The sequence below is a fragment of the Mesorhizobium tamadayense genome (assembly GCF_003863365.1).
Lineage (GTDB): Bacteria > Pseudomonadota > Alphaproteobacteria > Rhizobiales > Rhizobiaceae > Mesorhizobium > Mesorhizobium tamadayense.
Genome location: NZ_RQXT01000004.1, coordinates 56,425 through 166,257, shown reverse-complemented (window position 1 = coordinate 166,257; position 109,833 = coordinate 56,425). Strand labels below are relative to the sequence as shown.

Annotated in this window: 117 protein-coding genes and 3 pseudogenes (2 of these 120 cut by a window edge); 54 read left to right on the top strand and 66 right to left on the bottom strand. The window is 64.8% G+C overall.

The genetic code is table 11. The features are described 5' to 3' along the window. Positions 1 to 84 carry the 3' portion of a hypothetical protein gene (locus EH240_RS05345; protein WP_124996366.1) on the top strand. 381 nt of this gene lie to the left of the window's left edge, so 84 of the gene's 465 nt are visible here — the last part of the coding sequence; the start codon falls outside the window, past its left edge; its stop codon occupies positions 82 to 84. A gap of 4 nt (positions 85 to 88) precedes the next feature. Beyond that, a complete protein-coding gene (locus tag EH240_RS05340) occupies positions 89 to 1,249 on the top strand; it encodes an ATP-grasp domain-containing protein (protein ID WP_124996365.1) in 1,161 nt (386 codons plus the stop codon). A gap of 435 nt (positions 1,250 to 1,684) precedes the next feature. Here EH240_RS05340 and EH240_RS05330 read toward each other — a convergent pair whose 3' ends face one another. The 7 genes from EH240_RS05330 to EH240_RS05300 all read right to left on the bottom strand — a co-directional run bounded on the left by EH240_RS05330 (position 1,685) and on the right by EH240_RS05300 (position 8,997). Further along, on the bottom strand, positions 1,685 to 2,686 hold the full coding sequence (locus EH240_RS05330; protein ID WP_124996364.1) for a Rieske 2Fe-2S domain-containing protein: 1,002 nt from the start codon (positions 2,684 to 2,686) through the stop codon (positions 1,685 to 1,687). Next, positions 2,683 to 3,828, bottom strand: coding sequence for a GNAT family N-acetyltransferase (locus tag EH240_RS05325; RefSeq protein ID WP_245435834.1), 1,146 nt, complete (start codon positions 3,826 to 3,828; stop codon positions 2,683 to 2,685). Before EH240_RS05325 ends, EH240_RS05330 begins: the two co-directional genes overlap by 4 nt. Beyond that, positions 3,825 to 5,081: a F390 synthetase-related protein gene (locus tag EH240_RS05320; protein ID WP_124996362.1), complete on the bottom strand. Its 1,257-nt coding sequence runs from the start codon at positions 5,079 to 5,081 to the stop codon at positions 3,825 to 3,827. Before EH240_RS05320 ends, EH240_RS05325 begins: the two co-directional genes overlap by 4 nt. Next, the gene (locus EH240_RS05315; RefSeq protein WP_124996361.1) at positions 5,078 to 5,911 is read right to left on the bottom strand and encodes an MBL fold metallo-hydrolase; all 834 of its coding nucleotides are present in this window, start codon (positions 5,909 to 5,911) and stop codon (positions 5,078 to 5,080) included. Before EH240_RS05315 ends, EH240_RS05320 begins: the two co-directional genes overlap by 4 nt. Beyond that, positions 5,908 to 6,891, bottom strand: a complete 984-nt coding sequence (locus EH240_RS05310) for an NAD-dependent epimerase/dehydratase family protein (protein WP_124996360.1) — start codon at positions 6,889 to 6,891, stop codon at positions 5,908 to 5,910. The genes EH240_RS05315 and EH240_RS05310 overlap by 4 nt, the downstream gene beginning before the upstream one ends. 2 nt (positions 6,892 to 6,893) lie before the next feature. Further along, positions 6,894 to 7,883 (bottom strand): 3-oxoacyl-ACP synthase III family protein, encoded by a 990-nt coding sequence (locus EH240_RS05305; RefSeq protein ID WP_124996359.1) that lies wholly within the window; start codon positions 7,881 to 7,883, stop codon positions 6,894 to 6,896. A 307-nt stretch (positions 7,884 to 8,190) separates the two neighbouring features. Then, on the bottom strand, positions 8,191 to 8,997 hold the full coding sequence (locus EH240_RS05300; RefSeq protein ID WP_124996358.1) for an alpha/beta fold hydrolase: 807 nt from the start codon (positions 8,995 to 8,997) through the stop codon (positions 8,191 to 8,193). A gap of 119 nt (positions 8,998 to 9,116) precedes the next feature. On the opposite strand from EH240_RS05300, the gene EH240_RS05295 reads away from it, so the two are divergent. Next, a complete protein-coding gene (locus tag EH240_RS05295; RefSeq protein ID WP_124996357.1) occupies positions 9,117 to 10,079 on the top strand; it encodes a LysR family transcriptional regulator in 963 nt (320 codons plus the stop codon). Here the strand turns inward: EH240_RS05295 and EH240_RS05290 are convergent. The 4 genes from EH240_RS05290 to EH240_RS05275 form a co-directional block, all read right to left on the bottom strand. Next, positions 10,034 to 10,483, bottom strand: coding sequence for a DNA polymerase III subunit chi (locus tag EH240_RS05290; RefSeq protein ID WP_124996356.1), 450 nt, complete (start codon positions 10,481 to 10,483; stop codon positions 10,034 to 10,036). The genes EH240_RS05295 and EH240_RS05290 overlap by 46 nt on opposite strands. 9 nt (positions 10,484 to 10,492) lie before the next feature. Further along, positions 10,493 to 12,019 carry a leucyl aminopeptidase gene (locus EH240_RS05285; protein WP_124996355.1) on the bottom strand — a complete coding sequence of 509 codons (1,527 nt, stop codon included), beginning with the start codon at positions 12,017 to 12,019 and terminating at the stop codon, positions 10,493 to 10,495. Between the two features lie 171 nt (positions 12,020 to 12,190). Continuing rightward, positions 12,191 to 12,568, bottom strand: a complete 378-nt coding sequence (locus EH240_RS05280) for a VOC family protein (RefSeq protein WP_124996354.1) — start codon at positions 12,566 to 12,568, stop codon at positions 12,191 to 12,193. Between the two features lie 70 nt (positions 12,569 to 12,638). Continuing rightward, complete coding sequence (locus tag EH240_RS05275; RefSeq protein ID WP_281035102.1) at positions 12,639 to 13,790, bottom strand: MFS transporter; 1,152 nt, start codon at positions 13,788 to 13,790, stop codon at positions 12,639 to 12,641. A gap of 481 nt (positions 13,791 to 14,271) precedes the next feature. Here EH240_RS05275 and lptF point away from each other — a divergent pair, with 481 nt between their 5' ends. The 8 genes and pseudogenes from lptF to EH240_RS05235 all read left to right on the top strand — a co-directional run bounded on the left by lptF (position 14,272) and on the right by EH240_RS05235 (position 22,858). Next, on the top strand, positions 14,272 to 15,471 hold the full coding sequence (lptF, locus tag EH240_RS05270; RefSeq protein ID WP_124996352.1) for an LPS export ABC transporter permease LptF: 1,200 nt from the start codon (positions 14,272 to 14,274) through the stop codon (positions 15,469 to 15,471). Between the two features lie 2 nt (positions 15,472 to 15,473). After that, positions 15,474 to 16,556, top strand: coding sequence for an LPS export ABC transporter permease LptG (gene lptG, locus EH240_RS05265; protein ID WP_124996351.1), 1,083 nt, complete (start codon positions 15,474 to 15,476; stop codon positions 16,554 to 16,556). Beyond that, positions 16,556 to 18,970 carry an LPS-assembly protein LptD gene (locus tag EH240_RS05260; protein ID WP_167483924.1) on the top strand — a complete coding sequence of 805 codons (2,415 nt, stop codon included), beginning with the start codon at positions 16,556 to 16,558 and terminating at the stop codon, positions 18,968 to 18,970. Before lptG ends, EH240_RS05260 begins: the two co-directional genes overlap by 1 nt. Positions 18,971 to 19,164: 194 nt before the next feature. Beyond that, positions 19,165 to 20,091 carry a peptidylprolyl isomerase gene (locus EH240_RS05255; protein WP_124996349.1) on the top strand — a complete coding sequence of 309 codons (927 nt, stop codon included), beginning with the start codon at positions 19,165 to 19,167 and terminating at the stop codon, positions 20,089 to 20,091. A gap of 185 nt (positions 20,092 to 20,276) precedes the next feature. Beyond that, complete coding sequence (pdxA, locus tag EH240_RS05250; protein ID WP_124996348.1) at positions 20,277 to 21,311, top strand: 4-hydroxythreonine-4-phosphate dehydrogenase PdxA; 1,035 nt, start codon at positions 20,277 to 20,279, stop codon at positions 21,309 to 21,311. Positions 21,312 to 21,333: 22 nt separating this feature from the next. Beyond that, on the top strand, positions 21,334 to 22,167 hold the full coding sequence (gene rsmA / locus EH240_RS05245) for a 16S rRNA (adenine(1518)-N(6)/adenine(1519)-N(6))-dimethyltransferase RsmA (RefSeq protein WP_124996347.1): 834 nt from the start codon (positions 21,334 to 21,336) through the stop codon (positions 22,165 to 22,167). Positions 22,168 to 22,260: 93 nt separating this feature from the next. Then, positions 22,261 to 22,569: a type II toxin-antitoxin system RelB family antitoxin gene (relB, locus tag EH240_RS05240; RefSeq protein WP_124996346.1), complete on the top strand. Its 309-nt coding sequence runs from the start codon at positions 22,261 to 22,263 to the stop codon at positions 22,567 to 22,569. Further along, positions 22,566 to 22,858: pseudogene (locus EH240_RS05235) on the top strand (type II toxin-antitoxin system RelE/ParE family toxin). The gene relB and the pseudogene EH240_RS05235 overlap by 4 nt, the downstream one beginning before the upstream one ends. A gap of 78 nt (positions 22,859 to 22,936) precedes the next feature. Here the strand turns inward: EH240_RS05235 and EH240_RS05230 are convergent. Continuing rightward, positions 22,937 to 23,617 (bottom strand): TetR/AcrR family transcriptional regulator, encoded by a 681-nt coding sequence (locus EH240_RS05230; RefSeq protein WP_245435840.1) that lies wholly within the window; start codon positions 23,615 to 23,617, stop codon positions 22,937 to 22,939. Positions 23,618 to 23,783: 166 nt separating this feature from the next. Between EH240_RS05230 and EH240_RS05225 the strand changes: the two genes are divergently transcribed. The 3 genes from EH240_RS05225 to EH240_RS05215 are packed head-to-tail and all read left to right on the top strand — an operon-like array spanning position 23,784 to position 26,708. Continuing rightward, complete coding sequence (locus EH240_RS05225; RefSeq protein ID WP_124996344.1) at positions 23,784 to 24,794, top strand: efflux RND transporter periplasmic adaptor subunit; 1,011 nt, start codon at positions 23,784 to 23,786, stop codon at positions 24,792 to 24,794. Between the two features lie 4 nt (positions 24,795 to 24,798). Continuing rightward, on the top strand, positions 24,799 to 26,040 hold the full coding sequence (locus EH240_RS05220; RefSeq protein ID WP_124996343.1) for an ABC transporter permease: 1,242 nt from the start codon (positions 24,799 to 24,801) through the stop codon (positions 26,038 to 26,040). Continuing rightward, positions 26,037 to 26,708: an ABC transporter ATP-binding protein gene (locus EH240_RS05215; protein ID WP_124996342.1), complete on the top strand. Its 672-nt coding sequence runs from the start codon at positions 26,037 to 26,039 to the stop codon at positions 26,706 to 26,708. The genes EH240_RS05220 and EH240_RS05215 overlap by 4 nt, the downstream gene beginning before the upstream one ends. A gap of 27 nt (positions 26,709 to 26,735) precedes the next feature. On the opposite strand, the pseudogene EH240_RS05210 reads toward EH240_RS05215, so the two are convergent. Then, positions 26,736 to 26,877 (bottom strand): annotated as a pseudogene (locus EH240_RS05210) (carbohydrate ABC transporter permease); the annotation flags it as partial. Between EH240_RS05210 and EH240_RS39820 the strand changes: the two are divergent. The 3 genes from EH240_RS39820 (at position 26,822) to EH240_RS05195 (ending at position 27,701) form a co-directional block, all read left to right on the top strand. Further along, on the top strand, positions 26,822 to 27,034 hold the full coding sequence (locus EH240_RS39820) for a DUF1330 domain-containing protein (protein WP_124996341.1): 213 nt from the start codon (positions 26,822 to 26,824) through the stop codon (positions 27,032 to 27,034). The pseudogene EH240_RS05210 and the gene EH240_RS39820 sit on opposite strands and share 56 nt — an antisense overlap. 64 nt (positions 27,035 to 27,098) lie before the next feature. Continuing rightward, on the top strand, positions 27,099 to 27,302 hold the full coding sequence (locus EH240_RS05200) for a hypothetical protein (RefSeq protein WP_124996340.1): 204 nt from the start codon (positions 27,099 to 27,101) through the stop codon (positions 27,300 to 27,302). 9 nt (positions 27,303 to 27,311) lie between these two features. Beyond that, entirely contained in the window at positions 27,312 to 27,701 is a 390-nt protein-coding gene (locus tag EH240_RS05195; RefSeq protein ID WP_124996339.1) for a Fic/DOC family protein, read from the top strand. A 13-nt stretch (positions 27,702 to 27,714) separates the two neighbouring features. Here the strand turns inward: EH240_RS05195 and gmk are convergent, their stop codons facing one another. From gmk to fabD, 9 genes are all read right to left on the bottom strand, one after another. Then, entirely contained in the window at positions 27,715 to 28,389 is a 675-nt protein-coding gene (gene gmk, locus EH240_RS05190; protein WP_124996338.1) for a guanylate kinase, read from the bottom strand. 5 nt (positions 28,390 to 28,394) lie between these two features. Beyond that, positions 28,395 to 29,285 (bottom strand): YicC/YloC family endoribonuclease, encoded by an 891-nt coding sequence (locus EH240_RS05185; protein WP_124996337.1) that lies wholly within the window; start codon positions 29,283 to 29,285, stop codon positions 28,395 to 28,397. A 157-nt stretch (positions 29,286 to 29,442) separates the two neighbouring features. Further along, positions 29,443 to 30,678 (bottom strand): endolytic transglycosylase MltG, encoded by a 1,236-nt coding sequence (gene mltG / locus EH240_RS05180; protein ID WP_124996336.1) that lies wholly within the window; start codon positions 30,676 to 30,678, stop codon positions 29,443 to 29,445. A 103-nt stretch (positions 30,679 to 30,781) separates the two neighbouring features. Beyond that, on the bottom strand, positions 30,782 to 32,044 hold the full coding sequence (gene fabF / locus EH240_RS05175; RefSeq protein ID WP_124996335.1) for a beta-ketoacyl-ACP synthase II: 1,263 nt from the start codon (positions 32,042 to 32,044) through the stop codon (positions 30,782 to 30,784). 34 nt (positions 32,045 to 32,078) lie between these two features. Next, entirely contained in the window at positions 32,079 to 32,315 is a 237-nt protein-coding gene (locus EH240_RS05170; RefSeq protein ID WP_006203723.1) for an acyl carrier protein, read from the bottom strand. A 406-nt stretch (positions 32,316 to 32,721) separates the two neighbouring features. Then, entirely contained in the window at positions 32,722 to 33,459 is a 738-nt protein-coding gene (fabG, locus tag EH240_RS05165) for a 3-oxoacyl-[acyl-carrier-protein] reductase (protein WP_124996334.1), read from the bottom strand. Positions 33,460 to 33,487: 28 nt separating this feature from the next. Next, positions 33,488 to 33,817 (bottom strand): type II toxin-antitoxin system YafQ family toxin, encoded by a 330-nt coding sequence (locus tag EH240_RS05160; protein ID WP_124996333.1) that lies wholly within the window; start codon positions 33,815 to 33,817, stop codon positions 33,488 to 33,490. Next, positions 33,792 to 34,067, bottom strand: coding sequence for a type II toxin-antitoxin system RelB/DinJ family antitoxin (locus EH240_RS05155; RefSeq protein ID WP_167483923.1), 276 nt, complete (start codon positions 34,065 to 34,067; stop codon positions 33,792 to 33,794). Before EH240_RS05155 ends, EH240_RS05160 begins: the two co-directional genes overlap by 26 nt. Before the next feature lie 73 nt (positions 34,068 to 34,140). Continuing rightward, positions 34,141 to 35,094 carry an ACP S-malonyltransferase gene (gene fabD / locus EH240_RS05150; protein WP_124996332.1) on the bottom strand — a complete coding sequence of 318 codons (954 nt, stop codon included), beginning with the start codon at positions 35,092 to 35,094 and terminating at the stop codon, positions 34,141 to 34,143. Between the two features lie 257 nt (positions 35,095 to 35,351). Here fabD and EH240_RS05145 point away from each other — a divergent pair, with 257 nt between their 5' ends. The 13 genes from EH240_RS05145 to EH240_RS05080 all read left to right on the top strand — a co-directional run bounded on the left by EH240_RS05145 (position 35,352) and on the right by EH240_RS05080 (position 48,915). Beyond that, a complete protein-coding gene (locus EH240_RS05145; RefSeq protein ID WP_124996331.1) occupies positions 35,352 to 37,298 on the top strand; it encodes an LTA synthase family protein in 1,947 nt (648 codons plus the stop codon). 323 nt (positions 37,299 to 37,621) lie between these two features. After that, complete coding sequence (rpsF, locus tag EH240_RS05140) at positions 37,622 to 38,101, top strand: 30S ribosomal protein S6 (protein WP_124996330.1); 480 nt, start codon at positions 37,622 to 37,624, stop codon at positions 38,099 to 38,101. After that, positions 38,101 to 38,349 carry a 30S ribosomal protein S18 gene (rpsR, locus tag EH240_RS05135; RefSeq protein ID WP_006203718.1) on the top strand — a complete coding sequence of 83 codons (249 nt, stop codon included), beginning with the start codon at positions 38,101 to 38,103 and terminating at the stop codon, positions 38,347 to 38,349. The genes rpsF and rpsR overlap by 1 nt, the downstream gene beginning before the upstream one ends. Before the next feature lie 214 nt (positions 38,350 to 38,563). Beyond that, positions 38,564 to 39,148, top strand: a complete 585-nt coding sequence (gene rplI / locus EH240_RS05130; protein ID WP_124996329.1) for a 50S ribosomal protein L9 — start codon at positions 38,564 to 38,566, stop codon at positions 39,146 to 39,148. Between the two features lie 230 nt (positions 39,149 to 39,378). After that, positions 39,379 to 40,659 (top strand): cyclopropane fatty acid synthase, encoded by a 1,281-nt coding sequence (locus tag EH240_RS05125; protein WP_124996328.1) that lies wholly within the window; start codon positions 39,379 to 39,381, stop codon positions 40,657 to 40,659. Positions 40,660 to 40,732: 73 nt separating this feature from the next. Then, on the top strand, positions 40,733 to 41,056 hold the full coding sequence (locus EH240_RS05120) for a YnfA family protein (protein ID WP_124996327.1): 324 nt from the start codon (positions 40,733 to 40,735) through the stop codon (positions 41,054 to 41,056). Position 41,057: 1 nt separating this feature from the next. After that, the gene (locus EH240_RS05115; RefSeq protein WP_124996326.1) at positions 41,058 to 42,035 is read left to right on the top strand and encodes a small ribosomal subunit Rsm22 family protein; all 978 of its coding nucleotides are present in this window, start codon (positions 41,058 to 41,060) and stop codon (positions 42,033 to 42,035) included. A 215-nt stretch (positions 42,036 to 42,250) separates the two neighbouring features. Beyond that, complete coding sequence (locus EH240_RS05110; RefSeq protein WP_124996325.1) at positions 42,251 to 43,741, top strand: replicative DNA helicase; 1,491 nt, start codon at positions 42,251 to 42,253, stop codon at positions 43,739 to 43,741. Positions 43,742 to 43,969: 228 nt separating this feature from the next. After that, positions 43,970 to 45,406 (top strand): DNA repair protein RadA, encoded by a 1,437-nt coding sequence (gene radA / locus EH240_RS05100; protein ID WP_124996324.1) that lies wholly within the window; start codon positions 43,970 to 43,972, stop codon positions 45,404 to 45,406. A gap of 22 nt (positions 45,407 to 45,428) precedes the next feature. Beyond that, entirely contained in the window at positions 45,429 to 46,106 is a 678-nt protein-coding gene (locus EH240_RS05095; RefSeq protein WP_124996323.1) for a CvpA family protein, read from the top strand. A gap of 111 nt (positions 46,107 to 46,217) precedes the next feature. Continuing rightward, positions 46,218 to 47,699: an amidophosphoribosyltransferase gene (gene purF, locus EH240_RS05090; protein WP_124996322.1), complete on the top strand. Its 1,482-nt coding sequence runs from the start codon at positions 46,218 to 46,220 to the stop codon at positions 47,697 to 47,699. Between the two features lie 28 nt (positions 47,700 to 47,727). Beyond that, entirely contained in the window at positions 47,728 to 48,471 is a 744-nt protein-coding gene (locus EH240_RS05085) for an SDR family NAD(P)-dependent oxidoreductase (protein WP_124996321.1), read from the top strand. 219 nt (positions 48,472 to 48,690) lie between these two features. Next, complete coding sequence (locus tag EH240_RS05080) at positions 48,691 to 48,915, top strand: hypothetical protein (protein ID WP_124996320.1); 225 nt, start codon at positions 48,691 to 48,693, stop codon at positions 48,913 to 48,915. A 325-nt stretch (positions 48,916 to 49,240) separates the two neighbouring features. Here EH240_RS05080 and EH240_RS05070 read toward each other — a convergent pair whose 3' ends face one another. Continuing rightward, on the bottom strand, positions 49,241 to 49,747 hold the full coding sequence (locus EH240_RS05070) for an OsmC family protein (RefSeq protein ID WP_124996318.1): 507 nt from the start codon (positions 49,745 to 49,747) through the stop codon (positions 49,241 to 49,243). 140 nt (positions 49,748 to 49,887) lie between these two features. Here EH240_RS05070 and EH240_RS05065 point away from each other — a divergent pair, with 140 nt between their 5' ends. Both EH240_RS05065 and EH240_RS05060 read left to right on the top strand, forming a co-directional pair. Continuing rightward, on the top strand, positions 49,888 to 50,385 hold the full coding sequence (locus EH240_RS05065) for a VOC family protein (protein WP_124996317.1): 498 nt from the start codon (positions 49,888 to 49,890) through the stop codon (positions 50,383 to 50,385). Positions 50,386 to 50,678: 293 nt separating this feature from the next. Beyond that, positions 50,679 to 52,175: a S10 family peptidase gene (locus EH240_RS05060; RefSeq protein ID WP_124996316.1), complete on the top strand. Its 1,497-nt coding sequence runs from the start codon at positions 50,679 to 50,681 to the stop codon at positions 52,173 to 52,175. An 18-nt stretch (positions 52,176 to 52,193) separates the two neighbouring features. On the opposite strand, the gene EH240_RS05055 is transcribed toward EH240_RS05060, so the two are convergent. Continuing rightward, the gene (locus EH240_RS05055) at positions 52,194 to 52,625 is read right to left on the bottom strand and encodes a nuclear transport factor 2 family protein (protein ID WP_124996315.1); all 432 of its coding nucleotides are present in this window, start codon (positions 52,623 to 52,625) and stop codon (positions 52,194 to 52,196) included. A gap of 498 nt (positions 52,626 to 53,123) precedes the next feature. Between EH240_RS05055 and EH240_RS05050 the strand changes: the two are divergent. After that, positions 53,124 to 53,336: pseudogene (locus EH240_RS05050) on the top strand (hypothetical protein); the annotation flags it as partial. Positions 53,337 to 53,435: 99 nt separating this feature from the next. On the opposite strand, the gene EH240_RS05045 reads toward EH240_RS05050, so the two are convergent. After that, positions 53,436 to 54,290 (bottom strand): LysR substrate-binding domain-containing protein, encoded by an 855-nt coding sequence (locus EH240_RS05045; protein WP_124996314.1) that lies wholly within the window; start codon positions 54,288 to 54,290, stop codon positions 53,436 to 53,438. 114 nt (positions 54,291 to 54,404) lie between these two features. Between EH240_RS05045 and EH240_RS05040 the strand changes: the two genes are divergently transcribed. Further along, positions 54,405 to 54,812 (top strand): tautomerase family protein, encoded by a 408-nt coding sequence (locus EH240_RS05040; protein ID WP_124996313.1) that lies wholly within the window; start codon positions 54,405 to 54,407, stop codon positions 54,810 to 54,812. Between the two features lie 143 nt (positions 54,813 to 54,955). Beyond that, on the top strand, positions 54,956 to 57,178 hold the full coding sequence (locus tag EH240_RS05035; RefSeq protein WP_124996312.1) for an AMP-binding protein: 2,223 nt from the start codon (positions 54,956 to 54,958) through the stop codon (positions 57,176 to 57,178). 480 nt (positions 57,179 to 57,658) lie between these two features. Here the strand turns inward: EH240_RS05035 and EH240_RS05025 are convergent, their stop codons facing one another. Both EH240_RS05025 and EH240_RS05020 read right to left on the bottom strand, forming a co-directional pair. Beyond that, positions 57,659 to 58,474, bottom strand: a complete 816-nt coding sequence (locus EH240_RS05025) for a CDP-alcohol phosphatidyltransferase family protein (protein WP_124996310.1) — start codon at positions 58,472 to 58,474, stop codon at positions 57,659 to 57,661. Positions 58,475 to 58,477: 3 nt separating this feature from the next. Next, entirely contained in the window at positions 58,478 to 59,176 is a 699-nt protein-coding gene (locus EH240_RS05020; RefSeq protein ID WP_124996438.1) for a phosphatidylserine decarboxylase, read from the bottom strand. A 386-nt stretch (positions 59,177 to 59,562) separates the two neighbouring features. Here EH240_RS05020 and EH240_RS05015 point away from each other — a divergent pair, with 386 nt between their 5' ends. Next, the gene (locus EH240_RS05015; RefSeq protein ID WP_425374767.1) at positions 59,563 to 60,456 is read left to right on the top strand and encodes an SMP-30/gluconolactonase/LRE family protein; all 894 of its coding nucleotides are present in this window, start codon (positions 59,563 to 59,565) and stop codon (positions 60,454 to 60,456) included. Here EH240_RS05015 and EH240_RS05010 read toward each other — a convergent pair. From EH240_RS05010 to EH240_RS04995, 4 genes are all read right to left on the bottom strand, one after another. Continuing rightward, a complete protein-coding gene (locus EH240_RS05010; RefSeq protein ID WP_124996309.1) occupies positions 60,435 to 60,776 on the bottom strand; it encodes an antibiotic biosynthesis monooxygenase in 342 nt (113 codons plus the stop codon). The two genes, EH240_RS05015 and EH240_RS05010, sit on opposite strands and share 22 nt — an antisense overlap. A gap of 282 nt (positions 60,777 to 61,058) precedes the next feature. Next, positions 61,059 to 62,942, bottom strand: a complete 1,884-nt coding sequence (locus EH240_RS05005; protein ID WP_124996308.1) for an ABCB family ABC transporter ATP-binding protein/permease — start codon at positions 62,940 to 62,942, stop codon at positions 61,059 to 61,061. A 26-nt stretch (positions 62,943 to 62,968) separates the two neighbouring features. Then, complete coding sequence (locus EH240_RS05000; RefSeq protein WP_124996307.1) at positions 62,969 to 63,289, bottom strand: ArsR/SmtB family transcription factor; 321 nt, start codon at positions 63,287 to 63,289, stop codon at positions 62,969 to 62,971. Positions 63,290 to 63,508: 219 nt separating this feature from the next. Further along, a complete protein-coding gene (locus EH240_RS04995; protein WP_124996306.1) occupies positions 63,509 to 65,059 on the bottom strand; it encodes a LysM peptidoglycan-binding domain-containing protein in 1,551 nt (516 codons plus the stop codon). Between the two features lie 117 nt (positions 65,060 to 65,176). Between EH240_RS04995 and EH240_RS04990 the strand changes: the two genes are divergently transcribed. Further along, on the top strand, positions 65,177 to 65,788 hold the full coding sequence (locus EH240_RS04990) for an LOG family protein (RefSeq protein ID WP_124996305.1): 612 nt from the start codon (positions 65,177 to 65,179) through the stop codon (positions 65,786 to 65,788). Between the two features lie 70 nt (positions 65,789 to 65,858). Here EH240_RS04990 and EH240_RS04985 read toward each other — a convergent pair whose 3' ends face one another. After that, complete coding sequence (locus tag EH240_RS04985; protein WP_124996304.1) at positions 65,859 to 66,743, bottom strand: LysR substrate-binding domain-containing protein; 885 nt, start codon at positions 66,741 to 66,743, stop codon at positions 65,859 to 65,861. A 104-nt stretch (positions 66,744 to 66,847) separates the two neighbouring features. Here EH240_RS04985 and EH240_RS04980 point away from each other — a divergent pair, with 104 nt between their 5' ends. After that, positions 66,848 to 67,138, top strand: coding sequence for a muconolactone Delta-isomerase family protein (locus EH240_RS04980; protein WP_124996303.1), 291 nt, complete (start codon positions 66,848 to 66,850; stop codon positions 67,136 to 67,138). A 45-nt stretch (positions 67,139 to 67,183) separates the two neighbouring features. On the opposite strand, the gene EH240_RS04975 is transcribed toward EH240_RS04980, so the two are convergent. Beyond that, positions 67,184 to 67,558, bottom strand: a complete 375-nt coding sequence (locus tag EH240_RS04975; RefSeq protein ID WP_124996302.1) for a hypothetical protein — start codon at positions 67,556 to 67,558, stop codon at positions 67,184 to 67,186. 322 nt (positions 67,559 to 67,880) lie between these two features. Between EH240_RS04975 and EH240_RS04970 the strand changes: the two genes are divergently transcribed. Next, positions 67,881 to 68,876 (top strand): transporter, encoded by a 996-nt coding sequence (locus EH240_RS04970; RefSeq protein ID WP_124996301.1) that lies wholly within the window; start codon positions 67,881 to 67,883, stop codon positions 68,874 to 68,876. A gap of 3 nt (positions 68,877 to 68,879) precedes the next feature. On the opposite strand, the gene EH240_RS04965 is transcribed toward EH240_RS04970, so the two are convergent. From EH240_RS04965 to cysS, 9 genes are all read right to left on the bottom strand, one after another. Next, complete coding sequence (locus EH240_RS04965) at positions 68,880 to 69,566, bottom strand: glutathione S-transferase family protein (protein WP_124996300.1); 687 nt, start codon at positions 69,564 to 69,566, stop codon at positions 68,880 to 68,882. Between the two features lie 67 nt (positions 69,567 to 69,633). Further along, positions 69,634 to 70,563, bottom strand: coding sequence for an EamA family transporter RarD (gene rarD / locus EH240_RS04960; RefSeq protein WP_124996299.1), 930 nt, complete (start codon positions 70,561 to 70,563; stop codon positions 69,634 to 69,636). Between the two features lie 131 nt (positions 70,564 to 70,694). Then, entirely contained in the window at positions 70,695 to 72,311 is a 1,617-nt protein-coding gene (gene cimA, locus EH240_RS04955) for a citramalate synthase (RefSeq protein WP_124996436.1), read from the bottom strand. A gap of 197 nt (positions 72,312 to 72,508) precedes the next feature. Continuing rightward, positions 72,509 to 73,477, bottom strand: a complete 969-nt coding sequence (pip, locus tag EH240_RS04945) for a prolyl aminopeptidase (protein ID WP_124996298.1) — start codon at positions 73,475 to 73,477, stop codon at positions 72,509 to 72,511. Beyond that, on the bottom strand, positions 73,474 to 73,950 hold the full coding sequence (locus EH240_RS04940) for a GFA family protein (protein ID WP_124996297.1): 477 nt from the start codon (positions 73,948 to 73,950) through the stop codon (positions 73,474 to 73,476). The genes pip and EH240_RS04940 overlap by 4 nt, the downstream gene beginning before the upstream one ends. Then, positions 73,947 to 74,453, bottom strand: a complete 507-nt coding sequence (locus tag EH240_RS04935; RefSeq protein ID WP_124996296.1) for a GFA family protein — start codon at positions 74,451 to 74,453, stop codon at positions 73,947 to 73,949. Before EH240_RS04935 ends, EH240_RS04940 begins: the two co-directional genes overlap by 4 nt. Positions 74,454 to 74,477: 24 nt before the next feature. Then, positions 74,478 to 74,864: a VOC family protein gene (locus EH240_RS04930; protein WP_124996295.1), complete on the bottom strand. Its 387-nt coding sequence runs from the start codon at positions 74,862 to 74,864 to the stop codon at positions 74,478 to 74,480. Continuing rightward, a complete protein-coding gene (locus EH240_RS04925; RefSeq protein ID WP_124996435.1) occupies positions 74,861 to 75,265 on the bottom strand; it encodes an endonuclease domain-containing protein in 405 nt (134 codons plus the stop codon). Before EH240_RS04925 ends, EH240_RS04930 begins: the two co-directional genes overlap by 4 nt. A gap of 41 nt (positions 75,266 to 75,306) precedes the next feature. Continuing rightward, entirely contained in the window at positions 75,307 to 76,758 is a 1,452-nt protein-coding gene (gene cysS, locus EH240_RS04920; RefSeq protein WP_124996294.1) for a cysteine--tRNA ligase, read from the bottom strand. 392 nt (positions 76,759 to 77,150) lie between these two features. Here cysS and EH240_RS04915 point away from each other — a divergent pair, with 392 nt between their 5' ends. Beyond that, positions 77,151 to 77,306, top strand: coding sequence for a hypothetical protein (locus tag EH240_RS04915; protein ID WP_124996293.1), 156 nt, complete (start codon positions 77,151 to 77,153; stop codon positions 77,304 to 77,306). 99 nt (positions 77,307 to 77,405) lie between these two features. On the opposite strand, the gene EH240_RS04910 is transcribed toward EH240_RS04915, so the two are convergent. After that, positions 77,406 to 78,167 (bottom strand): SOS response-associated peptidase, encoded by a 762-nt coding sequence (locus tag EH240_RS04910; RefSeq protein ID WP_124996292.1) that lies wholly within the window; start codon positions 78,165 to 78,167, stop codon positions 77,406 to 77,408. A gap of 203 nt (positions 78,168 to 78,370) precedes the next feature. Here EH240_RS04910 and EH240_RS04905 point away from each other — a divergent pair, with 203 nt between their 5' ends. The 4 genes from EH240_RS04905 (at position 78,371) to EH240_RS04890 (ending at position 81,000) form a co-directional block, all read left to right on the top strand. After that, positions 78,371 to 78,808 (top strand): NUDIX hydrolase, encoded by a 438-nt coding sequence (locus EH240_RS04905; RefSeq protein ID WP_124996291.1) that lies wholly within the window; start codon positions 78,371 to 78,373, stop codon positions 78,806 to 78,808. 58 nt (positions 78,809 to 78,866) lie between these two features. Then, a complete protein-coding gene (locus EH240_RS04900) occupies positions 78,867 to 79,244 on the top strand; it encodes a TIGR02301 family protein (RefSeq protein ID WP_124996290.1) in 378 nt (125 codons plus the stop codon). A 434-nt stretch (positions 79,245 to 79,678) separates the two neighbouring features. Then, positions 79,679 to 79,936, top strand: a complete 258-nt coding sequence (locus EH240_RS04895) for a hypothetical protein (RefSeq protein ID WP_040972051.1) — start codon at positions 79,679 to 79,681, stop codon at positions 79,934 to 79,936. 266 nt (positions 79,937 to 80,202) lie between these two features. Then, positions 80,203 to 81,000 (top strand): hypothetical protein, encoded by a 798-nt coding sequence (locus EH240_RS04890; RefSeq protein WP_425374766.1) that lies wholly within the window; start codon positions 80,203 to 80,205, stop codon positions 80,998 to 81,000. 10 nt (positions 81,001 to 81,010) lie between these two features. On the opposite strand, the gene EH240_RS04885 is transcribed toward EH240_RS04890, so the two are convergent. The 3 genes from EH240_RS04885 to EH240_RS04875 all read right to left on the bottom strand — a co-directional run bounded on the left by EH240_RS04885 (position 81,011) and on the right by EH240_RS04875 (position 83,395). Next, on the bottom strand, positions 81,011 to 81,724 hold the full coding sequence (locus EH240_RS04885; protein WP_124996289.1) for a nucleotidyl transferase AbiEii/AbiGii toxin family protein: 714 nt from the start codon (positions 81,722 to 81,724) through the stop codon (positions 81,011 to 81,013). Positions 81,725 to 81,793: 69 nt separating this feature from the next. Beyond that, on the bottom strand, positions 81,794 to 82,018 hold the full coding sequence (locus EH240_RS04880; RefSeq protein ID WP_124996288.1) for a hypothetical protein: 225 nt from the start codon (positions 82,016 to 82,018) through the stop codon (positions 81,794 to 81,796). Between the two features lie 45 nt (positions 82,019 to 82,063). Next, positions 82,064 to 83,395 (bottom strand): dihydroorotase, encoded by a 1,332-nt coding sequence (locus EH240_RS04875; protein WP_124996287.1) that lies wholly within the window; start codon positions 83,393 to 83,395, stop codon positions 82,064 to 82,066. An 85-nt stretch (positions 83,396 to 83,480) separates the two neighbouring features. On the opposite strand from EH240_RS04875, the gene ygfZ reads away from it, so the two are divergent. From ygfZ to EH240_RS04860, 3 genes are all read left to right on the top strand, one after another. Then, positions 83,481 to 84,341 (top strand): CAF17-like 4Fe-4S cluster assembly/insertion protein YgfZ, encoded by an 861-nt coding sequence (ygfZ, locus tag EH240_RS04870; RefSeq protein ID WP_124996433.1) that lies wholly within the window; start codon positions 83,481 to 83,483, stop codon positions 84,339 to 84,341. Then, positions 84,341 to 84,979: a YfbR-like 5'-deoxynucleotidase gene (locus tag EH240_RS04865; protein ID WP_124996286.1), complete on the top strand. Its 639-nt coding sequence runs from the start codon at positions 84,341 to 84,343 to the stop codon at positions 84,977 to 84,979. Before ygfZ ends, EH240_RS04865 begins: the two co-directional genes overlap by 1 nt. Positions 84,980 to 85,119: 140 nt before the next feature. Next, positions 85,120 to 87,186 (top strand): putative bifunctional diguanylate cyclase/phosphodiesterase, encoded by a 2,067-nt coding sequence (locus tag EH240_RS04860; RefSeq protein ID WP_245435832.1) that lies wholly within the window; start codon positions 85,120 to 85,122, stop codon positions 87,184 to 87,186. A gap of 22 nt (positions 87,187 to 87,208) precedes the next feature. On the opposite strand, the gene EH240_RS04855 is transcribed toward EH240_RS04860, so the two are convergent. Further along, positions 87,209 to 88,126 (bottom strand): fatty acid desaturase family protein, encoded by a 918-nt coding sequence (locus tag EH240_RS04855; protein WP_124996284.1) that lies wholly within the window; start codon positions 88,124 to 88,126, stop codon positions 87,209 to 87,211. An 85-nt stretch (positions 88,127 to 88,211) separates the two neighbouring features. On the opposite strand from EH240_RS04855, the gene EH240_RS04850 reads away from it, so the two are divergent. Beyond that, on the top strand, positions 88,212 to 89,144 hold the full coding sequence (locus EH240_RS04850; RefSeq protein ID WP_124996283.1) for a LysR substrate-binding domain-containing protein: 933 nt from the start codon (positions 88,212 to 88,214) through the stop codon (positions 89,142 to 89,144). 13 nt (positions 89,145 to 89,157) lie between these two features. On the opposite strand, the gene EH240_RS04845 is transcribed toward EH240_RS04850, so the two are convergent. The 5 genes from EH240_RS04845 to EH240_RS04825 form a co-directional block, all read right to left on the bottom strand. Further along, the gene (locus tag EH240_RS04845; RefSeq protein WP_124996282.1) at positions 89,158 to 89,430 is read right to left on the bottom strand and encodes a DUF3303 domain-containing protein; all 273 of its coding nucleotides are present in this window, start codon (positions 89,428 to 89,430) and stop codon (positions 89,158 to 89,160) included. A 19-nt stretch (positions 89,431 to 89,449) separates the two neighbouring features. Beyond that, a complete protein-coding gene (locus EH240_RS04840; protein ID WP_124996281.1) occupies positions 89,450 to 90,913 on the bottom strand; it encodes a RimK family protein in 1,464 nt (487 codons plus the stop codon). Between the two features lie 4 nt (positions 90,914 to 90,917). Beyond that, on the bottom strand, positions 90,918 to 92,015 hold the full coding sequence (locus tag EH240_RS04835; RefSeq protein WP_124996280.1) for a GNAT family N-acetyltransferase/peptidase C39 family protein: 1,098 nt from the start codon (positions 92,013 to 92,015) through the stop codon (positions 90,918 to 90,920). Positions 92,016 to 92,222: 207 nt separating this feature from the next. Further along, positions 92,223 to 93,017 (bottom strand): anti-sigma factor family protein, encoded by a 795-nt coding sequence (locus EH240_RS04830; RefSeq protein ID WP_124996279.1) that lies wholly within the window; start codon positions 93,015 to 93,017, stop codon positions 92,223 to 92,225. Continuing rightward, entirely contained in the window at positions 93,014 to 93,532 is a 519-nt protein-coding gene (locus tag EH240_RS04825) for an RNA polymerase sigma factor (RefSeq protein ID WP_124996278.1), read from the bottom strand. The genes EH240_RS04830 and EH240_RS04825 overlap by 4 nt, the downstream gene beginning before the upstream one ends. A 213-nt stretch (positions 93,533 to 93,745) precedes the next feature. Between EH240_RS04825 and EH240_RS04820 the strand changes: the two genes are divergently transcribed. Further along, a complete protein-coding gene (locus EH240_RS04820; protein WP_124996277.1) occupies positions 93,746 to 93,997 on the top strand; it encodes a prevent-host-death protein in 252 nt (83 codons plus the stop codon). Further along, positions 93,990 to 94,385 (top strand): hypothetical protein, encoded by a 396-nt coding sequence (locus EH240_RS04815; protein WP_167483920.1) that lies wholly within the window; start codon positions 93,990 to 93,992, stop codon positions 94,383 to 94,385. Before EH240_RS04820 ends, EH240_RS04815 begins: the two co-directional genes overlap by 8 nt. A 7-nt stretch (positions 94,386 to 94,392) precedes the next feature. Here the strand turns inward: EH240_RS04815 and EH240_RS04810 are convergent, their stop codons facing one another. Continuing rightward, a complete protein-coding gene (locus tag EH240_RS04810; protein ID WP_124996276.1) occupies positions 94,393 to 97,134 on the bottom strand; it encodes a DUF2339 domain-containing protein in 2,742 nt (913 codons plus the stop codon). A 245-nt stretch (positions 97,135 to 97,379) separates the two neighbouring features. Between EH240_RS04810 and EH240_RS04805 the strand changes: the two genes are divergently transcribed. Beyond that, complete coding sequence (locus EH240_RS04805; protein ID WP_124996275.1) at positions 97,380 to 97,844, top strand: NUDIX hydrolase; 465 nt, start codon at positions 97,380 to 97,382, stop codon at positions 97,842 to 97,844. Positions 97,845 to 97,853: 9 nt separating this feature from the next. On the opposite strand, the gene recO is transcribed toward EH240_RS04805, so the two are convergent. After that, positions 97,854 to 98,621, bottom strand: a complete 768-nt coding sequence (recO, locus tag EH240_RS04800) for a DNA repair protein RecO (protein ID WP_124996274.1) — start codon at positions 98,619 to 98,621, stop codon at positions 97,854 to 97,856. A gap of 20 nt (positions 98,622 to 98,641) precedes the next feature. Between recO and EH240_RS04795 the strand changes: the two genes are divergently transcribed. Then, positions 98,642 to 98,950 (top strand): type II toxin-antitoxin system TacA family antitoxin, encoded by a 309-nt coding sequence (locus tag EH240_RS04795; RefSeq protein WP_245435831.1) that lies wholly within the window; start codon positions 98,642 to 98,644, stop codon positions 98,948 to 98,950. A gap of 64 nt (positions 98,951 to 99,014) precedes the next feature. Here EH240_RS04795 and EH240_RS04790 read toward each other — a convergent pair whose 3' ends face one another. From EH240_RS04790 to rpoZ, 10 genes are all read right to left on the bottom strand, one after another. Beyond that, positions 99,015 to 99,911 (bottom strand): aminoglycoside phosphotransferase family protein, encoded by an 897-nt coding sequence (locus EH240_RS04790; RefSeq protein WP_124996273.1) that lies wholly within the window; start codon positions 99,909 to 99,911, stop codon positions 99,015 to 99,017. 43 nt (positions 99,912 to 99,954) lie between these two features. Further along, positions 99,955 to 100,887, bottom strand: coding sequence for a GTPase Era (gene era / locus EH240_RS04785; protein WP_206075223.1), 933 nt, complete (start codon positions 100,885 to 100,887; stop codon positions 99,955 to 99,957). Next, complete coding sequence (gene rnc, locus EH240_RS04780) at positions 100,872 to 101,588, bottom strand: ribonuclease III (RefSeq protein WP_124996271.1); 717 nt, start codon at positions 101,586 to 101,588, stop codon at positions 100,872 to 100,874. The genes era and rnc overlap by 16 nt, the downstream gene beginning before the upstream one ends. A gap of 4 nt (positions 101,589 to 101,592) precedes the next feature. Next, a complete protein-coding gene (gene lepB / locus EH240_RS04775) occupies positions 101,593 to 102,342 on the bottom strand; it encodes a signal peptidase I (protein WP_124996270.1) in 750 nt (249 codons plus the stop codon). A gap of 80 nt (positions 102,343 to 102,422) precedes the next feature. Next, entirely contained in the window at positions 102,423 to 102,836 is a 414-nt protein-coding gene (acpS, locus tag EH240_RS04770; RefSeq protein ID WP_124996269.1) for a holo-ACP synthase, read from the bottom strand. Continuing rightward, the gene (locus EH240_RS04765; RefSeq protein WP_124996268.1) at positions 102,833 to 103,417 is read right to left on the bottom strand and encodes a DUF2062 domain-containing protein; all 585 of its coding nucleotides are present in this window, start codon (positions 103,415 to 103,417) and stop codon (positions 102,833 to 102,835) included. The genes acpS and EH240_RS04765 overlap by 4 nt, the downstream gene beginning before the upstream one ends. Positions 103,418 to 103,618: 201 nt before the next feature. After that, complete coding sequence (locus EH240_RS04760; RefSeq protein ID WP_124996267.1) at positions 103,619 to 103,999, bottom strand: VOC family protein; 381 nt, start codon at positions 103,997 to 103,999, stop codon at positions 103,619 to 103,621. Positions 104,000 to 104,074: 75 nt separating this feature from the next. Then, positions 104,075 to 104,653 carry an orotate phosphoribosyltransferase gene (gene pyrE, locus EH240_RS04755; protein ID WP_124996266.1) on the bottom strand — a complete coding sequence of 193 codons (579 nt, stop codon included), beginning with the start codon at positions 104,651 to 104,653 and terminating at the stop codon, positions 104,075 to 104,077. Between the two features lie 27 nt (positions 104,654 to 104,680). Next, the gene (locus tag EH240_RS04750) at positions 104,681 to 106,909 is read right to left on the bottom strand and encodes a RelA/SpoT family protein (RefSeq protein WP_124996265.1); all 2,229 of its coding nucleotides are present in this window, start codon (positions 106,907 to 106,909) and stop codon (positions 104,681 to 104,683) included. Between the two features lie 171 nt (positions 106,910 to 107,080). Next, positions 107,081 to 107,479, bottom strand: coding sequence for a DNA-directed RNA polymerase subunit omega (gene rpoZ / locus EH240_RS04745; protein WP_124996264.1), 399 nt, complete (start codon positions 107,477 to 107,479; stop codon positions 107,081 to 107,083). Between the two features lie 296 nt (positions 107,480 to 107,775). On the opposite strand from rpoZ, the gene EH240_RS04740 reads away from it, so the two are divergent. Then, a complete protein-coding gene (locus tag EH240_RS04740; protein WP_124996263.1) occupies positions 107,776 to 108,357 on the top strand; it encodes a LabA-like NYN domain-containing protein in 582 nt (193 codons plus the stop codon). Further along, positions 108,354 to 109,025: a uracil-DNA glycosylase gene (locus tag EH240_RS04735; RefSeq protein WP_124996262.1), complete on the top strand. Its 672-nt coding sequence runs from the start codon at positions 108,354 to 108,356 to the stop codon at positions 109,023 to 109,025. Before EH240_RS04740 ends, EH240_RS04735 begins: the two co-directional genes overlap by 4 nt. Here the strand turns inward: EH240_RS04735 and EH240_RS04730 are convergent. Together EH240_RS04730 and smpB are read right to left on the bottom strand one after the other, a co-directional pair. After that, positions 108,994 to 109,725 (bottom strand): GH25 family lysozyme, encoded by a 732-nt coding sequence (locus EH240_RS04730; RefSeq protein WP_425374765.1) that lies wholly within the window; start codon positions 109,723 to 109,725, stop codon positions 108,994 to 108,996. The genes EH240_RS04735 and EH240_RS04730 overlap by 32 nt on opposite strands. Positions 109,726 to 109,790: 65 nt before the next feature. Then, a protein-coding gene (smpB, locus tag EH240_RS04725) for an SsrA-binding protein SmpB (protein ID WP_124996261.1) crosses the window boundary here: on the bottom strand, positions 109,791 to 109,833 show its final stretch. 437 nt of this gene lie beyond the right edge of the window; 43 of the gene's 480 nt are visible here — the last part of the coding sequence; its start codon lies beyond the right edge, outside the window; it ends in the stop codon at positions 109,791 to 109,793.

The following is a 109,833-nucleotide window of genomic DNA, read 5'->3' as shown; positions in this document are numbered from 1 at the left end:
TTTGCGGAGCCCGAGGCGAAGAAGCGCTATCTTGAACTCCTCCAAGCCAATCGAGACGTACTTCGGCAGCTGAAGGGCGGTTGATAGGGTGGCAGCGCCTGGCCAGACCGTGCTCATCACCGGAGCGCGCGCGCCGGTGGCGCTGCATCTGGCGCGCCTGCTTAGTGGCGCCGGCCGCCGGGTAATCCTGGCCGACACGCCGGCGCGCCCGATCGCCGCCGCGAGCAAGGCCTGCGCGCGCTACCATCGCCTGCCGCCACCGCGCTTCGAGCCGCAGGCCTATGCCGAGGCGATCGAGGCGCTGATCCGCGAAGAAGGCATAGAGTTCGTCATCCCGACCTGCGAGGAGGTTTTTTATCTCGCGCTGGCCTGGCACAGGCGAATCATGCCGGCACTGCTGTTCGCGCCCGGCATCGACGTGCTGGCGCAGGTGCACAACAAGCATGCCTTCATCCGGCTGGCCGAGCGGCTTGGCCTGGCAGTGCCGGAAACCACGCTGCTCAGTTCGTGCGACGATTTGGAAGCGGTGCGCAGCCGCTCGCGCGACTTGGTCTTCAAGCCGGTCTGGTCGCGCTTCGCCAGCCATGTGCTGGTGCGTCCGACGCCAGACTTTCTCGACGCCATCGCGCCCTCGCCTGCCATGCCGTGGGTGGCGCAGCGTTTCATCGGTGGCGACGAGATCAGCGCCTATGCGGTGGCGCGCCAAGGCAGGCTCAAGGCGCTGGCGCTCTACTATTCGCTCTACCGCGCCGGCAAGGGCGCCGGTATCTTCTTCGAGCCTGTTGAGGACCGGGCAGCGCGCGAGCTGGTCGAGCGCATCGTCGCCGGTACCGGATGGACTGGACAGATCTCCTTCGACCTGATGCGCGAGGCGGACGGAAAGGTGCTGCCGCTGGAGTGCAATCCGCGCGCCGTGAGCGGGCTGCATTTCTTCCGCGATCCGGAGGGGTTCGCGGATGCCGTGCTTGATGACGGACCGGAAGTCAGGCCGGACGTGACCTCACCGCAAACGGTGCGGCTTGCCATGTGGATCTACGGATTTCCGGCAGCTCTGCGCTCCGGCGGCCTAGACCGCTTTCGAAACGCCATGCGCGAGGGCCAGGAACTGCTCGACTGGCCGGGCGATCCGGCGCCGGTGAAAGCGCAGTGGCCTGCGCTCTCCGAGATCGCCGGCGTGGCATATCGCCAACGTATCAGCCTGCAGGCGGCGTCGACGCGCGATATCGAGTGGAACGGGCCCGATGATTGACGTTGGCGGGACAGCACCCCTCTCTGGCCTGCCGGGCCAGAGGGGGGGTGTGACGGAGTGAGGCGTAGCATTCTTCGACCCGCGAACCCCAATCAATGTACGATCTGCGGGCACCCGCTCGGCTACTGCTGGCCTATCGGTTTCACAGAGAGCTGCAGGCCCAACGCCTTGATGACAGCCAGCAGCGTGCTGAGGCGTGGATCACCGTTTCCGCTGAGCACTTCGTCGAGCGCTTCTGGCGTGACACCAGTCCCCTGCGCCCACGGACCGCGCCACATCGCGGAGAGCGCGTACGATCAGTGCGAGATCGCTATCCTCCAAAGCAGCCTCGATATATAGGACAGTCGATCTTCTGGAGTCTCTAAGCACTCGAGAATATCGAAGCGAGTGGTTTCAAGCGGCATTGTTACATCTCCTTGAACTCCAAATTTACACCTAAAGCTGGATCTGATGCACCCTCGGCTCACTCGCAGCCGGCGGCATCTTCCCTCCCATGATCGCCGCAATGTCGCGACGCAGGAAGTCGAGCGGGCCGATCACGGGTACAGCCTGCGGCGCGAAACGGGCGTTGTCGCTTGCCGATTTCAACACGCGCCGGTCCTGATGCAGCGCAATCGTGAAGAGCGGCTTGAAGGCGAGCGCCTTCAGTTCGCCGAGCAGGCCCTGACGCCGGCCGATCAGCCAGCCGATGCCCTCGACGATGCGCTCGTCGGCCTGGCGCAGGTGAAAGGTGGTGGCGAGCACCAGCCCGTCCTTGCCCCAATATTCGAGCTCGGCGATGCCGGGATGGCGGAAGCGGCCGATGGTTTTTGCCCGCTCGCCTTCCAGCAGCCGGCTGATCAGACCCTGCTGGCGATCCTCACCGATGTAGCACGCCTCGACCCAGCCCTCGCCGCCGCTCACTTCGACCCGCACCAGGTGGCGCTTCGAGGTCAGGCCGCGCAGCAGGCCCTTATGCGTGAAATGGGTGTGGGTGGCGTCGAGGATGTTCTCGGCCGCATCGATGACCGTCGACTGCGTCGATGAGCGCACCCGCCGCACGATGACGTTCTTGCCCTGCATGCAATGGAGGTAAGGTTCGTCCCGCGGCCTGCCGGAAGAGACGAAGACCACGCCGTCGCGCTCGATCGCAGCGTAGCGGCGGACCCGGTAACGCGGCATGGCGCCGACATGGCCGGGAATGGCGGTGCAGCGGCCTTCGCCGTCATAGCGCCAGCCATGATAGGGGCATTCGATCTCGCCGCCGACCACCTTGCCGGTCGAGAGCTCGACCAGCCGGTGCGGGCAGCGGTCGAACAGCGCGGCAATGCCTTGCGCCGAGCGGAACAGAACAACAGGCGCGCCATCGAACAGGATGCGCTTCGGCCGCTTGCCGATATCGGCCGAGAGCGCCACCGCCTGCCAGAAATCCTTGCCATGGTCCCGGCGCTCGCTCACAGTTTGAACCTCCTCAGCAAAGGGATACCGACCATCGCCAGCACGGTCTCCATGATGCGGATCGCCAGGCGTCGGCGGCGCGGAAGACGGCCGGCGTAGACGGCGTTGTACTCGATCGCGGCGACCGCGCCGCGCAGGCGCTTGAAGCGGGCGGCACCCGCGCTCATGTTGAAGAAAAGGCCGCGCGCCGTGGCGTGGTCCTGCCCCATCGCCATCACCATGCGGTAGAGCCCCTCGCCGAGCGGCAGGCCGGTGTCGTAGCCGACGATCGGCTGGGTGAGCGTGCCGCCATTCTCGAACAGGCCGGTGACCGCGACCAGCTCGCCGCCCGGCCGGCGCAGGCCGGCAAGGCTGATGATGCCGCGCCGATGCATTTCGGCGATGTAGCGGGCCGTGTAGTGCGGATTGAGCGGCGAGTATTTTTCCAGATAGAGCATGTTGTAGAGCGCTTCGGCGCGCGCATAGTCGGCCTCGGTGAAATCGGCATCGCCGACCCGCTCGAAATGCGTGGTGCCGAGCTGCTTACGGTCGCGCTTCAGGTTCTTTGTCATGGCGGGTGCCGCGCTGCGGTCGGCGAAGATGTAGATCTGCCGCGCCGCCAGCATGCGAAAGCCCTCCGCCTTCAGCGCGGCGATGCTCGTCGAATCGGCGATCTCATTCAGCGAGCGGATGACGATGGCACGACCAGGGAAGCGCGCGACCAGCGCCGAGCGGAGCGCAGCGATCGTCTGCCGGTCGAGCAGCGGCACCGGGTTGGTGGAATAGAGCCAGTTGTTCAGCTGAACCTGGTGATCGAGGCCGCTTGCCCTGACCAGCGGCGCGCAGGCGCTGATCAGTGCCTGAAGCGCGCGCCGCAGCAGAGGGTGGGCTGCGAAGTTGCGCGTCTCGTCGATGGCATAGTCGATATAGGCGCTGGACGGGCAGCAGATGTAGCAGTTCGGCGCCTCACCGGCGTCGTTGAGCGTCAGCGGATAGATCCGGCCCGCGACCTCGAAGGTCTCGACCCTGGTCGTCAGATTGGCGATAAGACCATCTACCGGTATCTCGTTGAAAAGCTCGACGAAAGCTTCGACCTGGGCCGGATTGTTTTCGACCCGGTCGGCCTGTTGGATCGGCCTTTCCATGACGGCCCCCCGGCTCATGCTTCTCGCTCCAGCCGGCATTCGACGCGGCGCAGTTTGCGGCTTGTCTCCAGCGGCAGCGGCGCACGAACCAGCGTGACGATGGCGGTCGCTCCTCGTCCCTCAAGCAGCGAGCGCATCGCCTGAAGTGCCGCTGTCGCGGCGTCGTCGGCAAGGCTGGGCGGAAGCCTCAGTTGGATGCCGTCCGGCGCGGTCTGGACGAGGCGAAAATCGTCGATGCGACGGTCGGCCTTGAGCACCGCATTGCGCAGCACATCCGGCGTGACGAGGATCGGGCCGCTCCCCGAAGCGAGCCGGAAGACGTCGTCCATGCGGCCGACGATCTCGTCGACGCAACGCAGCGGCGAGCCGCAGCGGCAAGGCTGCTTCGAAAGCCGCAGCAGGTCGTTCATGCGGTACCGCGCCATGATTTGCGTGCGGCGGCGAAAGGCGGTGACCAATGGTGTGACGAGGCCATCGCCGGCCGGCTCGAAGTCGAAAAGGACGGAGTCCTCGGCGAGGTGCAAGCCGCCCTGCCGGCAGGTCACGGCGAACAAGCCTTCGGTCGCCATGTAGATCTGGTCGAGCGGCAGCCGGAAGAAATCTTCGACGACGGGACGGTCGACCGGATCGAGCGTCTCGGCGGCGCAGAAAATGCGCTTCGGCTGAAGGTGGAAGCCCTCAGTAGCGAAATGCCTGAGCACCTTCGGCGGCGCGATGATCAGAGTAGGATCGAAGGCTTTGAGCGCTTCGCGCCAATTTTCCGGCCCGAGCGCCAAGTCGAAGAAGGCGAGCTCGATCAGCCGCGATTTGCGGGCGCTGTCGTAGAGCCCGGTGCTCTGCGGCAGGATGACGGCGACGCGCATGCCACGCCACAAAAGGTCGGGCGCCGCCTTGGCGAGGATCGCGCCCAGCCAGCGGTATTTCTCCGCCTCCGAGATCACGAACAGGCCGCGATTGCCGGACGTGCCGGTGCTTGCGCCCACGGTGAGCGATCCGACCCGGCCATCGCGTGCCAGCGCCGCCCAGGCCTCAGTGGCGGTCAGGCCATAGATGTTGAAATCCTCGAACCGCGCCATCAGCAGCGCCTTGTCGGTGACCGGCAGGTCGGCGAGACGGGCCGGCGCCTCGCCGTAAAAAGGCGCGCGCGGCAGGTCGCGGTCGAGGAAGCGACGCAAGGCCGCCGCCTGCCAGCGCTCGAAGTCGGCGCGGCTCTTGCGCAATACCCAGCGCGTCAGTGCGAAGGATCCGACCGCTTCGGCCAGAGCGTTCATCCGGCCTCCGGATGGATCGTCGCGAAATCATAGGATGTCGGCGCAGGATTGTGGCAGAGCATCACCTCGCCGCCGGCGGTGAGGAAGCGCCGCAGCATCTCACTCGTCGGCTCGATCGCCGCGGCATCCTCGGCGATCAGCGTGGCCGGGAAACCGGGCGTGCGGTTTTGGGTCAAGGCGGCGAGCAGCCACTGCGCATCGACGGCGTAGAGCAGCTTCCGATCGAGACCAGTGAACAGCAGGCCGAACTGGCCGTCGGCATGACCGGGCAGATCGACCGCGATCACGCTGCCGTCGCCGAAGAGATCGGCGCCGCCGGGATTGCCATCGCGTGCGGCAATCGGCGGCTTGGAGGATAGGCCGTCCAGGCGCGCTTCGAAGTCGGCCGGAAAAAGCTCGGTGAAGACGCCGTGCTGCAAATTCTGCCGCGGCCTGCGCGCCTTGACCCGCGCCCAGGCGGCGTCGCTGGCGATGAAGCGCGCGTTGCGAAACAGCGACAGGCCGGAAATGTGGTCGGCATGGAAATGGGTGACGATGACGGTGCGGACATCGTCAGGCGACAGGCCGAAATGCGAAAGCACCGGCAAGACCTGTTCGGCGGCGTTGAGCTCGGGTTTCAGCAGTGCGCCATAGAGGCGCAGCATCCGGCCGCGCCGCTCGCCGGAGAGCGCTTCCGGCGTGTAGCCGGTATCGACCAGCGACGGCCCGGCGGTCGGGTGAAAGAACAGCCCGTAACGGACCCGCAGCCTGACAATTTGCCAGCCGCCGCCGCGCAGGATCAGCCGCTCGGCGGCACTGACCCAGGCGCTGTTGGCGAAGACAATTCTCATGCCGGACGTCCGCCGGCGAAGGTGCGGTCGAGTCCCTCCTCGAAAGAGATTTTTGGCGTCCAGCCGAGCACGCGTCTCGCCATGGAGAGATCCAGGCTCTGGGCATAGGCGAAGAGGCCGAGCCCGTAGCGGGTGACCGGTGGCTCGGGCCGGCCGGGCAGCCGGATAGCGACTGCCTCCATCAGGCCGGCCGCAAGCATAGCCGGCAGCAAAGGCATCGGCCGCCAGCGCACTGTGAGACCGGCGCGGGCGCAGGCCTCGTCGGCGATGCGGCGCACCGGCAAAACCTCGCCGCCGGAGATGTTGAAGATCTGGCCTTCGGCTTCCTTGGGCGCCGCGAGCGCGGCCATGACCGCATCGACGACATCGTCGACATGGGTGAGATCGATCGCAGCCCGGCCGCCGCGAAACAGCGGCAGCGGCCGGCTTTTCGCCGCCTTGATGAGGCGCGGCAGCAAGGCGCGGTCGCCGGCGCCGTAAATGCCACGTGGCCTCAGCACCACTGGATGGACCGCAGGCGCGGCAAGCACGAGCTTCTCCGCCTCGCGCTTGGTGCGGGCATAATGGTTGACAGGGTCGGGCAAAGCCATGTCCTCGGTCAGGCCGAGCTGGTCGCGAAAGGCAAAGCAGACGGACGGGCTGGAGATCTGCACGAAGCGGCTGATCCCTTGCCGCGTCGCGAAGTTGAGGAGGTTCCGCGTCGCCGCGACATTGGCTGCCACGAAATCCTGCAGCCGGCCGAAAGGCGAAGACAGCGCGGCGCAGTGGATGATCCTTCCTACCTTGCCGAGGCGCAGATCGAGCTCCGAGCTCAGCGGCTGCCCCAGGTCTTGGCGGATCACGGCGTGACCTGCCCGTTCCAGCGCATCGCAACGTTCGGGGTCACGGCCGAGGCTGAGTGCGGGCGCGCCCGTTGCCGCCAGCCGCTCGAGCACATGGGAGCCCAAAAAACCACTGGCGCCGGTGACGAGCACGACCATCGTCAGGCTTCCAGCGCCATGCCGCCGAACGACACGCCGGCGGAGGTGCCAAGGAACAGCAGCTTCATGCCGGGCGCCACTCGGCCGTCGCGGCGCGCGACATCGAGCGCGAAGGGAATGGAGGCAGCGATCTGGTTGCCGAAGCGGGCAGCGATGTCGACCAACTTTTCCGGCACGAAACCGGTCTGGCGCGCCATATGCGCAAGCGCGAACGGGCTCGCCTGATGCGGCACGACGAGGTCGACGTCGTCATGCGTCCAGCCGGCGCGTTCCAGCAAGGCAGCAACGAAACCGTTGAAATGGCGCGAGGTCAGGCGGAACAGCTCCTTGCCGTCCATGTGGAACAGGCTGTGGCGGGCGAACTCCTCCGGCTGCTTGAGGAAATCGAAACGCGTGCCGCCTGAACCGATCCCACATGCCTCCCAGGCCGACGGATAGGTGCGCATCAGGCTCGCTGCCACCCTGCCCCCGCCAGGCCCGGCCCTGCGCAGCACGGTCGCCGCCGCGCCGTCGCCGAAGAGGGCCGCGACCTCCGGCGCGTCCCGCCACGGCAGCGCGCGCGAGGCGACTTCCGAGGAGAACACCAGCGCCGTCTCGCCTTGCCCGGCCCCGATCATACGGCCGGCGGTCTCGAAGGCGGTGAGGAAGCTGAGGCAAGTGCTGTTGACGTCGAAAGCGGCGGCCGAACCGTCGGCAAGGCTGAGGCGCTGCATGACCAGCGGCGCGGTCGCCGGCAGCGGCTGGTAAGGCACGCCACAACCGCCGATGATCAGATCGATGTCGCCGGGACCAAGCCCGGCATCTTCAAGCGCAAGACGCGCAGCGGTACAGGCAAGATCGATCTGCGATTCGGCCTCGCAGACATAGCGCTCGATGACACCGGTGGCTGCTTCGAGCGCGCCGCGGCCAAGGCCCAGCTTCTCCTCCAGCGCGCCTGTGGTGATGCATTGGGCCGGCACCGCCCTGCCGGTTCCGACGATCCTGATCCGCATCCTCCCCCCAATGCGTGAACTCGCGTCTATCTAAACCAAAAGCGGATCAGGTGCGATGGTGACCACGGACAAAACTGTCTGATCGAAGCGCGCTTACTTATCGCAGATCGGCGCCGCCCCTCATTGCCCTGCCGGGCATTTCTCCCCGTATAGTGACGGGGAGAAAGACGCTTCATCGGCGGTTTCGCCAATCGCCGGCGTCGCAAGAATGGCGCCGCGGCCGCGGCAAGCCTCTTCTCCCCGTCAATATACGGGGAGAAGGCACCGGCAGGCGGAGGGGGGCGGCGCCGACGTTTCCAATTGATGCTTAACGTTCCTGTTCCACACCAAGAAAGCCCATCACCGCGTCCATGAACTCCGCCGGCCTCTCAACGTTGAGCAGATGGACGCCGGGAAGCAGCACAAGCTCGGCGCCGGGAATTGCCGCGGCGATCGCCTGGCTGTGGCTTGCCAACGTCACCTTGTCGTCAACACCGCCGATGACCAGCGTCGGCGCGGTGATCAGCGAGATCGGGCGACGCAGATCGGCGTCGCGCACCGAGGCGAAGCACCCCGCGAGCCCTTGCGGCGACATGGTGAGGATCGCGGCATGGAATTGCTCGACCGTCTCGTTCCGGCCGGCAAGCATCGAGGCTGGGAACCAGTTGTGCATGAACATGTCGGCCGTCGCCGACAGGTCGCGCGCCGCAAGCACGCTGCGGATCTGCCCGTCGAAATAGGACGCCGGCCCGAGATGCGGCGAGGTGTTGGAGAGAATCAGCCGCTCGATGCGCTCCGGCGCATGGATGCCCAGCCACTGGCCAACGAAGCCGCCCAGCGACAGTCCCAGGAAATGCACGCGGTCGATCCCGAGGAAATCGAGCAGCTCGAGCACATCGCGGCCCAGACGGTCGAGCGAATAGGCGCCGGCCGGCGCGTCGGAACCGCCATGGCCGCGAAAATCGTAACGCAGCACCCGGAATGATTTGGCGAGTTCCGCAACCTGCCCGTCCCACATATGGAAAGTCGTGGCGATGGAGTTGGAAAGCATAAGCACTGGCCGGTCTTCCGGGCCGTCCAGCCTGTAGGCGACGCGGGCGCCGTCGCCTGCCGCGAAATGAAGCGTGTCAGTCATTTTGGTCCTCATCTGCTCTGGCGAGAGGTTTCCCGCCGTCGTTTTAACGAGGAAGCTAGGCCTGGAGATTATCGAAGGAAATTACTATGAATGGAATATCTCTGTAGGAGACATCAACAATGGACGGCCTGAAGCTCCACGATCTCAGGTGTTTCGATGCCGTCGTTACCGAGGGCAGCTTCCAGGCCGCGGCCATTGCCTTGAATCGGACGCATCCATCCGTCTTCGCGGCCGTCGCGCGGCTGGAAGCGCAGCTCGGCCTGACGCTGCTCGACCGCGGCGGATATCGGGTGAGCCTGACGGATGAAGGCCGCCAGTTCCATGCCCGCGCCCGGCTGGCGCTGCGCGAGCTCGAACATCTCCAGAGTTATGCCGGGCAGTTGGCGAGCGGCGAGGAAACCATCCTGCGCGTCGTCATGGGCGATGTTTGCCCGAGGCCAAGGATACTCGGCCTGCTCAGCCGCTTCTTCGCCGAGCGGACCCGCACGCGCCTGCATCTGGAATATGAGGCGATCAGTGGACCGGTCGAACGGCTGATGGAGTCCGACGCCGATCTCATCTTCCATCGCGCCAATCCGTCCGATCCGCGTCTCGAGCGGATCGATCTCTGCCAGGTCGCCTTCGTTCCGGTGGTGGCGCCGAGGTTCCTGCCCTTCCAAGGCACGCGCGAAATCACGCCTGAGGCGATGCGCCCGTTCACCCAGTGCGTGATCCGCGACACGGCGCGGCATCCGTCGACGGAGAACTTTTTCGTCCTCGACGGCGCGCATTCCTGCTCGACGCCGGATCATATGATGAAGAAGGAGCTGATCCTGCACGGGCTGGCCTGGGGTCATCTGCCCGAGTGGCTGATCCAGGATGAACTTAGCGATGGGCGGCTGATCTCGATCGCCGGAAAACATATTCCCGGCCGTACCGAGATGGTTGCGGCGGTGCGCCGGCGGGACCGGCCGCACGGGCCGGTGGCCGAGGCGCTGTGGCGCTATATCTTGAGACGCAGGCACGGGATGCGCCTTGAAGATCGACGCCACGATCGTCACGCCTTGCGCTCCCAGCGCCGGTCGGGCGTCTGCTGCCAGTAGGTCACGGTGTGGCCGGCTTCCTTCATCGTCTTCCAATGCGTCCGCGCGCCTTCGAGCTGCGCAGCATCATGGCCATCGAACAGGAAGACGGCGCGCTCGTAGCCCGAAAGCTTTGGCGGCGCTGCGCCATCGACGAGGAAGCGGATCTGGGCGGCGTTCGCGTTGCCCTGCCCCGTCGTGAGCAGGATCGGCTGCTCGGCCGGATGGGCCTCGCGGTCGGTGGCATGCGCCAGGAAGGAATCGTCGCGGAACGTCCACAGCTGCTGGTCGAGCGCATCGCGCCGCTCCTCGGTTCCGGTCTGCACGACGGCGCGCCAGCCGCGCTCCACGCTGCGCTCGAGCAGCCCCGGCAGCGCCTCCTCCAGCGTCGATTCCGTCAAATGGTAGAACAGGATGTCGGCCATCGCGAAAGCCTATCCCTCGTAGTGGTCGCGCACCAGCCTATCGAGCAGCCTGACGCCGAAGCCCGAGCCCCAGGACTGGTTGATCTCGCTCGCCGGCGCGCCCATCGCGGTGCCGGCAATGTCGAGATGCGCCCAGGGCGTGTCCTTGACGAAACGCTGCAGGAACTGCGCGGCGATGATGGCGCCGCCATAGCGGCCGCCGATGTTCTTCATGTCGGCGTTCTTGGATTCGATCAGCTTGTCGTATTCGGCCCCTAACGGCATGCGCCAGAGCCGCTCCTGCGTCGCCTGGCCGGCGCCGGTCAGCCTGTCCGCCAGCTCGTCATTGTTGGAAAACAGGCCCGCATAATGCTGGCCGAGCGCGACCATGATGGCGCCGGTCAGCGTCGCCAGATTGACCATGAGTTTCGGCTTGAAGCGGTCGTTGGTGAACCAGAGCGCGTCGGCGAGCACCAGGCGCCCTTCCGCGTCCGTGTTCAGCACCTCGATAGTCTGGCCCGACATCGAGGTGACGATGTCGCCAGGGCGCTGCGCGTGGCCGTCGACGGCGTTCTCGACCAGGCCGATGACGCCGACCACGTTGGCCTTGGCCTTGCGCGCGGCGAGCGCATGCATCAGCCCGGTGACGGCGGCGGCACCTCCCATGTCGCCCTTCATGTCCTCCATGCCCGAGGCCGGCTTCATCGAATTGCCGCCGGTGTCGAAGGTGACACCCTTGCCGATGAAGGCGATCGGCGCGTCCTTGGCCTTTCCGCCCTTCCATTGCATGACGGCGATGCGGGCGCCGCGCGGCGAGCCTTGCGCGACGCCAAGCAGCGAACCCATGCCGAGCTTCTTCATCTCCTTCTCGGTCAGAACCTCGACCTCGACGCCGAGGGCTTCCAGTTCCTTCGCGCGGGCGGCGAACTCGACCGGCCCAAGCGCATTTGCCGGCTCGTTGACGAGATCGCGCGCGAGCAGCACGCCGTCGATGACGGCCTCTTCACCGGCGAAGGCCTTCTTGGCGGCGGACGGGTCGGCGCAGTGGATGGTCACCTTGGCGGGCTTCGCCGCTTCGGCCTTTTTGGCCCCCGCCGCCCTTGCGTCCGACTGGCCCTCTTCCTTGTCCTTCCTGGTCTTGTACTTGTCGAAGCCGTAGCTGCGCAGAAGAATGCCGGCGGCGAGGTTCGCCGCCTGCCGGCCGTCCGGCTGAAGCTCCGGCAGGTCCAGGATCACGGCGACTTCGGCGGCCTTGCGCAGCGCGGCGGCAACGGCGCCGCCGATCTTCAGCCAAGCGTGATCGTCGAGGCTTGCGACCTTGCCGGCGCCGATCGCCACCAGCCGGTCGACCGACGTCCCTTCCGGCGCCAGCACTTCCGCCGAGTTTGCGAGCTTGCCGGAGAAATCGGCGACAGGAAACGCGCGCGCCAGCGCGCCGGCCGGGTCGCAGGCCTTCGCGGCCTCGCCGAGACCGCCGCCGTCGGCCGCAAGCACGAAGACGCTGCCTTTTTTCGGCGCGGCGAATTTGGCGAAGGCAATCGAAGGTCTCGAATTCATCAGATCCTGCTTTCGGGAACGGCGTAGGTTGCTTGGGAAGCGTTAAAGACTCGGAGAGTGATATTTGGTCGTTTTCCAAACGGAAATACCATCCCCTTTTTCAGCACGCTGATTTTGTTTATCTTTTCGCCATCCTTGTGCCGGTGCGCTTGCCGGCGCATGGCTTTGCGGTCAGTGACCGGCGGGCTGGAAAAGTTCGATCACGTTGCCGGACGGATCTTCGAGCAAGGTTTGCGAGCCGCCGACACCGGTGATGATGTCGTTGCGAAAAACAAGTCCCGCGCTCTTCAGGCGCGCAACTTCTTCCTTCAGATCCGGCACGGTCAACAGGATGCGGTTCCAGCCACCCGGCACCGGACGGCGGCCATCCGGCATCGCCCTTGCGCCGGAGCTGCCTGGCCCGCTGAGCAGAAGCCGCAGGTCGCCGCGCGTGACCGAGGCGAAAGCCGGCCGCGCGTCCCGTTCGATGGCGAAGCCGAGATGCGTTTCATAGAAAGCGATGGAGGCGGCGACATCATCGACAATGTAGCGAATGCTGACCTGTGCCATGACCGGGAACCCTTTCAGTTCGAGCAGCGTAGTAGCAAAGCCTGTCCGCCATCGGCAATGTCTCGCGACTCTACGACGCCGTCGACGCGCGATGACGATTGGTTTGCCAGGGGATCAACGCAAGCAGGCCGACACAGCCGACCACGGCAAAGATCGCCCCATAAACGAAGACCGCCTCATGGCTGACACGATCCCAGAGCTGTCCGGCGACAAGGCTTGCCATGAGTTCCAGCAGGCCGACAGTGGAGCTGTACCAGCCGATGCTGCTGGCACGCAGCTGCTGCGGCACGAAGTCCGAGGCGAATGCCTTGCCGACTGAACGGAAGATGCCTTGATAGAGCCCGTAAAAGGCAAAGAGCAGCCCAATCAGATAGATGTTTCGGATCACCGCGAAACCGACATAGGCGATCAGGAAGATGGTGAAAGACGCCAGCAACACGCCCTTGCGGCCGAATCGGTCTGACAGCAGGCCGGCCGGGTAGGAGATCAACGCTGCAACGAGATTGAAGCCTGCGTAGATAAGAATGGTCGCCTCCAAAGAGGCGCCGATATCCTTTGTCTGCAAAATCAAGAACGCATTGCTGGAATTGCCGATACCGAAGAGCGCCGTCACCAGGAGGTACGTCCAGTATGCCTTGGGGAACCGCCGCAGATTGACGTCCAGCGTGGCCTTTGCAGATACGGCCAACTGCTGCTCGCGCACCAGCAGCACCATGAGGAAGGCGAGCAGACCGGGAATCAGCGCAAGATAGAAGATCCAACGGATGTCGACGTTGAGGGAGACGAGAAGCAGCACCGCGAGCAATGGCCCCAGAAAGGCCCCGAGATTGTCGCCGATGCCTTCGAGGCCGAATGCCTTGCCGCGGTGCTCCTCCGCAACGGACGAAGCAACGAGCGCGGCGCGCGGAGCCGACCGGAACCCGGCGCCGAGCCGGTCCCCAAACCGAGCACCCAGAACCATCGGCCACGCCGTGGCAAGGCCGATCAGGGGCTTGGCGATAGCGGCAAGGAAATAGCCTACGAGCGCTATCGGCTTGCGCTTCTGAAGCCTGTCCGAGAGCCAGCCCGAAAAACCCTGCACGATATTCTGCGTCGCCTGGGCGATGCCATCGACCAGGCCGACGACGCTGCCGCTTGCGTGCAGGGTCTGCGTCAGGAAGATCGGCAGGATCGGATAGAGCATCTCCGTGGAGATGTCGGCAAACAGGCTGGCCAGCGCCAGAAGGACCGTATTTTTGGAAATCCAGGCGAAGGTCTATCTTTGACGCCGGTTCATTCATTGCTTGGTCCGGTTCGAACGTTCCGCCTGACTGAAACGAAACGGCCGCCATATCGGTTGCAAGCTTCGCCGGGCGCGCCATGCTCGCAGGCACAGGGACCTTGTCTCACGGCACCTCGCGGCCGGTCGGCGCGACATTTTTTTGTCATTTGGCAAGACTTGGCCGAAATCGCTGTCTATATCGGCGCTGCAACCACCGAAGGATTCGTCGCGGCAAGCTGTAAGCTTCATGCCACAACCTGTTGTTAACCATCAATGTTTTGCATTTCTTATCCATTGACGCGGAGACTCCGCCGCGCCGGGGCGCGTGGCGTGGAGGCGACGAACCAGATGAGCCGCCTATGGACCCGGTTGTGCGGGCGTCACCGGATGACTACCTTGTCGGCGGGCATGATGCCGTTCGGCACAATCGAGAAAAGCCTTCATGAAGGTCGTTGAACGCTACATCATGCGTCGCACCACCGCGATGTTCCTGGCGGCGCTGGTCTGGACGCTGGCGATCGTGTGGACGACGCAGGTGCTGGCCAAGATCGACCTCGTCACCGACAGCGGCCAGTCGGCGCTGACCTTCTTCGAAGTCGCGGCCCTGATCATCCCCTCGATCATTCCGATCGTGGTGCCGTTCGCGCTGGTGGTCGCGGTGGCGCAGACGCTGAGCGCCATGAACACAGATTCGGAACTGGCGGTGATCAACGCCGCCGGCGCCTCGCGCTGGACGATCGCGCGTCCGATCCTTTTGCTGGCGCTGGCGGCCAGCGTCTTTTCCTTTGCCGTCGACAATGGCGTCGATCCCTATGCCAGGCAAAAGAACCGGCAGCTGGTGGCGGCCTCGCGCGCCGACCTTCTATCGCTGATCATCCAGGAAGGCACGTTCCGCAAGATCGACGACGGCCTGTTCCTGCAGATCGGCGAACGGCTCCCCGACAACAGGCTCGGCGGCATCTTCGTCGCCGATTCGCGCGAAGAAGGCGCCAACCTCACCTATTACGCCAAGACCGGCAGCATCGTCGAAAAAGGCGACGAGAAGGTGCTGATGATGAATGACGGCGTCATCAACCGCAAATCGGTGACCGGCGACCTTTCCGTCATCCGCTTCACCTCCTACGCCTTCGACCTGTCGGCCTTCATGTCGGCGGCGAACGAGATCACGCTGCTGCCCAAGGACCGGACGACGCCATACCTGCTCAACCCGGATCCCAACGACAGGATGTACCAGCGCAATCCGGGCAGCTACACGGCCGAGGTCGACCAGCGCTTCTCCGAATGGTCCTATTCGCTGGTGTTCGCGCTGATCGCGCTTGCCGTCGCAGGCGACGCGCGCTCGCACCGCGAGGCCCGCATCCATCCGCTGATCACGGCAATCGCCATCGCCCTTTTCGTGCGCTGGCTCGGCTTCTTCGCCGCCGGCAAGGCCGACAAGGTCTGGTACTACGCCTATATGGTCTACGCCGTTCCGATCGTGGCGTCGGCGATCTCCATCTGGTTCATCGTCTCCTCGCGCAGCATGGAACTGCCCACCGCCTGGGCCGACTGGATGACTAACCTCGCCGGCCGCATGAGCGAGGGCTGGACGGCGCTCAAGCTGTGGTTTGCCCGGCGCGGCACCTCCGGCCAGGGAGCCTGACGATGGGCTGGACGCTGGGCCGCTATTTCTTCTTTCGCTATGTGACGATCACCGTCTGGTTCTTTCTCGGCCTGCTGGCGCTTGTCTTCCTGATCGATTTCACCGAGCTTTCGGGCCGCACGACCGGGCTGCCGGGCTTCACCTACGGCACCGCCTTCGCCATTTCGGCGCTGAGGATGCCGATGATCATGCTGCAGACGGTGCCCTTCGTCGGGCTGTTCTCGGCGATGGCGACGCTGGTGTCGCTCAACCGCCGTTACGAGCTGGTCATCGCGCGCTCGGCCGGCGTTTCGGCCTGGCAGTTCCTGTTCCCGTGCTGCGTCGGCGCGCTGATGTTCGGCATGCTGTCGGTCGGCGTGCTCAACCCGATCGCCGCGCACGGCTTTTCCTGGTCCGAGCAGATGGAGAACCAGCTCAGGGCCGGCAAATCGAACGCCGTCGCTTCCGATGCGACGCCGTGGCTGAGGCAAAAGACCAGCTCCGGCGACACCATCATCGGCGCCCGCGCCATCCTCAACCAGGGCCTGGAGATGGCGGACGCGGTGTTCTTTGTCCTCGACCAGCAGGGCAACATCGTCGAGCGCAAGGATGCCGCGCACGCCTTCCTGCGCGACGGCTACTGGGAATTGCAGGACGTCAAGGTGTTCAAGGACGGCAATATCCGTCCCGAGGCTTCCGACCGCGTGCCCACCAACCTCAAGCCGGAATTCGTGCAGGAGCGCCTGGCGCGCCCGGAAACCATCCCGTTCTACGAGTTGCCGGCCAAGATCGAGGTTGCCCGTTCCTTCGGGCTGAAGGCAAATGCCTTCGCCATGCAGTTTGATTCGCTGGTGGCGCTGCCGTTCCTCCTCGTTGCCATGACGCTGATTGCGGCAACAGTTTCAATGCGATTTGCCCGTATGGGGCAGTCGGCGACGATGATTCTGGGTGGCGTCCTGGCCGGCTTTCTGCTTTATGTCGTTTCGGTACTGGTCAAGGCATTCGGGGTCGCTGGATTCGTGCCTACAATGGTGGCTGCATGGGTTCCGGTTGTCGTGGCTATGTTCTTCGGGGTGACTTTTCTGCTATACAAGGAAGACGGCTAGTGAGGGAGGCTGGTTTGCGCAGCCATAGGCAAGCCGGTTTGGCACGCCTTTATGGGGCGACAGCCTTGGCATGTCTGTTCGTCTGCGCGGTACCGGCGGTACCGGCGCTGGCGCAGACTATCACGGCGAAGCCTGTTCCCTCCGGCACGCAGATGCTGCTGGCCGCCGACACGCTCATCTATGACAACGACAAGCACACCGTGACCGCCGTCGGCGGCGTGCAGATCGACTATGGCGGCAACAAGCTCGTCGCCCAGCGCGTGGTGTACAACCGCGACACCAAGCGCCTCGTCGCCAGCGGCGCCGTCGAGCTGATCAACAGCGACGGCACCAAGATCAATTCCGACCATATCGACATCACCGACGATTTTGCCGACGGCTTCGTCAACGCGCTGCGCGTCGAGACGATCGAAAAGGCCTATTTCGCCGCCGAAAGCGCCGAGCGCATGGGCGGCGTGCTGACGACGTTCCACAACGGCATCTACACCGCCTGCGAGCCTTGCGAGGACAAGCCCGATTCGGCGCCGACATGGCGCGTCAAGGCGAGAAAGATCATCTGGAACGGCGAGAAGAAGACGGTTCGCTTCGAGAACGCGAATTTCGAGTTCTTCGGCTTCCCGCTTGCCTACCTGCCGGCCTTCGAGATCGCCGACCCGACGGTCAAGCGCAAGAGCGGATTCCTGATCCCCGGCATCGTCTACAACAACCATCTCGGCGTCGGCGTCAAAGTTCCCTATTACTTCGCGCTCTCGCCGACCTATGACCTGACCGTCACAGGAACCGGCTACACGAAGCAGGGTTTTCTCGGCGAAGCCGAATGGCGCCAGCGCTTCAACAATGGCGAGTACAGCCTGAAGATCGCCGGCATCAACCAGCAGGATCCCGACGCCTTCATCGGCACGGGAAATCGCTACACCGTCGATTCGGGCGAGCCCGACGATCCCAACAAATTCCGCGGCATGATGGGCACCAAGGGCCAGTTCGCCATCAACGAGCGCTGGAACTTCGGCTGGGACGTGCTGCTGCAGACCGACAAGAATTTCTCGCGCACTTACAACATCGAAGGCTACAACGAACTCGTCCACCAGTCGTCGATCTATCTGACGGGCCTGAGCGATCGTAATTATTTCGACGTCAGGGCAATGCGCTTCGAAGTGCAGGAAGACACGCTGTCCAGCGACCCGACGGCGCGCTCCGCCAAGCAGCCCTGGGTGCTGCCGTCTTTCGACTACGCCTATATCCCCGACATGCCGGTGGCCGGCGGCCAGCTGTCGCTCAATGTCAATGCGCGCGTCATCAGCCGCGACCGGCTGGACTCGGTGCTGGCCGACAGCGGCGATCCGACTTCCATCAACAACGTGCGCGGCCTCGAGGGGCAGTCCAGCCGGCTGACGGCAGAAGCCGAATGGAAGCGCACCTTCACCACCGATGGCGGCCTACAGTTGACGCCGCTGCTCGCGTTCCGCGGCGACGCCGGGTACAGCTCGGAGACTGCCGGCTCGCTGGCCGCGGTCAACCAGATGGCGGCGAATCTCGGCGAGGATGTGGACATGCGCTCCTCGCTCGCACGCTATATGGCAACGCTGGGCCTAGAGGCGCGCTGGCCGCTGCTGTTCTCGACGCCGAACTCCAGCCACGTCCTGGAGCCGACGGCACAGATTTTTGTGCGCCCGAACGAGCAATATGTCGGTGGGCTGGCCGTTCCGAACGAGGACGCGCAGAGCTTTGTCTTCGACGCAACCACGCTGTTCGAGCGCGACAAGTTCTCAGGCTACGATCGCATCGAAGGCGGCACGCGCGCCAATGTCGGCTTCCGCTATTCGGGCGCTTATGAAAACGGCTGGGGCACCAACGCCATCTTCGGCCAGTCCTATCAGCTGGGCGGCGAGAACTCCTTCGACGCGCCGGACCTCGTCAATGTCGGCGCCTATTCCGGGCTGCAGACCGCGAAATCCGACTATGTCGGCCTCATCGGCTTCAACAGTCCGAGCGGTTTTTCCGGCTCGCTCAGCGGCCGCTTCGACGAGCAGAGCTTCGAGGTCAGGCGTGCGGAGATCAAGGCCGCCTATTCCGGCCTGCCGGTTTCGCTGAGCGCCAAATATGCCTTCATCCAGGCGCAGCCGCTCTACGGCTTCACCACGGACCGCCACGAGGTCACGCTCGGCGCGTCGACACATCTGGCCGAGAGCTGGCGGGTGTTCGGCACCGGCACCTACGATCTAGAGACAAGCGTCCTAGTCAAGGACGGCGTCGGGTTTGCCTACAACGATTCCTGCTTCACCTATGTGATGACGTTCTCGCAGACACGCGATACGGTCACCAAGGAGGTGTCGCAGAATATCGGCTTCAACCTGTCGTTCCGCACGCTCGGCGATTTCGGCTCGTCGACCAGCGCCGTCGACACGATCCAGTAAGCGCATCGCTTCGCGCGCGGACGATACCGGGCCTTGATTTGGCGCGTGATCGTTCGAAAATGGGGCCGAGTCTCGGGGACATGCGCCGGCGACATTGTTTCGCCGCATAGGACGGGCATGGGGTCGACCACATAGCGCATGCGCTCGGAGGACGTGCGGCGCCGTCGTGGCGGGCAAGAATTGGGAAGGATGAGATGAGGAAATACCTGTTTTCGGCAGGATTCGCGCTGCTGGTGGCGGCGACCTCGGTTTCGATCGCGGCAATGACCCCGCCGGCATTCGCCAGCCAGATCAAATATGTCGTCAACAACATACCGATCACCACGGGCGACATCGCGCACCGCGCCGCATTCTTCAAGCTGCAGCGCAAGAAAGGCGATGCAGCGCAGGAAATGATCGACCAGACCCTGCGCCTTGCGGAAGCCAGGCGGCTCGGCATCCGCATCTCCGACCAGCAGGTCGATGCCGCCTATCAACGTTTTGCCTCCAACAACAAGATGCCGCTGGCCAAGCTCGACGCGGTCATGTCGCAATCGGGCGTCACCAAGGACCATTTCAAGGAGTTCATCCGTGCGCAGATGGCCTGGAACCAGGCGCTTAGCGCGCGCTATCGCTCCGGCGAGGGCGGCTCGGTCACCGAGCAGGACGCGGTCCGCCGCATGCTCGACAAGGGCGGCTCCAAGCCGACCGCCATGGAATATATGCTGCAGCAGGTCATCTTCGTGGTGCCCGCTTCCGAGCGCGCCGCCACGCTCGGCAAGCGCAAGCGCGAGGCCGATGCCATGCGCGCCCGCTTCAACGGCTGCAGCACCACGCGCGAATTCGCCAAGGGGCTGCTCGACGTCACAGTGCGCGATCTCGGCCGCGTGCTGGCGCCGCAATTGCCGTCCGACTGGGCCGAGCAGATCAAGGCGACCAAGGTCGGCGGTGCGACGCCGACGCGCGAGACCGAACGCGGCGTCGAGTTCATCGGCATCTGCTCCTCGCGCGAGGTTTCCGACGACAAGGCCGCTCAGATGGTGTTCCAGGCCGAAGGCGGCAGCAACGACAAGGACGCCGACGAGCTCAGCAAGAAATATGTCGACGAACTGCGCAAGAAGGCCACCATCGTCGAACGCTAGGGCGGCTCAGCTTTCCCAGAAACGCTGAACCGCTCTAAGTGTTTGTTTTTACGCAATTCCGGACCGAAAACCATTATACACTTTTCCTGGAATTGCTTTAGGGCGACGGAGTTTGGGCGCGTGACAGAACAAGGCTCGATTCCGGCGCCCTGCCCCGGAGCAAATCAGACATCGCGCAGGACACCATGAGCGCGCGCAGGAGCGATGCGCCGCTGGCGCTCAGCGTCGGCGATCCGTCCGGCATCGGACCCGAGATCGCCATCGCCGCCTGGCAGGCGGGCGACAGCGCCGGCGTGCCGCCTTTCTACCTGCTCGCCGATCCGGCCCTGATCGAGGCGCGCGCACGCGAAATCGGCGCTACCGTGGCGATCATGGAGACCTTGCCGGGGCAAGCGGCGCATCACTTTCCCCGCGCGCTGCCAGTCGTTCCGCTCTACGCCCGCCATCTGGACAGTCCCGGAAAGCCTAATCCGGCCAATGCCGCAGGCACCATCGAAGCGATCGACCGTGCCGTCGCCGACTGCCTGGCCGGCAACGCCGCCGCGGTGGTCACCTGCCCAATCGCCAAGAAGCCGCTCTACGACGCCGGCTTCCGCTTTCCCGGCCACACCGAATACCTGGCGCATCTGGCCTCGCGCCATACCGGCACCGAGGTGACGCCGGTGATGTTGCTTGCCGGACCCGAGCTGCGCACCGTTCCGGTCACCATCCACATCGCGCTAGCCGAGGTGCCGAAGGTTCTGACGAGCGAGTTGATCGTCACTACGGCCCGCATCACCGCCGCCGGCCTCGAGAGCCGCTTCGGCATCGCGCGGCCCAGGCTCGCCATTGCCGGTCTCAATCCGCATGCCGGCGAAGGCGGCGCGATGGGCTCGGAGGACCTTTCCATCGTCCTGCCTGCCGTCGAGGCGCTTCAAGCCGAAGGCATTGATGCGGTCGGGCCGTTGCCGGCCGACACCATGTTCCACCCGCGGGCACGCGCCGGCTATGACGCCGCGCTCTGCATGTATCACGACCAGGCGCTGATCCCGGCCAAGACGCTGGCCTTCGACGAGGCCGTCAACGTGACGCTCGGCCTGCCCTTCATCCGCACCTCGCCGGACCACGGCACGGCCTTCGACATCGCCGGCAAGGGGATTGCGCGCGCCGACAGCCTGATCGCGGCGCTGCGGCTCGCGCGAAGGCTGGCCGACAGCGGCCGACAGGCCGCGGCCGCATGAGGCTCGATTGAACGAGGGGCGCGTGACCATCGACGGATTGCCGCCGCTGCGCGAGGTGATCGAGCGCCACGGCCTGCAGGCGAAGAAGGCGCTCAGCCAGAACTTCCTGCTCGACCTCAACCTAACGAGCAAGATCGCGCGCGCCGCCGGCGACCTTAGCGAAGCGACCGTGATCGAGGTCGGCCCCGGCCCCGGCGGGCTGACCCGGGCGCTGCTCTTCAACGGCGCCAAGCGTGTGATCGCCATCGAGCGCGACGAGCGCTGCCTGGAGGCGCTGGCGGAGGTGTCCAGTCACTATCCCGGCCGGCTCGAGGTCATCCCCGGCGATGCGCTGAAGACGGATTTCGCCGCGCTTGCCTGCACGGCGGGCGGCGGACCGGTGAAGATCGCCGCCAACCTGCCCTACAATATCGGCACCGAACTTCTGATCCGCTGGCTGACGGTGGCCGAGTGGCCGCCCTTCTATCAATCGATGACGCTGATGTTCCAGCGCGAGGTAGCCGAGCGCATCACCGCCAGCCCGGGCAGCGACGCCTATGGCCGCCTCGGCGTGCTTGCCGGCTGGCGCACCGAGGCAAAAATCGCCTTCGACGTGCCGGCGCAGGCTTTTACCCCGCCGCCCAAGGTCACTTCCTCGGTGGTGCATCTGGTGCCGCGCGCATCCCCCCTGCCCACCGACGGCAAGAGGCTAGGCCGCGTCACCGAAGCCGCCTTCGGCCAGCGCCGCAAGATGTTGCGGCAAAGCGTGAAAAGCCTGGGCGGAGAAGCGCTGCTGACCCGCGCGGGCATCGATCCGACAAGACGGGCCGAGACGCTCAGCGTGGAAGAGTTCGTAAGGTTGACGAACGCGGTGTAGAGCGCCCTCCCTGCTCCCTTGTATAACGGGCCTTGTATAACGGGCTGGCATTCGCCATTCAAATGCATTACGTTCGGCGCAAAGGAGGCTACCATGCCAGCGAACGCACTCGTCCAGACGCGTATCGACTCAGACATCCGGGACCGGGCTTCCGCGGTGCTCGAAAGCATGGGGCTGACGGTTTCGGATGCGGTGCGGATACTCCTCACCCGAACCGCCAACGAGGGTGCGCTGCCCATCGATCTGGTCGCAAACAGTGAGGCCTACGACGCGTGGTTTCGCGCCAAGGTGCGCGAGGCGCTCGACGACACCCGACCCGACATTCCCGACGATCAGGTGGAGGCGCATTTCGCCGAGAGACGCGCGGCAGCGCGTCGCAAGGCCGGTGAACCTAAACCTTGAAGATCGTCTGGTCGGTCTTCGCGCTTTCGGATCGCGATGGGATATTCACGCATATCGAGGCTGACAACCTCGCGGCTGCAATCGCCGTCGACGGGCGGATTGTCGCCGCGGTAGGCCGTCTTCGGAACTTCCCCGAGAGCGGCCGGACCGGCCGGCTTGCAGGAACACGAGAGCTTTCATCGTCGGCACGCCATACGTTTCGGCCTATCAGTTGAACGAAAATACCGTCCGAATCCTGCGTGTGCTGCACGGAGCGCTGCGCTGGCCGGACGATCTGCCGGACGGCTGAGGGCGAACTATGTCGCCCAACGGCGGAAGAGCGGCTGCCTGGAGGGAGAGGAACCCGCCAGGCCGCGCTGCCGTCCCCTCAGCCCGCCTCCAGGAAGGCGCGGGAAAACCCTGGCTGCACCGCCTTGATCGTGCCGTCCGGCAATTTCAGCAGCCGGTCGATGGCGATGCCGTAGAGCCTGAGCCGCTCGTCGAGCATTTGCGCCGCTTCCTCGATTTGCCCGAGCTCGGCCTGGCGCAGTGCCTGCTGCGTCACGTCGCGGAAGATCAGCCTGAGCTGCAGGAGCATCTCGGCGAAGGCTTCCGGATCGGGCACATCGAGAGCGCCCTCCTCCGTCCCCTTCCGCAACAGGTCGGCGATCGCCGGCAGCACGAGTTCCCTGGCCGCCAGGTCGACGCGGTGGAAGAGCGCCAGGTTCTCCGGCCGGAACAGCACGAAGAACGTCCTCCTGAGCTGCGGCGCAAGCTCAACGTTCAACTGCCTCGATCCGGCGAAAAGCGCGTTGAGCCGGCCGATCGCGTCGAGCGAGGGGTCTTCCAGCATCGGCTGCAGCTCGGCCATGCTGTCACGGGCAAGCCGGGCCGAGAGTGCTTCCAGCAGCGCCTCCTTCGAGGCGAAATGGTGATAGAACGCGCCCTTCGACAGGCCCACCTCGCGGATGATATCGTTGACCGTCGTGTTGTCGTAGCCGCGCTCGAAGAACAGGCGCTGCGCGCAATCGAGCAGTTCGGCGGACCGGATTTCCGGCGATTTTATCACTCTGGGCAAGCAGTCCTCTCAAAAACGGGTCAGATAGAAGCGTACCGGGGAATCGGCCAGGGCGCACGGAACTGTTGCCGGCGCCATGCATTTTCGACTATAGACCGACGGTCGGTCTGAAGCTATCCCTCCTGCAGGGAGAATGGTCACGGCCGGGAGAGTTCTCATGCGGCTTACCCGCTATGCCATCGCTGTCGCAATCGTTGCCGCCGTCGCCGGTATCGGCGCCTGGTATGCCTGGCGCCCGGTGACGGTTTCGGTCGTGTCGCCTTCGCGCGGCGATGCCGCGGAGATCGTCTATGCCAGCGGCACGATCGAGCCGAAGACCTGGGCCAAGGTGGCGCCGGTCGTGCGCGAGCGCATCGTCGAGCAGTGCAATTGCGAGGGCTCACGCGTCGCCAAGGGCGATGTGCTGGCGCGCCTCGACGATAGCGAGGCGAGGGCCGCGCTCGGCGAGCTCCAGGCGCGGCAGGCGCTTTCCCAACAGGAATTCCAGCGCCTTTCGGTGCTTGCCGAACGCAACGCCGCCAGTCGCCAGCAGCTCGAGCAGGCCGAGAGCGAGCTGGCGCAGACCGAGGCGCAGGTCGCCGCGCAGAAGGCGCGGCTCGACACCTATATCCTGCGCGCGCCCAGCGCCGGCCAGGTGCTCAGGCTGGATGGCGAGGTGGGCGAGGTCGCCGAGCTCGGCACGGTGCTGGCCTGGGTCGGCGAGCCGAAGCCGCTGCTCGTCGTCGCCGACGTCAACGAGGAGGATATCCCGCGCATCGAGGTCGGCCAGCGCGCGTTGCTGAGATCCGACGCTTTTCCCGGGCGGGACCTGGAAGCAAGGGTCGACAGCATCACGCCCAAGGGCGACCCGGTGACCAAGACCTACCGCGTCCGCTTCCGCCTGCCGGACGACACGCCGCTCAGGATCGGCATGTCGACCGACGTGAATGTCGTCACCAGGGTGGCGAAGAATGCGCTGCTCGTCCCTTCCGCAGCAACCCAGGGCAACGGCGTCTTCGTGGTCGAGGGCGACAGAGCGCGACGGCGTGAAATCCGCACCGGCATCCGTGGCGTCAAAGGCATCGAGGTGTTGTCCGGCATCGACGACAAGGTCCGCGTGATCTCGCCCTATCCGGCCGACCTGACTGACGGCGCGCGCCTCAAGGTCGTCGCCGCGGCAGAGGGGTGAGGCCATGCCGCTCATCCTCGATATTGCCATCACCCACATCGCCGGCCGCGGCCGCCAGACGGTGGTCGCCGTGCTCGGCGTCGCGGTCGGCGTCGGCTTCTCCATCGCCATGGCCGCGCTTATGCAGGGCGGGCAGGACGATTTCGTCAGGCAGCTCGTCGACACCATGCCGCATGTCGACATCACCGACGATCAGCGCAGCGCCCGCCGCCAGCCGGCGGAGGACGCCTTCGCCACGGTCGCGATCTCGGGCTTAAGGCCGCGTGACGACCGTCGCGGCATCATCAACCCGACCGCCGCCACCGCCTGGCTTGAAAGCTGGATTCCCGGCCGCTTTGCCGCGAGCCTGAAGACACAGGGCGTCGTGCGCTATTCCAGCCGCGAAGTCGGCGCTTCGATCATCGGCGTCGATCCGCAGCGCGAGCTGGGCGTGTCGCCGATCGTCGGCAAGTTCATCAAGGGAAGCTTCGCCGACCTTGCCGCCGGCGGCAACAACGTGCTGATCGGCGACACCATGGCGAACCGGCTGGGCGCCGGCCTCGGCGACACCATCACGGCCGTGTCATCGCAGGGGCTGACGCGCAATTTCAAGATCGGCGCGCTGTTCCACACCGGCACCACGGCGCGCGACGAGGGCGAGGCCTATGTGCTGTTGAAGAACGCGCAGATCGTCTCGGCGCGGCCGAACGCCATCAACGAGATCCGCATCAAGCTCGACGACCCGAACCGCGCGCCGGCTGTGGCGAAGCGCGCCGAGGCCGAGCTCGGCTACAAGGCCGTAGCCTGGCAGGAAGCGAACGAATCCATCCTCCAGGCGCTCGTCGTGCGCAACGTCATCATGTACACGGTGGTGGGCGCCATCATGCTGGTCGCCGGCTTCGGCATCTACAACATCATCTCGACCATCACCCACGAGAAGGCGCGCGACATCGCCATCATGAAGTCGCTCGGCTTCCCCGAGGCCGACATGCGCCGGCTGTTCTTGCTCGAAGGCATGGCGATCGGCGCCGGCGGCTCGGCGATCGGCTGCGTGCTCGGCTTTGCCATGATCTATGCGCTGTCGATGGTGCGCTTCCAGATCGCGGCGACCGGACAGGAGATTACGCATCTGCCGATCGCCTGGAGCCTGCTCCACTACGTTATCGCCTCGGCCTTCGCGCTAGGCTCGGCGGCGGTAGCGGGCTATCTGCCGGCGCGCCGCGCCGCCCGCCTCAACCCGGTCGACATCATCAGGGGGGCGACATGACCGCGCTGATCGAGACCGAGCACCTGACGCGCGTGCTGCCGGAGATCATTCCCGTCACGCTGGTCAGGGATATCACGCTCTCGATCGGCGACAACGAGCTGGTCGCCGTCACCGGGCCGTCCGGCTCGGGCAAGTCGTCGCTGCTTTATCTGCTCGGCCTGCTCGACCGGCCGACCGGCGGCACGCTCAGGATCGGCGGCCGCGATGCCGGGCCGATGGACGAGCGCGAGCGCGCCGCGACCAGGCTTTCCGAGCTCGGCTTCGTCTTCCAGTTCCATTTCCTTTTGCCGGAATTCACCGCGCGCGAGAATGTCGAGATCCCGATGCGCAAGCTCGGCCGGCTGACGCGGCAGGAAATGCACGACCGGGCCGGCGACCTGCTCGCATCGCTTGGCCTCGGCGACCATCTCGACAAGCGGCCCGACCAGCTTTCGGGCGGACAGCGCCAGCGCGTGGCGGTGGCGCGCGCGCTTGCTAACGACCCGCCGCTGATCCTTGCCGACGAGCCCACCGGGAGCCTCGACACCAGGAGCTCCGAGCAGGTCTTCACCATTCTGGAGGAACTGGTGCGCAAGCGCGGCAAGAGCGTCGTCGCGGTGACGCACGACCTCGACATGGCCGCCCGCATGGATCGGCGGATCGAGCTTGTCGACGGAAGGATAAGATAGGGGACGAGGTAGAGCGCAGTCGCGCCTTCAGCACGGCACTCCGCCCGCGGCGAGGCCGGAGATGATCTTGCGGTACAAGATCAGCCAGCACGGTGACGACTACGGATGCGGCCATGATGTTGCCCCACGGGATCTCGAACTGCGGGCTTCCCGAGAACAGCGCGATCGCGAAGTGGAGACGCTGGAAGGCAACTGGAAAGCCAGGTCCGCTGATCGTGGTCGAATTCCCAGACATGGAGAGCGCACGGCAAAGGTATCGCTCAGCGGAATACGTGGCAGCATTGGAGGTTCGCGATGCTGCCCTCAGCCGCACCTCATCCTGGTAGGGGGAATTGACTTGTGACGGGCAAGCGATTGCCCAGAAAACACTGAGCGTGATAATGTGCTTCCATGAAAAACAGCCCAACCGCTAACCGTTCGAGTAAGATCGGTAAGTTCATTCTGACCAGTGACAAGGGCGAAAAAATCAGCGCGGTCGAAGGCCTTAAGTTGTCTCAACGCATGAGCACGATACTAAGGGAAAGCCGCGCGCGCGGCTTGAGCGGCGATGAGCGCAGGAAGTTGATCAAGGAACAAGCGCACCGCAAAAAATAGGATCAATAGGTGGTCTACGCCGCTGAAGAGGATCCGCTGTGCTATCCAGGCACGACCGTTCTTCGCAACAGGCTAAACATCGAGGACCAAGCCGAACTCGACGAATTCGAGTTGGCGCTCTTCGTGACTAGAGCCGACGAAGGGTTCCCGGCCGGCAATTTGGACTATGAGCACTACAAAGCCGTTCATCGTCACCTGTTCCAGGACATCTACGAATGGGCCGGTGAGGTTCGCACTATTCGCATCGGCAAAGGTGGCAATTGGTTCTGCTATCCTGAATATATCGATCAGGAGATGCGCAGGATCTTCGAGGAGCTTGCCGAGGTCAATCGTCTCCGTGGGCTTGGAATCGAAAATTTCGCAGTGGCGCAACTCATCATGGAGATCGGCAAGCCATAAGTGAGCGCCTGCTCTACTGCGTCTTCTCGTCCAGCAATCCCGAGATGAAGTCGAACAGGCCCGGTCGGCGGTCGCGGCGCAGGCGCTCGGCGCTGACGATGGCGCGGACCTCGGCGAAGGCGCGGTCGAGATCGTCGTTGACGATGACGAAGTCGTATTCCTTCCAGTGCTCGATCTCGACGCGGGCATTCTTCAGCCTGGTCTCGATGACCTGCTCCTGGTCCTCGGCGCGGCGCTTCAGGCGCGCCTTCAATTCCTTCATCGAGGGCGGCAGGATGAAGATCGAGACGATGTCGGCGCGCATCTTCTCCTTGAGCTGCTGGGCGCCCTGCCAGTCGATGTCGAACAGCATGTCGCGGCCTTCGGCAAGCGCCAGCTCCGCCGGCTCGCGCGGCGTCGCATAGAAATTGCCGTGCACCTCGGCCCATTCCAGCAGCGCGTCGGAATCGCGCAGCCGCTCGAACTCGCGCATGGTGCGGAAATGATAGTGGACGCCCTCGATCTCCGAGCCGCGGCGCGGCCTGGTGGTGACGGAGACCGACAGCTCGAGGCTCGTATCGCTATCCAGAAGATTGCGCGCGATCGTCGACTTGCCGGCGCCCGACGGCGACGACAGCACCAGCATCAGCCCGCGGCGGCGGATGCGGGACCCCAAGTCCCTGGCAGCCGTCGGTTCCTTGGCAACCATCCCCGTCACTCCAGATTCTGAACCTGTTCGCGAAACTGGTCGACCACCGCCTTGAGCTCCAGCCCGATCGCGGTGACCGCGGCGGCATTCGACTTGGAGCACAAGGTATTCGATTCGCGATTGAATTCCTGCGCCAGAAAATCGAGCTTGCGGCCGACGGCGCCGCCGCTTCCGAGCAGCGCCCGCGCGGAAGCGACATGCGTCTTCAGCCGGTCGATCTCCTCGCGGATGTCGGCCTTGGTGGCGAGGAAGGCTGCTTCCTGATGCAGCCGGACCGCGTCGAGATTGGCCGACGCATCCATCAGCAGGCTGACCTGTTCGGCGATGCGCTCGCGGATCGCCGCCGGCTCGCGCGATGGGTCGGCCTCGGCCTTGAGCGTCAGCGCCTCGATAGTGACAATATGGCCGAACAACAGCGTGCGCAGCGCGGCACCCTCGCTCTGCCTCGCCTGCTCCAGCCCGGCAAGTGCTGTGTCCAGCGCCGACAGGATCGCGGCGTCGAGGGCTGCACGTTCCTCCTCCGTCTCGACCGTCTCCGGAATATCGAGGACGCCGCGCAGCGCAAGTAGCCCATCGGCGGTGGCGGGCTGGACGCCGAACTGCTCCTGCAGGCGCATGGCCAGGCCCGCCAGGTCCTTCAGGAAGGCCTCATTGACCACCGGCTGCACCTGCTGCGCGACGGCGCGGGCGACGGTCAGCGTGGCCTGGAAATTGCCGCGCGCGAAGCGCTTCTGCACGGTCTGCCGGACGGCGGGTTCCAGCCGGTCGAAGCCTTGCGGCAATCTCAGCCTGACCTCGACGCTCTTGCCGTTGACCGATTTCACTTCCCAGGCGATCGCCGTGCCGTCGCGTTCAGCAACGGCTCGCGCGAAACCTGTCATGCTCTGCACGTTCATAATGCGCGTCACCCCTGTCGCAGGCCCGGGCGCGATTGCCCGAACATGCGCCCCTTGCAGAAACGCCGGACCTCTGGCCAGCGTCGGATGTCCCCCTCAAAACATGAATACGGCCCCGCGTCAAAGCAGACGGGCCAGACCCGGTAACCGCGACGGCCTACTGGGCGGCGTCGCCGCTCGCGTCGCCATTCTCGCCGCTGTCGCCGGCATCGCCATCGGGGGCGGCAGGCGCCGTCGTTTGGCCGGAAACCTTGGCGGCAGCATCCGCCTGCTTTTTCTGCAGCTCCCGGTAGCGGGCGACGTTCTGGTTGTGCTCTTCCAGCGTCGCGGCAAAGACATGCCCACCATTGCCGTCGGCGACGAAATAGAGATCGCCCGTCTTCGACGGATTGGCCACCGCCTCCAGCGCCGCGCGGCCCGGATTGGCAATCGGCGTCGGCGGCAGGCCCTTGATCAGATAGGTGTTGTAGGGCGTCTGCTTCTCGATGTCGGACTGGAAGATCGGCCGGTCGGCCGGTTTGCCCTTGCCGCCGAACAGGCCGTAGATGATGGTCGGATCGGACTGCAGCCGCATGCCCTTGGCCAGCCGGTTGAGGAAGACGGCGGCCACGCGCGAGCGCTCGTCGCCCCTGCCCGTCTCCTTCTCGACGATCGAGGCCAGGATGACGAAGTCCTGGATGTTGGCGATCGGCAGGTCTGGCGCGCGATGCTCCCAGACGTCTTCGACCAGCTTCTTCTGATCGGCGACCAGCTTGTCGAGCATCTGCTGCCTTGTGGCGCCGCGGGTGAAGCGCAGCGTGTCGGTCGCGATGCTGCCCTCGGGCGGCAGGGTCGCCGGCAGGTCGCCGGTCAGCGCCTCCTGCTCGGCCACGCGCTGCAGCGCCTGCTCGACCGTCAGCCCTTCGGGGATGGTCAGCGAATACATGACCGACTTGCCGCTCTTGAACAGGTCCATGATGTCGCGCATCGAGGCGCGCGGCTTGATGGCGTATTCGCCGGCCTTCAGCGCGGAATCATTGCCGGTGGCGCGCACGCCCAGCCTGAAGATGCGCGCATCGCTGACCAGGCCGCGACGCTCCAGCTGGTCGGCGATCTCCTGCACGCCGGTATTCGGCTTGACCATGAAGGTGTCGCCATTGGCGGACGGACCGGGCTCGATAAAGGCCTGCATGCCGAAATAGAGCGCAGCACCCGAGGCGAGCACGGCCAGGATGACCAACGAAAGGAAGAAGTTCAGGAACACCACGACCTGGCTGCGCGAGGCGCGCGAGCGTTTCGACGGCGGCGGCGTGCCGGCCTCGGGGCGCAGAGCTTCGGCGGCTGTCTTGGGCACGATCGGTCCTTGCGTCTGACGCTGTCCGAATTCCCCACCGCCGCCCGGATTTGTATTCATGGCGCCCTACCGTCTAATCTTGCAACGAATCCCCTAGCCGAAGCGTAGGGACAAATTTGGCAAAAATGACGGCAGGCGGCGGACCTGCCGGTGTGCTGAATGCTCAGCCATTGTAACGTTGGAAGACGAGCGAGGCGTTGGTGCCGCCGAAGCCGAAGGAGTTCGACAACGCCACATCGATCTGACGCTGGCGCGGCTTGTTCGGCACGAGATCGATCGCCGTCTCGCGTTCCGGATTGTCGAGGTTGATGGTGGCGGGGGCAATGTTGTCGCGGATGGCGAGGATGGAGAAGATCGCTTCCGCGGCGCCGGCGGCGCCCAGCAGATGGCCGATCGACGACTTGGTCGACGACATCGAAATCTTGGAGGCGGCATTGCCGACCAGCCGCTCGACGGCGCCGAGCTCGATCGTGTCGGCCATGGTCGAGGTGCCGTGCGCGTTGATGTAGTCGACGTCGGCGGGCGAGAGCTTGGCCCGATTCAGTGCCGCCGTCATGCAGCGGAACGCACCGTCGCCGTCCTCGGCCGGAGCGGTGATGTGATAGGCGTCGCCCGTCAGGCCGTAACCGGTGACCTCGGCATAGATCTTGGCGCCGCGCGCCTTGGCGTGCTCGAGCTCTTCCAGGACGACGACGCCGGCACCCTCGCCCATGACGAAGCCGTCGCGGTCGCGGTCATAGGGGCGCGACGCGGTCTCGGGCGTGTCGTTGCGCTCGGTGGAGAGCGCGCGGCAGGCCGCGAAACCTGCCATGGAAAGCCGCGTGACCGGCGCCTCGGCGCCGCCCGCCACCATGACGTCGGCATCGCCCCAAATGATCAGCCGCGCGGCATCGCCGATGGCGTGCGCGCCGGTCGAGCAAGCGGTGACGACCGCATGGTTCGGGCCTTTCAGCCCGTGCCGGATGGAAACCTGGCCGGAGACCAGATTGATGATCTGTCCGGGGATGAAGAACGGGCTGATGCGGCGCGGACCGCGCTCCTTCAGGATCATCGCGTTCTCGGCGATGCCGTCGATGCCGCCGATGCCGGAACCGATCAGCACGCCGGTGGCGCACTGGTCCTCATGCGTCCCGGGCTTCCAGCCGGAATCGGCCAGCGCCTCGTCGGCGGCCGCCATGCCGTAGAGGATGAAGTCGCCGATCTTGCGCAGTTCCTTCGGCTCGAGCACGGCCTCGGGATTGAAGGTGCCGTCGGCGCCGTCACCGCGTGGAACGATGTGGGCGATCTTGCAGGCAAGGTCGTCCACCTCGAATTCGGTGACGCGGCGGGCGGCGCTGCGGCCGGAAAGCAATTCCTTCCAGCTGTGCTCGAAGCCCATGCCGAACGGTGAAAGCAGGCCAAGGCCCGTGACGACGACACGCCTCATCGCAGGTCCTCCCCGGTGATGCCCGTGGAAAGCCTCAGGCCGAGGCCTTGTCGATGTACTTCACGGCATCGCCCACGGTCAGGATGGTCTCAGCGGCGTCGTCCGGGATCTCGACGCCGAACTCTTCTTCGAACGCCATGACGAGTTCGACCGTATCGAGGCTGTCCGCGCCCAGATCGTCGATGAAGCTCGCCTGCTCCGTCACTTTGTCGGCATCGACGCCGAGATGTTCGATGACGATCTTCTTGACGCGCTCTGCGGTGTCACTCATTTGGGGCCTCGTCTTACGTTGTGTTGTCTTCGTTAGCGGGCGGAATGCCGCTAATCAAGCTGAAAGATGGTCTTGTGGGAAACGCAACGCCACAGGACCGGTTCTTGCCCGAACCGCCGGGTTGCCGGCCGCATTACACGAAAAACGACGGGCGTCCAAGCCGAAATGGCTGTTTTCACAGCCACCGGAGCTTGGATGGTCGGGGTGTGTTGAGATTCAGGTCAGGCCGAGCTGAAAATGTGGCTTTCGAGAACCGGAGCAGAGCGTACTTAAGTACGTGAGCACCGGCCTACGCCGGCCGTAGCCTTAACTGCCAAGCCACTTGCATGAATGCTTCGGCCGGCGAAGGTCGGAAGCGCAGAAAGCCACCGTTTGCGGGCCGGCATCACCTGAATATCAACACACCCTAGATCATCGCCATGCCGCCGTTGACGTGGATGGTCTGGCCGGTGACGTAAGCCGCCTCATTGGAGGCGAGATAGGCAACCGCGGAAGCAACCTCGGCGCTGGTCCCCATGCGCCTCGCCGGAATCGCCGCCATGATCGCTTCCTTCTGCTTGTCGTTGAGCTTTCCGGTCATGGCCGATTCGATGAAGCCCGGGGCGACGCAGTTGACGGTGATGTTGCGGGTGGCGATCTCCTGCGCCAGCGACTTGGAAAAACCGATCATGCCGGCCTTGGAGGCGCAGTAATTGGTCTGGCCCGGATTGCCGGTCACGCCTACGACGGAGGTGATGTTGATGATGCGGCCATGGCGGCGGCGCATCATCGGATGCGTGAGCTCGCGGGTAAGCCGGAACACGGCGGTGAGGTTCACCTCGAGCACCTGGTCCCAATCGGCGTCCGACATGCGCACGAACAGGCCGTCCTTGGTGATGCCGGCATTGTTGACCAGGATATCGACGCCTTCGAGGTCAGCCTCCGCCTTCTGGCCGAGCGCCTTGACCGCGTCGCGGTTGGTCAGGTCCGCCGGAAAGAGCTTCACGCGCTCGCCCAGCTCGCCGGCCAGCGCTTCCAATTTCTCGACGCGGGTGCCGTGCAGGCCAACGATGGCGCCCTGGCTGTGCAGCACCCTGGCGATCGCCTCGCCGATGCCTCCCGATGCGCCGGTGACGAGCGCCTTGCGGCCGGTCAGTTCGAACATTTTTCAATTCCCTTCGAAAGGCAAACAATCATTCGAATAGTTCCGCGTGCGTTCCAGCTCTCACGAATACGATCATTTCTCGCGGAGCTTTGCCGTCGAGCCGATAGACGAGCAGGAAGTCACCGCCGATGTGACACTCCCGATGATCCGCCCAGTCGCCCGTCAGCGGGTGGTCGAGCCACTCCTTGCCGAGAGGTTCGTCATTGGCGACCAGAAGCATCATCGCTTCCTTCAGCTGCTTCATATTGAACCGGCCGGAGCGTGACAATCGCTCCCAATCCTTCAGGAAGCTCTTTGTGTAGTCGCAGGCCCGAGGCAGCGCGGCGCGTTTGTCACTTGCCGTCTTTTTCGAGGTCATCGAGGAGTTCCCGCGGCGCTGCGAAGCGGGCGCGGCCGCTCTCGATGATGGTTTGCGCCTCGGCCATCGCGGCGCGCGTCTCGGCATTGGGCACGCGCAGGTCGAACGGCACCGTCTTTTCCCGCGCAACCCGCTTCAGCATCAGCCGCACCACCCCGGATACGGACAGTCCCATCGACGCCAGTACTGCGGCGGCCTCGTTCTTCTCGTCCTCGTCCATGCGGACATGGATCATTCCGTCCGACGCCATTTTTGCCTCCATCGCATCAGCCTGTAATACATTGTATCACAAGCTGGCGATATCAACAGCAATTGCGGACCCTTCAACCAAGCGCGGTCAGCGCCGTCTCGACCTCCGCCGCCGTGCCGATGGCAGCAGTCGCGATGTCGCGGTTGATGCGACGCGCCAGGCCCGACAGCACCTTGCCGGCGCCGACTTCGTAAAGCGTTGCAACACCATTTTGGCCGAACCATTCCACCGTCTCGCGCCAGCGCACGCGGCCGGTCACCTGCTCGACCAGCCGGCGGGCGATCTCGTCCGGGTCGCTGGTGGGCGCGACGGAGACATTGGAGACGACAGGGACCACCGGAGCAGCTTTCGCGACGCCCGCCAGCGCCTCGCGCATGATGTCGGCGGCCGGCGCCATCAGCGCCGAATGGAAGGGGGCCGAAACCTGCAGCATCAGCGCCCGCTTGGCACCCTTTTCGGTGCAGAGCTTTGCCGCCAACTCGACGGCCGCCTTGGCGCCGGAAATGACAAGCTGGCCGCCGCCATTGTCGTTGGCGACCTGGCAAACCGCTCCTTTGGCCGAGCCTTGCGTCGCTTCCGCGCAGGCGGCTTCGACATCGGCCTGCTCCAGCCCGATGATGGCGGCCATGGCGCCCTCGCCCGCCGGCACGGCCGCCTGCATGGCGTTGCCGCGGATGCGCAGCAGCCGCGCGGCATCGGCGACCGACACGAAACCAGAAGCGGCAAGCGCTGAATATTCGCCGAGCGAATGGCCGGCGACGTAAGACACCTTGTCCTTCAGCGAAAAGCCGCGCGCTTCCAGCGCCCTCAGCACGGCAAGCGACACCGCCATCAGCGCCGGCTGGGCGTTGGCCGTCAGCGTCAGCGTTTCTTCCGGTCCTTCCCAGATCAGCTTCGACAGCTTTTCGCCAAGCGCCTCGTCGACTTCCTCGAAGACGCGGCGCGCCTCGGGAGAGGCGTCGGCAAGATCCTTGCCCATGCCGACGGCCTGGCTGCCCTGTCCCGGAAAGGTGAATGCGACGGCCATCTCAGCGTCTCCAGCAGCTTATTTTTCCCTGCCTCTGGCGCAAGGCGGACTGCCAAGTCAAGCCCGCAGGCACCGGTTCAGCGCATGTTTCAGCCGGGAAACCGGCCGAGTTCCCTGTTCCGAAAGGCTTTTTGGCGATCACACCTGATGAAAACCGCTCACGATTCGTTTGCTGGCTCTTCTTATTTCCGCCACAGGCGCTAGCTTTGCGTGACATTTCGATGACAGTGGCGTGACGCGTGTGGAAGACGCGTGGCATGGGCCGGGGAAGCAAAGTGGCTAGGATCAGGAAAGGCGCGGCCAAGCCCGCGCCGCAATTTTTGGAAGACGATCCGTCCACCGGCTATCTGCCGGGGCGGAGATGGCCGATTGTCCGCTACGGGCTCGTGACGCTGCTTGCCTCCGCCCTTCTGGTGTTCGCCATCGAATGGATCGTGCGCGGCGACTTCTTCGGCACGGTCGACTTCTTCCTGCAGCCATTCAAACCCGGCTGGACCACCATCATCGTCTTTTCGCTGGTGCTGATCGGGCTCGACGCCACACTCGGCCGCAGCCATCAGAGCCTGATGATCGCCGCGCCGCTGACGCTGGCATTGGCCTTTGTCGGCCACCAGAAATCGCATTATCTGGGCGATCCTCTCTATCCGACCGATTTCCTCTATGCCCGCCAGATCATGGCGCTGATGCCGCTTCTGGTGCGCGAGCGCCCCTGGACCGCCGTGCTGCTCGCGACGGCGATCGTCGCCAGCCTGACGCTGCTCGTCTATGGCTGGCGCCTCTGGCGCCGGCGCGTGCCGATCCTCAGCCGCAAGGGACGGCTGGCGCGGCTGACGCTGGCCGTGCCGTTGCTCGCCTTCTTCGTCTCGATCATGGACTACGCCACCTTCTCGTGGACGCGCGACAGGCTGCAGATCATCCCGATCATGTGGGACCAGAAGGAGAACTACGCCTCCAACGGCTTCGCGCTCGCCTTCGCGCTCAACGTGCCGATGGCGCATGTGTCGGCCCCTCCCGCCTATTCCGAGAAGACCATGGACGCGATCACGCGTCCGGCGGTCGCCGCCTCGATGCCGGACCAGAAGCCCGACATCATTGTGGTGATGAGCGAATCCTTCTGGGATCCGACTGACCTTCCCGGCGTCAGCATCAAGCCCGATCCGATCCCGACGGCGCGCGCGCTGCGATCGGGCTCGATGTTCTCGCCGGAATTCGGCGGCATGACCGCCAATATCGAGTTCGAGGCACTGACCGGTTTCTCCAACGCCTTCCTGCCGGCGGGCAGCATCCCCTACCAGCAGTATGTGCGCACGCCGACGCCGTCGCTGGCGACCTTCCTGAAGAGCGAAGGTTACAGGGCTCGAGCCATCCATCCGGGCACCAACTGGTTCTGGAACCGGGGCGCCGTCTATGCCGATTTCGGCTTCAACGACTTCCGTTCGGAAGAGACGCTGCCGCCGATGCAAAAACGCGGCCCGCTGGCCTCCGATGCCGCGATGACCGACGAGATCATCCGCGAGGCCGACGCCGGCGCAGACCCGGTATTCCTGTTCGCGGTCAGCCTGCAGAACCACGGCCCCTACGAGCCTTACCGCTACTACAATCCCACCCACACGGTCGGGGCGCCGATCAGCACTTGGGCGCGGGAATCGCTGCTCTCCTACACCGAAGGCTCGGCCGATGCCGATCGCGGCCTGCAGCGCCTGATCGACTGGGCAAAGAAACGCGAGCGGCCGACCATCGTCGCTTTCTTCGGCGACCATCTGCCGCCGCTCGGCCCCGTCTACGTCGAGACCGGCTTCCTCAAGGACAATGTCGCGCCGCGCAAGGAGCCGACGCCCGAAGCCGCGCTCGAGCATCACGACACGCCGCTGGTCATCTGGTCGAACCGCTCCGGTCCGGTGGAAAACCTGGGCTCGGTAAGCCCGGCCTTCCTGCCTTACCACATCCTCACCACGGCCGGGATCACCCACCCTTACTACACCGGCTTCCTCGGCGCGCTGCGCGAGCGTTACCGGGTGGTCGACCGCAACCTGCTGCTGTCTCCCTCCGGCGAGGCGACGCCCGACTGGGCGAGGCAGAAGAAGGTCGATCCGCAGATCAACGATTTCCGGCTGATCCAGTACGACATGATGTTCGGCAAGCGCCACGTCGCGCCCGAGTTCTTCCCCGAGACCATGGTGCCGCTCGTCGCGCATACCAGCTGAGCCGGTCACCATTTCGCGAGCTCCGGAGATTTCCGGCACTGCGGCATTGTGCAATCGTCGATCCTGTCTCCTGCCCTTGCCTTCGCGGGGAATTGCTGTATAGACGCCGCAATCTGCCGGTCCTTGCTGGGGGCTGAACGGAGGGCCGTGGCTTTAGAAGGCCACGTCATGAAGCCAGAAGCGCTTTGGGCCTCCCGTGTCTCCGCTCTCGACCGTCTCGCGATGCTCCTTTCTTCCCCGCTCCGCAGCGATCGGGTCAGACAAGTTGCAGAGGCTTAGCCGCGAGGGCCGGTAAGAGAAACGAAGAAAGGCAGAAAAACATAATGGCTCTTTACGAACATGTGTTTCTTGCCCGGCAGGACCTGTCGCAGCAGCAGGTCGATGCGCTTGTCGAACAGTACAAGGGCGTCATCACCGCCAATGGCGGATCGGTCGGCCGGATCGAGAACTGGGGACTGAAGTCCCTCACCTACCGGGTCAAGAAGAACCGGAAGGCTTACTACACGCTGATGGACATCAACTGCCCGCCGGCCGCGCTCAACGAGATGGAGCGTCAGATGGGCCTGTCGGAAGACGTGCTGCGCTTCCTCACCATCAAGGTCGAGGCGCATGAGGAAGGCCCCTCGGCGATGATGCAGAAGCGCGAGGAGCGCTCCGAGCGCGGCGGCTTCGGCGACCGCGACCGTGGCCCGCGTTCGTTCGGCGACCGCGGCGACCGTGGCCCGCGTTCGTTCGGCGACCGTGACGGCGGCGACCGTGGTCCGCGCCGTCCGCGCGAAGGCGTTGAAGGAGGTGCAGAATAATGGTCGACATCAACCAGATCCCGACCCGGCGCCCGTTCCATCGCCGCCGCAAGACCTGCCCTTTCTCCGGCGCCAACGCTCCGAAGATCGACTACAAGGACGTGCGTCTCCTGCAGCGCTACATTTCCGAGCGCGGCAAGATCGTGCCGTCGCGCATCACCGCCGTCAGCCAGAAGAAGCAGCGCGAGCTCGCCAAGGCGATCAAGCGCGCCCGCTTCCTCGGCCTGCTGCCCTACGTGGTTCGCTAAGCTGAAGTCATTGATGCGGGCGGCTCGCCGCCCGCTTCGACCCCACGGCGACGGGCGCCGCACAGGGTAGCTTCAAATCCCGAGTTGAGGCCACAAGCCTCTAACTGCCAGACAGGCAGGACAGCGACACCGGCGGCAACGCCCTTTGCTTCCTGACCTGTTCCAACAGAATCCGACGTCATCCCGGATGACGCCAAACCGAAGGAACGAAACCATGGAAGTCATTCTTCTCGAACGCATTTCCCGCCTCGGCCAGATGGGCGACACCGTCAAGGTCAAGGACGGGTTCGCCCGCAACTTCCTGCTGCCGCACGGCAAGGCGCTGCGCGCCAACGAAGCCAACAAGAAGAAGTTCGAGGGCCAGCGCGCCCAGCTCGAAGCCCGCAACCTCGAGCGCAAGTCGGAGGCCTCGCAGATCGCCGAGAAGCTCGACGGCAAGAGCTTCATCGTCGTGCGTTCGGCCGGCGAGACCGGCCAGCTCTATGGCTCGGTGTCGACCCGCGACATCGCCGATCTCTTGACCGCGGAAGGCTTCACCGTCAACCGCAACCAGATCGAGCTCAACCAGCCGATCAAGACCATCGGCCTCACCAATGTGGCGATCGCGCTGCATCCGGAGGTCGAGGTCACCGTGACGCTCAACGTCGCCCGTTCGTCCGACGAGGCCGAGCGCCAGGCCAAGGGCGAGATGCTGACCACCGCCGAAGCCATCTATGGCGAGGACATCAACGACAACGCTCGGCCGGAGAACTTCTTCGACCCGAACGCCGAGTTCGAAGGCGGCGAAGACAACGCCTGATCGACAAGACCGGAGCGGCGCTCCGGCTCCTTCAGCGTCCAGCAATAGCTGGACCAACGCCCGGGTCTACGACCCGGGCTTTTTTGTGCCAATCGGAACTTTTCCAACCCCTATATCTTGTTGCAGACTAGAGCATGGCGCGTCGATTGGACGCGGGCGATGCGCTATGGCACTTTCGATTTGGCGTTCGGTCCGGCCGCCGGATGGTCCGTGTGAGGGGACATTTGGTCATGAATATCCTGTTGAATCACGTTCTCGAGCGCCTGGTCCGGACCGGCACCCTCAAGGTGACCGGACCGAAAGGCGCGACGCATAAGTTCGGCGACGGCAGCGGCGAGCCGGTGCATATCCATATCAAGACCACGCATGCCGAGCGCGCCATCACCTTCGATCCGATGCTGGCGGTGCCTGAAGCCTATATGGACGGTGAGCTTGACATCCCCGAGGGCGGCGTCCTTGGGCTGATGCGCATCGCCTTCCAGAATATGGGCAGCGGCGGCATCGACGTGACCTGGTCGAAGGCGATCGAGGGCCTGCGCCATGCCTTCCGCCGCTTGCAGCAGATCAACACCGCGTCCAGATCGCGCCGCAACGTGCAGCGCCACTACGACCTCTCCGGCGAGCTCTACAAGCTGTTCCTCGACGAGGACATGCAGTATTCCTGCGCCTATTTCGAACAGCCCGACATGACGCTGGACGAGGCGCAGGTCGCCAAGAAGCGCCACATCGCCGCCAAGCTGAGGCTGAAGGCCGGCCAGACGGTGCTCGACATCGGCTCCGGCTGGGGCGGCCTCGGAATCTATCTCGCCAAGGCCTTCGACGTCGACGTGCAGGGCGTGACGCTCTCCACCGAGCAGCACGGCGTCGCCACCGACCGCGCGCATGCGCTCGGCCTGCAGGATCGCGTGCATTTCGACCTCAAGGACTATCGCGCGCTCAACGAACGCTTCGACCGCATCGTCTCGGTCGGCATGTTCGAGCATGTCGGCGTCAACCACTACCGCACCTTCTTCGACAAAGCGGCGACGCTGCTCAAGCCCGACGGGGTGATGCTGCTCCATACCATCGGCCGCTCCGGCGTGCCGTGGGCGACGAGCGCCTTCGTCCGCAAATACATTTTCCCCGGTGGCTACATCCCGGCGATGTCGGAAGTGATGCCGGCGATCGAGAAATCCGGCCTCGTCGTCACCGACATCGAGATTCTGCGCCTGCACTATGCCGAGACGCTGAAGCATTGGGGTCAGCGCTTCGCCGCCAACCGCGACAAGGCGAAGGCTATCTACGACGAGCGCTTCTGCCGCATGTGGGAGTTCTACCTCGCCGGCTCGGAGGCCGCCTTCCGCTGGCAGGACCTGGTCATCTTCCAATTCCAGATCGCCAAGAAGAACGACACGCTGCCGATGACGCGCGACTACATGGCCAAATGCGAGAAGGCGCTGGAGCTGCGCGATCTCGGCCGCCAGGAGCCGGCGCCTGCCGCCAAGCCTGCTCGCCGCAAGAAGGTGGAATAGAACCGGCGCTGATTGTCGCTTGCCATTGCGGCCCGACGCCACGAAAAAGGTCTCGTTCGCGAGGCCTTTTTTCATGACCTACTTGATCTACATCGCAGCCGCGCTTGCCGAGATCGCCGGCTGCTTTTCGTTCTGGGCCTGGTGGCGGCTGGCGAAGTCGCCGCTGTGGTTGGTGCCGGGCCTGGTGTCGCTCGCATTGTTCGGGTTCCTTTTGGCGTTGGTCGAGACGAACGCCGCCGGCCGCATTTACGCCGCCTATGGCGGCATCTACATCGCCGCATCGCTCGGCTGGCTTTGGCTGGTCGAAGGCGTGCGCCCCGATCGCTTCGACCTCGCCGGCGCCGCGCTCTGCATCGTCGGCGCGTCAGTCATCATGCTCGCGCCCAGGGGAGCCTGAGATGGAACTGCCCGCCCCACTCCGGCAAGGCGTCGACAGCCTGCTCGAAAAAGTGCCGCTGTCGGCATTGAAACAGGCAGCGAGAACGCTTTCGGAACGCTATCGCGCCGAGTTGCGCGATGGCCGCCCGCACATGGCGCAAGACACGGCGGTGAAGGCTTACCTGGCGACCAGGCTGCCCGCCACCTATGCCGCTGTCCGCGCCAGCCTCGACGCCGTGTCCGACGCCCGTCCCGACTTCCGGCCGAAAAGCCTGCTCGATATCGGCGCGGGGCCTGGCACCATGCTTTGGGCCACGGCTGACGCCTGGCCGGAACTCGAACAGGCGGTTCTGGTCGAGGCGAGCGCCGCGGTGCGCAAGGTAGGCCAGTCGCTGGCCGCTGGCGCGGCCGCCGTCCGGACCGATTGGATTGCCGGCGACGCCACCATCGATCTCGACGGTCTCGAGCCTGCCGACCTCGTCAGCGCGGCCTATGTTCTGGACGAGATCGCGCCGGCCTCGCTGCCGAAGCTTGTCGACCGGCTCTGGCGGCTGACGTCCGACACACTGTTTGTGGTCGAGCCCGGCACGCCTGCCGGCTGGCAGCGCATCCTTGCCGCGCGCCGGCAGATCATAGAGGCCGGCGGGCACGTCCTGGCGCCCTGCCCACACGGAGCGCCCTGCCCGCTTGCGCCGCCCGACTGGTGCCACTTCTCGCGGCGCGTCGCCCGCTCGCGCACGCATCGACTCGCCAAGCAGGCCGACGTGCCCTGGGAGGACGAGAAATTCATCTATCTCGCCGCTTCGCGTCATCCCGCACCGGCGCGCGCGGCGCGGGTGATCGCGCCGCCAAAGGGCGGTTCGGGCAAGGTGGTGCTCAAGCTCTGCCAGTCGGACGGCAGCGCGGGCGACTGGCTGCTCAGCAAGCGAGACGGCGAATTGTACAAGACTGCGCGGCGCGCGGATTGGGGCGATACGCTCGCCGAAAGCGACGCATGAATACTGTTCTTGATCTGTTCCAGAGAGTCGGATAGGTACCGGTATCTTTTCGAGTCAACCGGAATCGGGGCACGGGAATACTCTCCTGTGGACGGTTTGGCGTCCCTGTGAACAACGAGCATCAACGCCGGTTGGATACGCACTGTTGCAGAAAGGTCAGCACCCAATCGTCTCGTTCTTGATATCGAGAGGCCGGGATCGGAATCGGGGACATCATGGCAGAGGCAGCGCGCAAGCTTAGCGTGGCGGAGCAACCGCTTTATCGCGAGGCACCGAACAACATCGAGGCCGAGCAGGCGCTGCTTGGCGCCATCCTCGTCAACAACGACGCGTTCTACCGCGTTTCCGATTTCCTGAAGCCCGCGCATTTCTACGAGCCGCTGCACCGCCGGATCTTCGAGGTCGCGGCCGAGCTAATCCGCATGGGCAAGATCGCGACGCCGATCACGCTGAAGACCTTCCTGCCGGCAGAGGAAAGGGTCGGCGACATGACGGTGGCGCAGTATGTCGTGCGGCTGGCCGTCGAGGCGGTCACCGTCGTCAACGCCACCGACTATGGCCGCGCCATCTACGATCTCGCCACGCGCCGCGCGCTGATTACCGTCGGCGAGGACATGGTCAACATCGCCTATGACGCGCCGGTCGACATGTCGCCCTCCGACCAGATCGAGGACGCCGAGCGGCGCCTGTTCGAGCTCGCCGAGACCGGCCGCTACGACGGCGGCTTCGAGAGCTTCAACGACGCGGTCAAGACCGCCGTCGACATGGCCAATGCCGCCTTTATGCGCGACGGCGGTCTGTCGGGCATCGCCACGGGCCTGCGCGACCTCGACCGTCGCATGGGCGGCCTGCAGTCTTCCGACCTGATCGTGCTCGCCGGACGCCCGGGCATGGGCAAGACCTCCTTGGCCACCAACATCGCCTTCAACATCGCCGAAGCTTACGTGCCGGCGCAGCAGGCCGACGGCTCGTTCAAAGCCGCCAATGGCGGCGTCGTCGGCTTCTTCTCGCTGGAAATGTCGTCGGAGCAGCTCGCCACCCGTATCATCTCGGAGCAGACCGAAATTTCATCATCGAAGATCCGACGTGGCGAGATCACAGAGATGGATTTCGAGAAGTTGGTCGCCTGCTCGCAGACCATGCAGAAGATCCCGCTGTTCATCGACCAGACCGGCGGCATCTCGATCGCGCAGCTCTCCGCCCGGGCGCGGCGGCTGAAGCGGCAGCGCGGCCTCGACCTCATCGTCATCGACTATATCCAGCTGATGCAAGGGTCGAGCGCCAAGGCCTCGCAGAACCGCGTGCAGGAAATCACCGAGATCACCACGGGCTTGAAGGCGCTGGCCAAGGAGCTCGGCGTGCCGATCATCGCGCTGTCGCAGCTCTCGCGTCAGGTCGAGAGCCGCGACGACAAGCGCCCGCAGCTCTCGGACCTGCGCGAATCGGGCTCCATCGAGCAGGACGCCGACGTGGTGCTGTTCGTCTACCGCGAGGAATATTACCTCAAGAACCGCGAGCCGAAGCTCGGCACCGACGAATACATCAAGTGGGAAAACGAGATGAACGAGGCCCGCGGCAAGGCCGAGGTGATCATTGCCAAGCAGCGCCACGGACCGACAGGCACCGTCAGCCTCGCCTTCCACGGCGAGTTCACCCGCTTCTCGGATCTGGCGGAAGAGCACCATTTGCCGGAAAGGTTTGAGTGAGCTTTTGACCGACCGCGCTCCGTCGCACCCCCCTCTGGCCTGCCGGCCATCTCCCCCGCAAGGGGGGAGATCAGCAGTTTCACCGCTGGCGCTCTTCCGGCGACGTCGGAGATTGGCGAAAGCATCAATGACGTCCAATCTCCCCCCTTGCGGGGGAGATGTCCGGCAGGACAGAGGGGGGTGTGAAGGAACGCCGACCTTTGGCGATCAGCAGACGGCGCAACGCTAATGGCCAAATCGCGCGTTCAGTTCATCTGCCAGAATTGCGGCTCGGTGCATCAGCGCTGGGCCGGCAAATGCGATGCCTGCGGCGAGTGGAACACGCTGGTCGAGGAAGGCACGGCGGGCGGCATCGGCTCGGGGCCAGCCAACACGCGCAATGCCCGCAAGGGCCGCGCAGTGGTGCTCACCAGCCTCTCCGGCGACATCGAGGACGCGCCGCGCATCGTTTCGGGGATCGGCGAGCTCGACCGCGCCACCGGCGGCGGTTTCGTGCGCGGATCGGCGCTGCTGGTCGGCGGCGATCCCGGCATCGGCAAGTCGACGCTGCTCACGCAAGCCGCCGCCGCGCTTGCCTCGAAGGGCCACCGCATCGTCTATGTCTCAGGCGAGGAAGCGGTCGCGCAGATCAGGCTGCGCGCGCAGCGCCTCGGCGTTGCTTCCGCACCCGTCGAGCTCGCCGCCGAAACCAATGTCGAGGATATCCTGGCAACGATTGCCGACGGCAAGCGGCCGGATCTGGTGATCCTCGATTCCATCCAGACGCTGTGGACCGATCTTGCCGATTCGGCGCCGGGCACGGTCACCCAGGTACGCGCCGCCGCCCAGGCGATGATCCGCTACGCGAAATCCACAGGGGCAGCGATCGTGCTCGTCGGCCATGTCACCAAGGACGGCCAGATCGCCGGACCGCGCGTCGTCGAGCACATGGTCGACGGCGTGCTCTATTTCGAGGGCGAAGGCAACCATCACTTCCGCATCCTGCGCACGGTGAAGAACCGTTTCGGCCCGACCGACGAGATCGGCGTCTTCGAAATGTCGGACAAGGGCCTGCGCGAGGTCGCCAATCCGTCGGAGCTGTTCCTCGGCGAACGGCACGCAAAATCCCCGGGCGCCGCGGTTTTCGCCGGTATGGAAGGGACAAGGCCGGTTCTCGTCGAGATCCAGGCACTGGTGGCGCCCTCCTCGCTCGGCACGCCGCGCCGTGCGGTTGTCGGCTGGGACGGCGCGCGGCTCTCCATGGTGCTGGCGGTGCTGGAAGCGCATTGCGGGGTCCGTTTCGGCCAGCACGACGTCTATCTCAACGTCGCCGGCGGCTATCGCATCAGCGAGCCGGCGGCCGATCTCGCGGTGGCCGCGGCGCTGGTTTCGTCGCTCACCGGTCTTGCCCTTCCCGCCGATTGCGTCTATTTCGGCGAAATCAGCCTGTCGGGTGCGGTGAGGCCGGTTGCGCATGCGCAGCAACGCCTCAAAGAAGCCGAAAAGCTGGGTTTTGGAAGCGCGGTGCTGCCGCTCGGCAGCGAGGAAGTCGTTGGCAGTAATGGGGCCGGGGGTATCGCGGCCGGCGCTTTCCAGCCCACCGAGCTTGCCGACCTCGTGGCGCGCATAGCCGGCACACGGCGCTGCCGTGCCGACGAGGGGAGTGACGCGGCTCATCGGCCGTAAGACAGGAAGTGGGGCGAAAGACATGCCGATTACGCTGCTTGACGGAATTCTCGTCGGCTTCACCCTGGTCTCGGCGATGCTTGCCATGGTGCGCGGCTTTTCCCGCGAGGTGCTGTCGGTGGTGTCCTGGGCAGCGGCGGCAGCAGCCGCCTTCTTCTTCTACAAGCCGGTCCTGCCCTACGTTCAGCCCTATGTCGACAACGACAAGATCGCGATGGCCGCAGCCGCGGGCGTCGTCTTTGTCATCGCGCTGATCGTCGTCTCGGTGATCACCATGAAGATCGCCGACTGGATCATCGATTCGCGCATCGGCGCGCTCGACCGCACGCTCGGCTTCCTCTACGGCGCGGCGCGCGGCATCCTGGTCGTCGCGGTGGCGCTTTTGTTCTTCAACTGGCTGGCCGGCGCCAAGGCGCCCGCCTGGGTGGCCAACGCCAAGTCGCGGCCGTTGCTCGAGACGATCGGCGCCAAGCTGGAAAGCGTGCTGCCCGAGAACACAGAAGAGCTGGTCAACAAATACACGCATAAGGGCACGCCCCAGGCAGGCGCGCCGGCGACCACCGACCAGCCCGCGGCCGAACCGCCGGCCGCCGGCGAGGACAATGCGCCGGCGCCTGACGACAGCGAAGGCGAAGCGCCAGCCGACAACGAGCCGGCCCCGGCCAATCCAGCCCCCGCAACTCCAGCGCCGGCAAACTGATTGCGGGCCGGCCGGCGTGGCCGTCCTGACGTTGATGTGAATGCGGCATCGCGTGCGTTGCGTTCGGCGAGCGATCGCCCTATATGGCGACTTTAGCGGAGCTTGAGCCCCATGGCAGTTTTGAAGGCAGACGCAGACGACATGCTTTCCGCCGAGGCCGATGACCATTTCCATGACGAGTGCGGCGTGTTCGGCATTTTCGGCCGGCAGGATGCCGCGGCTATCGTCACGCTCGGCCTGCACGCCTTGCAGCATCGCGGCCAGGAAGCAGCCGGCATCGTCTCTTATGACGGCACCCAGTTCCATGTGGAGCGCCATATCGGCCTGATCGGCGACACCTTCACCAAGCAGCGCGTCATCGACAGCCTGCAAGGTAACCGCGCCATCGGTCATACCCGCTACGCCACCACCGGGGGCTCCGGCCTGCGCAATGTCCAGCCCTTCTTCGCCGAACTCGGCGAAGGCGGCTTCGCCGTCGCCCACAACGGCAATCTCACCAATGCCATGACGGTGCAGCGTGCGCTGCAGAAGCAGGGTGCGATCTTCTCCTCCACCTCCGACACCGAGACGCTGCTGCATCTGGTTGCCACCAGCAAGGAACGCGATCTCAATTCGCGCTTCATCGACGCGGTGCGCCAGGTCGAGGGCGCCTTCTCGCTGGTGGCGATGACGGCCAAGAAGATGATCGGCTGCCGCGATCCGCTGGGTATCCGGCCGCTGGTGCTGGGCGACCTCGACGGCGCCTGGATCCTTTCATCCGAGACCTGCGCGCTCGACATCATCGGCGCCCGTTTCGTGCGCGACATCAAGCCCGGCGAGATGGTGGTCGTCACCTCCAAAGGCATCGAAAGCCTGTACCCGTTCGAGCCGCAGAAGACCCGCTTCTGCATCTTCGAATATGTCTATTTCGCGCGGCCGGATTCGACGGTCGAAGGCCGCAATGTCTATGAGGTGCGCAAGCGCATCGGCGCCGAGCTGGCGCAGGAAAGCCCGGTCGACGCAGACATCGTCGTGCCGGTGCCGGATTCCGGCACGCCGGCGGCTATCGGTTTTTCCCAGGCCGCGGGCATTCCCTTCGAGCTCGGCATCATCCGCAATCACTATGTCGGCCGTACCTTCATCCAGCCAGGCGATTCGATCCGCCACATGGGCGTCAAGCTCAAGCACAACGCCAATCGCCGCATGATCGAAGGCAAGCGCGTGGTGCTGGTCGACGATTCCATCGTGCGCGGCACCACCAGCCAGAAGATCGTGCAGATGGTGCGCGACGCCGGCGCCAGGGAAGTGCACATGCGCATCGCCTCGCCGCCGACCAGCGCTTCGTGCTTCTACGGCGTCGACACGCCGGAGAAGTCGAAGCTGTTGGCATCGCGCATGTCGGTCGAGGAGATGGCCGAGTTCATTCGCGTCGATTCGCTAGGGTTTCTCTCGATCGACGGGCTCTACCGCGCCGTCGGCGAGGCCCGCCGCGACAACGACCAGCCGCAGTTCTGCGACGCCTGCTTCACCGGCCAGTACCCCACCCGCCTGCTTGACTTCGAAGGCCACGACAACGTGCGCACGCTGTCGCTCCTGGCGAGCGGTGGGTCGTAAGCCGGGACCATCTCACGGAACCTCTCGCATGACCCTCGACCTTTCCGGCCGCGTGGCGGTCGTTACCGGCGCCTCGCGCGGCATCGGCTATTTCATCGCCAGGGAGCTGGCGGCCGCCGGCGCGCATGTGATTGCCGTCGCCCGTACCGTCGGCGGCCTGGAAGAGCTGGACGACCAGATCAAAGCCGACGGCCGTGGACAGGCCACGCTGGTGCCGCTCGACCTCGCAGACATGACCGGCATCGACCGGCTGGGCGGGGCGATAAATGAGCGTTGGGGCAAGCTCGATATCCTGGTGGCCAATGCCGGCATCCTCGGCGTGATCTCGCCGATCGGCCATGTCGAGGCCAAGACCTTCGAAAAGGTGATGACCATCAACGTCACCGCGACCTGGCGCCTGATCCGCTCGGTCGACCCTCTGCTTCGACTCTCCGATGCCGGCCGCGCGATCATCATGTCCTCCAACGCCGCGCATTCGGCGCGCGCCTTCTGGGCGCCCTACGCGGCTTCCAAGGCAGCGGTGGAGACGATGATGCGCTCCTGGGCGCATGAGACCGAGAGCCTGCCGCTGCGAGTCAACGCCGCCGATCCCGGCCCCACCCGCACCGCGATGCGCGCCCAGGCCATGCCCGGCGAGGATCCGGAGACGCTGCCGCATCCTTCCGAGATCGCCAAGCGCATCCTGCCGCTGGCAAGCCCGGCGCTGAAGGAAACCGGGCTGATCTTCCAGGCCAAGCACAACCGCTTCGTCGCCTACCGGCAGCCGGAATAGAACTGAAGTTCGAAAGCGCTTCTGCTGAAACCGATTCTAGGCGGCGCGCTTTGCGGCCTGTTCTACAGCTTCGCCGTCGACTTGGCATGCGCAGCGAGAACACCGTTCACGGGTCTGTGAACGGCGGGCGGATGCATGTCCCGCCGCCCTGCTTTCGCCATTTGCGGGGAGTTGCTAGGATCGGTTCGACTCCGACATCCAGCAAAGCGAGGAATTTCCATGGCTGCTACTCCCAGCGTAGCGTTGGTCTGGTATCTGGTGATCGCCGGCCCGCAAGGCGGCATGGTGGTGCTGCCCAGCACCTTCGACACCCGCGAACAGTGCACCAACGCGATTGCCGAATATCAGAAGCAGCCGACACCGCAGGGCTGGGCCGTGCAATGCGTGCCGAGCGCCTCGCCCTTCACTGATGAGGGGGATGCGGAGGAACCTTCGGCGCAGTAGGGTTAGCGTGATCGCCCTTTGGGGGAGATGGCCGGCAGGCCAGAGAGGGAGGCACGAAGTGACGCCGACCTTTTTCTGTCGTCATCCTAGGGCGGAGCAACGAGCGAAGCGACGCGCGCAGACCCTAGGATCCAAGCGTTGCAACGTTTACAGAATTCTGCACCGCTGCACTCCACGTCGATCGTCACGGCATGGATCCTCGGGTCAAGCCCGAGGATGACGAAGCGTCGGGTGCGCCGGAAAACCAGGTGCCGAAACGCCGGCAGCACAGCGCCCCCCTCTGCCCTGCCGGGCATCTCCCCTACAAGGGGGGAGATTGGCAGCGTCAGCGCCTCGCGCTCACCGTCAACGCCGGCTTGTTGTTGATCGTCTGGAACACCACGCAGTAGCGCTCCGTGAGCTTCAGCAACGAATCGATGCGCTCCTGCGGCTCGTCTGTGTCGAGATCGAATTTCAGCCGGATCTCCCGAAAACCAACCGGCGCGTCGCGAGCGACGCCGAGCGTGCCGCGAAAATCGAGGTCGCCCTCGGCCTCGACGGTGGCGCTGCCGAGCTTGAACTCCAGCGCCGTCGCCACCGCCTTCAGCGTCACGCCGGCGCAGGCGACCAGCGCTTCGAGCAGCATGTCGCCGGAGCAAAGCTCCAGGCCCGAGCCGCCGGTCGCCGGATGCAGTCGCGCCACGGCAAGCGCCCTGCCCGTCTCCACCTTGCAGGCGATCGACTGGTCGTCGAGCGTTCCGCGCGCCTTGAGCGTGATCAGCGCTTTGGCGGCGTCTTCGCGATAGGCTTCCTTCAGCGGCGCCTGCATGGCCTTGAGTGCGGTCGCGTCCATTTTCATCCCTTCGGTGGTCTTTGCTGATTGATAGTATTGTCTGGCCCAGCGTGCAGAACAATGCTCGGAACGCCACGCCTGTCGGATCGGGCGAAACTCGAACGTCCTTCAGTCGTTGTCAGACAGGAAGGAGATTCAGCATGGCCAAGGTGACCTCGCATCTGTGGTTCGAAAAAGACGCGCGGCAGGCGGTGGAGTTCTATGTCGCCACCATTCCCAACTCGGCGATCGGCCGCGCCACGGACGTGGCGGCTGACAATCCAAGCGGCCCCGCCGGCAGCGTCAAGATCATCGAATTCGTGCTCGACGACCAGAATTTCATCGCGCTCGAAGCCGGTCCGCTCGACCCGTTCAACCATTCCTTCTCGGTCCTGGTCGAGTTGGACGGCCAGGACGAGATCGACCGCATCTGGAACGCTTTTCTCGACAACGGCGGCAAGCCAGAGCAATGCGGCTGGCTGAAGGACCGCTGGGGCCTGTCGTGGCAGATCGTGCCGAAAATCCTCGGCGATATGGCAGCCCATCCCGACCGCGAGCGCTCGAAGCGGGCGATGGAAGCGATGCTCGGCATGGTGAAGATCGATGTCGCGGCGCTGGAGAGGGCGTTTGGGGAGACAGACTTCGCTGCCCAAAGGTAGCATCGTCCCAACGTTGGAAGGGAGACCCGGCGGCGAAACCGCCAATCTCCCCCTTTGCGGGGGAGATGTCCGGCAGGACAGAGGGGGGTGTGAAGGATCGCCAACGCAGGCGGCGTTCATTCCGCGAGACCTGCACCGAAGAGGCCGGTCGGTAACTGCTGACAGGGCAGCGGGACAGTACCCCCTCTGCCCTGCCGGGCATCTCCCCCGCAAAGGGGGAGATTGGCAGCTTCAACCCTTTGACTTCGACCGCCCCGGCCTTACTTTGCGGAGGTCGTTCCTGCGGAGGCGTCATGCGGTTGAAACTCGTCCCCCTCATCCTGCTGACGCTTGCCGCCTTCGCGCAGCCAGCCCCGGCCGAAACACCGGAGCGGCCGGCACCTGTCGGCGGCGTGCTGTCGCTGCTGCTGCCGCCGCAGGTGACCGAGCATTCGCTCACGATTGGCGGGCGCAAGCTGGACTACCAGGCCAAGGCCGGCACGCTGTCGCTGCTTTCAGGCAAGGGCGAAGTCACGGCCGAGATTTTTTATGTCGCCTACACGCAGCAATCGCCTGCCCCCTCGAAAGAGCGGCCGATCACCTTCGTCTTCAACGGCGGGCCGGGCGCGGCGTCCGCCTACCTGCATCTCGGCGCGCTCGGCCCGCGCATCCTGGCGACCGCGGCAGACGGCGAATTCCTGCCGCCGCCGCAAAAGCTCATCGACAATCCCGACAGCTGGCTCGACACGACCGACCTCGTCTTCGTCGATCCGGTCGGCGCCGGCTACAGCCGCGAGGCGCCAGGCCAGGACACGAAGGCGTTCTGGGGCGTCGACCAGGACGCCAGCTCGGTCGGCGCCTTCATCCGGCTATACCTGGCACAGAACGGCCGCACCGCTTCACCCCTCTTCCTCGTCGGCGAAAGCTATGGCGGCTTCCGCGCCGCGCTGCTCGCCAGGACGCTGCAGGAGGATGTCGGCTTGAGCCCCAGCGGCATCGTGCTGATCTCGCCGGCGCTGGAGTTCATGCTGGTACGGCCGGACCAGTTCGACCAGTTGCACTGGGCGCTCGAATTGCCTTCGCTGGCGGCGGTGCGGCTTCGCGCCGACGGCGTCAGCAGCGAGGCGTTGCGCGGCAGGCTGGCCGAGGTCGAGCGCTACGCGCTTGGCGACTATCTGGCCGCTCTAACGAGCGGACTTGAGCAAGGCGGAAAGCTCGCCAGCGGGCGCGTTTCGGAGATCACCGGCCTGCCGCTCGACCTTGTCGAGCGCAATTTCGCCCGCGTCCCGACGGGCCTGTTCGTGAAAGAATTCCGGCGCGCCACGGGCACGGTGCTCAGTCCTTACGACGCCACGATCGGAACCGCCGACATCGCACCGCAAAGCGCGCATGACGCAGGCCCAGATCCGGTCCTCGACCGCAGCGTGCCGGTGCTGACCTCGGCCTTCGTCGCCTATGCGCGCGACGAACTGAACTACCGCACCGATGTCAGCTACCGGCTGCTCAACGGCGAGGTCAGCCACAACTGGGACTACGGCACCTCGGGCCAAGGCTATGCCGGCGTGATGAACGACCTGCAGCGGGCACGTTCGCTCAACCCTGCCCTCGGCGTCGTCATCGTCAACGGTTATACCGACCTAGTCACGCCCTATCTCGCCTCGCGCTACCTGGTGAACCAGCTTCCCTCGCTGGCCGATGCCAAGCCGATCCGCCTCGATGTCTTGGAGGGCGGGCACATGATGTATTTCAGGCCGGACGGCCGCCGCGCGCTGAAAGAGGCGGCCTCGGAGCTTTATCAGGCGACGCAGTAACGTGGCAGCCTTGTGAGGTTAGGAACCAGTTCCACTGCTGGCCGTTGGCGGACGGCGCCCGGAGAGGGCCTCAACTGCGTCTTCGATGCCGACAACCTGCCGCTCGACGTCCTCCAGATACAGTCGCCCGGCCACAATCTGACCGTCAATGATCTCGAACAGCGTGACCCCGCGCACCTCGAAGGGTTGCCCTTCGCAGCGAGTACCTGACCAATGCCATTCGATCCAGGTCGTGTCACCGTCTTGGACCGAGCGCGTGACCGCCGCTTGGAAGTCAGGTATTCCCGCGAATATGGCCTCCCAGTTGGCGCGCATCTGGTCCCGCCCGACGAAGGCTCTGCCCGGGTGCGCCGGCTGTACACTCCGATAGTTCTCGTGGATGAGAGCGGCGAGAGCGTCGAGATGATGCGCGTTCATCGCAGTCACCAGTCGATCGATCACTCCAGTCATCGAAACTCCCGGACTTATGCAGCGCACGCTTCGGCGCTCTCTCTCTCCGTGGTCCACTGCGGGGGTGAGCCACGCCGATCAATCCGCGAGCCTCAAAATTACCTGATTGGGCTGTGGCCGTCCAGCATTGCAAGACGCCGAACATGCGCGTCCGCCTCCTCGCGTAGTAGCGTCGGCGACCACTGCTGGGTGGCTTTGTGCGTGCAAGCCCCTTTGTAAGCATCGGGCGAATGCAGGCCGCCGGCAACTGCCCAACGCAAGGTCGGAGTTGGCGCAGAGGCGTGCCGGCTCTGCCATGGGATGGTAGCTGCTGCTGACGGCGGGATGTCAGGACGGCAAGCGTAGTCTTGTAAAATTGACCGACTCGCTCGAAAGGCCCGACACGCTCATCGATGGCGCAGCCGGCCCCGCTGCCGAACGCACGCTTGGCATCGTGCTGGTCTCGGCCTCGACGGTCGCCTTCGCGCTCACCGGCGTGCTGACCAAGTCGATCCATGCCTGCTCGGCTCGGCCGAAATGCCGTTCGCCATCCTGTTTGCCTTGCTGTTTGTCGGCGAAATCCCGCCGGTGGCCAGCATTATCGGCGGCGCCATCGTGCTTTGCGCGGTTTTCGCGCATGCCGGACACGACTGGAGGAAGGCGAGATCGGCGGATTCGAAATTATTTTCACAGTCACGGAACCATCATCCGACTCAGGCATTGTTGGATTGACGGGTCACCCCCCAAGTCCCCCCAAACCCCTCGACCCGTCTGACTAGAAGCCGACCCGCAAAAAGGTCGGCTTTTTCTTTGGAAAGCGCAAAGCGAGTTTCAGGAAGGCAACGTCAGGCCGCTGCCGAGAAGCTCGGCCAGATTCCGCGCGGGCCGGCCGGCCTCGCGGCCGAGCCGGATGGCGAAGTGGGCGACGGGCACCGCCGGCAGGCCGAGCTCACGCGGCGCTTCGACAATGCCGGAATGGGCAAAGCGCTGCGTGCGCAGCGTAACGGCGATGCCGGCATTGACCGCGGTGCGCAAGCCGGCAAGGCTGGCGCTGCCGGCGGCGATACGATAGCTGCGGCCGGCGGCATCGAGCGCGTTGAGCGCAGCCTCCCTGAAGCCGCAATAGGGATCGAGCAGCGCCAGCGGCACCGCTTCCTGCCGCCTCGCCAATCCTTTTTCCGAGCAGAGCCACAGCATCGGCTCGCTGATCAGGCCCGCTTCATCCGGCGATGGAGCGTGGCGCATGGTGATCGCGAGGTCGAGCTGGGCTGCCTGCAAGGCTGACCCAAGCTCCAGGGAGCGGCCGACGCGCAGCTCGATCCTGACGCGCGGATGGCTGGCGGCGAAGGCCCGCAACAGCTCCGGCAGGCCGTGGTCGGCAAAATCCTGCGTCGTGCCGATGGCGATGCGACCGCCGGCGCGCGCCCCTTTCATCGCCAGCCAGGCTTCGGTGTGGACGGCAAGAATGCGTCGCGCATGGCCGACAAGGTCCTCGCCGGCCGGCGTCAGACCACGCCCCCTGCCCTTTGCGCTGAGCAGCCGCTCGCCGACGATCTCCTCCAGCCGCTGCATCTGCGCGGTGACCGCCGATGGCGAGCGGCCGACAGCGGACGCCGCCCTGGCCAGTGAGCCGCCATCGACGAAAGCGAGGAAGGTTTTGAGCAGGTCGGGATCGAGAGTTTCCATACTTCTATGTTATTGAATTGTTCGTTAAAAACAATTCGATTTTTCTGACGCTCGAATGGTGACATGGTCTTCTCACCGGCGGCGGCAAGCCGCTCGATCCGAAGGAGAAGAAAAATGCCGATCATCAATGTCAGCGTCACCGGCAAGCCCGATGCGAAACGCTCCGCTGCAATCGCCAAGGACATCACCGAGATGACGGCCACGCATCTGCGCAAGGACCCGACGATCACCGCGGTCGCGGTCACCTATATCGACCCGCAGCACTGGTTCGCCGGCGGCAGGTCGCTGGCCGAGCATGGGATCAACACCTTCTGGCTCGACATCAAGGTGGTGGACGGAACCAACACAAAGCTCGAGCTCGAAGCCTATCTCAAGGCGATCTTCGACGCCTTCGGCCGCCTGCTCGGCGGCGTTCACGAGGAAAGCTACGCGCTGGTGCACGAGGTGCCGGCGGCGGCCTACGGCTATGGCGGCAAGTCGCAGGAGTTCCGGTTCATCAGCGGAAGGCTGAAGGCGGCGTGAGGCGCTGTCTTCCCCTTCTCCCACAAGGGGCGAAGGGGAAGCCGCGCCATCCCACATTGACCTTGCCCCCACTTCCGCTACGCTCTGCCACCGAAGCGGCCGCCCAAAGAGCCGCGCCCTGGAGGACGTTGGGAGAGAGCGGCATGATCCTGACTTTGGCGCTGCTTGCCGGTCTTGCCTTTGCCTGGCTGCTGATCGGCGTGATCGAGACGTTCCGGCTTGACCTGCGCTTCACCCAGGCGCTGCTCTACGTGCCGTTCAAGCTTGCCTGGCGCATCGCGGACAACCGCATCCGCATTGCCCGCAATGCGCGCGCGCCGGTCATCTATGTCGTTTCGCACCAGTCGCGCATCGAACCGGCGCTGATGCTGTCGCTCTTACCCGACGACACGCTGCACATCCTGGATGAGGCCTCGGCGCGCTCGCCGTGGCTGGAGCCCTGGCGCGAGCTTGCCCGCACCATCGCCTTCAATGCCGAGCATGTCTTCGTCAGCCGGCGGCTGGTGCGCGTGCTGAAGGGCAAGGGCCGGCTTGCCGTCTACCTGCCCGACACGGTCGAGCCTGACGTCAAGTCGTTCCGGCTGTTTCGCGCTATAACCCGCATCGCCATGCAGGCCGACGCCCGCATCGTGCCGATCTTCGTCGCCGGCGCGCGCGACCTGCCGATGTCGCTGACGCCGGTCGACAAGGCGCCGCGCCACTGGTTCCGGCACCTGTCGCTGAGCGTGCTGGAGCCGATGACCATCGCCGAGCTGGTGGCGCGCAACCCCGACATGGCCTCCAACACCAATGCGTTGTTCGACCGCTTCGCCGAGGCGCGGCTCTACGGCAGCAATCTCGATCGCGGCCTGTTCCTGGCCATGCGCGATGCGGCGGATCGCGTCGGCGCCTCGCATCCGATCATCGAGGACGTGATTTCGGGCGCGCTCAGCTATCGTAAGATGTTCATCGGCGCGCGCGTGCTCGGCCGCCGCTTCGAGGCGGTGACGGCGCCCGGCGAGGCGGTTGGCCTGCTCTTGCCCAACGCCAATGGCGTGGTGCTGTCCTTCGTCGGACTGATTTCGGCGGCCAGAGTCGCGGCGATGATCAACTACACCGCCGGCCCGGCAAGCGTGACCGCGGCGATCCGTACCGCAGTTATCCGTACCGTGGTCTCATCCCGCGCGTTCATCGAGAAGGCCGGCATCGCCGACATCGTCGCCGCCGTCGAGGCAGGCGGCGCGAAGATGCTGTGGCTGGAGGACGTTCGCGAGAGCGTGACGGTGCTCGACAAGGTCGCGGCGGCGCTTTTCTGGCGCTTCCCGCTACAGCGGCAGCAGGCGTCGAAACCGGCGGTGATCCTGTTCACCTCTGGTTCGGAAGGCACGCCAAAGGCGGTGGTGCTGTCGCACCGCAACCTTTATGCCAACGCCATGCAGGCCGAGGCGCGCATCACGATCTCGCCGGCCGATATCCTGCTCAACGTGCTGCCGGTGTTCCATTCCTTCGGGCTCACCGGCGGCACCATCCTGCCGCTGGTTACGGGCGTGAAATTGTTCCTCTACCCCTCGCCGCTGCACTACAAGCTCATCCCGGAGGTCGCGCGCAAGGTGAAGCCGACGGTGATGTTCGGCACCGACACCTTCCTTGCCAACTATGCCCGCACCGCCAAGGACGGCGACTTTTCCAGCCTGCGCTTCGTGGTGGCCGGCGCCGAAGCGGTGAAGCCGGAGACAAGGCGCACCTATCGCGACCGCTTCCAGGCGTCGATCATCGAAGGTTTCGGGCTGACAGAGGCAGCGCCCGTGGTGGCGGTGAACACCGCCATCCATAACCGCGACGGCACGGTCGGCCGGCTGCTGCCGGCGATCCGCATGAAGCTCGAGCCGGTCGAGGGCATCAGCGATGCCGGCAGGCTGTGGCTCGACGGGCCGAATATGATGATGGGCTACATGACCGCCGACCGCCCCGGCGAGTTGCAGCCGCTCGATGGCTGGCACGATACCGGCGACATCGTCTCGGTCGACCGCGACGGCTTCATCACCATCCGAGGCCGGGCAAAACGATTCGCCAAGATCGCCGGCGAGATGGTGTCGCTGGGCGCGGTCGAGATGCTGGTGCAGGCGCTGTGGCCGGAAGAGCGCCATGCCGCGGTGGCGGTGCCCGACAAGCGGCGCGGCGAGCGCATCGTGCTGGTCACCACCGCCGGCGACGCCGATCCTGAAGAGCTGCGCCAGTTCGGCAAGAAGGCGGGCGCCGCCGAACTTATGGTGCCCAACGACATCATCAAGGTGGAAGAGATCCCGGTGCTGGGTTCGGGCAAGACAGACTATGTCTCAGCGCGGAAGCTGGCGATCGACAGGCTGGGATTGAGTGCCGCGGCGTGACTGTGCCCTTGGCTCAATCCAATGCATGTCGCCCAAAAGTGCGCAGCGGTTTTGGGAGAACGACATGCATCGAACTAAGACTTAAAGCGTGTAGCCTGAATCCGTTTCAGCGCGACACGCTTTAGAGCACCACCACCGACAATAGCAGCACGACACCGATTGCCACCATCAGCAGACCTGGCCAATTCTGGGTAAGGCCCAGGAAACCGAGGCCTCGCCGCCGCGGCTCTAACGTCGGACCTGGCTTTGCGGGACTTGGTGCCGGATCGCTGAGCCGCCCGCGACGGAGCACTGCATCCGCCATGTAGACAACGCCAGCGACTATGAGCAGCGCACCAATGAGGATGACAGTCATTACCTCGCTCATTTCATGCTGATGCAACCCGCGAACTCATTTTCGCGGAACGCACATTCTCGCAAGCAAAACGATTACGATGGCCGGCGGGTTCCCGAGCCGCCTGACCCTGCGAAGGCGGCCTGTCAGCCGATATCCGAAGGCGGCACCTTCTCGCCTTCCAGCCGAGCCCGCTTCGAATAGGCGCGGACCGAGAACGGCAGAAAGAGGAGATAGCCGGCGACTGAAGCCGTCAGCGTGTACCAGGGATAGGCCATCAGCAGCAGGATGTAGAGCACGACGCCCAGGATGACAGGCAGCACCCTGTCGCCCGGCACCTTGACGCTCTTGCCCGAATAGACCGGCAGCCGGCTGACCAAGAGGAAGGCGACCAGCACGGTGAAGCCGGTGGCGACGAAGGCCGCCGACCGGGTCGGTTCCAACCCGAGCCGCAGGAAATAGAGATAGAGCGGCAGCATGACCAGCACGGCGCCTGCCGGCGCCGGCACGCCGACAAAGTATTCGGTCTGCCAGGCGGGCTGGTCGGTGTCGTCGGCCAGCACGTTGAAGCGGGCCAGCCGCATGCCGCAGGCGATGGTGAACAGAAGCGCCGCGATCCAGCCCGGCGAGCCAGCGCGGTCGAGCAGGAAGGCATAGAGCACCAGCGCGGGCGCGACGCCGAAATTGACGATGTCGGCAAGCGAATCCATCTGCGCGCCGAATTTCGAGGTCGCCTTCAGCATGCGCGCCAGGCGGCCGTCTATGCCGTCGAGGAAAGCCGCGAGCAGCACCATGACGACGGCCGGCTCAAAACGGTCCTCGAAGGCGAAGCGGATGCCGGAGAGGCCGGCGCAAATGGCAAGCACCGTGACCAGATTGGGCAGCACCATGCGCATCGGGATCTCGCGGATGCGCGGGCCCCCGCTGGCATGAGCTTCGAATTTCTTGAAGGGCGCGCCCACGGCTCAGGAAATCCTGACCAACGGAGTGACGGCGGTGCCGCCAAATTCGGCCAATACCGTCTCTCCGCCTACCGCCGTCTGGCCGACGGCGACGCGCGGCACGGCATTCTGAGGCAGGAAGACGTCGACGCGCGAGCCGAAGCGGATCAGCCCAAAACGCTCGCCGATGCCGATCGAGCCGCCGGCCTCGGCCCAGCAGACGATGCGGCGGGCGACCAGCCCGGCGATCTGCACGGCGGCAATCATGCCGTTAGGGCTGTCGATGACCAGCCCGTTGCGCTCGTTCTCGGAGCTTGCCTTGTCGAGATCGGCGTTGAGGAACTTGCCCGGCCGATGCTCGATCCGCGTGATCTTGCCGCGCACCGGCGCGCGGTTGATGTGGCAGGAAAAGACATTCATGAACACCGAGATGCGGATCATCTCGGCCGCACCCAGGCCAAGCTCGCGCGGCGGCACGGCGGGCCCGACGGCTGAAATCACGCCGTCTGCCGGGCTCACCACCAGCCGGTCGTCGACCGGCGTGACGCGCTCGGGGTCGCGATAGAAATAGATGCACCAGCCTGTGAGGATCAGCCCGATCCAGAACAGGATCGAGGAGAAATAGCCAAGAAACAGCGTTGCGGCGCCGAAGGCGGCGATGAAGGGATAGCCCTCGCGATGGATCGGAACGAACGTATTCTTGATCGTGTCGAGAAGCGTCATAGGGCTCAAGGGCGGTCCCTGTTTCAGGTCCGGCCTCAATAGCGGAAAGCCCCCCTCCCCGCAACGCAACAATGGGGGAGGCAAGTCCCATGACTCCAAACACTATAAACGCTGGCGGGACAGCGCCCCCCTCTGTCCCTGCCGGACATCTCCCCCCACAAGGGGGAGATCAGCTGTCACACCCGCTTTCGCCAATCTCCAACGTTGGAGGATGAGCGTCGCCGGCGAAGCTGCCAATCTCCCCCGTTGTGGGGGAGATGTCCGGCAGGACAGAGGGGCGCGAAGGATCGCCAAGGCCTCATTTGAGCAAACAACTTCCGCGACGGTTGTCGGAAACCGCTTCGCTCGCCCGTCCTTGGCGCGACAGCCCAACCAGGAGTCGCCCAATGGCATCGCCGAAATCCGTCGTCATGAAAGCCACGGTCATCACGGAGGGTCTCGCCTTCGGCGAATCTCCGCGCTGGCATGAGGGGCGGCTCTGGCTGTGCAACTGGGGCACCGGTGAGATCCTCGCCGTGGACGAAGAGGGCAAGAGCGAGGTCATGCTGACTGTGCCCGCCGTGCTGCCCTATTCGATCGACTGGCTCCCGGATGGACGGCTTCTGGTGGTTTCCGGCCGGGAAGGCCTGCTGCTACGGCAGGACGCGGACGGGACACTCGTCACCCATGCCGATCTCCGCGGCTTATCCCAGACCCCGTGGAACGAGATCGTCGTCGACGGGCGCGGCAACATCTACATCAATGGCGGCGGGCCGGCTCCGGCGCCGGGCGAGCATTTCGGACCGGGTACTATTGTGCTGATCACACCGGACGGCGCCATACGGCAGGTCGCCGAGGACATCGCCTTCGCCAACGGCATGGTGGTGACGCCGGACAACCGGACGCTGATCGTCGCCGAATCCCACGCCAGGCGGCTGACCGCCTTCGACGTTGCCGGCGACGGCAGCCTCTCCAACCGCCGCGTCTGGGCCGATCTCGGCACCGACTATCCCGACGGCATCGCGCTCGATGCCGAGGGCTGCGTCTGGTATGCCGATGTGCCCAACCGGCATTGTGTGCGGGTGCGCGAAGGTGGCCAGAGGCTCGATCGGATAGAGGTCGACCGCGGCTGCTTTGCCTGCATGCTGGGCGGGGAAGACGGCAGGACGCTCTACATCCTCGCCGCCGAATGGCGCGGCTTCGAGCATATGGTGAGCGACGCCCGCACCGGCCAGGTGCTGAGCGCCGCCGTCTCCGCGCCAGGCGTGGGCTGGCCTTCCTATAGTTCCGGCACGCGCTGATAATTGGCGATGTCGGCTTTGACGCCAAGCCGGGCAATCGTCTCCTGCGGGTTGAAGGCGATTCGCTCGTGCGCGGCCTTGACGATCGGCACCACCTTGTCCACCGCCGCCTGGCTTTCCCATTCGACCATGGTGACGATGTTGAACTCGCCCGGGCCGGAGAACTGCTCGAGCAGGAAATCCTGCACGAAGCCCTCTTGCTGGCGCAGCAATTCATGCGTCATGCGGACCTTGCCGAGGATTTCCTCGCGCGCTTCCGCCGGGACGACGAATTTGTCGACACGGAACACGCTGCCATCGCGTTGATTTTTATTGCTCATTTCGATCTGTCTCCGTTCGTGAACGAGGTGCTTCGCAGGGGCTCGGGAGACGGTTTGCAAGCTCAAGGTAGGTTAAGGTCAAGGGGAATTTTGCGGTGATGATGCGCGGCGACGCTGCTAATCTCCCCCCTTGAGGGGAGATGTCGCCGAAGGCGACAGAGGGGGTCGCCGCGCGTGGAGCGCCGGCGCCTTCCGTGACGAAAGACGACGCTGGCGCTCTATGTGAGACGACCCCCTCTGTCCTGCCGGACATCTCCCCCTCGAGGGCCCTCGAGGGGGAGATTAGCTCACCTCCGAAGTCCTTCTCCGCACAATCACGCCGAACTCGTCGCTTTCGCGGGCGATGCGCAGCCGCTCCTCGGCTTCGGTCGCCTCGCGCTGGCGGTCCCACATCGAGGCGTAGAGGCCTCGCTTGCCAAGCAGCGCGGCATGCGTCCCGCGCTCGGCGATCTGGCCGTCCTTGAGCACAATGATCTCGTCGGCCGAGATCACCGTAGACAGCCGGTGGGCGATGACGATCGTGGTACGGCCCTTGCTGACCAAGTCCAGCGCCGCCTGGATCTCCTGCTCGGTCTGGGTGTCCAGCGCCGAGGTCGCCTCGTCGAGCATCAGGATCGGCGGCGCCTTGAGGATGGTGCGGGCGATCGCTACACGCTGCTTCTCGCCGCCCGAAAGTTTCAGTCCACGCTCGCCGACCATCGAGCGATAGCCGTCGGGGAGCTTGGCGATGAACGGCCCGATCTGGGCAAGCTCGGCCGCCTTGCGCACCTCCTCCTCGCCGGCTCCGACGCGGCCGTAGCGGATGTTATAGGCGATGGTGTCGTTGAAGAGCACCGTGTCCTGCGGCACCATGCCGAGCACGGCGCGCAGGCTCTCCTGCGTCACGTCGCGGATATCCTGACCATCGATCAGCACTTGGCCGGCCTGCACATCGTAGAACCGAAACAGCAGCCGCGAGATAGTCGACTTGCCGGCGCCGGAGGGGCCGACAATGGCGACCGTCTTGCCGGCCGGCACCTCGAAGGAGACGCCTTTCAGGATCTTGCGGTTCGGATCATAGGAAAAATGCACGTCGCGGAACTCGACCTTGCCGGCGCTGACCTGGATCGGCCGGGCGTCGGGCTTGTCGACGATCTCCTGCGGCACGTCGAGCAGGTCGAACATGTGCTCGATGTCGGTCAACCCCTGCCGGATCTCGCGGTAGATGAAGCCGATGAAGTTGAGCGGCACGGAGAGCTGCATCAGCATGGCGTTGATGAAGACGAAGTCGCCGACGCTTTGCGTGCCAGCCTGCACCTCCAGCGCCGACATGCACATGACGATGACGGTGCCGAGGCCGAAGATGACGCCCTGGCCGAAGTTCAGCCAGCCGAGCGAGGTCCAGGTCTTGGTGGCGGCGGTCTCATAGCGCGCCATCGAGCGGTCAAAACGCTCGGCCTCCATGCGCTCATTGGTGAAATATTTGACCGTCTCGAAATTCAAGAGCGAGTCGATCGCCTTGGTGTTGGCGTCGGTGTCGCTGTCGTTCATGTCGCGGCGGATCGAGATGCGCCAGTCGCTGGCCTTGACCGTGAACCAGACATAGATCCACACGGTGACCGCCACCACGGCCACATATTTCCAGCCATAGGTGTAAGCGAAGATGCCGGCCGTCAGCGCGAATTCGAGGATGGTCGGCGCCGTGTTCAGCATGACGAAGCGCACGATCGTCTCGATGCCCTTGGTGCCGCGCTCGATGATGCGCGACAGGCCACCGGTGCGGCGCTCGAGATGGAAGCGCAGCGACAGCTGGTGCATGTGGACGAAGGTGCGGAAGGCGAGCTGGCGCACCGCATACTGACCGACGCGGGCAAACAGCGCATCGCGCAGCTGGTTGAAGCCGAGCTGCACCAGCCTCAGCACGTTATAGGCGACGACCAGCATCACCGGCGCGAGCAGGAAGGCGGGCAGCGGCGGCGGCGTCTTCGAGCCGTGGGCCAGCGCGTCGGTCGCCCATTTGAAGAAATAGGGGCCGGCTACCAGCGTCACCTTGGCGACGACCAGGAGCAGCGTTGCCCACGTGACGCGCGCCCTGAGGTCGGCGCGGTCGGCCGGCCACATATAGGGCCACAGGTTGCGCAGTGTCGTGAGGGTGCCGGTTTCGGCGGAGACGGTCTTGTCGGCCACTATTCTTGCCTTTTGGGTGAGTGGGGTCAGCGGCTGGAGCAGCAGGAATTGACGAGTTGATCGAGCAAGCCGGACACGCCGGCGAGCGCCGCATGGTCGACCGCATAACGCGAACGCTGGCGGTCGGCCTCGAAGCGGACGAGCCCGGCCTCGACCAGGATTTTCAAATGTTGCGAAACGGTCGATTGGGCGAGATCGAATTGGTCGACTACCTCGCGGCACGAACAACAGCGGCTGGCCGAGAGATGCTTCAGGATCTCGATGCGCGCCGGATGCGCCAGCGCCGCAAACCGCGCGGCGATGGCGCGGCTGTCACAAGCGCGACTGTCGGAGGAAGATTCGATCATCGTTCATCGGCGATAGACGATGAACGGTGAGAGGGCAAGCTAGGCCGATGGGTAGCAGGGTAATCTCTGGGGAGATGTCGCCGAAGGCGACAGAGGGGGTCGTCTCACATCGAGCGCCGGCGCTCTCTCTCGTCGCGGAAAGCGTCGGCGCTTCAGGCGCGGCTACCCCCTCTGGCCTGCCGGCCATCTCCCCCTCAAGGGGCGCTCAAATGCCTCGCCTTACTCGGCCTTCGCCGGCGCCGTGGTCACCTGGTCGCCCAGGGCCTTCATGTCGGCGGCCTCGCCTTCCTTCGACTTGCCGGGAACCTTGAAGACCTGGCCGGGCCAGATGCGGTCGGGGTCGCGGATCTGGTCCTGGTTGGCGAGATAGATCGTCGAGTAGCGCACGCCGTGGCCATAGACCCGGCGCGAGATGCGCCAGAGCGTATCGTTGCGGCGGATGATGACGGCGCCGTCGGCGTGCTCGAGCTTGGGCGCGACCGTCTCCGGCACACCGGCCGATGGCGTTGCTTCCGCGCCGTCGGCCGGGGCCCCGGCCGACGGCGCGGGCTTGCCGGCTTCCGCCGTCGAAGTGCCCGGCGCCGTCGTCTCGGCGGGCTTGGTCCCGGTGGCAGCCGGTGCCGCGGCGGCAGGCTTTGCCTCAGTGGACTGGGACGCGGCGGGTTTGGTCTCGTTCGGCGCCACGGCGGCGACCGACTCGCCGGGCTCGCGTTCGAACGGTACGGCGGCACGGGCGACGACCTTCGCGCCGTCGTTATCCAGGCCGTCGACATGGATGGTGTGGTTGCCGACCGGGATGTCGCGCGCCGCCTCGATCAGGAAATGGCCGTCGGGAGAGGTCTTGGCCTCGCCGAGCAGGATGTCGTCGGCGTAGGCGCGCACCTTGCGACCGGGATCGGCGGTGCCGGCGACAAAGATCTTGCTGCGGTCGATCTCGACCGCCTCGACGGCGATCTTGGGTTCGCCTGCGGTGGCCGCGGGCGGCGGCGTTGCGGCATCAGCAGCCTGGTCGGTAGCGGCCGGAGCAGCCGCCGTCGGCGCGTCAGCGGCCGGGGTCTGTGCCGGCGCGGCGGCCTGACCGGTGGCGGCCGGTGCGGCCGGCTTGGCCTCCGGCTGCGGAATGGTGAGCAGTTCGGACGGCTTGCCCGGTTCCTCGACCATTGCCAGCACCTGGCCGGTCGGGCTCTGCGGCACCGAGACGACGGCGGTCTGCGCCGAAGCGACGGCGACGCCGCCAACCGTCGAGCGAAGCGTGATCGTGTAGTCGCCGGGCTTCAGCGGATCGTCGAGCACGACGGCGAAGGCGCTATCAGGACCGGCATCGGTCGAGCCAAGCACCGTGCCGCCATTCAGGATCTCGACCTTGGCATTGGGCGCCGCGCTGCCGGCGACGACGATCGAGCCATTGCCTTCGACGCGCACGACATCGAAGGTCGGCAATATCGGACCGGCGGCGGGCGCCTGAGCGGCCGGCGCGGATGCTGCCGGAGCCGTCGCGTCGTTGGCCGGAGCCATCGCGTTGTTGGCGGGCGCCATCTTGTTGGCCGGCGCCATCGTGCTGGCCGGGGCTTGCGTCTGCGGCAAGCGCGCTTCGGTGGACGTGCTTGAGGCGTCAGCCGGCTTCGTGCCCGCCTGCGGAAGTGCCGCGACCTGTGCCGGTTTCTGGTTGTTGACGTAAGGGTCGAGCGCGCCCGACCCGTAGGCGACCGCCGCGACGACGGCAACGCCGCCCGCCGCGAACAAAAACGCCCTTGAAGGATTGATAGCCATAATCTTTTCTGCCCCCTTAGCCACCTAACGCCGTCCTAGCGTGTTTTGTTCAAGCTCACAAGAAAAAGCCCGTCCCTGGGCTTGACCGCGCCAACCGTCCCCATCACCAATCATCGCATGAACACGATTCGATCCGTCTGCGTCTATTGCGGTTCGTCTCCGGGCCGCGACGAAGCCTATCTCAAGGCCGGGCACCTGCTCGGCCGCTCGCTCGCGAAATCCGGGCTGCGCCTGGTCTATGGCGGCGGCACCAAGGGGATCATGGGCGCTGTCGCCGACGGCGCGCTCAAGGCCGGCGGCAAGGTGACCGGCATCATCCCGCGCTTCCTGATCAACAGGGAGGCGACCGAGACCGCCCTTGACAAGCTCGACGAGCTGTTGATCACCGACAACATGCACGAGCGCAAGCACAGGATGTTCGAGAAATCCGACGCCTTTGTGGCGCTGCCGGGCGGCATAGGCACGGTCGAGGAGATCGTCGAGATCATGACCTGGGGCCAGCTCGGCCATCACCGCAAGCCGATCGTCTTCGCCAACATCAAGGGCTTCTGGGACCCGATGCTTTCGTTGATCGAGCACATGGCGGAGGAAGGCTTCATCCACACCGCGCATCGGGTGAAGCCGCTGGTGGTCAGCGACCCCGAGGCCATCGTCGCCGCCATCATGGTGGCGGGCTCGTCGGTCGACGCGCCGACGGAGGGAGTGCAGTCGGTGATAGACAAGATGTAGGGTTAGGGGAGTAAGGGAATAGGGGAGTAAGGGAGTATGTAGTGACTGCCGGCTGATGAGGCGCACTCCCCTACTCCCCTACCGCCTTCCTCAAATCCCCAATCATCGCCCTTCGATCATTGCGCCGCCAGGCGAGGTGGATGGCGACGCTTCGCTCGAACCAGGGCAGATCGCGGAAGACTATGCCGGGCGGCGCGGCGCTTTGCAGGCTTTCCTGAACCGTCGCGAGGCCGAGGCCGGCGCTGACTAGGCCGAGCGAGCTCAAGGGATCGGCCGTCTCATAGGCGATGTCGGGCATGAAGCCGGCTCTCGCGCAGGCGGCCAGGAACTGGGCGCGATTGGTGTCGTCGGGCTGGCGCACGACGGTGATCCAGACGCGGCCGTCGAGATGGCCGGGCCGGACCTCGGCGACACCTGCAAGCGGATCGCCCTCGGGTATCGCCAGCACCAGCGGTTCGCGCCGCACCAGCATGCTATCGATATCCCGATCGCCTTCCGGCGCCGGCGCATAGACGAAGCCGAGGTCGAGCGCTCGGCTTCGCAGATCCTCGAACTGCTGTGCCGTACGGCGGCTGCGCAACTGAAGATGGAAATCCGGCCGCTCGCGGCGGAACTTTCGCAGCATGTCGGCGATCAGCCCGGCATGCACCGCGCCTTCGACATAGCCGATGGCAAGGCTGCCGACGGCGCCGCTGGCAAGGTTGCGGCCGAGCTCTTCCAGCCGGGCGGCGTTGGCGAGCAGCGCGCGCGCCTCTGCCAAGAAGGCCCTGCCCTCGGCATTGAGATGGACGCGCTGCTTCGAGCGCTCGAACAGCGCGACGCCGAGCTGCTCCTCAAGCTGCATGATCTGCCGGCTCAAGGGCGACTGCGAGATGTGCAGCCGCTCGGCGGCGCGGCCGACATTGCCGGCCTCGGCGACGGCGACGAAATATCTTATCTGGCGCAGGTCGAGCATTCTTCCAAGTCCTGTCAGGTCTGAACTTTAGCCTAATCAGTCTTGGACAGTCTGACCAGCCGGCGCGATATCTCCGGCATCAACCGGCCACAAAGGAGACCGCCATGCAGTTCTTTGCCCTGCTTACCCGCAACACCGAAAAGTTCAGCGACGCCGATTTCGCGCCGCTGCTTCCCAATGAGTCCGAGCAGCGCAAGACGCTCTATGCGCAAGGCGCGGTGCGCCAGGTCTGGAACCGCGGCGACATCCCCGGCAGCGGCATGATGTTCGAGGCGGCCGACGAGAAGGAAGTGCGCGGCCATCTCGCCAGCCTGCCGCTGGTCGAACGCGGCATGATGGACGTCGCGGCAATCGTGCCGCTCAATCCCTATCCGGGCTTCGGCCCGAAGCGCTGAGAGCTCCTGGACGGGTGCTGCCGACGAACCGGCAGCACCCAGTCCTCACGGCCAGGCGCGTTGCATTGCATCGAGCGACAGCCAGGCGCTCAGCGGCAGCGCCATCAGCAGCGCCAGGCGCGCGCCTGCGGAGCGCCTTGTCCATGTCGCCTTGCCGGATCCGCCGCCATGTCTGGAACGCTGCGGCAAGGGCGAGCAACGCGCGTAGAGTGCGGCTCCGATCAACAGAAGCTGCTTGCCGGTCACAGGAATGCCGGCCCGATTGAGCGCGTAGTCGATTGCGGCACCCGGCACGCCCGCAAAGAAGATTCCCGCGATCGCATAGAGGAAGCCGATCATCGCACCAGCAAAACGTGTTGCCGACAGCGCGACGAGCATTGCCAGCAGGACGAATGAGACAATGAAGGCGCGCTGGCTCACCGCCGAACTCTTCCGCTACGATCCGATCGGATACAGCCTGAAGTAGCAGCCCGGCATTAACGGCGCGTAACGGGAGCGGCCGGTCCCTCCACGCCGCGCGCCGCCACGGCTTTTTGCGCCCCCTTCGAAATGGGTCGCAAGCTGCAATCCTCATGCACGAAGATCAGGGACAGAAGCAGGCAGCCGGCAAGCAGGACCGCGTCCCTGGCGCGGGAGCGCCGATCGTCATCGAACCGTCACACGGAAACGGGGGCGAGCGTGCTAGAACGCAGCTTGGCCGCCTCCCTCGACCCCGACCGCATCAAGAGCCGGCGAAGCCGCCATGAACATCGCTGTCCCCAACGAAGGCACCGACCTCTCGCCCTATTTGCCCGACGAGCACGGTCTGTTCTTCATCTATCATTTCACCGCCGAAGGCCTGCGCACCAAGGATGCCGCCGAGGCGCGCTGGACATGGCGCAGCTACCAGATCACGGACATGCGCGCCCGCCGGGAGATCGGCGCCGAGCAGGCCCTGCCGGCGCCGGTGCGCGAGGCCTTCCTGTCGCCCAGCCATGGCTGCCACATCGATTTCGAGGATGACTTCCTCTACGGCGATCTGCCCGACCTCAGGCACGACTTCGCCGAGGCGCGCGGGCTCACCCATTTCCGCTTCGCCTTCAACGACAAGATGCTGATCGGCGCCCGCAAGCAGCCGCTGGAATCGGTCGACAAGATCCGCAAGCTGGTCGAGAGCGGCACGCGGAAATTCCGCTTGCCGGCCGAGCTGATCGAGGCGGTGATGGGCCAGTCGCTCGACGGCATGGCGGGCGAGCTCGACAAGATGGGCGACACGCTCGACGGCATCGAGGACCGCATCGTCTGCGACGCCTGGCACAGCGAGCGGCAGGCGCTGGTCGACGCGCGCCGGCATCTGGTGATCATCCACCGGCAGATGGCGACGCTGACCAATCTCTTCCGCCATCTCGACCATTCGCATCGCGACGACCTGCCGGAAGCGATCGGCGATATGGCGGCAAGGCTCTCGCACCGCGCGCATACGCTGCATCAAGACGGCGAGCAATTGCAGGGTCGCACCCGGCTTTTGCAGGACGAGCTGATGACCAAGCTGACCGAGCGGTCGAACCGGCTTCTCTACATACTATCGGTCATGACCGCGGTGCTGCTGCCGATGACCATCGTCTCCGGCCTGTTCGGCATGAATGTCGGCGGGCTGCCGCTGGTCGACACGCCGCTGGGTTTTTGGGTGGTGACGGCGATATCGCTGGTCGTCGCCGGCATTGTCTACATGGTGGTGCAGCGGCTTGGCCGCGTGTGACCGCTAGGCCGTGGCGCGAAAGTCCTCGGTGATGGTACCGGCGGCGCGGACCTCGGCTTCGTGGTCGGGCTCACGCCAAATCTCGGCGAGGCCGGCCGCGTACCATTCGCGCATGGCCGGGAGATCGAGCAGTCGCTTCGGATAGGCAGCGGCCGCGCCCTCGAACGTCAAGCCATACGACTGCGCCCGGAAGGCCACCGGCGCGAAGAAGGCATCGGCGGCGGTGAAGCGGTCGCCGGCCAGGAACGGGCCACCGAAACGGGCGAGGCCGTCGTTCCAGAGGTCGCCGAGGCGGAAGAGATCGTGTTTCAGCGCGTCAGACATGGGAAAAGACTCGACGCGCACGCCGCAGCACATCGGGCAGCGGTCGCGGAGCGCGGTGAAGCTCGAATGCATTTCGGCGGCGGCCGAGCGCGCCCAGGCGCGCGCCCTGGAGTCCACCGGCCAGACGCCCTGGTGGCGCTCGGCCAGATATTCGACGATCGAGAGCGAATCCCAAACCGCCCAGCCATCGTCGACCAGACATGGCACGCGGCCGCTCGGCGAGAACGGCCGGAAGAGGTTCCAACTCGATCCGGTCGGAAACGGCATCAGCCGCTCCTCGAAGGAAATGCCGAGTGTGCGCATCAGCACCCATGGCCTGAGCGACCATGACGAATAATTCTTGTTGGCTATGTGCAGCACGTACATTGGATGCCTCTCCCCGTTTTGACGCAATTCCGGACGGAAAACCGTCTCACACTTTTCCTGGAATTGCTTACCTTGTCGCGGGTGCCGCCGGGCGGACCTCGCGGCCCTTGAACATCGACCAGCTATACATGGCCAGCGCCGTCCAGATCAGCGCAAAGGCGATGGCTTGCGTCGTGCCGAAGGGCTCGCCGAAGATCAGCACGGCGATCAGGAACACCATGGTCGGCGCGATATACTGCATGATGCCGATGGTGGAGAGGCGCAGCAACCTGGCGCCAAAGGCAAAGAGCAGCAGCGGCACTGCCGTGATCGGGCCGCAGCCCATCAGCAGCGCCGTGTCGGTGGCGGTGCTGGAGACGAAATGATCCTGCCCGGTGGCGATCAGGTAGGCGATGTAGCAGAGCGCCGGCACCGAGAGCAGCAGCACTTCGAGCAGAAAGCCCTGGCTCGGACCGATCGGCAGCGTCTTGCGGAAGAAGCCGTAGGCGGCGAAGGAGAAGGCGAGCGCCAGCGACACCCAGGGCAGCTTGCCGGCGTCGATCGTCAGCACCGCCACCGCGATTGCCGCAAGCGCCACCGCCGCGATCTGCAGCCGGTCGAGCCGCTCGCCAAGCAGCACAGCACCAACGACGACGCTGACCAGCGGATTGATGTAATAGCCGAGCGCGGTCTCGATGGTGCGGTCGACCGCGATCGCCCAGACATAGATGCCCCAGTTGATCGAGATCAGCACCGCCGTCAGCGCCGCCATGGCGATGCTCCGAGGCGAGCGGATCGCGGCCTTGAAATCGGCCGTGCGGCCGGCCCAGACCAGCACTATAGCCGCGATCGGCACCGACCAGACGACGCGGTTGGCGATCACCTCGGCGAGCGGTAGATGCGCCACTGCCTTCATGTAGAAGGGTAACAGCCCCCACAGGAAATAAGCGCCGAGCGCCAGGAGAAAGCCGCGGCGGGCCTTGGCGTCGGCATCTAGGAGAGCTGTTTCGGTGGCCATGGCCCAACGCTATGGCCCAGGCGGGTGCCCAAGACCATCGCAAATTTCTGATGGATCAATGGACTTTCTGTGATGGTTCAAGGGGGGTGCCCAAGTTCCTCGCCCCACGAAGTGGGGAGAGGAAAGGAGCCTCACTCCGCCGCCACCAGGCCCGCCATCTCGCGGTTCTTCATCAGCTTGTAGACTATCGAATCCATCAGCGCCTGGAAGGAGGCGTCGATTATGTTTTCCGAGACGCCAACCGTCCACCAGCGGGAGCCGGTCGAATCGTGCGATTCGATCAGAACGCGAGTGATGGCCTCGGTGCCGCCGTTCAGGATACGCACTTTGAAGTCGGCGAGTTCTAGGTCGACGATCTCGCTCTGGTACTTGCCGAGATCCTTACGCAGCGCGATGTCGAGCGCGTTGACCGGGCCGTGGCCTTCCGCCACCGACATCTTCTCCTCGCCGTCGACCTCAACCTTGACGATCGCCTCGGAGACCGTCTTCAAATTGCCGATGGCATCGAAGCGGCGCTCGACCATGCAGCGGAACGAGGTGACGGTGAAGAACTCCGGCAGGCCGTGCAGCATCTTGCGGGCGAGCAGCTCGAAGGAGGCGTCGGCGCCCTCATAGGCATAGCCTTCGGCCTCGCGTTCCTTGACGACGGCGATCAGCGCGTCGAGCCGGCGGTCGTCCTTCGGCACATCGATGCCGCGCCGTTTCAGCTCGGCGAGGAAATTGGCCTTGCCGCCCTGGTCGGAGACCATGACGCGGCGGCGGTTGCCGACCGTTTCCGGCGGCACGTGCTCGTAAGTCGCCGGCTCCTTGGCCAAAGCGGACGCATGGATGCCGGCCTTGGTGGCGAAGGCGGACGAGCCGACATAGGGCGCCTGCGCTTCCGGCGCGCGATTGAGCAGCTCGTCGAAAGCACGGGAGAGCCTGGATATTCGGGTCAGCGCCTCGGCCGAAATGCCGGTCTCGAAACGATCGGCGAAGGCCGGTTTCAGCGAAAGCGTCGGGATGATGGAGATCAAATTGGCGTTGCCGCAGCGCTCGCCGATGCCGTTCAGCGTGCCCTGGATCTGGCGCACACCGGCCTCGACGGCGGCGAGCGAATTCGCCACCGCCTGGCCGGTATCGTCATGGGCGTGGATGCCGAGACGGTCGCCTGGAATGCCGCCGGCGATCACCTTCTCGACGATGGCGCGGACCTCGGACGGCTGGGTGCCGCCATTGGTGTCGCACAGCACCACCCAGCGCGCGCCAGCATCGTAGGCTGTCCTGGCGCAGGCCAGCGCATAGGCGGGATTGGCCTTGAAGCCATCGAAGAAATGCTCGCAGTCGACCATCGCCTCCTTGGCCGCAGCGACTGCCGTCTCGACCGAGACCTTGATCGAGTCCAGGTTCTCCTCGTTGGTGCAGCCGAGCGCCACGCGCACATGGTAGTCCCAGCTCTTGGCGACGAAGCAGATGGCGTCCGATTTCGACTGCACGAGCGCCGCCAGCCCCGGGTCGTTGGAGGCTGAGACCCCTGCCCGCTTGGTCATGCCGAAGGCAACGAATTTCGCGCTCTCCGTCCGCTTCTCCTGGAAGAAGGCGGTGTCGGTCGGGTTGGCGCCGGGATAGCCGCCCTCGACATAGTCGACGCCGAAGTCGTCGAGCAGCTTGGCGATGGCGATCTTGTCCTCGACGGAAAAATCGATGCCCGGCGTCTGCTGGCCGTCGCGGAGGGTGGTGTCGAAGAGGAAAAGGCGTTGCTTTGTCATGATGGCAAGGTGCTTGAGCACCCCCCTCTGTCCTGCCGGACATCTCCCCCGCAAGGGGGGAGATCGGCAGCTTTGCCGATGGCGCTTGTCCTACAGCGTCGGCGATTGGCGAAAGCGACGGCGACATCCAATCTCCCCCCTTGCGGGGGAGATGTCCGGCAGGACAGAGGGGGGTGGGAAGGATCGCTGCGCATTAGTTAAATCTTCCCCGCAAACCCATCCGTGGCCCGGATCAGCCGGTCCAAAATCCCGGGCTCCGAATAGGCATGGCCGGCGCCCTCGATGAGGTGGAAATCCGCCTTCGGCCAGGCCCTGTGCAGCGCCCAGGCGTAGCGCGCCGGGCACGGCATGTCGTAGCGGCCGTGGACGATGATGCCGGGAATGTCCTTGAGCTTCCACGCGTCGCGCAGCAGCTGTCCCTCCTCCAGCCAGCCGGCATGGACGAAATAGTGGTTCTCGATGCGGGCAAACGCGACCGCATAGTCGTCCTGGCCGAAGGGCGTGCTGGTTTCGGGCTCCGGCAGCAGCGTGATCGTCTCGCCTTCCCAGAGGCTCCAGGCAAGGGCTGCCTCGACTTGGCGCTGGCGGTCGGACCCCACCAGGCGCTTGCGGTAGGCGGCCATCATGTCGCCGCGCTCGGCCTGGGGGATCGGCGCCAGGAAGCGCTCCCATTTGTCGGGGAACATTTCCGAGACGCCGAACTGATAGTACCATTCGAGCTCGGCGCGGGTGAGCGTGTAGATGCCGCGCACGACGAGTTCGCTGACACGTTCCGGATGCGTCTCGGAATAGGCGAGCGCCAGCGTCGATCCCCAGGAGCCGCCGAACACCAGCCATTTGTCGAAGCCACACATTTCGCGCAAGCGCTCGATGTCGGCAACGAGGTGCCAGGTGGTGTTGGCTTCAAGCGAGGCGTTGGGTGTCGACTTACCGCAGCCGCGCTGGTCGAACAGGATGACGTCGTAAAGCTTCGGATCGAACAGCCGCCGGTGTTTCGGCGAGATCGTGCCGCCCGGCCCGCCATGCAGGAACACGGCGGGCTTGGCGCCCCTGGTGCCGCAGCGCTCCCAGTAGATGGTGTGGCCGTCGCCGACGTCGAGCATGCCTGACTCGAACGGCTCGATCTCGGGATAGAGCGTGCGCAAGGAACCGGCGGCAATCGTCATAGTTTCAGGCCCTGCTGCGGCCAGTTGGCCGTCTCGTGGTCGGGATGCTGGAAGGAGATGATCTGCTCCTGCCTCGCGTAGTAGTCGGGGTCGTCGTGGACCGGCGCCTCGAAGATCTTTTCCACCCAGGGCAGCCGCACCGCGTAGTTGACTTGGATCTGCGGCGCCAGATCGGAGCGGTCGTCGAAGGCGCCAATGGCGATCTCCAGCCCGCCCGGCTGGCGGTAGGTCAGAGGCGTGCCGCAGCGGCGGCAGAAGCCGCGATCGATGTTGACCGAGGACTGGAAATAGCTCGGCTCCTCATGGGTCCATTCGACGCCGTCCTTCGGCACCGTCACCAGCGCGCCGAAGAAATTGCCAAACTGTTTCTGGCACATGCGGCAGTGGCAGATGGATGGGCGCCCAAGCTTGCCCTTGATGCGGAAGCGCACGGCGCCGCACTGGCAGCCCCCCGTTCGAACTTGATCGGTCATGGTTTTTCCTCCGGCGGCCATTGGTCGGTGTCCCAATGGTCGGTGTCATGGTCGGGATGCTGATAGGAGACGAGTTCGGCCAGATAGGGTGCCGACGAGACATCGCCCATCGTCTCCTCGGACGGCAGTTTGGGGATGCTATCGACATAGGGAAGCTTCGCCTCGACGCCCCACTGGATGGTCGGCGCGATGCCGGCCGGGTCGTCGAAGGCGGCAATCGCCAGCGCTATGCCGTCGGGCGCCTCGAAGGTCAGCGGCGTGCCGCATTCGGCGCAGAAGCCGCGCCATGCGGCGCTGGATGAGCGGAAGCGCTTCGGCTCGCCGCGCGTCCAGTCCAACCTGGCGCCGCGCACCGAGACCAGCGGCAGGTAGAAATTGCCGCTCGCCTTCTGGCACATGCGGCAATGGCAGACCGATGCGTCGCCCAGCGCGCCCTCGACGCGGAAGCGCACCCTGCCGCACTGACAGCCGCCCGTGTAGACCGGCCGGTTGTCGAGGCTCATGGCTCGCTCCGATGATTCATGGACTCACTCCGCATCATGGCAGACCGCCTCGACATTGTTGCCGTCGGGATCGAAGACGAAGGCGCCGTAATAGTTCGGATGATAATGCGGGCGCAGGCCCGGCCCGCCATTGTCCTTGCCGCCAGCCGCGAGGGCCGCGGCATGGAAGGCGTCGACTTCGGCGCGGCTGCGCGCAGTGAAGGCGACGTGCTGGTGGTCCCTCGGCTTGTCCTTGCCGGCGCTCAGCCAGAACACCGGCCGGTCGCGGCCATAGCCACCGACCTTGGCGCCGCCGGTATACTCCTCCGGCACCATGTAGAGCAGCGAAGCGCCAAGCGGCGCAATCGCCTTGTCATAGAAAGCCTTGGACTTTTCAAAATCGGAAACGCTGATGCCGAGATGGTCGATCATGGAACGAGCTCCTCCGTTGCTTTTTCCGGCACTTCGGCGCAGGCCTCGCCGGCCGCGATGACGATGTGCTGGCAGACATTGTCGATATCGCGGATGACGTCGTCGTTCCAGAAGCGCAGGATGGTCCAGCCGCTTGCCTTCAAATAAGCGCTTCGTGCCTCGTCTCGCGCTGAGTGTTCGGCATCAGCATGCTGGCTGCCGTCGACTTCGACTATGAGCCGGTGAGCCGAGCAAGCGAAGTCGATGATATAAGGCCCTGTCGGCACCTGCCGCCGAAAGCTCATTCCCATCAGCCTGTGAGCGCGCAACTCGTTCCAGAGCTTCAGTTCGGCATCGGTCATCGCGCGCCGCATGGACTTGGCGTTCTTGCGCTGACGGGATGGAACGAAGTCGTGGCCCATGGCTACGCAGCCCCACGCTTTCGCCAATCGCCCAAGACTCCTCACCGCTTCACCTCCCACGTCGTCACGCGTTCGCCGGTAATTGGGTCCTTGCCGTCCTTGAGCTGCACGCCCTCCCCCAAGAGCTCCTCGCGGATGCGGTCGGCCTCGGGCCAGTTCTTCTGAGCGATCAGGTCCAGGCGCTTGGTGATCGCCTTGGCGATCGCCGCCTCGTCCACCTTAGCCGCGCCGACGTCGAAGCCGAGGAAGGCGAGCGCTGCCTTCAGTGAAGCGGCGGCGGTATTCTCGCCGTCGCCGCTGAACTCGATCGCCTCGCCGGCAAGCTGCGTCAGCCGCTGGAAGGCAGCGTAGGTGGCGAGGTCGTCGGACAAAGCCTCCACCACGTCGGCCGGCAGGTTCTTCGCCGCCTCCGGCGCCATGTCCGCCGCGCGTTTCCATTTGCGCAGCGTGTTTTCCGCCTCCTCCAGCTTGCGCACGGAAAAGTCGATCGGCTCGCGGTAATGCGTCATCAGCATCGCCAGCCGCAGCACCTCGCCCGGCCACGTGCGGCCGCCGAAGGTCTCGGTCTCCAGAAGCTCATGGATCGAATAGAAATTGCCGAGGCTCTTCGACATCTTCTGGCCTTCGACCTGCAGGAAGCCGTTGTGCATCCACACATTCGCCATGACCTTGGTGCCGTGGGCGCAGCGCGACTGGGCGATCTCGTTCTCGTGGTGCGGGAAGATCAGGTCGAGGCCGCCGCCATGGATGTCGAAGACCTCGCCGAGATAGGCGGCCGACATTGCCGAGCATTCGATGTGCCAGCCAGGCCTGCCCCTGCCCCAGGGGCTTTCCCAGCCGGGCTCTTCCGGGCTCGACAGCTTCCACAAAACGAAGTCGCCGGGGTTCTTCTTATGCTCGTCGACCGCGATGCGGGCGCCGGCCTGCTGCTCGTCGAGATTGCGCTTCGACAGCTCGCCATAGTCCGGCATCGAGGCGGTGTCGAACAGCACCTCGCCGCTGGCGACATAGGCATGGCCGCGCTCGATCAATTGCTCGATCAACGACAGCATGTCGGCTTTGCCGTCCGCGCGTGGCGCGACGAACTCGGTCGCGCGCGGCTCGAAGGTCGGCTCCAGGCAGCCCAGCGCCGCGACATCCTTGTGGTACTGATCGGCGGTCTTCTCGGTGACCTTGCGGATGGCGTCGTTGAGCGACAGTTTTCCCGCCGCGATCTCGCCGCCAAAATCGCGTAGCGCGCGCGTGTTTATCTTGTCGTCGACATCCGTGATGTTGCGCACATACGTGACGTGGTTCTCGCCGTGGAGCTGGCGCAGCAAACGGAAAAGCACGTCGAAGACGATCGCCGGCCGCGCATTGCCGATATGGGCAAAGTCGTAGACGGTCGGGCCGCAGACATACATGCGCACGTTCAGCGGATCGATCGGGATGAATCGTTCCTTCGTCCGCGTTAGCGTGTTGTATAGGCTGAGGCCCTTCGATGCGTCAGACATGCGTGCCCTTCCGATCCCTTGGACTTGAATGGAACCCTTCTTGCGCCAAGGCGCAAATCGGGCTCCAGCCTGCTGGCCGGGGCGTTTGTCCAATCTGGGGAAAGATGAGGCGAAAACGTCCGGACCAGCGCGAGGCTAGTCAATAATGCAAATACCACAAATGGCGAAAGACGTTTTCATGGGCGGCTTTATCGCGCCCGCAGGTGTTGCCGTCAAGTCGCTCAACTCGGGAACGACGGCGTTGGATCACAGGTAAAGACGGGCCGAAACATTTTATTAAACATGTCGGCACAGTGATGAAACATTCGCCGGCTAGACCCGCCGGGTGTCACGATTTGGTCCGAATCGACCGGCAAACGCGGGACACGAAAACGTTACCAGGGAAGAGAACAATGTCACGAAGCAAGCAGGAACAGAGCCGACCGGCGCAACCAGCGCTCGCCAGCCACTACCGCGCGATCGGCCCGGCGGCCATAGTCGCAGCCCTTCTTCATACCGCGAAGAAGAAGAAGCCGGCGCAGAAGATCGTTTCGCCGCGCGCCGCCTGAAACGGCACGACCGGCGTAGTCCCTGATGATCAGGGCGCCGGCAATGAGGGCGACGCCAATGCGCGCCCTGGAGACGAAGGCCTCCGCTAGCTGCCTTCGCTAAAGCAGGGTCATCTGGTTATCATCCGCGCCGGGCTTCTGGCGCCTGACCTTCTCGGGCTGAGGCCCGACAACGCCCCGCTCCTGAATTTCCGGCCCGGTGTTGGCGACCTTGTTGACGAGGTCGGAGACCGGAATCGCCTCAAAGAAATCGGGCTCGACGGGCTTGAGTAGATCGAGCACGTCGCGTGGCTCCTGCGTGCGGCAATCCAGCCAGCGGGCGAAGTCGCGCTCGTCGATCACCACTGGCATACGGTCGCGGATGTGGGCGATGCCGGCGCTGGCATGCGTGGTCAGAATCGCGCCGGTGTCCATCTCGGAGCCGCCGGGCTCGGCATAGGTCTCGACCAGGCCGGCGAAGGCGATCACCCCGCCACGGCGCGGCCGGATCCAGTAAGGCTGGCCCTTGGCCGTACCCGACTGCTGCCATTCATAGAAGCCGGAGGCCGGCACCAAAGCGCGGCGATGGCGCATCGCGGTCTTGAACGAGGCCATTTCGAAGACACCTTCCGAGCGGGCGTTGAAGAGCAGCGGAAATTCCTTCGTGTCCTTGACCCAGGTCGGGATCAGCCCCCAGCGTACCAGCATCGCCTGGCGGTCCGGCAGGTTGGAACCGGGTGATCGCGGCGGACCGGCCAACGCCATCAGCACGGGCTGCGTCGGGGAGATGTTGTAGCGGGCCGGAAATTCATCCAGCTCCGCCAGGCCCAGCAAGGCGGCGGTCTGGTCCGGCGTGGCGGTCAGGGCAAAGCGTCCGCACATGGATCGAGGCTCTTCGAATTGAGGCGCCACAAAAGTGGCGATGGAACCGCCGCGCCGCAACCGCTAAAAGGCGACGCGCTTTAGGTCTTTGTTTTTTTATACATGTCGTTTTCGCAAAACCGCTGCACACTTTTGCGCGACATGCATTAGAGCTGAGCCCCACCAGTCGGTCCACAACAGGCTGCGAAAGCATTAGGCACGTCATGGAAGCACGCAAGATCATCCCCGCCGTCTCTGTCGCCCTCGTGCGCGGCCAGACGGTGCTGCTGGTCAAGCGCGCGCGGCCGCCCTCGCAAGGCCTCTACGCCTATCCCGGCGGCAAGGTCGAGCCGGGCGAGACGCTGAAGGGAGCCGCAGCGCGCGAGCTCGAGGAGGAAACCGGGCTCGAGGCGGAGGACTATCGCCCGCTGCGCGACATCCATATCGACGGCCGTGCTGAGAACCACGCCGTCGACTATCTGCTGACGGTGTTCGGCGCGGCCTATGTTAGCGGCGAGCCGGTGGCGAGCGACGACGCCGAGACAGCCGCCTTCTACACGCTGGCCGAAATGGCGGAGATGCCGCTCGCCGATGATGTGCTCGAGGTGGCCGAGGAGTTGCTGGGCCCACGCAGGACAACGGGCGGCGACGCTTATAAATAGCCTTGCAGGCGGCAAAATGTTTCGTCACAAAGCCTTGCTCTTTCATCGAAAGGCCCTGATGACCCGCGCCTCACCCTTTCTCGCCGCATGCCTTGCCATCAGTATGGCCGTCACGGCGCGGCCGATACTCGCGGCAGAGGCGCCGTTCGAGCCGGGGCTGATGCGGCTCGCTGAGGTGCTGGGCTCACTGCATTTCCTGCGCAATCTCTGCGGCGAGAAGGGCGACCAGTGGCGGCTCGAGATGGAAAAGCTGCTCGAATCGGAAAACGCCGATCCCGACCGGCGCGCCCGCTTCATCGCCTCCTTCAATCGCGGCTACCGCTCCTTCAGCGGCACCTACACGCGATGCACGCCTTCGGCCACCGAGGCCATTGCCCGCTACATGAAGGAAGGCGAGACGCTGTCGCGCGACATCGCTTCCCGGTATGGAAATTGAGCGCCAGCGTCGATCGCGGTTTGCGCGTTGAAGCGCGTCGCGTCGAAACGGATTCGAGCGACGCGCTTTAAGTCTTTGCTTTGTCGGTTTCCCAAAACCGCTACACGCTTTTGGGCGACACGCCTAATCCACCAGGAATCCGCTCCAATGTGACGCGCCTTATTGTGTCAGGCTGCGCGTTGGTGCAATCATGTGTTGCGCTTGTGCAACAATGTTAATGAAACGTTAGTGCACAAATGCGGAATTAACTCAAACTGAAGGTTTTGATGCCGCAAGCCGGCCTAATCGGCTAAGGTTGGCATGGATTGATTGCAGCCCTGCTCGAAATGTAGATTTCGACCGTAACAATGTATGACTTATCCGAGGCTGCCGCAAACAGACAGATCGAGCCCGATCCATCGTCGGATCGCCGCTTGAAAAAGGTGGACATCGCAATGGAACATGGTGTCAGCGACATCGACGCGTTGGTCAGGGAAGAAAAGCGTCTGACCGCCGTGGAGAGCCACAGCGAAGCCTGGGCGGAAGGATTGTCGGCCGGCATCGAGCCCGAAATCATCGCCGAGGCGGCGCTGGAAACCGCCTTCGGGGAGATGTTGCGCGCCAATGGCGAGACCTCAGCGCTGGCGCTGCTTGACCGCATGCGCGAAAAGGTGATCTCGGGCGCTTTCGAGCCGGAACGGCTCAAGCACTAAGGCGTGTTGAGATTCAGGTGATGCCGGCCTGCAAATGTCGGTTTCCTGCGCTTCCGGTGCTCACGTACTTAAGTACGCTCCGCTCCGGTTCTCGGAACCCGCCATTTTCGACCCGGCCTGACCTGAATCTCAACACCCCTCCGCCCGCCCGCTTTCTGACAGCGACTTTTGACGGCGACGCGCCATTTGAGCATTATGCGCAGGTGCCCTAACAGCTCAAAACGCTGTCCGGACCGAGCGAGCCCGGGATCATGGAGAGGCAAGGGGTGAAATCTTCGTTGGCAGGCAAATCGCGCGCCTGGACCGTCGGCATGTGGATCGCTGCGTCCAGCCTGGCATCTCCGCTGGGCTTGTGCCTCGCCAGCACGCCTTCCTTCGCGCTAAGCGAGATCCAGCGCGAGGATTTGCCTTCGCCGGTCACGCCGCCCACCAGTGACGACACTGCCGTTCCGGGGACCACTGTGCCGATGCCCGCCCCACCCGGCAGCAAACCTTCCGACAACAGCCAGCCCGCCGACGGCACGGACAAGAGCGAGCCCGAGGCGCCAACCGGCAGCGGCGGCATCACCAGCCCACGCACCGATCCGGACGCGCCGCCGCCACCCGTCGTCTACGACCTCGACAAGCTGCCTGAACCGGTCAAGCGCATGCACGGCCTGATCGTAGAGGCCTGCAAGACCGGCGACATAGAGAAGCTTCGGCCGCTGATCGGCTCGGGCGATTCCACGACGCAGTTGTCGCTCGGCGACATCGACGGCGACCCGATCACTTTCCTCAAAGGCTTGTCCGGCGACAGCGACGGCCAAGAGATCCTCGCAATACTGGAAGAGGTGCTCAGCGCCGGCTATGTCCATGTTGACACCGGCACAGCGCAGGAACTCTATGTCTGGCCGTATTTCTTCGCGCTTCCGCTTGACAAGCTCGACCCCAGGCAGCGTGTCGAACTGTTCAAGCTCGTCACCGCGAGCGACTATGACGACATGAAGCAGTTCGGCGCCTACATCTTCTACCGCGTCGGCATCACGCCCACCGGCCAGTGGCTATTCTTTGTCGCCGGGGATTGAGCAGGAGAGTTTATCCCTTGTCGGCCTGCGGCCATATGCGAGCCGCTTCCTCTCGCAAGGCCGAGATGGCGTCGACTCCCACCCTGACATCCATTTGCAGAACGTCGGCGGCGTAGCTCAATTCGCCCTTGTCCCGGAGCTTGCCCACCACCCAGGCGACTTTGCGCCGGATATCGGGCCCGTAGGCGGTCTGCGCCTTGTCGAGGGCTTCGGTCGGGATTTGCCCATAGGTTTTGACCAGCATCCCAAGGTCGAAGGCATCTCGATATGCGGTTGCGCGATCCTGGCATCGATCGGCATTCGCCAACAGCTTCTCGGCAAACATGTCTGGTAGAACGAGGGCCGGCACCTTCAAATCCTCGTCGAGATGCCCTCGCAATTGGATGCGACCTTCCCGGACGACTTCGAACCGGATCGGCTGACCTTTGATGCGCACAACCGTCCTCAGGCCATACTGATCGATCTGAAAATCCCGAATGGCTTCGACGGGCGCAGGGAAGAAGGCCGCGACGCCGCGCTCAGACGCCCGTGTTCGCAGCTCGCGATAGCCGTCGGCGTCGGCGCAGAGAAAATCCACATCCAATGACCGCCGGTATTCACCGAGTTTCATGACAATGGCAGTGCCACCACCGAACCAGCATTGTGCGGCGGTCAGGAACTCAGCGTCCATTAGTCCGAGGGCTTCGGCAATGATCCTATGTTCGGGCCTACTGAACTCCGTCATGACCTCAACTCGCGTTTTTTCTGTTTGGCGGTCTGGGCAGCGAGAAGAACTTTTGGGAGAAGGCGGAACTCAGGATGTGGTCAAAAGTATACCGTGGCCGAATTTGTCAGCCAGCTTCCTTATAAGCAGCTTTTCACGCTGCGTAAGGCGCTTTTGATCGACAAAACGCCAATTGCGTTCGTATAGCGCAAATGCCTCTTCCGCCGGGATCGGGCGCGCGGCATCCCGGTTCCAGGCCAGCGCCTGGAGCTGCGGGAACTCTGCGGGAACAATCGGCGCAATATTTGCGGTCATGACTCCGCAAACATAATGCAGAGCGCTTAAGAAATCCAACGTGGCCTAAGCCGGCAGCGCCTCGGAAAACTCCACCGCCCTGCCCTGGCCGGGCGTGACGATCTCGCCCTCCCACATGACGCGCTTGCCGCGCACGACGGTGCCGACCGGCCAGCCGGTGACTTGCCTGCCGTCATAAGGCGTCCAGCCGGCCTTGGAGCCGGCCTGCGCGTTGGTGATGGTCTCGCGGCGCTTCAGGTCCACGACGGTGAAATCGGCGTCGTAGCCGGCGGCGATGCGGCCTTTTCTGGCCATGCCGAAGATGCGCTGCGGCCCGTGGCTGGAGAGATCGACGAAACGCTGCAGGGTGAGCCGGCCGGCGTTCACATGGTCGAGCATGATCGGTACCAGCGTCTGCACGCCGGTCATGCCCGACGGCGAGGCAGGATAGGGCTTTGCCTTCTCGGCCAGCGTGTGCGGCGCATGGTCGGACCCGAGCACGTCGACAATGCCCTGCGAAATACCATGCCAGACGCCGTCGCGGTGGCGCGCCGCCCGCACCGGCGGGTTCATCTGGATGAGCGTGGCGAGCCGCGCATAGTCGTCCGCCGAGAGCGTCAGATGGTGCGGCGTGGCCTCGCAGGTGGCGACATCCTTATGCTGCTCGAGGAAAAGGATCTCTTCCGCCGTCGAGATGTGCAGCACATGGATGCGCGCGCGCGTTTGCCTGGCGATGCGCACCAGGCGCTCGGTGCAGCGCAACGCCGCGATCTCGTCGCGCCAGACGGAATGGGACGACGGGTCGCCCTCGACGCGGAGCCCAAGCCGCTCGCGCAGGCGGAACTCGTCCTCCGAATGAAAAGCGGAGCGGCGGCGCGTGTTGCGCAGGATCGAGGCAACGCCCTCGTCGTCCTCGACCAAAAGATCGCCGGTGGACGAGCCCATGAACACTTTAATGCCGGCAGCGCCCGGCAGCCGTTCGAGTTCGCCGACATCGCCGGCATTGTCGCGCGTGCCGCCGACCCAGAAGGCGAAGTCGCAATGCATGCGGCCGGTGGCGCGCCGCACCTTGTCGGCAAGGGCCGCTTCGCCGGTGGTCAGCGGATTGGTGTTGGGCATTTCGAAGACGGCGGTGACGCCGCCCAGCACAGCGGCGCGGGAGCCGGTTTCCAGATCTTCCTTGTGCTCCAGCCCCGGTTCGCGGAAATGCACCTGGCTGTCGACGACGCCGGGCAGGATGTGCAGGCCCTTGCAGTCGATCGTCTCGCCGGCCGATGCCTGGCCGAGATCGCCTATCGCGGCAATGCGTCCGGCCTTCACGCCAACGTCGCGCCGGCCCTCGCCGTCGTGGTTGACCACCGTGCCGCCTGTCAGGATGAGGTCGAAGGTGGTTGCCATGGACAGGTCCAATCTCTTGCGGGGGGAGTGTGGCCGGCTTACGTAATGACCATCATTTTTGCAAGATCAGGCCGACATCACGCTCATGCCCTTTGCCCTGCTGAAAGACCGTGCGCTCATTTCCGTATCAGGACCGGATGCCGAGCATTTCTTGCAAAACATCCTCACCACCGATCTCGATACGCTCGGCGCCGGCGAGGCGAAGCCCGGCGCGCTGCTGGCGCCGCAGGGCAAGATCCTATTCGATTTCCTGATTTCGCGCGCCGGCGAGAATGGCTTCCAGCTGGAATGCCGGGCCGACATAGCCGATGATTTTGTGCGCCGGCTGATGCTTTACCGGCTAAGAGCCAAGGCCGAGATCGCCAAGCAGGATCAGGCGCTTGTCACCGTCGCGTGGGGCGATGATTCAACCACCTCACCTTCTGATTCAATTGCGCTGGTCGACGCTCGCTTCCGCGATGTGGCGGTCAGGCGTCTCTACGGCAGCGCAGCGGAAGATGGCGACGTCAGGGCATGGCAGGCGCTCCGCATCGCCAACGGCATCGCGGAAAGCGGTTCCGACTACCAGCTCGGCGACGCCTTCCCGCATGACGTGCTGCTCGACGAGACCGGCGGCGTCGGCTTCAAGAAGGGTTGCTATGTCGGCCAGGAAGTGGTCTCGCGCATGCAGCATCGCGGCACCGCGCGACGGCGCGTGCTGATCGCCGCTGCCGCCGGCTCGCTGCCGCCGGCCGGCACGGAGGTGACTGTCAATGGCCGCCCGGTGGGCAAGCTGGGTTCGGTAAGCGGCGGACGCGGCCTCGCCATCGCCCGCATCGACCGCGTCAAGGCGGCGCTCGACGCCTGCGACTCGATCATGGCCGGCGAGACCGCAATCATCCTTGCCATCCCCGCCTGGGCAAAATTCACCTTCCCGCAGGATGCGGTCAGCGCGGAGGAGGCCTGATGGCGGCCGACAGGGCTGGAGCGCCGCCGCGCGCCTGGCAACGCATGCTCTCCGGCCGGCGGCTCGACCTGCTCGACCCCTCGCCGCTCGACATCGAGATCGCCGACATCGCGCACGGGCTCGCCCGCGTCGCCCGCTGGAATGGCCAGACCAGCGGCGAACACGCCTTTTCGGTCGCACAGCATTCGCTGCTGGTCGAGGCGCTCTATGGCGAGCTGGTACCGGCGGCTTCAGCCGAGGCGCGGCTCGCCGCGCTGCTGCACGACGCGCCTGAATATGTCATCGGCGACATGATCTCGCCCTTCAAGTCGGTGATGGGCGGCTCCTACAAGGACTGCGAGCTGCGGCTACAGCGCGCCATCCATCTGCGTTTCTCGCTGCCGGCGGAGCTCGGCGCCGCCTTGCGCAAGGACATCAAGCGCGCCGACCAGATCGCCGCCTATTACGAGGCGACACTGCTCGCCGGCTTCTCGACGGCGGAGGCGACCGAGTATTTCGGCCGGCCGCGCGGTTTTTCCGCTGATCGCTTCGATCTCACGCCGCGCTCGGTGACCTGGGCGCAAGCGGCTTTCCTGAAGCGCTTCGCGACGCTTGAGTCCAAGCGGCAAGCTTTTCTTGCCGCCAATTCAACAGCGTAAAAGAACGCTTAATTAACCGGCAGCCGTGACAGTAACATGTTCAGTCACGGTCAGCAGGCGCGCTCATGCCCGTCGCTCATGTCAAGGCTGGTTCGGCCGCAGGCAAGCGGAAAGCAGCCGGTATTGGCCCGGCTCGACGAATGGCCGAGGAACTGCGCGCGCAAAACGAGCGCTTTTCGGCCGCCGTCGAGAACATGTCGCACGGCTTATGCATGTTCGATGCCGACGAGCGCATGATCATCTGCAACCGCAACTACGTCGACCTCTTCCGCCTCGACGCCAAGGTGATCAAGCCCGGCATCCGCTTCTTCGACATCCTGCAGCACAGCGTCGATATCGGCATCGCTTCGCAAAGCGCCGAGGAACTCTATGCCGTCCGCAAGCCCTATATCGACGGCGCGAAGCCCTCGACCTATGAGGAGACGCTGGCGGACAGGCGTGTCATCGTCATCTCGCACCGGCCGCTGGCTTCCGGCGGCTGGGTGTCGATCTACGAGGACGTGACCGTGCAGCGGCGTGCCGAAGAGGAGCTGAAAGAGCAGCACCGCCGCTTCGACGCCGCCTTAGCCAACATGTCGCAAGGGCTGCTGATGTACGACGCCGACGGCAAGATGATCGTGCGCAATCAGCGTTTCCTGGAACTCTACAAGGTTGCCGAGACGGACTTCCCGTTTGGAACGACGCATCGCGACGCGCTCGAGCGGCTGCTGGAACTCGGCATCTACACCAAGATCGATGTCGACAGCGAAGTCGCCAAGACCGAAGCCGCCCTTCGGGCGGGCAAGATGCAGTCGGCTTACCGCTATCTTAGCGACGGCAGGACATTTCTGGTCGTCCACCAGCCGATGAGCGGCGGCGGCTGGGTGGTGACCTTCGACGATGTCACCGAACGACGCCGCACCGAAGAGCGCATGACGCATCTTGCGCATCACGACACGCTGACCAACCTGCCCAACCGCTCGATGTTTCGCGAGCAGCTCGACCAGGCTCTGGGCGAGGCCAAAGCCGCGCCGCTGGCGATCTTCTCGCTCGACCTCGACCGCTTCAAGGCGGTCAACGACACGTTCGGGCACCCGGCCGGCGACTGGCTGCTGAAATGCGTTGCCGAGCGCTTGCAGCGCTGCCTGCGCGGCGAGAAAGACGTGGTGGCCCGTTTCGGCGGCGACGAATTCGCCATCATCCAGTTCAACGTCAAGGCAGCAGCCGATGCCGAAAAGCTTGCCAAACGCATTATCGAGGTGATCGGCAAGCCCTATCGCGACAAGGGCCGCGAGATGCATGTCGGCGTTAGCCTCGGCATCGCGCTCTACCCTGGCGACGGGCAGGGTGCCGACACGCTTTTGACCAATGCCGACATGGCGCTCTACCGGGGCAAGAGCGGGGGTCGCAACATCTACCGCTTCTTCGAGCCGGGCATGGACGCCATGGTGCGGGAGCGCCGGGCGCTGGAAGCCGATCTCGAGGCGGCTCTGCCCAGGCGCGAGTTCGAGCTGGATTACCAGCCGATCCTCGACATCGCGTCCGGCGACATCGTCGGCGCCGAGGCGCTGATGCGCTGGCGCTCGCCGTCGCGCGGGCTGGTGCCGCCGGAAGACTTCATCGCGGCGGCCGAGGAGACCGGGCTGATCGTGCAGCTCGGCGACTGGGCGCTGCGCAAGGCCTGCGGCGTGGCGGCGGGTTGGCCGCGGGACGCGCGCATGGCGGTCAATGTCTCGGCGGTCCAGATCAAGAGCGGTGGCTTCGCCCGCAGCGTGATCTCGGCGCTCGCCTTTTCCAGCCTGGCGGCCGGCCGGCTCGAACTCGAAATCACCGAGACGGTGATGATGGACGAGAGCGAAACAGTGCTGAGGACGCTCGGCCAGTTGCGCGGGCTCGGCGTTCGCATCGCGCTCGACGATTTCGGCACCGGCTATTCCTCGCTCGGCTATCTGCGGCGCTTCCCGGTCGACAAGATCAAGATCGACCGCTCCTTCATCCACGATCTCGACAAGCGCGACACGGCGGCGATCGTGCGCACCGTGATCGGCCTAGGCGCCGAGCTCGGCATCACCGTAACTGCCGAAGGCGTCGAGACCGAACAACAGCTCGTCATGCTGCGCAAAGCCGGCTGCGGCGAGGCGCAAGGCTACCTGATCGGCGTGCCGGCCAAGGCCTCGGAGATGAGCCGGCTGCTGCGCTCGCAGGCGTCGATGCGCCGGTCCGGCTGACACCAGACGTTCCTGCCGCCGGTCAGCGCAGCGCCTCGATGTATTTCTCGTGGAAGCTCACATAGCCGGGTTCGACTACCTTCAGATGCCGCGCGATCAGCCGATGGAACGCCGGCAACTGGTGGAACGGCACGCCGGGATAGGCGTGGTGCTCGGCATGGTAGGGCATGTTCCAGGCGAGCTTGCGCACGACCCAGTTGGTTAGCGTCGTCCTGGAGTTTTCCAGCATGTTGGCGACGAAGGGGCAGCGGCCATGCTCGGCCAGCAGATAGAGCCTGAGGAACGGCTGCCCGAGCAGCGCCGGCACGATCCAGACATAGAGGAGCACGCTTGCCTTGAACCAGAGGGCAAGGGCCAGGACCACGACATAGAAGGCGATCATAGCCCGCGCCTCGGCGTGGACTTTCGGCAAGCCCTTCGGCGGCACGTAGCTGTCGCGGCAGCGGCCGGCGGCATTGGTGTAGAGCGTCTTGAATTGACCCCACCAGACCGGCAGGCCCGAGACATGGACGATGTATTGCCGCAAGGTTTCGGGCTTCGGGAAAGCCAGCTCCGGATCGTTCTCCGGATCCTGGGTGAAGCGGTGATGGGCGAAATGAAAATAGCGGAACCAGGCGGCGGGCAGCGCGATCGCCAGGCTGCAGAGCCGCGCGACGGCGTCATTCAGCCACTGCGTCGCGAAGGCCGTCCTGTGCACGGTCTCATGCAGCAGCGTGAACAGGAACACGATCAGGATGCCCTGCGGCAGCATGAGAACCGGCCAGAACGCCACCTTGGCCGCGATCAGCGCGCCGAGAACGATGACGGCGCCGAGATGGATGGCGAGCTGGATGAGGCCCGGCCCATCCGACTTGCCGGTCAGCCGGCTGCGCTCCGCATTGGTCAGCGAGGCGATGACGTCACGATGATCGACGGTTTCGGTGTGGTCGACGGCGTTCATGAAGTGAAGGTACTCCAGAAAGAAACCTTTCGAAAAACGAGGATTTATGCAAAATAGATAAGCTCAACTTATCTTTCTGGCTGCCATGGTTGCACTTCCTTCGCTACGCGGACTGCAGGCCTTCGAGGCGGCGGCGCGCACGGGCAGCTTCGCTGCGGCTGCGGAAGAGCTGTCGGTTTCGGCGGCAGCCGTCAGCCAGCTCATCCGCACCGTCGAGGAGCAGATGGGCCGCAAGCTGTTTCACCGCGTCAACCGGCGCGTCGTGCTCACCGAGGCCGGCGTCGAAATGCTGCCGAGGCTCACCATGGCCTTCCAGGAAATCGGCAGCGTCGCAAGGGATGTCGGCGGCGATGCCTTCCGGCCAAGGCTGGTTATCTCGGTGCCGCCTTCGATGGCGATGGGCTGGCTCTCCGAGCGCCTTGTCGGCTTTGTCGCAAGCCACGGCGCCGCGGATATTTCGCTTAGAGGCGACGACGACCCGGTGCCGTTCGACCACGAGCTGATCGACATCAGGCTTTCCTACGGCCCACACTATCGCGAGCACCCGACGGACGAGATCGTCCGGGACGCCGTCTATCCCGTCTGCGCGCCGGGCCTTGGCGGCGCAACCAAGTTCGAAAGCCTCGCCGGCCTGCCGCTGATTCACACCGACTGGGGACCGACCGGTGCGGCCTTTCCGTCCTGGCGCAACTGGTTCGAGGCGGCCGGCATCGACCCAGGGCGGGCAGCGCAGCGCGGCCTTTCCGCCAACTCGTCGCGGGCAGCGCTCGACCTCGCCGTCTCGGGGCTGGGCGTGGCGCTGGCGCAAGGGATCTACTGCGCCCAAGCGCTGGAAGACGGCCGGCTGGTCCGACCCGCTGCCCGAGCGCTGGACCTGCGCCAGCCCTATTGCCTGACGATCCCGGAACGCAGCGCAAGGCGCGATGTGGTGGCGGCGTTCCGCGAATGGCTGATCGAGCAATGCGTGCGCGCGGTCAGATCGGCGGCGCTGACCGACCCCTCGCCCGATAGCTCGTGACAGCAGGCGCCGGTCAAAGATGCCCGGCCAATGCTGCGACCATGTCCTTGCTGGTCGCCACCGGAACGATCTCGAATTCCACCAGATCCGCCCATTCGACGACCCAGCGCTGCAGCAGCGTGACGTCGTCGGCCTCCACCAGGAGGAAGCAGCGGCTCATATCCCCGGCTATCCAGCTGTGGTGCACGACAAGCTCGTCTGGCTTCAGCCGGCCCTTATCGCGGAAGCGCCGGTAGATCGCCTTGCGGTCGCAGCCGGCAAAATCCTCGATCACGAAAAACAGCATCTTTTGCTCCCCAAGCAGGTCACCGGCCCGGCCGGTCGAGCCGCTCCAGGAACCATTGCGTCAGCCGCACCCAGAGCTCGTCCTTCTCGCCGGAATCCTCCCAGCCATGGTCGAGATTGGGGTTGTCGTTGACCTCTATGACGAAGACGCCGTCCTTGGTTTCCTTGAGGTCGACGCCGTAAAGCCCGTCGCCGATGCAACGCGCCGCCTTGACGGCCGTCTCGACGACATGCGGCGGCGTCCCCTTGAGCGTGAAGGTCTTGATGCCGCCTTGGTCGGGCTTGCCGTTGGCCTTGTGGTTGACGATCTGCCAGTGCTTGTTCGCCATCAGGTAGTGCACGGCAAACAGCGGCTGGCCGCCGAGCACGCCGACGCGCCAGTCATACTCGGTCGGGATGAATTTCTGCGCGATGAGGAGGTCGGAATCCTCCAGCCACTCGGTCGCCAGCTTTGTCAGCTCGGCAAGGTTCTCGCATTTCTTGACGCCGCGCGAGAAGGACGAGTCCGGGATCTTCAGCACCAGCGGGAAGCCCAAGGTCTGAGCCGCAAGCTCCAGATCGGAGGTGCCGGCAATCATCACCGTCGGCGGTACGGGCACCTTGTTGTAGGTCATCAGCTCGTTGAGATAGACCTTGTTGGTGCAGCGGATCATCGACAGCGGATCGTCGATCACCGGCATGCCTTCCTGCTGGGCGCGGCGGGCGAAGCGGTAGGTGTGGTTGGAGATGGACGTGGTCTCGCGGATGAACAGCGCGTCGTAGTTGGCGAGCTTGGCAAGATCCTTCCTGGTGATCGGCTCGACCTCGACGCCCATCTTCTCGGCGATCCTCGCCCAGTAGCGCAGCGAGGAAATCTCCGACGGCGGCAATTCCTCATGCGGATCGACCAGCGTCGCGAAAGTATAGCGCGCAGGCGTGCGGCCCTTGGTGTCGCGCCATTCGCGGTTGGTGTAGGTCTCCAGGCACTGCAGGAAGAAGGCGTCCTCCTCGTCGGTCATGCGGGCGAGCGGCAGGAAGCCGATCTTGCGGATCGAGGCCCATTCGGCGCTGTCCTTGATATGGACCTCCAGCGCCGGCGCGCGGAACCAGTCGAACAGGAGCTTGGTGAACCGGTCCCACACTTTCGACGGGCCGATGCCGAAGAAGACGGCGACCTTTGACGGGAAGGTTCCGCCGAGATCCTTGCGGCATTTGTTGAGCGCCAGCTCGAGTTCGGGCAGCGCGTGTTCGTAGAGCTTGCGCTCCGAGAGATCGATCATGGTCTCGACGGTCGGGATCACCTTGTGGCCGCGCGACCCGGCGAGCAGCGAGGCATAGTAGCCGCGGCTCTGGTAGCCGTAATTGTTCGACAGGTTGATCACTTTCGGCCGTTGGCCGCGAAACAGCGACGGATGTGCGAGATAGTCGCGGTTGGTGATGATCTTGTGCGGCGTCGCCACCTGGTCGAGATCGTTCTGCCTGCCTGTAAGGATGACCCAGGTCATTGTTTCAGCGTTTTCCCAGAGTGATGGCGGCGCGCAACCCGTCGCGGCCGAACTGAGCCATGTTCATGAAGATGCCGTAGGGCACCGGAATATTGGCGGCGTCGAGGATCGTTTCCTGCCTTTCGTCCTCGACCCAGGGATCGTGGATCAGAATGTGGTCGCCGTCGTCGCCGATCGCCAGCACCCAGTGCGGCACCTTCTTGCCGAACATCAGGAAGCCGCTGATCAGCACCAGCACCAGATTGCCCCCGGCAAGGGCCGAGCGGATGTCGTCAATGCCGAACGGACGGTAATTCACCGGGATGCCGTAAAGTTCCGCGCGACGGCGGAAGTCGACCTGTGCAAGCTCCATCACGCGGCGCTTGTCCTCGCTGCGCACCGACTGCAGGAAGAGCGCGCCGTGGAAGGACACAAAGATCTCGGCCGCAAGCCCGCTTTCATAGCCGGCGACCGCCAGGCCGAAAGGCTCGCAGCCGCCCGGCCCCGACATCATGAACACCGTGGTCGCCTCGCGCCACAGCCGGATCTCCATGACCGGGTCGGGAACAAAGCCACGGTCGAAATTGGCCATCGCCATCATCAAGCAGCACGGGCCGCAGGTGAACTCGCAGGTCTGCTGGTAGAACGGCACCTTGGTGTTGGTCGGCACATCGCCGCGCAGCGTCTTTTCATAACGCAGCGCGGTGGCGCCGTCCTCGTAATAGTCGGGCTCGCGGCCTATCCTGCGGTAGCCTGCCTGCTCGTAAATGTTGATGGCGCGCGGATTGTCCTCGCGCACCTCGAGCCGCAGCATCATGCGGTCGTGCTCATACGCGGCCTCCTCGGCCTCGGCCAGCAGTTGCCGGCCGATGCCGAGGCTGCCGAAGAAGGGACCGACTGCGATGGAATAGAGCCGGGCCACGCCGCTGCCCTTGCGAAACAGCACCACCGCGTAGCCGGCGACGTGGCCGTCATTCTCGGCCACCAGCATCTCGGCGGTCTCGCGCTCGATCAACTGGCGAAAGGAGCGACGCGACAAGCGATCGCTTGAGAAAACAGCCTTCTCGATGGCGGCGAGGTCATCGACGTCTGACGCGCGGGCCTTGCGGATCTCGGCAGGCATGCGGGCTTGGGAGAACCTCGATTGGATTTAAGGAAACGGCCCCGGGCAAATAAGCAATACCGGCCGAAACGCCAGCATTCGTAAAGCGCTATCGCTCCTTGATTAGGGCCTAATTGTGACAGTTTCCGCCGTGGCAGGGAAGCGCGGATTCTTTGAACAGAAACGCAATTTTTGAAAGGCCACGGGCCGCCGAAAACGGCAGCCGGTTCAGCTCGAAATACCGGCCAGAAGCTGGCCATAGGCGCTTTTGGCAACCTCCGACAGGCGCTCGCGCGGCAGCGAACCGACGACGGCGCAGCCATAGCCTTTGTCGAGCCAATAGACCGCCTCAGGTCCGTCGGCTTCAGCCGCATAGGTACCCTTGGCGGCCTCGGACGATTCGGCGGTGACGAAGAGCGAGATTCGCTCGCCCTTGGCGTCCTCGTAGAGCAGCATTGCGGCCTTGCCCCGCTCGCCTGCGGGCAGCAGCCGGCCGCCGACCAGCTCGAAGCCCTCGGCCGCGAGATCGGGCGCCACCAGCTTCAGCCCGATCCGGTTCGACAGCCAGGTCTGCAGATGGTCCTTGTCGCTCGCCGCAACCTCCACGGCATGACGCTTCTCGGCGGCGTAGATGACATGGGCGGCGATCGCCTGCTCGGCAAGCTGGTCGTCCGCGCCCTCTTCCCGGCCGATGCCGCCGGTGCCGGCGACATAACCGGCGAAGCCGCCGACAATCAGCACGGCGGCGGCCGCCGCCGAAAGCCACCAGCGCGAGCGCCAGGCAGGCGTCCGCGCCGGCGCTTCGCCAAGCACCGCCTGCCTCAGCCTTGCCGGCACCGGCTCGTCCATCACGCCGGCCAAGGCGGCGCGGAGCGCCGCGCGGTCGGCGATGTAGCGGGCGCTCTTCGCCCTCATCTCGGGATTGGCTTCGAGCCAGGCATCATAGGCCATGCGCTCCTCGCCCGGCAGCTCGCCATCGAGGGCCATGTGGATATCGCGTTCGGAGAAATCGCGCCGGGTCATCGTTCGACGATCCTTATCGAGCGGCGGCGCGACGAGTCGTCGAGCAGGCTACGCAGTTCCTCGCGGCCGCGCGCGATGCGCGACATCAGCGTGCCGGCCGGCACGCCCAGGATGTTGGCGGCCTCGGCATAGGAAAAGCCTTCGATGGCGACCATGACCAATGCCGCGCGGCGATCGGGGCCGATCGCCTGCAAGGCATCCAAGATCTCGCGCGAGGCGATGGTCTCGACCTGATCGGCGGGCGCGGACTGGGCTTCGCCGGCTTCCAGAGGCAGCATCGCCGCCTCGCCACGCCGGTTAACCTTGCGCATCTGGTCAATGAACAGATGATGCATGATCGTAAACAGCCACCTCCTGGGGCTTTCTCCTGTCTGCCAGTTGTCGAGCCTGACAAGCGCCCGCTCGAGACAATCCTGGACGAGATCGTCGGCGGAATCGCGGTCGCGCAGCAGCGAGCACGCGTAGCGGCGCAAACGCGGTATCTCGCTCAGGATCGCTGCCCTCTTGTCGTCCATGACCGCTTTTTTCGAAGTCGTCTTCCATCCGATTGAACGCGCCTTCGCAGCGCGGCGCAAGCAGCCAGCGCGAAGCGGCCCACCCGCTCCGGTACCCAAGCACCTTAATAACGTCGGCGGATGCCGGTTTATTCCCGGCGTAAAGGGCGAATGGTTTTGTTTGTCCAATTGCGTAAATTAGGTATAATAGGTAAAATATGTATGAGGTGATCGATGAAGCAATTCACATTTTCAGACATGAACCGTGTGTCCGGCGAAATCCTCGAAACGGCAATGATCGAGCCCGTCGCTCTTACAAAACGCGGCAAAGAGAAGCTGATTATCCTGTCGGCCACCCAATACCGGCAACTCGTCGGCTCGTCCCATGCCGTCGCTTACACGATCGAGGGTGCGCCGGACGAAGTCCACGATGAACTCATGTCAGGATTGGAGTCCATCATAACCGGCGAAAAGCCGGATGCTTAAGCCCGGCGATCTGCTCCGATACTATTATCTATGGGCGCGTGAGGCTGACGGCGCCGAAGAATCCGGCCGCAAAGCGCGACCTGTCTGCATTGTGGTCAGAACGCCGGCTACGCCTGCCACGCTATTCCTGTTCCCGCTCACTTCGCAAAAGCCCGATCAGTCCCGCACGCATATTACCATTAGTGAAATCGAGTGCCGCAGGGGTGGCCTCGATTTTCCGTCGTGGCTGATCCTCGACGAATATGATCGCGTCCGAATTGACGAAGCCTACGATCTCGTCACGACGAAGCCGATCGGTTCTTTCAGCCCGGCATTTGTCCGCAAGATCGCAGGCTTCATCAAAGAGGCTGCCGAACAGCGCCGCCTGCGCGGCGTAGTCCGAAAATAGCGGGTTGTCATCTCTCCCTCGCCGCCCGCGTCAAGAGCCGCTGGTAAAACAGCCCGATGCCGATCAGCACGGCGCCCAAACCGATGAACGAGAGCGCGCGCAGCACGCCTTCCAGCTCCGACATGTCGAAGAGGAAGACCTTCAGCACCGCGACCGCGATGAGCACGGCCGATGCAATGCGCAGCACCTGCGACCTCAGCCGGACGCCGGCGGTGAGCAGCGCCACGCCGATGACCAGCCAGAGCGCCGAATAGGTGTAGGTCTCGAGCTGGCCGAGCCCGCTCCACAGTCCGATGAACTCGCCCTTGAACAGCCGCCGGACCGAAAGCGTGGCGTAGGCGAAGGCAAGCAGCGCGGCGACCAGCGCCAGCATCGCCGCATACCATCTCGGGCGCTTGTCGCGGACGTAGAGCGCCAGCGCGCCGGCAGCGATTGCCGGCAGCAGATAGGCGAGGAACAAGAGGTTGAAGACGGGAATCGTGCCGGTCGCTTCGTCCGTCACCAGCGGGTTCAGCACCACGAAATGCTGGACGGCGATCATGGCCGCCGAGACCACGCCGGCGGCCATCGAGCCGTAGCGCAGCACCGAGCTCGGCGAGCGCAGGTCGATGGCGACGAGAATCGCGCCGGCGCCGAGCGCGATCAGCGTGTAGATCGCCTGTTCGCCGAGCGTGACGGGGCCGGTGTCGATGACGCCGCCATGCATGGCGTGGCGCACCAGCATGGCAATTGTGAGCAGCGCGAACAAGGCTGAGGCCGCCTCCATGGCAAGGCGTGGCCGCCCATTCGTGGTGCGCGCCAGTTGCCAGGCTGCGAAACCGAAGGCGAGCGCCGGCACGCCATAGCCCGGCAGCAGCCAGTTGAAGACCGGCGTTCTCGACAGTGCCGCCGCGCCGACGATGGTCGGATCGAAGGCGACGCGACCGAGCACGGCGACCGCCGCACCGACGGCGATCCAGCCCAGCACCGGATAAGAGCGCCAGCGCGTCGCCAGCGCCGGCACGATAGCGGCAGCGCCCAAAAGCACCGTGGTCCAGCCGGAGCCGAAGGCCATGTGCAGCATCAACAGGCCGGCGACGCCGGCGCCGGCAAGCGCGAAGGAGACGGCGGGGCCGCCGCTGAGCGGCGGTTCCTCGGCACGCGCGATCCACTCGCCCCCGGCGGCAAAGGCCAGCACCAGAAGCAGCGCCGGCAGCGCGTAGCCGAGGTCGCGGTCGATATCGCCGAAGGTGAGCCAGAGCGCGGTCAGCACAACCAGCGGCGCAATCACGCCCCATGCCGCCCAGGACGCGGCGCGGACGGGCGCGGTAGCCGTAAAGCGGCACGCGGCCCAGAAGCCGGCCCCGATGAAGACAAGGGCGAGCGCAATGCCGACGCGGAAGGTCAGCGTGTCGGATGTCGCCAGCGGCTCGGCGCCCAAGCCGACATCCAGCGCATCGGCGCCGATAGTGGCGGGTGGGATGATGCCGAGATAGATCAGCGCCGTCGCCAGGCCGGCGGCGAAGACCAGCGGCAGCGCGCGCGGGCGGTAGAGCGCCACCGCGACAAGCGCCGCGAGCAGCACCGCGCCGTGCAAGGCATCGCCGGCTTTGGCGAAAACCGGATCGACCGACAGCCCGAGCGCGGTCAGCGCGACGAAGAAGCCTGGCGTTATCGACGGCCAGTCGAAGCCGGACTCCGCGTCGTCGCGCCGGGCAAGCCAGACGAAGGCAAGGACCGCGAGCGTGGCCAGGCTGATGAACAGGACTGCGGCGAGGTTCATTTCTGGCGCATCGGTCATATAGACGATGGTCCAGATGCCGGTGCCGGCGAAGGCCGCCGCGACAAGCGCCATCCAGTCGCGGATGCGCGCGATTGCCGCCGTGGCGGCAAGCACGATCGCCAGATAGACGAACAGCGCCCAGGGATTGGGGGCTTGCGCGGCGACGAGTGCCGGCGTGACCATGGCGCCGACGAGGCCGATGCCGGCGAGCGCCAGGCCGTGGACCAGCGAGGCGGCGATGGCCGCGACGGCGATGGCGCCGAGCAGCGTGAAGGCAAGCGCCGGACCGATGAAGCCATAGATGCCATGCGCGGCATAGACGGTGCCGAACAGGATGAAGGCGCCGGCCGCCGTCAGAATCGACGGGATATAGGCGCCGGCAGCACCTTGTACCGGCACCCTGAAGCCGGTGCGGCGGATGAACTCGGCGCCGCCGATCAGCACCAGCCCGAGAATGCCGGCCATGGTGAGGCGCACGCCGGGGCCGAAAATGCCGGCCTCGATGGTGTAGCGGATCAGAAACAGGCCACCCAGCGCCAGTGCGATGCCGCCGACCCAGACCGCCCAGCGCGTACCGAGCGCCGTCTCGACATCGGTCTGGCGCGCAGCCGCCTGCACAGGCGCCGCGGCCTCGGCCGGCGCGGCAGGTTGCGGCGCTTCGGCCGGCCCCGTGGGTTCAGCCGAAGCCCCCTCGCCCGGTTGGGCTGGCGCCTCGGTTTTAGCACCATCGGGCGTCGCGGCATCTGCTTCGGCCGGGGTGGCTTCGCCTGCCGGCGGCGTGGCAGCGGCGGCGGTTGCGGCGGGCGCTTCATCCGGTGCGCCTTCCGCCACCTGGTCCGTGTTGGGCGCGGGCTGCGGGATGCCCGAAAGCACCAGGCTGCGCAGCGCACCGAGCTCGCGCTCGATCAGGCCGATGCGGGTTTGCTGGCGCGAAATGATGACGAATAAAGCGATGACCCCGGCAATGGCAATCAGGCTGAAAAACATGGCCGTTCCCCCTCAAACCGGACCAGTCGTGGCCGACAAATACGGCAATGAGACGGCTATTCAAATCAGCGCCCTGCCGGCCTGCAAGATCGAGCATGTTTCGGCGCCGATTGCCAGCAAATGCAGGCTTATCCAATGCCGAGGCGTCGAAACGGCCAGAATTCAAGGCGAAATTACCTGCCGCCGGTCGCGAAATACTCATGCTATTCTCGAATGTTCGCATGAAAACGCCATGAGGATGACCTATGCCGCAACGAAGCGCGGGACTGCTGATCTACAGGCAAACCGCCGGGGTCCTCGAATTCCTGCTCGTCCATCCCGGCGGGCCGTTCTGGGCAAGGAAGGACGAAGGCGCGTGGTCGATCCCGAAGGGGCTGATCGGCGACAAGGAGGATGAACTCGCCGCCGCCCGGCGCGAGGCCGAAGAGGAACTGGGTCTTGTCATCGACGGCGATTTCCGGCCTGTCGGCAGCTACAAGCAACCAGGCGGCAAGATCGTGATCGCGTGGAGCGTCGAGGCGGACATCGACGCGAGCGCTATCAAAAGCAACATGTTCATCATGGAATGGCCGCCAAAGTCTGGCGCCATGAAAGAGTTTCCCGAGGTGGACAAAGCCGGCTGGTTTTCACTTCCCGAAGCCGGCCTGAAAATCCTGAAAGGCCAGCGCGCCATCCTCGACGATTTTCTGGAGCGGCGGCGAGCCGGATAGGCGCCCGCCCTATTGTCCGGCGGTGGTCTCCCCGGCGATCGCCGTCACCGACGCCCGGTGCCGGCGCAGCGCCGCCAAGAAGCCGGCGCGCGCGTCCGGCGGCTCCATGCCGCGCGGCTCATAGACATGGCGGTTGAAGAAGAAGCCGGTCAGCCGGAAGGCATCCTCCAGCGCCGCCGCATCGGCGCGCAGGCCTGAGCCGCGCTGCAGGAAGGCGGGCAGCGCCAGCATCTTGTCGCGCCAGGGCTCGCCGGCGGCGCGCGAGACGGCGCGCCCGGATTTCGGCGAGACGTAGGCGAGGTCCTGCCGCGTGCCGGTCGCCGCGCATTGGCTGAGATCGAGGCCGAAGCCGAGCTCGTCGAGGATGAGCAGCTCGAAGCGCGCCACCAACTCGCCCGCCGCATCGGCGTCGTCGAGATGGGAGATCATCACGGCAAGAGCCTCGTAGAGGCCGGCATGGGCGTCGCGCTCGGGCAGAAGCCTGAGATGCGCCGCCATGGTCTGCAGGCCGTAGACGGCAACGGCGCTGTCCATCAGACGCGCGGCGTTCATCTCGATCGGCTCGGCCTGGAAGATGCCGAGATGCTCGTCGAGGCGGGCCCGCCACAGAAGGTCGACGCGGTTGCCGGGCTGCAGCACCGGCTGCTGCTTGCGCGAGCGGCCGCCGCGCACGAGACCCAGGTGGCGGCCATGGGCGCGCGTCATCACCTCGAGGATGGCGCTGGTTTCGCCATGCTTTCGGGTGCCGAGAATGATTCCCTCGTCGCGCCATTCCATAGGCGCGAGCTTTTCACCTGTTGGGCGGCGAAATCAAGATGACGCTGCGGCGAGAGACGCTCAATGAAGTCACCGCGCAAGGCAGGTCACTTCCTCTTATACGCATATCGGATGTATATCCGGCGCAAGGAGCCATTCATGCCCAGGCCAACCACAACAAGACCGACCGCTTCAACAACGTGCGTGAAGCAGAAATCCTGATCGGGGCGGCCGAGGCAATTAGAGTGTCCGAGCGTGATTTTGAGCAAATCCTCGAACTGCTCGAACATCCCCCTAAACCTAATGCTAAACTGCGGGCTGCGATCGCGGCGCTTCCCCGCAAGATATGAAACTGACAAGATCACTGATCCGGCCTTCGCCGCCGATCTCAAAGCAAGAGGCTTGTTGTAGCCTCTATCGCGCCCAGTGATCGTGATCGGCGAGCACCTCGTCAATCACACGGCGTTGCCTTTCGACTTCAGCCTGGTTGGCGTCGTGCCCGGCAACGGTGATCAGTGCTTTCCACAGCGTCCAGCCGCGGCCGCGCGCCCAGGTCGCGTCTTCGACGGCGATGCGAGCGCGGAACGCTTGCCGGCTCTCGCCCTCGAAGAGCGTCCAGGCGATCGCCAGGTCGCAGGACGGATCGCCGACGCCGGAGGTGCCGAAGTCGATGACGGCGCTCAGGCGGCCGTCTTCGACCAGCAGGTTGCCCGAGGCGACATCGCCGTGGAACCAGACCGGTGGACCGCGCCAGACGGCGGCAAGCGCCGCTTCCCAGACGGTGGTTGCGGCTTGCATGTCGATCTCGCCTTCGAGCGCGGCGATGGCCTGCCTCGACTCCCCGTCATAGACGGTCAGCGGCCCGCCGCGAAAGAAATTGTGCTGGCCCGGTCCCGATCCTCCGGTCGGATCGATCCGCTTCAGGGCGACCAGGAAATCGGCGAGCGAGAGCGCGAACGTGCGAAGATCGGCGATGCGCCCGGTCTTTGCTGTCTCGCCTTCGATCCAGCGGTAGACGGACCAGTGCCAGGGATAGCCCGCCGCCGGTTCGCCCATAGCCAGCGGCACCGGGATCGGCAGCGGCAGGAGCGGCGCGAGCTTCGGCAGCCAGCGATGCTCCTTCTCGACCTGCAGCGAATAGGGAGCCGCGCTCGGCAGCCTGACCGTCATTTCGTCGCCGAGATGGAAGGTCCGGTTGTCCCAGCCGCCGAACGCGACGGGGTTCACCGGCAGATGCCGCCATTTTGGAAACTGCGCACCGACCAGCCGGCGCACCAGGTCGGCGTCGATAACTACTTTGGGCTCATGCATGTGGTTGTCCCAAAACTGCTATGCACCGTTTGGGCGACATGCATCAGTGGGGAAACTCCAGCCCCATCTCGCGGTAGCGCTCGGGGTCGTCTCCCCAGTTTTCGCGCACCTTGACGAATAGGAACAGGTGCACCTTCTGCTCTAGGATGCCTGCTATTTCCATCCGCGCGGCCTGGCCTATGGCGCGGATCGTCTCGCCTTTGTGACCGAGCACGATCTTCTTCTGGCTGTCGCGCTCGACATAGATGACCTGCTCGATGCGCACCGAGCCGTCCTTCTTCTCTTCCCATTTCTCGGTCTCGATATGCGAGGAATAGGGAAGCTCCTGATGCAGCCTGAGATAGAGTTTTTCGCGGGTGATCTCGGCCGCGAGCTGGCGCATCGGCAGGTCCGATATCTGGTCTTCGGGATAGTACCAGGGGCCGGCGGGTAGCGTCTCGGCAAGATAGTCGAGCAGATCCTTGCAGCCTGAGCCGGTCAGCGCCGAGACCATGAAAGTGCGCTTGAACGGCACACGTTCGTTCGCTGCCGCGGCCAGGGCCAGAAGCGTCTCCGGCTTGACCCGGTCGACCTTGTTGAGGACGAGCAGCATCGGCTGCCGGACGTCCTTCAGCCGGTCGAGGATGGCGTCCGCATCACCCCTGATGCCGCGCTCGGCATCGATCAGCAGCACCACGACATCGGCGTCCTTGGCGCCGCCCCAGGCGGTGGTGACCATCGCCGTGTCCAGCCGCCGCTTCGGCTTGAAGATGCCGGGCGTGTCGACGAAGACGATCTGCGCGTTGTCGTGCGTGGCGATGCCGCGCACGATCGCGCGAGTGGTCTGCACCTTGTGGGTGACGATCGAGACCTTGGCGCCGACCAGTTGATTGACCAGCGTCGACTTGCCGGCATTGGGCGCGCCGATCAGCGCGACGAAGCCAGAGCGCGTGGCAGGTGATTCGGAAGTTTCGGTGCCGGTCATGCAGCGCTCCATACGCCTTCACGCAGCAGCAGCGCCGCCGCCGCCGCCTGCTCCGCCTCGCGCTTGGAACGGCCGCTGCCGATCGCCGGTGCGAATGAGCCGACCTTGACGCTGACGGTGAACAGCGGATCGTGGTCGGGGCCTTCGCGAGCGTCGATCCGGTAGACCGGGACGGCGCCCGATGCAGCCTGATGCGCCCATTCCTGCAATTCGGTCTTGGCGTCGCGGCGGGCAGCGCCAATCGCCTGCGAGCGCGGCTGCCAATAGCGATGGATGAAGGCGCGCGCCGCCTCCAACCCGCCGTCGAGATAGAGCACCGCTATCAGCGACTCCAGCGCGTCGGCGCGCAGGTTGGTTCGCTTGCGGCCGTCGAGGTTGCGCACGTCGGAGCCGGCGCGGACCAGCTCCGGCAGGCCGATCTCCTCGGCGATCTCGGAGAGCGCCTCGGCATTGACCAGCGCGTTGAGGCGCAGCGAGAGCTCACCCTCGGCGGCCTCGGGAAAGGTTGCCAGCAGCATGTCGGCCACGACGAGGCCGAGAACGCGGTCGCCCAGGAATTCGAAGCGTTCGTAGTCGACGCCGGCATGGGTCGAACGCGCGCTGGCATGGGTCAGCGCGCGCTGCAGACGCTGGCGGTCGGCGAAGACGTGGCCGGTGCGCTCGACAAGCGCTTCGGCAAGCGCATCGGCGGTCAAACGCTTGGTGGCCGCCATGACCTTAATGGACGAGATGGAACAGGCGCCCGGCACGCATCAGCGACGGCCACGTCCAGATTTCCAACGGGCTTGCGCCATCGGCGATCGAGAAGAAGATGACGTTGGCGCGGCCGACGAGGTTCTCGGCGGGCACGAAACCGACGGTGAAGCGGCTGTCGGAGGAGTTGTCGCGGTTGTCGCCCATCATGAAATAGTGGCCGGGCGGCACGTCGAACTCGCGCGTGTTGTCGCCGATCGAAGTGGGCGTCAGGTCGAGCGTGTCATAGGTGACCCCATTGGGCAGCGTCTCGCGATAGACGTCGACGGGACGATCGACCTCTGTGATGTCGGGATTGTCGATCTGGCCGACCTTTTCACGCGGCACGGCGGTGCCGTTGATGAAGAGCTGGCCGTCCTTGACCTGGATCTTGTCGCCGGGCAGGCCGACCACGCGCTTGATGTAGTCGACGGACGGATCCGGCGGGAACTTGAACACCACCACGTCACCGCGCTTGGGCTCCGAGCCCCAGATGCGGCCGGAGAAAATGTTGGGGCCGAAGGGCAGCGAGTAGCGCGAATAGCCATAGGCCCATTTGGTGACGAACAGATAGTCGCCTTCGAGCAGCGTCGGCCGCATCGAGCCGGACGGGATGGAGAAGGGCTGGAACAGCAGCGTGCGGATCACGAGCGCGAGCAGCAGAGCCTGGATGATGACGGAGAAGGTTTCCCCAAGCCCGCCGGATTTCTTCTGCGATTTTTCAGCCACGCTCATGTCGTCCTCGATTGTGCGTTGGTTGGTATAGAGTCTCGGCGGGCGCTGGGCAACGTCATGCCGCCCGTGCTCAGATGGAATCAATGTGGCGCTTGTTCGGCGGGCACTGCCTCGATGATCACAAAGGCTTGAGCAAGCGGAAAATCGTCGGTGATGGTGAGGTGGATCAGCGCACGGTGGCCCTTGGGCAGGATTTTCTCCAGCCTGGCGGCAGCGCCGCCGGTGAGCGCCATGGTCGGCGCGCCGCTTGGCAGGTTGACCACGCCCATGTCGCGCCAGAACACGCCCTCGGCCATGCCGCTGCCCAGCGCCTTGGCGCAGGCCTCCTTGGCGGCGAAGCGCTTGGCGTAAGAGGCGGCACGGGCCGCGCGCTTTTCCGACTTGGCCTGCTCGACCTCGGTGTAGATGCGCTGGATAAAGCGCTGGCCGTGCCGTTCCAGCGACTTCTCGATGCGTCTGATGTCGATCAGGTCGCTGCCGATGCCGATGATCATTCCGCGGGAACTTCCCGTCCGCCCTTTTGCGCCTTCTTGGCCCGTTCGGCCATGCGTTTTTTGCGCTGCTCACGAAACACGGTCATGCCCCAGCGGGTTATACCGTAGAAGACGAGCCCGAAGACGAGGCCGAGCGGCACAGCGCCGATGAGCATCGGCTCCAGCACCGGATGCCACAGCTTGGCAAAGGAAAGCGTGTGCATCATTTCGCCGAGATGCTCGGGCGGCCCATGCTTGGGCAGGCGCTCATACAGGATGAGCTTGCCGGTCTCCCAGGATGCGCCCCAGAGCAGCGGGAAGGTCAGCGGATTGCCGAAGAACACCGCGGCGAGGGCTGCTGCCACCATATTGCCGGCGATCACCCAGCAGATCACCGCTGCGATGACGAAGTGGAAGCCAAGCGGGAAGAAGGAGGCGAAAACCCCCGCCGCAACACCGGCGGCCACCGAATGGGGCGTCGCCTTCAGCCGCAGGATGCGCTTGGAGAAATACTGCACAGAGCGCGAGAACGAGCGGCGCGGCCATAGGTAAGTACGCACCCGCTCCAGGAGGCCATAAGGCTCTCGGCGTCGAAAAAGCACTCTGTTTCGGTTCCTGGTCCAACACACGCTTCCCTGCCATCCGGGTCGCGCCAACATATCTTGCGCTTCGAGGGCGCAGGAAGGCAACAAAACTTTGATATAGCGACGGTTCGGCCGCGGAACAATAAAACGCGCCCGCGATGGTCTGCCGCAGACGGTAACAAGAGCACCATTCTGGCGAAACTGAGGAAAAGGGCCGCTCTAAACCGGATACTCGCTGACTTCGACCAGATTGTCGTCGGGATCGCGGAAATAGACCGACGTCATCCTGCCGCGGGCGCCGGTGCGCTCGACAGGACCGACTTCGATCGCCACGCCGTTGGCTGCGAGGCTGGCGCAAATATCGGCAAGAGGCGCCGCCGCGACGAGGCAGAAATCGCCGGATCCCGGTGTCGGCGCCTTTGCCTTGGGCTCGAAAGTGCGGCCGGCCTCGTGCAGATTGATCTTCTGCGATCCGAACAAAAGCGCGGTCGGTCGGTTCGGCTCGTCCAGCCGCCGCAGGCCGAGCACGCGCTGGTAGAAATCGCAGGTCGCGTCGACCGAGCGGACCGTCAGCACCAGATGATCGATGCCGGCGATCATCGCGGCCTCGATGCGCGGCGCTGACAAAGAGATTCAAGCCGCACGCTCAAGTGGTTGTTTTTGCGCATTGCGACTTCAGATGTTGCGGCTTCCGGGCTTGACGGCCGGGATGGCGGCAAGTTCCGGCGGCAGGCGGTCGGGCGGATAGGCCGGGACCTCATATTCGGCGAGCGCGATGAGCGGCACGCCGACATCGGTCTTGCCGGCCGAGCGGTCGATGATGCAGGCGGCCGCCACCACCTCGGCGCCGAGCTCGCGCAAGCAGTCGATGGTCTCGCGGATCGACAGACCCGTGGTGACGATGTCCTCGACGACGACGACGCGCGATCCCTTGGCGATCTCGAAGCGGCGGAGCCTGAACTCGCCCCCTTCCCGCTCGACCCAGATCGCCGGGGCGCCGAGATGGCGCGAGGTCTCGTAAGCCGGGATCAGGCCGCCGATCGCCGGGCCGACGACATAGTCGATCCTGCCCGGCACACCTTCCCGAATCTTCCCGGCCAGCGCCTTGCACAGGCGCTCGGTTTTGTCGGCATGCATGAAGACGCGCGCCTTCTGCAGGAAGACCGGACTGCGCAGGCCCGACGTCAGGATGAAATGACCTTCGAGAACCGCGCCGGCCTCGCGGAATATGCCCAGCACTTCTTCGGTATTCATCCCTTCCCCCATTTCCTCGTTCATCATCTAACCGTTCACGCGCCGCGCATCGCTGACGCTGGTATTGTCCTTGAGCTGCGACAGCAGCCGGTTGAGATGCTTCAGGTCCCAGACCTCCAGGTCTATCAGCATCTCGGTGAAATCGGGCGCGGTGCGCACCATCGACAGCGTATGGATGTTGGCGTCATTCTGGGCGACGACCTGGGCGATGTCGGCCAGCGATCCAGGCGCATTGATGGCGGTGACCGAGATTCGCGCCGGGAAGCGCTCCTTGGTGCGCTCGTCGATGTCCCAGCGCACGTCGATCCAGCGCTCGGGCTGGTCGTCGAAGGCCTGCAGGGCCGGCGACTGGATCGGATAGATGGTGATGCCGGTTCCCGGCTGAATGATGCCGACGATGCGGTCGCCTGGCACCGCCCCTTCCGGCGCGAAGCGCACCGGCAGGTCGCCGCGCACGCCGCGGATGGGCACGGCGCCGTCGCGCTGCTGGTCCTTGTCCTTGCGCGCCGCGCGGCCCGGCATCTGGAACAGCATGCCGGCGGCGTTGCGGATCTTCGACCAGCCCTCCTCGCGCTGCTTGGGCGCAGCGACCGTGACGCGCTCGTCCTTGTAGTCGGGGAAGACGGCTTTCATGACGTCGGTGGATGCCAGCTCGCCGCGCCCGACGGAGGCCAGCACGTCCTCGATGTCCTTGCGCGCCAGCCGGTGCAGCACGGGCTTCAGGTTCTCCTTGGCAAAGCTCTTGCCGGCGCGCTCGAAGGCGCGTTCCAGGATGCGGGCGCCGAGCCCGGAATATTGCTTGCGGATGGCGTTCTTGGTGGCGCGGCGGATGGCGGCGCGCGCCTTGCCGGTGACGACGACCGATTCCCAGGCGGCCGGCGGCACCTGCGCCTTGGAGCGGATGATCTCGACCTCGTCGCCGTTCTTCAATTCCGTCATCAGCGGCATGATGCGGCCGTTGACCTTTGCGCCGACGCAGGTGTCGCCGACATCGGTGTGGACGGCATAAGCGAAGTCGATTGGGGTGGCGCCGCGCGGCAACGCGATCAGCATGCCCTTGGGCGTGAAGCAGAACACCTGGTCCTGGAACAGCTCCAGCTTGGTGTTTTCCAGGAAATCCTCGGGATTGTCGCCCTCGGCCAGCTGCTCGATGGTGCGGCGCAGCCAGGCGTAGGCGTTGGTCTCCTTCGAGATCGCGTGCGCGGCGCCGTTCGCCTTGCCGCCTGTGTCCTTGTAGATGGAATGCGCGGCGACACCGTATTCGGCGATCTTGTTCATCTCGCGGGTGCGAATCTGCAATTCGACGCGCTGCCTCGACGGCCCGACGATGGTGGTGTGGATCGAGCGGTAATCGTTCTGCTTCGGCGTCGAGATGTAGTCCTTGAAGCGGCCGGGCACCATCGACCAGGTGGTGTGGATGGCGCCGAGCGCGCGGTAGCAGTCCTCGACCGTGTCGACGACGACACGGAAGCCGAAGATGTCGGAGAGCTGCTCGAAGGAAAGCGCCTTGGCCTCCATCTTGCGGAACACCGACCACGGTTTCTTCTGCCGGCTTTTGACGCTGGCTTTGATCGCATGCTTTTCGAACAGACCCGACAGCGCCTTCTCGATCTCGTCGAGCACGCCCTTGTTGCGCTCGAAGATTTCGGCCAGCCGCGCGGTGACGGCGCGATAGGCCTCCGGATTGATGTAGCGGAAGGCGATCTCCTCCAGCTCCTCGCGCATGCCCTGCATGCCCATGCGGCCGGCGAGCGGCGCATAGATGTCCATCGTCTCCTCGGCGATGCGCAGGCGCTTGGACTCGGGCATATGGTCGAGCGTGCGCATGTTGTGCAGCCGGTCGGCGAGCTTGACCAGGAGAACGCGAATGTCCTCGGAGATCGCCAGCAGCAGTTTGCGCAGGTTCTCGGCCTGCTCGGCCTTCTTGGAGACGAGGTCGAGCTTCTTCAGCTTGGTCAGGCCCTCGACCAGCTTGCCCATCTCAGGACCGAACAGCTCGTCGATCTCGGCCCGGGTCGCGGTCGTGTCCTCGATCGTGTCGTGCAAAAGGGCAACCGCGATGGTCGCCTCGTCCATATGCATCTCGGTGAGGATGGCGGCGACTTCCAGCGGATGCGAGAAATAGGGATCGCCCGAGGCGCGCTTCTGGTGGCCATGCTTCTGCATGGCGTAGACATACGCCTTGTTGAGCAGCGCCTCGTTGACGTCAGGCTTGTAGCGCTGCACGCGCTCGACAAGCTCATACTGACGCATCATGGGCGGGATCTCGCGGTGCTGAAATGATTGATGCGCCGCACCTATGTGCGACGCATCCCATAGATAGCCACGAAACTGACGAGACGGAAGTGCCGGATGCTTGATCCAGGCCACCTCTGGAGCTTTTCAGAATCCGCTCAGCGACCGGCTGAGTGGAATCATCAAAAGCTCTTAATAGTCGTCGCTCTTTTCCGGCGGCACCAGACCCTCGATGCCGGCGAGCAGGTCTTCCTCGGTCATCCGGTCAAAGGTGATGTTCTCTTCGGCATCGTCGGTCTCGGCAGCAGCGGTGGCGGTGGTCTGGTCGGCAATCGCCTCACCATCGGCCTCCGGCTCGTCGACCTCGACATGCTTCTGCAGCGAGTGGATCAGATCTTCCTTGAGGTCGTCGGGCGACAGCGTCTCCTCGGCGATCTCGCGCAGCGCAATGACGGGATTCTTGTCATTGTCGCGAGGAACGGTGATCTGCGCGCCCTGGCTGATCTGGCGGGCACGGTGGCCGGCGAGCAGCACGAGCTCGAAACGGTTGTCGACCTTGTCGATGCAATCTTCAACGGTTACGCGGGCCATGGACTGCCCCTTTCATGCGTGGATTTGATGGAAAACAGGCGGGCTCCATAACCCGGACGCCACGGAAATACAAGCTTTTTGGCGGCAGCGGCGGAGCACGGGCCCTTGCCCGGCTTATTAACCGGACTTTACCGCGTTCACATAGTGCCGATCACAATTGCTTGCAATCCGCACCCTGCCCTTGGATATCCATAAATCTGGCGTTATCTCGAATGAGACGGCAAGAGGGACCATTACCGGGCCTGCCCGTCACGCCCATTTAGACGACAGACATTTTCGAAAAGGGATATTTTTCAATGTTCGATCCTCGTGAAAAGATCGCTCTTTTCATCGACGGCGCCAATCTCTACGCCACCTCGCGGGCGCTGGGCTTCGACATCGACTACCGCAAGCTGCTGGCAAGCTTCCAGAAGCGCGGCTACCTGCTCAGGGCCTATTACTACACCGCGCTGGTGGAGGATCAGGAGTATTCCTCGATCCGGCCACTGATCGACTGGCTGGACTACAACGGCTTCAAGGTGGTGACCAAGCCCGCCAAGGAGTTCACCGACTCGACCGGCCGCCGCAAGATCAAGGGCAACATGGACATCGAGCTGACCGTCGATGCTCTGGAGCTTGCCGATGTCGTCGACCACTATGTCATCTTCTCCGGCGACGGCGACTTCCGCACCCTGGTCGAAGCGCTGCAGCGGCGCGGCCGCAAGGTCTCGATCATCTCGACCATGTCTTCGCAGCCGCCGATGATCTCCGACGACCTGCGCCGCCAGGCCGACCACTTCATCGACCTGATGACGCTCAAGAACGAGGTCGGCCGCGACCCGTCGGAACGGCCGGTCCGCCGGCCAGAACCTGCTGCAGTCGACGAGGAAGAATATTGAGAGCGGCGGTCTTGAGCGCCGCGCCCTCCCCCGAGCCTGACCGCGACTGTCCGCTCTGTCCGCGGCTGCATGATTTCATTGCCGCCTGGCGCAAGCGCGAGCCGGGTTGGTTCAATGCACCGGTGCCGACCTTCCTGCCGCCTGAGGGTGAATCCTCGGTCAGGCTTCTCATCGTCGGGCTGGCGCCCGGCCTGCGCGGCGCCAACCGCACCGGGCGCCCCTTCACCGGCGACTATGCCGGCGACCTGCTCTACGGCACGCTGATCGCGCAAGGCCTGGCGCGCGGGGAATTCAAGGCAAGGCCCGATGACGGGCTGGAGCTCGTCGGCACCGCGATCACCAATGCGGTTCGCTGCGTGCCGCCGGACAACAAGCCGGTTGGCGCCGAGATCGCCACATGTCGCACCTTCCTCAAGCCGACCATCGCGCGCTTTGCCAATCTGCGCGCGATTCTGACGCTGGGCTCGATCGCGCATCAATCGACGGTGCGGGCGCTGGGCGGGCGCGTCGCCGCCCTTCCCTTTCGCCATGGCGGACGGCAGGAGGCCGGCGGCATCACGCTGTTTTCCAGCTATCACTGCTCGCGCTACAACACCAACACAGGCGTGCTGACGGAAGACATGTTCGTCAACGTCTTCAGGGAGATCGCGGCGTTCCTGCAGAGTTAGATTCAGGCGCCGGCGCAAACAGTTCCGAGAGCCTTGCGGGTCCCCCCTTCAGCACGTTGAGGTCGACGTCGCCGTCGATGCCGTCGACGCGGCCGGTGTCGAGATATTGCCAGTAGACCCAATCGTCTTCTTTCGGCGGCGCCTGCAGGGAGCGCAGCCATAGCTGACGATCCGCGATATGCACGGAGTAGGCCTGCGCTGCGTCATCGGTGATGTAAATGATCGCGGGCTTGCCGAACGCAGCCTCGACCGGCCCCAGGAAGGCAAGGAGTTCAGTCCGCAGTTCCTCCGACGACGGGCGTCGCGGGCAGTTGCCGTGAAACTCGATATCGACGACGGGCGGCAAAAGCGGCGCGCCGCGCGGCACCACCGAGACGAAGTTCTTCGCCTGGTCGGCGCCCGGGCGGCAGAAGGTGAGGAAATGATAGGCGCCGACGGCGAGGCCCACGGCGCGGGCCTGGCGCAAATTCTCGGCGAAGGCATCATCGACGTAATCGCCGCCTTCCGTCGCCTTGATGATGGCGAAGCCGACATCGTCGGCCGCGACGCGCTGCCAGTCGATCCTGCCCTGGTGGTGCGAAACGTCGATGCCCCTTATGGGGAATTCGGCGCGATCCGGCGGGAAGGCGCGGGGCCGGAAAAAGCTTTCTACCCAGATGGCAAGCGCCAGAAAGACGAAAGCCAGGGCCAGGACAATCAAGCGGTTCCTCAAGCCTTGGTTTCTCAAGCCTTGGCTCCCCTGCGTCCTGCCTGGATAGCCGGCGTTTAACCACGCTCCTTGAGCAGCCGCCCCTTCTCGCGCGACCAG

Bases quoted from the DNA above. Each gene is read 5' to 3' on its own strand.
- EH240_RS05325 (WP_245435834.1), bottom strand. From the start codon at position 3,828: ATGAGCCGGGGGGCCGTCATGGAAAGGCCGATCCAACAGGCCGACCGG.
- EH240_RS05320 (WP_124996362.1), bottom strand. From the start codon at position 5,081: ATGAACGCTCTGGCCGAAGCGGTCGGATCCTTCGCACTGACGCGCTGG.
- EH240_RS05315 (WP_124996361.1), bottom strand. From the start codon at position 5,911: ATGAGAATTGTCTTCGCCAACAGCGCCTGGGTCAGTGCCGCCGAGCGG.
- EH240_RS05310 (WP_124996360.1), bottom strand. From the start codon at position 6,891: ATGGTCGTGCTCGTCACCGGCGCCAGTGGTTTTTTGGGCTCCCATGTG.
- EH240_RS05305 (WP_124996359.1), bottom strand. From the start codon at position 7,883: ATGCGGATCAGGATCGTCGGAACCGGCAGGGCGGTGCCGGCCCAATGC.
- EH240_RS05300 (WP_124996358.1), bottom strand. From the start codon at position 8,997: ATGACTGACACGCTTCATTTCGCGGCAGGCGACGGCGCCCGCGTCGCC.
- EH240_RS05295 (WP_124996357.1), top strand. From the start codon at position 9,117: ATGGACGGCCTGAAGCTCCACGATCTCAGGTGTTTCGATGCCGTCGTT.
- EH240_RS05290 (WP_124996356.1), bottom strand. From the start codon at position 10,483: ATGGCCGACATCCTGTTCTACCATTTGACGGAATCGACGCTGGAGGAG.
- EH240_RS05285 (WP_124996355.1), bottom strand. From the start codon at position 12,019: ATGAATTCGAGACCTTCGATTGCCTTCGCCAAATTCGCCGCGCCGAAA.
- EH240_RS05280 (WP_124996354.1), bottom strand. From the start codon at position 12,568: ATGGCACAGGTCAGCATTCGCTACATTGTCGATGATGTCGCCGCCTCC.
- lptF (WP_124996352.1), top strand. From the start codon at position 14,272: ATGAAGGTCGTTGAACGCTACATCATGCGTCGCACCACCGCGATGTTC.
- lptG (WP_124996351.1), top strand. From the start codon at position 15,474: ATGGGCTGGACGCTGGGCCGCTATTTCTTCTTTCGCTATGTGACGATC.
- EH240_RS05255 (WP_124996349.1), top strand. From the start codon at position 19,165: ATGAGGAAATACCTGTTTTCGGCAGGATTCGCGCTGCTGGTGGCGGCG.
- pdxA (WP_124996348.1), top strand. From the start codon at position 20,277: ATGAGCGCGCGCAGGAGCGATGCGCCGCTGGCGCTCAGCGTCGGCGAT.
- relB (WP_124996346.1), top strand. From the start codon at position 22,261: ATGCCAGCGAACGCACTCGTCCAGACGCGTATCGACTCAGACATCCGG.
- EH240_RS05225 (WP_124996344.1), top strand. From the start codon at position 23,784: ATGCGGCTTACCCGCTATGCCATCGCTGTCGCAATCGTTGCCGCCGTC.
- EH240_RS05220 (WP_124996343.1), top strand. From the start codon at position 24,799: ATGCCGCTCATCCTCGATATTGCCATCACCCACATCGCCGGCCGCGGC.
- EH240_RS05215 (WP_124996342.1), top strand. From the start codon at position 26,037: ATGACCGCGCTGATCGAGACCGAGCACCTGACGCGCGTGCTGCCGGAG.
- EH240_RS39820 (WP_124996341.1), top strand. From the start codon at position 26,822: ATGATGTTGCCCCACGGGATCTCGAACTGCGGGCTTCCCGAGAACAGC.
- EH240_RS05200 (WP_124996340.1), top strand. From the start codon at position 27,099: ATGAAAAACAGCCCAACCGCTAACCGTTCGAGTAAGATCGGTAAGTTC.
- gmk (WP_124996338.1), bottom strand. From the start codon at position 28,389: ATGGTTGCCAAGGAACCGACGGCTGCCAGGGACTTGGGGTCCCGCATC.
- EH240_RS05185 (WP_124996337.1), bottom strand. From the start codon at position 29,285: ATGAACGTGCAGAGCATGACAGGTTTCGCGCGAGCCGTTGCTGAACGC.
- mltG (WP_124996336.1), bottom strand. From the start codon at position 30,678: ATGAATACAAATCCGGGCGGCGGTGGGGAATTCGGACAGCGTCAGACG.
- fabF (WP_124996335.1), bottom strand. From the start codon at position 32,044: ATGAGGCGTGTCGTCGTCACGGGCCTTGGCCTGCTTTCACCGTTCGGC.
- EH240_RS05170 (WP_006203723.1), bottom strand. From the start codon at position 32,315: ATGAGTGACACCGCAGAGCGCGTCAAGAAGATCGTCATCGAACATCTC.
- fabG (WP_124996334.1), bottom strand. From the start codon at position 33,459: ATGTTCGAACTGACCGGCCGCAAGGCGCTCGTCACCGGCGCATCGGGA.
- EH240_RS05160 (WP_124996333.1), bottom strand. From the start codon at position 33,817: ATGACCTCGAAAAAGACGGCAAGTGACAAACGCGCCGCGCTGCCTCGG.
- EH240_RS05155 (WP_167483923.1), bottom strand. From the start codon at position 34,067: ATGGCGTCGGACGGAATGATCCATGTCCGCATGGACGAGGACGAGAAG.
- fabD (WP_124996332.1), bottom strand. From the start codon at position 35,094: ATGGCCGTCGCATTCACCTTTCCGGGACAGGGCAGCCAGGCCGTCGGC.
- EH240_RS05145 (WP_124996331.1), top strand. From the start codon at position 35,352: ATGGGCCGGGGAAGCAAAGTGGCTAGGATCAGGAAAGGCGCGGCCAAG.
- rpsF (WP_124996330.1), top strand. From the start codon at position 37,622: ATGGCTCTTTACGAACATGTGTTTCTTGCCCGGCAGGACCTGTCGCAG.
- rpsR (WP_006203718.1), top strand. From the start codon at position 38,101: ATGGTCGACATCAACCAGATCCCGACCCGGCGCCCGTTCCATCGCCGC.
- rplI (WP_124996329.1), top strand. From the start codon at position 38,564: ATGGAAGTCATTCTTCTCGAACGCATTTCCCGCCTCGGCCAGATGGGC.
- EH240_RS05125 (WP_124996328.1), top strand. From the start codon at position 39,379: ATGAATATCCTGTTGAATCACGTTCTCGAGCGCCTGGTCCGGACCGGC.
- EH240_RS05120 (WP_124996327.1), top strand. From the start codon at position 40,733: ATGACCTACTTGATCTACATCGCAGCCGCGCTTGCCGAGATCGCCGGC.
- EH240_RS05115 (WP_124996326.1), top strand. From the start codon at position 41,058: ATGGAACTGCCCGCCCCACTCCGGCAAGGCGTCGACAGCCTGCTCGAA.
- EH240_RS05110 (WP_124996325.1), top strand. From the start codon at position 42,251: ATGGCAGAGGCAGCGCGCAAGCTTAGCGTGGCGGAGCAACCGCTTTAT.
- radA (WP_124996324.1), top strand. From the start codon at position 43,970: ATGGCCAAATCGCGCGTTCAGTTCATCTGCCAGAATTGCGGCTCGGTG.
- EH240_RS05095 (WP_124996323.1), top strand. From the start codon at position 45,429: ATGCCGATTACGCTGCTTGACGGAATTCTCGTCGGCTTCACCCTGGTC.
- purF (WP_124996322.1), top strand. From the start codon at position 46,218: ATGGCAGTTTTGAAGGCAGACGCAGACGACATGCTTTCCGCCGAGGCC.
- EH240_RS05085 (WP_124996321.1), top strand. From the start codon at position 47,728: ATGACCCTCGACCTTTCCGGCCGCGTGGCGGTCGTTACCGGCGCCTCG.
- EH240_RS05080 (WP_124996320.1), top strand. From the start codon at position 48,691: ATGGCTGCTACTCCCAGCGTAGCGTTGGTCTGGTATCTGGTGATCGCC.
- EH240_RS05070 (WP_124996318.1), bottom strand. From the start codon at position 49,747: ATGGACGCGACCGCACTCAAGGCCATGCAGGCGCCGCTGAAGGAAGCC.
- EH240_RS05065 (WP_124996317.1), top strand. From the start codon at position 49,888: ATGGCCAAGGTGACCTCGCATCTGTGGTTCGAAAAAGACGCGCGGCAG.
- EH240_RS05060 (WP_124996316.1), top strand. From the start codon at position 50,679: ATGCGGTTGAAACTCGTCCCCCTCATCCTGCTGACGCTTGCCGCCTTC.
- EH240_RS05055 (WP_124996315.1), bottom strand. From the start codon at position 52,625: ATGACTGGAGTGATCGATCGACTGGTGACTGCGATGAACGCGCATCAT.
- EH240_RS05045 (WP_124996314.1), bottom strand. From the start codon at position 54,290: ATGGAAACTCTCGATCCCGACCTGCTCAAAACCTTCCTCGCTTTCGTC.
- EH240_RS05040 (WP_124996313.1), top strand. From the start codon at position 54,405: ATGCCGATCATCAATGTCAGCGTCACCGGCAAGCCCGATGCGAAACGC.
- EH240_RS05035 (WP_124996312.1), top strand. From the start codon at position 54,956: ATGATCCTGACTTTGGCGCTGCTTGCCGGTCTTGCCTTTGCCTGGCTG.
- EH240_RS05020 (WP_124996438.1), bottom strand. From the start codon at position 59,176: ATGACGCTTCTCGACACGATCAAGAATACGTTCGTTCCGATCCATCGC.
- EH240_RS05015 (WP_425374767.1), top strand. From the start codon at position 59,563: ATGGCATCGCCGAAATCCGTCGTCATGAAAGCCACGGTCATCACGGAG.
- EH240_RS05010 (WP_124996309.1), bottom strand. From the start codon at position 60,776: ATGAGCAATAAAAATCAACGCGATGGCAGCGTGTTCCGTGTCGACAAA.
- EH240_RS05000 (WP_124996307.1), bottom strand. From the start codon at position 63,289: ATGATCGAATCTTCCTCCGACAGTCGCGCTTGTGACAGCCGCGCCATC.
- EH240_RS04995 (WP_124996306.1), bottom strand. From the start codon at position 65,059: ATGGCTATCAATCCTTCAAGGGCGTTTTTGTTCGCGGCGGGCGGCGTT.
- EH240_RS04990 (WP_124996305.1), top strand. From the start codon at position 65,177: ATGAACACGATTCGATCCGTCTGCGTCTATTGCGGTTCGTCTCCGGGC.
- EH240_RS04985 (WP_124996304.1), bottom strand. From the start codon at position 66,743: ATGCTCGACCTGCGCCAGATAAGATATTTCGTCGCCGTCGCCGAGGCC.
- EH240_RS04980 (WP_124996303.1), top strand. From the start codon at position 66,848: ATGCAGTTCTTTGCCCTGCTTACCCGCAACACCGAAAAGTTCAGCGAC.
- EH240_RS04970 (WP_124996301.1), top strand. From the start codon at position 67,881: ATGAACATCGCTGTCCCCAACGAAGGCACCGACCTCTCGCCCTATTTG.
- EH240_RS04965 (WP_124996300.1), bottom strand. From the start codon at position 69,566: ATGTACGTGCTGCACATAGCCAACAAGAATTATTCGTCATGGTCGCTC.
- rarD (WP_124996299.1), bottom strand. From the start codon at position 70,563: ATGGCCACCGAAACAGCTCTCCTAGATGCCGACGCCAAGGCCCGCCGC.
- cimA (WP_124996436.1), bottom strand. From the start codon at position 72,311: ATGACAAAGCAACGCCTTTTCCTCTTCGACACCACCCTCCGCGACGGC.
- pip (WP_124996298.1), bottom strand. From the start codon at position 73,477: ATGACGATTGCCGCCGGTTCCTTGCGCACGCTCTATCCCGAGATCGAG.
- EH240_RS04940 (WP_124996297.1), bottom strand. From the start codon at position 73,950: ATGACCGATCAAGTTCGAACGGGGGGCTGCCAGTGCGGCGCCGTGCGC.
- EH240_RS04935 (WP_124996296.1), bottom strand. From the start codon at position 74,453: ATGAGCCTCGACAACCGGCCGGTCTACACGGGCGGCTGTCAGTGCGGC.
- EH240_RS04930 (WP_124996295.1), bottom strand. From the start codon at position 74,864: ATGATCGACCATCTCGGCATCAGCGTTTCCGATTTTGAAAAGTCCAAG.
- EH240_RS04925 (WP_124996435.1), bottom strand. From the start codon at position 75,265: ATGGGCCACGACTTCGTTCCATCCCGTCAGCGCAAGAACGCCAAGTCC.
- cysS (WP_124996294.1), bottom strand. From the start codon at position 76,758: ATGTCTGACGCATCGAAGGGCCTCAGCCTATACAACACGCTAACGCGG.
- EH240_RS04915 (WP_124996293.1), top strand. From the start codon at position 77,151: ATGTCACGAAGCAAGCAGGAACAGAGCCGACCGGCGCAACCAGCGCTC.
- EH240_RS04910 (WP_124996292.1), bottom strand. From the start codon at position 78,167: ATGTGCGGACGCTTTGCCCTGACCGCCACGCCGGACCAGACCGCCGCC.
- EH240_RS04905 (WP_124996291.1), top strand. From the start codon at position 78,371: ATGGAAGCACGCAAGATCATCCCCGCCGTCTCTGTCGCCCTCGTGCGC.
- EH240_RS04900 (WP_124996290.1), top strand. From the start codon at position 78,867: ATGACCCGCGCCTCACCCTTTCTCGCCGCATGCCTTGCCATCAGTATG.
- EH240_RS04895 (WP_040972051.1), top strand. From the start codon at position 79,679: ATGGAACATGGTGTCAGCGACATCGACGCGTTGGTCAGGGAAGAAAAG.
- EH240_RS04885 (WP_124996289.1), bottom strand. From the start codon at position 81,724: ATGACGGAGTTCAGTAGGCCCGAACATAGGATCATTGCCGAAGCCCTC.
- EH240_RS04880 (WP_124996288.1), bottom strand. From the start codon at position 82,018: ATGACCGCAAATATTGCGCCGATTGTTCCCGCAGAGTTCCCGCAGCTC.
- EH240_RS04875 (WP_124996287.1), bottom strand. From the start codon at position 83,395: ATGGCAACCACCTTCGACCTCATCCTGACAGGCGGCACGGTGGTCAAC.
- ygfZ (WP_124996433.1), top strand. From the start codon at position 83,481: ATGCCCTTTGCCCTGCTGAAAGACCGTGCGCTCATTTCCGTATCAGGA.
- EH240_RS04865 (WP_124996286.1), top strand. From the start codon at position 84,341: ATGGCGGCCGACAGGGCTGGAGCGCCGCCGCGCGCCTGGCAACGCATG.
- EH240_RS04860 (WP_245435832.1), top strand. From the start codon at position 85,120: ATGGCCGAGGAACTGCGCGCGCAAAACGAGCGCTTTTCGGCCGCCGTC.
- EH240_RS04855 (WP_124996284.1), bottom strand. From the start codon at position 88,126: ATGAACGCCGTCGACCACACCGAAACCGTCGATCATCGTGACGTCATC.
- EH240_RS04850 (WP_124996283.1), top strand. From the start codon at position 88,212: ATGGTTGCACTTCCTTCGCTACGCGGACTGCAGGCCTTCGAGGCGGCG.
- EH240_RS04845 (WP_124996282.1), bottom strand. From the start codon at position 89,430: ATGCTGTTTTTCGTGATCGAGGATTTTGCCGGCTGCGACCGCAAGGCG.
- EH240_RS04840 (WP_124996281.1), bottom strand. From the start codon at position 90,913: ATGACCTGGGTCATCCTTACAGGCAGGCAGAACGATCTCGACCAGGTG.
- EH240_RS04835 (WP_124996280.1), bottom strand. From the start codon at position 92,015: ATGCCTGCCGAGATCCGCAAGGCCCGCGCGTCAGACGTCGATGACCTC.
- EH240_RS04830 (WP_124996279.1), bottom strand. From the start codon at position 93,017: ATGACCCGGCGCGATTTCTCCGAACGCGATATCCACATGGCCCTCGAT.
- EH240_RS04825 (WP_124996278.1), bottom strand. From the start codon at position 93,532: ATGGACGACAAGAGGGCAGCGATCCTGAGCGAGATACCGCGTTTGCGC.
- EH240_RS04820 (WP_124996277.1), top strand. From the start codon at position 93,746: ATGAAGCAATTCACATTTTCAGACATGAACCGTGTGTCCGGCGAAATC.
- EH240_RS04815 (WP_167483920.1), top strand. From the start codon at position 93,990: ATGCTTAAGCCCGGCGATCTGCTCCGATACTATTATCTATGGGCGCGT.
- EH240_RS04810 (WP_124996276.1), bottom strand. From the start codon at position 97,134: ATGTTTTTCAGCCTGATTGCCATTGCCGGGGTCATCGCTTTATTCGTC.
- EH240_RS04805 (WP_124996275.1), top strand. From the start codon at position 97,380: ATGCCGCAACGAAGCGCGGGACTGCTGATCTACAGGCAAACCGCCGGG.
- recO (WP_124996274.1), bottom strand. From the start codon at position 98,621: ATGGAATGGCGCGACGAGGGAATCATTCTCGGCACCCGAAAGCATGGC.
- EH240_RS04790 (WP_124996273.1), bottom strand. From the start codon at position 99,911: ATGCATGAGCCCAAAGTAGTTATCGACGCCGACCTGGTGCGCCGGCTG.
- era (WP_206075223.1), bottom strand. From the start codon at position 100,887: ATGGAGCGCTGCATGACCGGCACCGAAACTTCCGAATCACCTGCCACG.
- rnc (WP_124996271.1), bottom strand. From the start codon at position 101,588: ATGGCGGCCACCAAGCGTTTGACCGCCGATGCGCTTGCCGAAGCGCTT.
- lepB (WP_124996270.1), bottom strand. From the start codon at position 102,342: ATGAGCGTGGCTGAAAAATCGCAGAAGAAATCCGGCGGGCTTGGGGAA.
- acpS (WP_124996269.1), bottom strand. From the start codon at position 102,836: ATGATCATCGGCATCGGCAGCGACCTGATCGACATCAGACGCATCGAG.
- EH240_RS04760 (WP_124996267.1), bottom strand. From the start codon at position 103,999: ATGATCGCCGGCATCGATCATCTGGTGCTGACGGTCCGCTCGGTCGAC.
- pyrE (WP_124996266.1), bottom strand. From the start codon at position 104,653: ATGAATACCGAAGAAGTGCTGGGCATATTCCGCGAGGCCGGCGCGGTT.
- EH240_RS04750 (WP_124996265.1), bottom strand. From the start codon at position 106,909: ATGATGCGTCAGTATGAGCTTGTCGAGCGCGTGCAGCGCTACAAGCCT.
- rpoZ (WP_124996264.1), bottom strand. From the start codon at position 107,479: ATGGCCCGCGTAACCGTTGAAGATTGCATCGACAAGGTCGACAACCGT.
- EH240_RS04740 (WP_124996263.1), top strand. From the start codon at position 107,776: ATGTTCGATCCTCGTGAAAAGATCGCTCTTTTCATCGACGGCGCCAAT.